Origin of the sequence: Cellulophaga geojensis KL-A, from assembly GCF_000568425.1 — a bacterium.
Taxonomy (GTDB): Bacteria; Bacteroidota; Bacteroidia; order Flavobacteriales; family Flavobacteriaceae; genus Cellulophaga; species Cellulophaga lytica.
Genome location: NZ_ARZX01000001.1, coordinates 115,343 through 230,685, shown reverse-complemented (window position 1 = coordinate 230,685; position 115,343 = coordinate 115,343). Strand labels below are relative to the sequence as shown.

The following is a 115,343-nucleotide window of genomic DNA, read 5'->3' as shown; positions in this document are numbered from 1 at the left end:
TTAAGTTAGTGTCTATGGTAGCGGCATTAGAAGATAAAATTATAGATACAAGTACTGTTGTTGATACAGAAAACGGACGTTGGAAAATTTATGATAGAACTGTACGTGATTCTAAATGGGGTGGTTACGGTAAAATTTCTTTTGGTAAGGCGTTTGAGTATTCTTCTAACACAGCTTTTGCTAAAGTAATACATAATGGCTATAAAAATAATCCAGAAAAATTTGTAGACCGTTTAATGGAAATGAACTTAAACCGAGATTTAGGTTTGCCTATTAAGGGAGAAGGGAAACCAGTTATTAGGTATCCTGGAGATAAAGGTTGGTCTGGTATTTCATTAGCTTGGATGTCTCACGGGTATGAGGTGTCTTTAACGCCATTACAAACATTAACTTTTTATAATGCTATTGCTAACGGCGGGGAAATGGTAAGGCCAAGGCTAATAAAAGAGGTGAAAGAGTGGAATAAAACTATTTATAAGTTTGATAAAGAGGTTATAAATCCGTCTATATGTTCTAAGGAAACAGTAAAAAAAGTACAAGCCTTATTAAAAAATGTGGTAGAAAGTAAAAAGGGTACAGGACATAAATTGTATTCTCCAAATTTTTCAATGGCTGGTAAAACAGGTACTGCGCAAAAAAACTATGTGGCTAAAGACCCAAATAAGTTGCAATACATATCATCTTTTGCAGGATATTTTCCGGCAGATGAACCAAAGTACTCTTGTATTGTAGTTGTGCATGACCCAGATAAAAAAGCAGGTTTTTATGGAGCAGATGTTGCTGGGCCTGTGTTTAAATCTGTAGCGCATAAAATATATGCTACGTCACCAAAAACAGATATTGTAAAAGGTTTAGCTGTTAGTAGTAAAAAGTTAAATGGAGATTATGAAGCTTACTATAAAAGTGTTCAAAAAAAATACAGAACCGTTCCTAATGTAAAAGGAATGAGTGGTATGGATGCTGTATCTCTTTTAGAGAATATGGGGATTAAGGTAGTAGTTAAAGGAAACGGAAAAGTAAAAGCACAATCTGTGGCTCAGGGAACAGCTGTAAACGGAGTGTCTAAAATAACGTTAGAATTATCGTGAAATTATTAAAAGACATATTATACGGTGTAGGTATTGTTGCTGTAAATGGCACTACAGATACTATGGTTAATGCCATATGTTTTGACTCTAGAAAAGTAGGGTTAGATGATGTATTTGTAGCTGTAAAAGGCACACTTGTAGATGGTCATAGTTATATAGATACCGCTTTAAATGCTGGTGCAAATGCTATAATATGTGAAACTATGCCAGTTAACCTGGTTAATGGTATTACATATGTACAAGTAAAAAATGGTAATGCTGCCTTGGCTATAATGGCTTCTAATTTTTACGGTACGCCATCTAAAAATTTAAAACTAGTTGGTGTAACAGGTACTAATGGTAAAACCACTATTAGCAGCTTGTTGTATCAATTATTTAAAAAAGCAGGTTATAAGGTGGGTTTACTATCAACTATTAAAATAATGATAGATGATAAAGAGATTAAGGCAACACATACAACACCAGATGCTATTACAATAAACAAATCTTTGGCAGAGATGAATAATGCAGGAGTAGAGTTTTGTTTTATGGAGGTGAGCTCTCACGGTATTCATCAAAAAAGAATAGAAGGTTTGGTTTTTGAAGGCGCCATTTTTACCAATTTATCTCATGATCATTTAGACTATCATAAAACTTTTGCAGAATATAGGGATACTAAAAAGTTGTTGTTTGATGGTCTGCCAAAAACTGCATGGGCACTTACCAATATAGATGATAAAAATGGTGCTGTTATGCTGCAAAATACCAAGGCAAAAAAGCAGACATACGCATTAAAAACATACGCAGACTTTAGAGCTCAAATATTAGAAAATCAGTTTAGCGGACAATTGCTAAAGATTGATGATAATGAGCTTTGGTCTAAATTAATAGGAGATTTTAATGCTTACAATATGCTTGCTATATATGCAACTGCGCAATTGTTAGGATTAGAAAAAATGGAAATTCTACGTCTTTTAAGTGAATTAGAAAACGTAGACGGAAGATTTCAATATTACATATCTGGTAAAAATATTACAGCTATAGTAGATTATGCTCATACTCCGGATGCTTTAAAAAATGTACTGAACACTATCAATGCATTGAGGACAGGAAATGAAGACGTCATCACCGTTGTGGGGTGTGGTGGCGACAGAGACAAGTCAAAACGTCCGGTTATGGGTCATATTGCTTCAGAAATGAGTACAAAAGTGGTTTTTACATCAGATAATCCAAGGACAGAATCTCCTTCAGAAATTTTAAAAGAGGTAGAGGCTGGTGTAGAAGCGCAAAATACGCGCAAGGTGTTAACAATAGAAAATAGAGAGCAAGCAATAAAAACTGCTTGTCAGTTAGCACAACCTAAAGATATTATTTTAATAGCAGGTAAAGGTCATGAAACATACCAAGAAACTAATGGTGTGCGCATAGATTTTGACGATTATAAAATTGTAAAACAATTACTAACAAGTTTAGAAAAGTAAGCACTAGTTATACAACACACAATATATGTTATACTATTTATTTGAGTTTTTAGAAAATGAGTATCAATTGCCTGGAGCAAGTCTGTTTCAGTTTATCACGTTTAGAGCTGCTATGGCAATAATTGTGTCTTTGTTGATAGCTACTGTTTATGGTAAAAAAATTATTCTTTTTCTTCAAAAAAAGCAGATAGGAGAAACTGTTAGAGATTTAGGATTAGATGGGCAAACGCAAAAGGCTGGTACACCTACAATGGGTGGTTTAATTATTATTATGGCCACTTTAATTCCTGTTTTATTATTTGCAAAATTAGACAATGTGTACATTTTACTTTTAATAGTAACAATGCTTTGGATGGGGGTTATTGGTTTTATTGATGACTATATAAAAATATTTAAAAAGGATAAAGAAGGATTAAAAGGAAAATTTAAAATTCTTGGTCAAGTTGTACTTGGTTTAATTGTGGGTTGTACACTTTATTTTCATCCAGGAGTAACAATTAAAGAAAATGCAATTGCCGGTATAGCAACAAAAGGTTCTGTTGTTACACCTATTTCTGTGCCAGAAATTAAATCTATGGCTACTACTGTGCCATTGGTAAAAAACAATGAGTTAGACTATACAAGTCTTATTTCTTGGATGGGTGATGGCGCAGAAGATTACGCTTGGTTAATATTTATTCCTATTGTAATATTTATAGTAACAGCAGTATCTAACGGAGCTAATTTAACAGACGGTATAGATGGTTTGGCTGCTGGTACATCTGCAATTATAGTTTTTACGCTTGGTATTTTTGCTTGGGTATCTGGTAATATTATTTTTTCGGATTATTTAGACATTATGTTTATTCCTAGATCAGGAGAATTGGTAGTTTTTATAGCGGCATTTGTAGGTGCGCTTATTGGTTTTTTATGGTACAATGCTTACCCAGCAAGTGTTTTTATGGGAGATACAGGTAGCTTAACTATTGGTGGTGTAATTGCTGTAATTGCTATAATTGTTCGTAAAGAATTAATAATACCTGTTTTATGCGGAATCTTTTTTGCAGAGTCTATTTCTGTAATGTTGCAAGTGGGCTATTTTAAATACACTAAAAAAATATCTGGTGTGGGTAAGCGTATATTTTTAATGGCGCCTTTACATCATCATTACCAGAAAAAAGGATATCATGAGAGTAAAATAGTAACCCGTTTTTGGGTAGTAAGCATCATTTTAGCAATTGTAACTTTTGTAACCTTAAAAGTAAGATAGGTGAAGAGGTTAGTGATTCTTGGTGGTGGAGAAAGTGGTGTTGGTACAGCACTTTTAGGAATAAAAAAAGGATACAATGTGTTTGTGTCTGATAAAGGAAAAATAAAAGAAGAATATAAAAAAGTTCTTAAACATTTTGAGATAGACTGGGAGGAGGAACAGCATACAGAATCTAAAATTTTAAATGCAGATTTGGTAATGAAAAGCCCTGGTATACCAGACAAAGTAGCCTTAGTGCAAAAATTGGCAGCTAAAAACATACCTGTAATTTCTGAAATAGAATTTGCAAGTAAGTATACAGACGCTACAATAATTGGTATTACTGGCAGTAACGGTAAAACAACCACAACAATGATGGTAAACCATATTTTAAAAGAAGAAGGTTTACACGTTGGTATGGCTGGTAATATTGGTGATAGCTACGCTAAAATGGTATCTGAAAATAACTTTGATTATTACGTATTGGAGATTAGTAGTTTTCAATTAGACGGTATTGTAGATTTTAAACCGCATATAGCCATTATAACCAACATTACGCCAGATCATTTGGATAGGTATAATTATGAGTTTGATAACTATATAACATCAAAATTTAGAATTGCAGAAAACCAAACAGAAGATGACTATTTAATTTATGATGCAGATGATGAAGTACTTGTAAGTTGGTTAGAGAAACACCCAGTAAAATCAAAATTAATACCCTTTTCACTAACAAAACAGTTTAAAGAAGGTGTTTGTTTAAAGAATAATAAAATACATATAACGACCCAAAATAATACAATAGAGATGGCAACAGATAACTTAGCTTTAGAAGGTAAACACAATTTAAAAAATACAATGGCAGCTTCAGCAGCTTCTAAATTAGTAAATATTAGAAAAGCTACTATTAGGGCTAGTATTGAAAATTTTCAGGGTGCAGCGCATCGTTTAGAGAGTGTTTTAAAAATTGCTCACGTACATTATGTAAATGACTCTAAAGCTACTAATGTTAATGCTACATATTACGCATTAGAAAGTATGAAATCTGCTACGGTTTGGATTGTTGGTGGAGTAGACAAAGGAAACGATTACAAGTCGTTAATGCCGTTGGTAAGAGAAAAAGTAAAAGCTATTATTTGTTTAGGAGTAGACAACTCTAAAATTATTGAAGAGTTTGGTAATGTTGTAGATCTGTTAGTTGAAACAAAAAGTATGAATGAAGCTGTAAAAATGGCTTATAAAATAGGTCAACGTGGTGATACTGTATTGTTATCTCCTGCTTGTGCTAGTTTTGATTTGTTTGAGAATTATGAAGATAGAGGTAATCAATTTAAAGCAGCTGTAAAAAGCTTATAATTAGTATAATAAAGTATAGTGTTAAGTTATTTTAAAAATATAAAAGGAGATAAGGCTATTTGGGGCATAGTTGCGCTATTGGCATTATTTTCGTTTTTGCCAGTCTACAGTGCTAGTAGTAATTTAGTGTATGTGGTTGGTAATGGTACTGCTGTAAGTCACCTAATAAAGCACGCTTTTTTGTTATTGCTTGGTTTTGGTATTATTTACGGTGTACATAAAATACCAATGCACTTTTTTAAAGGTTTGTCTATTATTGCTATGCCAATTGTACTGTTGCTTTTGGGGTATACGTTAGCACAAGGTAAAACTATTGGTGGCGCAAATGCAAGTAGGTGGATAAACATTCCGTTTGTTGGTTTTTCTTTCCAAACATCAACTTTAGCGGCTGTTGTTTTAATGATTTATGTTGCTAGATATTTAGCAAAAATTAAAAATAAAGTGGTTACTTTTAAAGAGAGTATTCTTCCATTATGGCTGCCTGTTTTTTTAGTAGTTGTATTAATTTTACCAGCCAATTTTTCAACTGCTGCAATTATATTTTTTATGGTACTTACGCTAACTTTTTTAGGTGGTTACCCTTTTAAATATTTGTTAGGTATTGTTGGTACAGGTATTGCTTGTTTGGCATTATTTATTCTTATAGCTAAAGCTGTACCAGATTTGTTTGATAATAGAATTGATACTTGGGAAAATAGAATAGCTAACTTTTTTAATGGTGAAGATACTAGTGAAGATTACCAAATAGAACGTGCTAAAATTGCAATTGCATCTGGCGGTGTTTTAGGTAAAGGTTCTGGTAAAAGTGTGCAAAAAAACTTTTTACCACAGAGTTCTTCAGATTTTATTTATGCTATTATAGTAGAGGAATACGGATTAGTTGGTGGTTTGGTAGTAATGTTTTTTTATTTATTACTGCTGTTTAGAATTGTGGTGGTGGCAAATGCAAACCCTAGTGTGTTTGGTAAATTGTTAGTAGTAGGCGTAGGCTTACCTATAGTTTTTCAGGCGTTTATAAATATGGCTGTAGCGGTAGAATTATTTCCTGTTACGGGACAAACATTACCATTAATAAGTAGTGGTGGTACGTCTATCTGGATGACGTGTTTGGCAATTGGTATTGTACTTAGTGCAAGTAATAAAGATCCAGTTAAAGAGAAAAAAGTAGTAGATGAGTCTAACCCTTTAGATGTGTTAAGTGAACAATTATAAATTTATATTATCTGGAGGAGGCACTGGCGGACATATATATCCGGCTATAGCAATAGCAAATGAGCTAAAGGAAATGTATCCTGATGCAGAATTTTTGTTTGTGGGTGCTAAAGACCGTATGGAGATGGAAAAAGTGCCACAGGCTGGTTATAAAATAGAAGGGCTTTGGATTTCTGGTTTACAGCGTAAGTTAACGTTTAAAAATATGTTATTTCCGTTAAAGGTTATTAGCAGTTTGTACAGATCTAAACAAATTATAAAAAAATTTAAACCTAATGCTGTAATAGGCACAGGAGGATTTGCAAGCGGGCCATTATTGCGTATGGCAGCGGGTAAAAATATTCCGTGTGTGTTACAAGAGCAAAATTCCTATGCAGGTATAACCAATAAATTATTAGCCGGTAAAGTGCAAAAAATTTGTGTTGCTTATGATGGTATGGATCGCTTTTTTGAGGCCAATAAAATTGTAAAAACAGGTAATCCTGTTCGTAAAGATTTGGTAGAGATGAAAGCTACTAAGCAACAGGCATTAGAGTTTTTTAGGTTAAAGAGTAATAATCCAGTATTGCTTGTTTTAGGTGGAAGTTTAGGAGCTAAAAGAGTAAATACACTTATAAAAGAGCAATTACCATTGTTTGCATCTTTAGGTGTGCAAGTAATTTGGCAATGTGGTAAGTTGTATTATCAAGACTATAAAAACTGCCAAAATGAAAATGTTTTGGTGTTCGATTTTTTAAATAAAATGGATTTTGCATACGCAGCGGCAGATCTAATTATTTCTAGAGCAGGTGCTGGTTCTGTATCAGAATTAAGTATTGTGGGGAAGCCGGTTATTTTTATACCGTCTCCTAATGTTGCAGAAGACCATCAAACAAAAAATGCTTTGGCTTATGCAGATAAAAATGCAGCTATTTTAATTAAAGAAAAAGAACTAGACGTTAAATTTAAAACTGTTTTTACAGATTTATTTCAGAATAAAGAAAGACAAGTAGAGTTGGGTGAAAATATAAAAAAGCAGGCACTCCCTAATGCCACAAGAAATATTGCTTTAGAAGTGCAAAAGTTATTAAATAAATGAATTTAAAAAATATACATAGCGTCTACTTTTTGGGTATAGGTGGCATTGGAATGTCTGCCTTGGCTCGCTATTTTAAATTTATTGGTAAAGAAGTTGCTGGTTATGATAAAACAGAAACTACTTTAACTAAAGAGCTTGCTGCATCTGGTATAGAAATTCATTATGAAGATAATGTAAGTCTTATACCAGAATATTATAAAAATATTAATAATACGCTGGTTGTGTATACGCCTGCTTTGCCTAAAAATAACCTAGAGTTAAATTATTATTTGACTAATGGTTTTGGAGTTAAAAAACGCTCTGAAGTTTTAGGAATTATAACCAATAATACATTCTGTTTTGGTGTTGCCGGTACACACGGTAAAACTACTACGTCTAGTATTTTGGCACATTTGCTGCACGAAACAGGTACTCCAATCACGGCGTTTTTAGGTGGTATATCTGAAGATTTTAATAGTAATTTTTTATTAGAAGGAACGGACTATTCTGTTGTAGAAGCAGATGAGTTTGATAGATCATTTTTACAGCTATCTCCAAATGTAGCTTGTATTACCTCTATGGATGCAGATCACCTAGATATTTACGGTACAGGAGACGATTTAAAGGATGCTTTTGTTGCTTATGTAAATAGGTTAGAGCCAAATGGTAAATTGTTTGTGCGTAACGGTTTGCCATTAAGTGGTATTACCTATGGTATAGAAGACGATTCTGATTTTTGTATTACAGATATAGAAATTAAAAACGGATCTTACTTTTTTAACATAAAAACACCAAATGCAGTTGTAAATGGGGTTAAGTTTAATAAGCCTGGTAGGCATAATTTACTTAACGGATTGGTTGCTTTTGCAATGGCATTAGAAGCTGGTAAGTCTCCAGAAATAGTTGCTGCTGCACTAGGTACTTTTAAAGGAGTGCAACGTAGATTTTCATACCGTATAAAAGAAGAAGATTTTGTTTTTATTGATGATTATGCGCATCATCCTACAGAGATAAATGCTGTGTATGAAGCAGTTTCAGAAATGCATCCAAATAAAAAAACTGTAGCAGTATTTCAGCCGCATTTATATTCTAGAACTAAAGATTTCATAGACGATTTTGCAGTTAGTTTATCGCAATTTCAAAGCGTTATATTGCTAGATATTTACCCAGCCAGAGAAGAGCCAGTAGAAGGTGTTACGTCGGAATGGCTGTTGGGAAAAATAAAAAATCCGAATAAAAAAATATGTTCTAAAAAAGAATTAATTAGTGAATTAAAAAAACAAAACCCAGAAGTGTTAGTAGCTATGGGAGCAGGAGATATAGGGCAGGAGATTGATAAAATAAAAAACGCTTTTACAAAATGAAAGTAAATTGGAACTATATAAAATTGATGTTTCTATTGCTCTTATTATTAGGAGTGTACGCTTTTTCGGGTGTTAGGCATCAATCTAAAAAAATAGTAAAAACTAAAGTTGAGTTTCTAGGCGAAGACAATTTGTTTATAACTCAGCAGATGGTTAATAAATTGTTAATACAAAATTTAGGAAGTCTTACAAACGTGCCAAAAGATGCGCTAGTTTTGAATAAAGTAGAAAAGGTTTTAGAAGCCAATAAAATGGTTAAAAGTGCTCAGGTTTATCTTACTGTAAATGGGGAACTTATATCTAAAATTGTACAACGTAAACCTTTAGGGCGTATTCAAGGAAATTCAAATTTTTATTTGGATGACGAGGGTAAGCGTATGCCTTTATCTAGTAACCACTCTGCAAGAGTGCCAATTATTACTGGAAAAATTACAGATAGTAGCCTTCAAAATTGCTTTGCTTTTTTGAATTTTATCAATTCTGATGATTTTTTAAAGAAAAATATTATTGGTATTCACATTGCAGATGAAAACGATTTTCAGCTTAAGCTTAGGTTAGAGGATTATGTGGTAAATATAGGTGGCGTAGAAAATTTAAAAGCTAAGTTTAATAATTACAAGGCTTTTTATAGTAAAGCAATAAAAGATAAAGCTTTAGGTAGTTATAAAGCTGTTAGTTTAGAGTACAATAATCAAGTAGTGTGTACCAAAATTTAAGTTATGGAGCCAGGTAAATATTCAGTAGGATTAGACATAGGAACAACAAAAATTGTTGCCATAATTGGTAAGGAAAACGAGTACGGTAAAATTGAAGTTTTAGGTATTGGTAAATCTAAAAGCCTTGGTGTACATAGAGGCGTGGTAAATAATATTACGCAAACTATAAAATCTATACAACAGGCTGTAGAAGAAGCAGAGGCTACCTCTGGCTTAAAAATTAGTTCTGTTGTAGTTGGTATTGCTGGGCAGCACATACGTAGCTTACAGCATAGTGACTATATTACAAGACCAGACTCTGAGCAGGTTATTAATGAAGATGATGTAGATATACTTGTAAATCAGGTTTATAAGCTAATTATGCTTCCTGGAGAAGAAATTATTCATGTGTTACCACAAGAATATAAGGTAGATGGGCAGGCAGAAATTAAAGAGCCAATTGGTATGTATGGTGGTAGGTTAGAAGCTAATTTCCATGTGGTAGTTGGGCAAGTATCATCTATTAAAAATGTTGGTAGATGTATTAAAAGTGCAGGTTTAGACTTAGGTAGCATAACGTTAGAGCCTTTGGCATCTGCAAATGCTGTACTAAGCCAGGAAGAAAAAGAAGCAGGTATTGCATTAATAGATATAGGAGGTGGTACAACAGATGTTGCTATTTTTAAAGATGGTATCATTAGGCACACTGCAGTAATTCCTTTTGGAGGTAATGTAATTACAGAAGATATAAAAGAAGGCTGTTCTATTATTGAAAAGCAAGCCGAACTATTAAAAATTAAATTTGGGTCTGCTTGGCCAGGAGAAAATAAGGATAATGAAATAGTTTCTATACCAGGATTACGAGGTAGAGAGCCTAAAGAAATTACACTTAAAAATCTTTCTAAAATTATACATGCTCGTGTTGTAGAAATAATTGAGCAGGTATATATGGAGATTAAAAATTACGGACACGAAGATCAAAAAAAGAAGCTAATTGGAGGTATTGTATTAACAGGTGGTGGTAGCCAGTTAAAACACTTAAAGCAATTAGTAGAGTATATAACCGGTATGGATACCAGAATAGGGTATCCTAATGAACATTTGGCAGGAGATTCTACTCAAGATATAGCAAGTCCGCTTTATGCAACAGGCGTAGGTTTGTTAATGAATGCAATAGAGACCAATGCTAAAAATAAAGAAATAGCATTAGAGGAAGCCCAAGCAGAAAAAGAAGCAATAGTAGAAAATAATCAAACAGAAGAAGGTTTCCAAACAGAAGAACCAAATACCACATCAACCAAAAAAGAAGTGAAACCAGAACGTAAATCCATTTTTGAAAAATGGTCTGATAAGTTGAAAGACTTTTTAGATAATGCAGAGTAACGCATAAATAGAAAAATTGAAAAAAATAACTCAGTAAAATAACAGTATGAGCAAGAACACTGAATTAGAAAGTAATATCTCTTTTGATTTGCCTAAAAATCAAAGTAACGTAATAAAAGTCATTGGTGTTGGTGGCGGTGGTAGTAACGCAATAAATCACATGTTCCAAGCCGGAATAAATGGTGTAGATTTTATTGTTTGTAATACAGACTCACAAGCATTAGAAAACAGTACAGTGCCTAATAAAATAAGATTAGGTGTTACCTTAACAGAAGGTTTAGGTGCGGGTGCCAACCCAGAAGTTGGTGAGCAAGCTGCCATTGAAAGTATGGAAGACATAAAAAGTATGTTAGATTCTAATACTAAAATGGTATTTATTACTGCTGGTATGGGTGGTGGTACAGGTACAGGTGCTGCCCCAATAATAGCTAAGCAAGCAAAAGGTATGGATATCCTTACAGTGGGTATTGTTACAATGCCTTTTCAGTTCGAAGGAAAAATGAGATGCCAGCAAGCTCAGACTGGTATAGAAAAACTTCGTGCTAATGTAGACTCATTAATTGTTATTAATAATAATAAACTTAGAGAAGTATACGGTAATTTAGGCTTTAAAGCCGGTTTCTCTAAAGCAGATGAAGTATTAGCAACTGCTGCTCGTGGTATAGCAGAGGTTATAACTCATCACTATACACAAAACATAGATTTACGTGACGCTAAAACAGTATTATCAAACAGTGGTACTGCAATAATGGGTTCAGCAAATGCATCTGGCTCTTCTAGAGCGCAAGAGGCTATTATGAAAGCTTTAGACTCGCCATTATTAAATGATAATAAAATAGCTGGTGCTAAAAACGTATTGTTGTTAATAGTTTCAGGTGCTCAGGAAATTACTATTGATGAAATAGGTGAAATTAACGATCATATACAAACTGAGGCAGGACACGGAGCTAACATTATTATGGGTGTTGGTGAAGATGAAAATTTAGGTGATGCAATAGCAGTTACTGTTATAGCTACGGGTTTTAATGTAGATCAGCAAGATGATATTGTAAATACAGAATCTAAAAAAATAATTCATACTCTAGAAGACGAGCAGAAGGCTACTCATAACTTAACACCAAATAATGCAAATGTTGTTTATGAAGTTGTAGAGCCAGAAACTACTCCTGTTAAAAAAGAGGTTGCTCCAGAAGAACCAGAAGTAATTAAACACACGCTTTTTGAGGATGAAAAACCAGAAATGGATTTAATACCTACAACAAATTTTATAAAGAATTTTAATGTTTTTTATGATGAAGTAGTTGCAGAAACTCCTAAAGAAGATGATTTTGTTATTGTAGACGTTAGAAATTTTGACGTTGTAGATGCAGAGGAAGTTAAAGTTGTTCAAGAAGAAGATCAGTTTGCATTTAGTTTTGATATTCCTCGTAAAGAACAGAAAGTAGAAGAGGAAGAGCAAGAACATACTATTACATTTAGTTTAGATGATGAAGATGTAAATAATATGGATGTAAAAGATCATGTAGAGGTTGTTCCTGTTTTAGAGTATAATAAAGAAGGAGAAAAAAGATATAGTTTAGATGACTATATGGAGTTAGAAAAAGAGCTTACAGGAGCTAAATCTAAAGCAGAAAAGGCAGAGCCTAAAATTATTGATGAAGAGTTAGCTTTTGAGAAAAAGACAGTTGCGCCAAAAGCAACTCAGGCACCAACACCGGCTCCAGCACCTGCTCCAGAAGAAAAAGAAATAGAGGTAGATCCAATGAATACCCCTATTGAAGATTTGTTAAGAAACAGAGCAGATGAGCGTAGAAGGAAATTAAAAGACTTTAACCATAAGTTTAAAAACAATATTAATACCGTAAATGATATGGAGAAAAAACCAGCTTATTTACGTCAGGGTGTAGATTTAAATCAGAACAACCCTGAAAACAGAATTTCTAGAACAACGTTAAGTGAAGACGGAGACGATATTCAATTACGTTCTAATAATTCTTTTTTACATGATAATGTAGATTAATGTAGTTTTTAAACTATATAATTTAGTGTATAAACCCGAAAGCAATAATTGTTTTCGGGTTTATTTTTTTATCTTCGTGTTCCTAAAAATTATAAATTATGAGCTTACAACAAGATGTAATGACGGCAATGAAAACAGCTATGAAAGCTAAAGATAGCGTTGCTTTAGAGTCATTAAGGGCTATAAAATCTGTTTTGTTAATGGCGCAAACAGAGTCAGGAGCAAAAACAGAATTAACTGAAGAAGAAGAAATAAAAATTGTACAAAAATTAGTTAAGCAACGTAAAGACAGTGCAGCTATTTATAAAGAACAAGGAAGAGAGGATTTGGCAGCTCCAGAGTTAGCACAGGCAGAAGTAATTGCACAATTTTTACCAGAGCAAATGTCAGAAGATGATATAGCTAAGGTTGTAGAAAGTGTAATAGCAAAAACAGGAGCAGAAGGTATGAAAGATATGGGCAAAGTTATGGGTATGGTATCTTCTCAGTTGGCAGGTAAAGCAGATGGTAAAACAATTTCTACTATAGTAAAAAGTAAATTAGCTTAATTTTTTTATAGGCTAATAAAAGGCCCCGTGGCGCAACTGAATAGCGCATCAGATTTCGGCTCTGAGGGTTGGGGGTTTGAGTCCCTCCGGGGTCACGAATAAACAAAGAATCCAAAATTGAAAATTAAGTTTACTTGTGTTTTCAATTTTGGATTCTTTGCTTTAAAAGCGGAGCTTTTAGATAAATTTTATAAAGCATATATAATGTAAAAACCACGCAACTTGCGTGGTTTTCTGGTTGGTGTCTAGTATGTTTTTTTATGATTTAGCCAAGTCTCTACTATGGTTAACTTCAAAATAGTTTTGTACATTTTCCATAATATGAGATTCTTTTAATGTAGAGTTGGCTGTTTTGTATTCTTGGTCTATTAATTTTTTCGCAGGAAACGTTTCGCAGTGTATTTCTTCACCTTTAATATTGGTAGTTTTTACAGTTGCAGTACCTTCTAATAAAGATTTTCCTGTTACTATTATAAAAGAACGTTCTTCGTCTACAGCAGAAATACCTGTTCTTATTTTTGTGTTTTCAATAATAATGTCCGACTTAATATCTGCATTTGTTTTTGCTTGGTTTGCAGATTTTTTATCGTTACTGCAAGATAAAAATAATGATGCTGTTGCTAATACTGATACAAATAATTTAGTTTTCATAATTGAGTGCTTTTTAAATACACTACAAAGATGAAGCTATTACAGGCCTAAGAATACGCCTAAATAAGTGAAAATACACACCCTGAAAACAGGGGTGTAGATTTGTTAATCGTCTAGAAGGCCTATTTTTATTGCGTGTTTGGTTAGTCCGGCTAAGTTTTTTACGTTTAGCTTAGAAATTAAATTTTTACGGTAGCTCTCTATAGTGTGTTTGCTTAAAAATAACTCGTCTGCAATTTCTTGTGTGGTATATTCTTCTGCAATTAGTTTCAAAACTTCTTTTTCCCTATTGGTTAAAGAAATTTCTTTTTCCTTTTTACTAGCAAACATAGCATCTGTGTATGCTTTTTTAATTTCTGAAGAGAAATATTTTTCACCCTTTACAATGCTTCTAATAGCTTCTAGTAATTCTTCTTTTTCAGCATTTTTAGGTACATATCCATCTACATTATTTCTTATCAACGTGTCAATCATAGTTCCATCAATATGCATACTTACAACTAAAGTTTTTAGGCTAGTAAAACGTTCCTTAACTATGTTGTTAAGTTCAATGCCATCAACTTCTGGCATAGTTAAGTCTGTAATTAGTAAATGTATGTCTGCTGCGCCATTAATGTCTAAGTACTTTACAACTTGTGCTCCGTTTTTGGCTGTTAAAATTACATTAAACTCAGGTGCATCATTTAAAATACTCATTAGACCATCAATAAACATTTTGTGGTCATCTGCAATAATAAGGTTATATGTTGTCATTGGTTGTGTTTTTAATTGGTATTTCTATAGATACTACAGTACCTCTGTTAATTGCTGAGTCTACGTGTAGCGTACCGTTTAGTTTTTCTATTCTGCTTTTAATGTTTTTAAATCCAATACCTTCTCCGTTTTTACTAGTGTCAAAACCTTTTCCGTTATCTTCAAAAAGTAAAGTAATGCTATCTTCAAAATAATTTAAATGAATATCAGTAGTAGATGCTTTTGCATGTTTTAAGGTGTTGGTCATTAACTCTTGGATAATTTTAAACAACTCCATTTTAACAATTTCATTAAGAGTGTTTATTTTATCCTCTGGGTGAGGGTGAAACTCTACATTTAGTTTGCCAGTGCTTGTGATAGATTTAGTATATTCTTTTATAAGCTGCGTAAAATCATCTTGTCTAAACTTTTTAGGAATTAGGGTGTGAGAAATGTCTCTAACTAATTGATAGGTTTCATCTAACTGACCTGAAATTGTGTTTAGTGTTTGGGTTTTTTCTTTTACACTTGCTAATTGCAATTTTATGCCGGCTAAGTTGCCACCAATACTGTCATGTAATTCTTGAGCAATACGTTTGCGCTCTTCATCCTGACCTTCAATAGCGGCCTTTATTAATTTTAATTCTTGTTCTTGTTTAAGTGCGGCTACTTTTTGACTATTAATTTCTTCATTTTTTTTAGCCAGCTCGCTCTGTGCTTGCATTTTTTGGTAGTAAGTATATAGCAAAGCAATGACAGGGATAAGAATCACTAAAAATCCAATTAAAAAAGCAGCTTTAATGGTTTTTTGCCTATCTAATTCGGCTTGCTGTTTAATTTGATCTTCTTTTAAATCAGATATAGCTTGTTCTTTTTTTATAGTTTCATACTGTATTTCAAGTTCTTTTATTATTTCTCTTTGTTGTTTTGCTTTAATTTGATTTAAAACACTAAAGAGTTGCGTCATTATAGCGTAAGCATTTTTATAGCTTTCCTGTTTGTAGTAGCTTTTTGCTTGTATGGTTAAAATTTGCTTTTGAAATTCTAAATTTTCATGATCTATAGCATTAATATAAGCTGTTGTAAGACCTATATTTGCAATGTCATAGTATTCTTGCTTGTAATATAATTTGGCAACGAGTAGCGCTCCTTTGTAATAAATAGCGTTGTATTCGTTTGCTTTTGCTTGATTGCTTATTTGTGCATATTGCTGTAGTGCTGTAGGGTAGTCATTGTTTATTTCTATTAGTTTAGCTAGCTCTAGTCTAACATCTAGCTCCATTTCCAGATCTTTAAGCTGTTTAGAAAGCTCTAAAGAAGAGTTGTAATATTCTTTAGCTTTATCATATTCTTTTTTTTGTGAATATGCATTACCTAATTGCATTAATGCTTTATTTGTGGTAGCTGGCTGTTGTTTTCCATATGCGGAAATACTTTCTTTAAGTAAGCTAATGGCTTTATCTATACTGTTTTGGGCTATGTAATTTTTTGCAAGACTCACATTGTGCAAGTACATATATTCAGAGTCGTTAATTGCTTCGGCTTCTTGTAGTCCCTTTATATTCCACTCAATAGATTTATCTACAAGTCCGTTTAAAGAACTGCCTAAAGACATAAAATAATATGCCTTTGCAAACAAATATTTCTTTTCTTTTTCGGGTTTATCCCAATTGCCTAATTCCTGGACATATAAATTGCCATAATGTAAAACAGAATCTGTATTTGCTTTATAGGCATGTTTTTCTATTAACTGGTCAAAAATTGAAAAGCGTTGTGCTCCAAATTCTGCTTTTTTAAGAGCTTTGTAATAGGGTTGTAGAGTTTCGTCTAATTCAATTTGTGACCAAGAGAATGAGAAAAAAGGAGTGTCATCCTCTTCTTTTTTGATGCTATCTGCTTCTTGAGCATTTGCAAACTGAAAAACTCCAATTAAAAGAAAAACTAAAATGTGTTTAAATTTAATGTGCTCTTGTAGGTGGTATGTAGATTTGGTGGTAGTCAAAAAAATAATAATTTATGTAATTGCATATTGTGTTTTAAACCATTTTAAGATTTAAAAAAATGCGTTAACTGTTTGTTTTGGTGTTGTTAGCAAAGTTTGTGATAATTGTTTGTTTAAAAAACCCGTAAGTTAGTGAAACGCATATCCCTGAAAACAGTGTAATATAATTATTATTTCTTTTTTAAGATAGTACTTATTATTTTTTTAGCGTGAATTCTAGAATTTTCTATAAACCATTTATGTGTTTCCATACCTCCGCAAATTACGCCTGCCAAAAAAACATTGTTTAAGTTGGTTTCCATTGTGTGTGTATTGTGAGTCGGAATTTTTTTATCATCATTAGATAAAGTAATTCCCATTTTGGTTAAAAATTCAAAATTAGGTCTGTAGCCTGTTAAAGCTAAAACATAATCGTTTTCTAATACTATAGTTTCGTTAGCTGTTTTTATAACAAGCTCTCTTTCTTTAATTTCTGTAATATTAGCACTGTATATAACTTTTATACTACCTTCCTCTATACGGTTAATAATGTCTGGACGTACCCAATATTTTACACGTTTACCAACTTCAGATCCTCTAATTATTAAAGTAACTTCTGCGCCTTTACGCCAACATTCTAATGCAGCATCTATAGATGAGTTACTTGCTCCTACAACCGCTAATTTTTGTTTAGAAAAAAAATGAGGATTATTGTAGTAATGACTTACTTTTGGTAAGTTCTCTCCGGGTATATTTAATTTGTTTGGTATATCATAAAAACCAGTAGCAATTATAACGTTTGTAGTGTTGTAAGTTTGCTTACTGGTTTCTAAGGTATATGTTGTGGTATTTTTAGTAACACTAATTACCTTTTCAAACAAATTAATGCTTAGGTTGTTACTACTCACAATTCTTCTGTAATATTCTAAAGCTTCCTCCTTTTTGGGTTTGGCTTCATTACTTATAAAAGGAATGTTGTCTATTTCTAGTTTTTCTGATGATGAAAAAAATTGCATTTTAGCAGGATAATTGTAAAGTGAATTTACAATACATCCCTTTTCTATAATAAGATAAGAAAGCCCATTTTTTTTAGCTTCTAACCCACAGGCAATACCAATTGGACCGCCACCAATAATTACAACATCTAATAAATTCACTAGCCTATAATTTCTTTTAAGTTTTTAATTGTATCAGTTGGGTTGTCACTTTTAAAAACAAAACTACCCGCAACAAGCACATCTGCACCTGCATCTACTAATGCTTTTGCATTTTTAGAGGTAACTCCGCCGTCGATCTCTATAAGTGTAGTTGCATTATTTTTAGTAATTAGTTCTTTTAAAGCTTTTACTTTATTGTATGTGTTTTCAATAAAAGATTGCCCGCCAAAACCAGGATTAACGCTCATTAGACATACAACATCAATATCGTTAATAATGTCTTCTAAAAGGTTTACGTTAGTATGTGGATTTAAAGCAACGCCAGCCATCATTCCTTCTGCTTTAATAGCTTGTAAAGTTCTGTGTAAATGTGTGCAAGCTTCATAGTGTACAGATAATACGTTTGCACCTAACTCAGCAAAGGTTTTTATATACCTGTCTGGGTCTACAATCATTAAATGCACATCTAATGTTTTTGTTGCGTGCTGTGCAATACTTTTTAACACAGGCATACCGTAAGATATGTTAGGAACAAAAACGCCGTCCATAATGTCTATATGGTGCCAATCTGCCTCGCTGTTGTTTACCATTTCTACATCTCTCTGTAGGTTTCCAAAGTCTGCTGCTAATAAAGAGGGTGCAATTTTATTGTTGCTCATTTTATTTTAGATTGATATTTGTACAAAAGTACGCATTTGATATAAATTGAAATAGTGGAAATTAACCTTTATAATTTGTTTAAGATTGATGCTTGTAAAAAACAAAAAAGCCTGTTGTTTTTAACAACAGGCTTTGCATGTAATAAGTTAAATTCTTTATATATTAAAGGACTTCAACGTTTACTGCATTAGGTCCTTTTTTTCCTTCTTCAACGTCATAACTAACTTTGTCTCCTTCAGCTATTTCGTGTGTTAATCCACTAATGTGAACAAAAACGTCTTTACCACCATCATCTGGAGTGATAAAACCGAAACCTTTAGAGTCGTTAAAAAATTTTACTGTACCGTTACTCATAATTTTATTTTTAATTTAAAGTGCAAAGATAGTATAATATCAATACAAAGCGTTTTTTATTTTTTTTTCTAAACTCTAGGTAAATCTCCTTCTCCTTTTAGTGGTAAAGTAGAGCTTCCTGTTAAGTAAACATCTACGTGATGCGCTGCCTGTCTGCCTTCAGAGATGGCCCATACAATTAATGACTGACCTCTTCTTTGGTCTCCTGCAACAAAAACACCGGGTACATTGGTCATATAGTTTTTTGCAGATGCTTTAATATTTGTTCTAGAGTCGGCTTCTAAGCCTAATTGCTGAGCTACAGTCATTTCTGACCCTGTAAAACCCATTGCAAGTAATACTAGCTCACATTTCCATTCTTTTTCTGTTCCAGGAACTTCTTTTAATGTAGGTCTTTGTCCAGGTGTTTTTATCCACTCTACTTCTGCGGTTATAAGCCCTTTTAAGTTTCCTTTTTCATCTCCAATAAATTCTTTGGTAGATATGCTAAAAAAGCGTTCTGCCCCTTCTTTATGAGAAGAACTTGTGCGCAAACGCATTGGCCAAAACGGCCAAGGTTGGTCTGCTGGTCTTTCTGGAGTTGCTTTACTCATAATTTCAAAATTAGATACAGAGTTTGCTCCGTGGCGTATAGATGTTCCTATACAGTCAGACCCGGTATCACCACCACCAATAACAATAACATCTTTGTTGGTAGCCTTTATTTCTTCTCCTAGATCTGTAATACCATCTACACGTTTGTTGTTTTGCTTTAAAAAGTCCATTGCTTGTACAACCCCTTTTAAATCTGCTCCTTTAATAGGTAAATTTCTGCGTACTGTTGCCCCACCAGAAAGTACTACGGCGTCAAAATCTTCTTTTAGTGTGTTAGCATCTATATCTACTCCTATATGTGTGTTAGTCTTAAAAATTATTCCTTCCTCTTTAAGAACTTCTAATCTTCGGTCTATTACGTTTTTTTCCATTTTAAAATCTGGAATACCATAACGTAATAATCCTCCAACTTTTGCATCACGCTCAAAAACAGTAACTAGATGTCCGGCTCTGTTTAATTGTTGTGCAGTAGCTAAACCAGCTGGCCCAGAACCTATAACAGCAACTGTTTTACCAGTTCTTGTTTTAGGAGGTTGTGCTGTTATCCATCCTTTAGAAAATGCAGTTTCTACAATGTTTTTCTCTATATTTTCTATAGATACAGGATCTTCATTAATGCCTAGTACACAGGCTTCTTCACAAGGAGCAGGGCATAATCTGCCTGTAAATTCAGGAAAATTGTTAGTAGAATGTAGTATGGTTGCTGCTTTTTCCCATTTGCCTTTGTATACAGCATCATTAAAATCTGGAATTAAATTTCCTAAAGGGCATCCGCTATGGCAAAACGGAACTCCGCAATCCATACAACGTGCACCTTGATTTTTTAATTCAGTTTCTTTTAGTGGTTGTGTAAACTCTTTATAATTTTTTATGCGCTCTTCTACAGGAGCATAGTCTTCTATTTTTCTTTCGAACTCTAAAAATCCAGTTATTTTTCCCATAGTGCTTTATATTATGCTAGCTTTTTGTTCTTCTTCTAATCTTTTTAGTGCTTGTCTGTATTCTTCAGGGAATACTTTTACAAACATTGGTAGGCTGTTTTCCCAGTTTTCTAATAGACGTTGTGCTAAAGGACTCATAGTGTAGTTGTAATGACTCTCTATAAGGTCTTTTAACTCTGCAATGTCATTAGCTTCTTCTACAGGTAGTAAATTAAGAGACTCTTTGTTGCAGTTTTTTTCAAATGTTTTATTCGGGTCTAAAACATAGGCAATACCACCACTCATACCTGCTCCAAAATTACGGCCTACTTCACCTAAAATTACAGCAACACCGCCAGTCATATATTCACAACCGTGATCTCCAATTCCTTCTACCACGGTTTTTGCTCCAGAGTTACGTACACAAAAACGCTCACCTGCCTTACCATTAATATATGCTCTACCAGCTGTAGCACCGTATAAGGTAACATTACCAGTTATAACATTTTCTTCTGGTATAATAGTGGCGCCTTCTGGAACTTTTATTACTAGTTTACCTCCAGAAAGACCTTTTCCTAAATAGTCATTTGTATTACCATTAACAGTCATAGTTAAACCTCTGGTTGCAAAGGCTCCAAAACTTTGTCCGGCAGAGCCAGTAAAGTTTAAACGTAGCGTGTTTATAGGTAAGCCTTTTGCACCATAGGTCTTAGAAATTTCATTACTTATTATAGCGCCAACTGCTCTGTCTGTATTTTTAATAGGGAAATCTAAGGTTAGTTTCTCTTTTCTAAATAAAGATGGATGCGCTTTTTCTATGATTTTAAACTCAATAGATTTGTAAATGTCGTGCTCTTGTTTTTGAGTATTGTATAGTTTGGTTTCTTTAGGAACACTTACTTGGTGTAATATTGGAGTAAGATCTATTCCTTCTGCTTTATAATGTTCTATAGCTTTCTTTCTATCTAATTTTTGAACTTGACCAACCATTTCGTTAACCGTTCTAAACCCTAATTGCGCCATTATTTCTCTTAATTCTTGAGCAATAAAGTACATGTAGTTAACTACGTGTTCTGGTTTTCCTTTAAACTTTTTACGCAACTCAGGGTTTTGAGTAGCAATACCAACAGGGCAAGTGTTTAGGTGACAAACACGCATCATAATACAACCAGAAGCTACTAATGGTGCGGTTGCAAAACCAAATTCTTCTGCTCCAAGTAAACAAGCTATGGCAACATCACGACCTGTTTTTAATTGTCCGTCACATTCTACAACAACCCTGTTTCTAAGATCATTCATAACTAAGGTTTGCTGTGCTTCTGCAATACCAAGTTCCCAAGGTAAACCAGCGTGTTTTAATGAGGTAAGCGGAGATGCTCCTGTACCACCGTCGTGGCCAGAAACTAATATAACATCTGCTTTAGCCTTAGCAACACCTGCGGCTACAGTGCCTACACCAACTTCTGATACTAATTTTACATTTATTCTTGCCTCTCTATTGGCAGATTTTAAATCGTATATTAATTGAGATAAATCTTCAATTGAGTAAATATCATGATGTGGAGGAGGGGAAATAAGTCCTACATATGGAGTAGAATTTCTTGTTTTTGCAATAGACGGATTTACTTTTGGTCCAGGCAATTGTCCGCCTTCTCCAGGTTTGGCTCCTTGAGCCATTTTTATTTGTATTTCTTTTGCGCTTGATAAGTAGTTAGATGTAACACCAAACCTACCTGAAGCTACTTGCTTAATGGCACTGTTTTTCCAATCTCCAGTTTCATTTTTGTAAAAACGTTCTGCATCTTCACCACCTTCTCCTGAGTTGCTTTTACCACCTATACGGTTCATGGCAATAGCTAAATTTTCATGAGCTTCTTTGCTTATAGATCCGTAAGACATTGCACCCGTTTTAAATCGTTTTACAATATCTGTCCATGGCTCTACTTCTTCAATAGGAATTGGATCGTAGTTAGAGAATTCAAATAAACCTCTAATGGTCATTAAATGTTTAGACTGCTCGTTAATAAGCTTAGAGTATTCTTTGTAAGTTTCTGGCTCGTTGTTACGAACAGATTTTTGAAGTTTAGCAATAGTAAGGGGGTTAAATAAGTGTTTTTCTCCGTCTCTACGCCACCTATATGCGCCACCCATTTCTAGCTCTAAACTAGCAGCAACTTCTTTAGTGTTAAACGCTTTTTGGTGTCTTTTAGATATTTCTTTTTCAATTTGATACAAGCCAATACCTTGAATTCTTGTAGGGGTATTTGGAAAATATTTATCTACAACCTTGGTGTTTATACCAATACACTCAAATAATTGCGAACCTCTGTAGGAGTTTAATGTAGAGATGCCTATTTTGTTCATCACTTTTAAAACTCCCTTGCCAATACCTTTGTTGTAATTTTTAATTGCCTCATCAAAAGTAATGTCTGTAATGTCATTTTCTTCTATTTGCTCAGCAATAATTTCGTTTACCAAATATGGGTTTACTGCACTTGCTCCGTAACCAAACAATAATGCAAAATGATGCACTTCTCTAGGTTCTGCAGACTCAATAATAATACTTAGCTTAGATCTTTTTCCTAGTTTTTGAAGTCCGCTATTTACAAAAGATAAAGCCAGCAAAGCAGGTATAGGTGCGTTGTCTTTATCTACATTTCTGTCTGATAAAATAATTATGTTAGTTCCGTTATCTATTGCTTTAGAGGCTTGGTCTAGTATGCTAGCTAATGCTTCTTCTAAAGCATTGTGCCCACGTGCTATTTTGTATAAAATAGGAATAGATGTTACTTTGTAATCTGGACTAGCATCATAGTTTTTAATCTTATCTAAATCTTCTTTAGATATTACAGGATTTTGAATTTTAAGTTTGCGGCAATGCAATTCTGAAAAATCAAAAATATTATGATCACTACCAAGAGTTAAGCTAATATCTGTAATTAGCTCTTCCCTAATACCATCTAATGGAGGGTTTGTTACTTGGGCAAATAATTGCTTAAAGTAGTTGTATATAAGTTGTGGTTTTTCTGATAAAACAGCAATTGGTGTATCAGACCCCATGGATCCAATAGGTTCTTTTGCTGTTTTGCCCATTGGTAGTATAATGGTATTTATGTCTTCTAAAGTATAGCCAAAAAGAGATTTTCTTTTTTCTAAACTTTCTTCTCCTAAAAATAAAGGACAGTCGTTATAAGGAATGTCTTTTAAATGCACCAAATTATTATCTAACCACTTTTGGTAAGGCTTTAATTGAGCAATTTTTTCTTTTATTTCTTCATCATTAACTATACGGCCTTCTTCCATATTAACTAAAAACATTTTTCCAGGCTCTAAACGGCCGTGAAACTCAATGTTTTCTGGTTCTATATCTACTACACCAGTTTCTGATGACATAATTACGTAACCATCTTTGGTTACAGAATATCTAGAAGGTCTTAATCCATTACGGTCTAAAACGGCACCAATGTAGTTGCCGTCTGTAAATGGTACAGATGCAGGTCCGTCCCAAGGTTCCATCATGCAAGAGTTGTACTCGTAAAATGCTCTTTTAGCAGGAGACATGTCTGGGTTTTTTTCCCATGCTTCTGGCACCATAATCATCATTACTTCTGGTAGAGATCTGCCTGTCATTAATAACAGTTCTACAACCATATCCATAGTTGCGGAGTCAGATTTGCCAGGTAATATTATAGGTAGTATATTTTTTATTTCATCTCCAAATAAATCACTTTTTAATAACTCTTCTCTAGAGCGCATTCTAGAAACATTACCACGCAAGGTATTTATTTCTCCGTTGTGGCACATGTACCTAAATGGTTGTGCAAGATCCCAAGTAGGGAAAGTGTTGGTAGAAAAACGTTGGTGTACTAATGCTAGTCTAGTAACAACTCTTGGATCCATTAAATCTTTAAAGTAAAATTTAATGTCTTGTGGCATTAATAGTCCTTTAAAAATAATAATTTTGGTAGATAAGCTTGGTACATAGAAAAAGCCACTTTCAGACAATTTAGAACTTAAAATTGTATGCTCTGTAACTTTACGAGCAATGTATAGTTTAAGATTAAAAGTAGCATAATCTTGTGAGCTGTCTTCTTTTGCTATAAATATTTGCTTAACAAAAGGCTCTGTTTCCATAGCAATACGGCCAGGAACATTTTTGTTTACAGGTGCATCTCTCCAGCCAAGTAATTTTAACCCTTGTTTTTTTATGTTTTCTTCAAAGACAGAAATACAAAAATCTCTTTGATTTTGTTTTTGCGGTAAAAAAATGTTTGCAACTGCATACTCACCAGGTTCTGGTAAGTTAAAATCACATACTTCTGTAAAATAATCATGTGGTATATCTATTAGTATACCAGCCCCATCTCCTGTTTTGCCATCAGAACTAACCGCTCCACGGTGTTCTAGTTTATCTAGTATTTCTAAGGCTTTATGTATTATGTCGTTAGACTTTTTTCCTTTTAAGCTACAGATAAAACCTGCTCCACAGTTGTCATGTTCAAAATCCGGTAGGTATAACCCTTGTTTTTTCAGCTTCATAAATTATCACATTTCTTCAAATATATTATAATTGTTAAATTATCTTTAAAGAATTATTGATAACCGAGAAATTAATTCAGCATTTTCAGTGTATTGATAAATTAAATGAAATTTTTAATTTTAAAGGGTGTGTAAATTATCAAATTCATAATGTTAATTTATGGATTTTGCATAAAAAAATGCTGCACAATAATTATTGTACAGCATTTGTATTAAAACAAAATATTATTTTAAGTTAATCTCTTAAAATACTTCTAGAAATTACAATTTTTTGTATTTCAGAAGTACCTTCGTAAATCTGTGTAATTTTAGCATCTCTCATTAAACGCTCTACGTGGTAATCTTTAACAAAACCGTTGCCACCGTGTATTTGTACAGCTTCTACAGCAACATCCATAGCAACTTTAGATGCATATAATTTGGCCATAGCACCGGATAAATCATAGTTCTCATGATTGTCTTTATCCATTGCAGCTTTGTAAACTAACATTCTTGCGGCCTCAATAGAAGTGTGCATATCTGCTAATTTAAAAGCAATAGCTTGGTGGTTAGCAATCTCGGTACCAAATGCTTTTCTTTGTTTAGAGTATTTTAATGCTAATTCATAAGCGCCTGCAGCAATACCTAATGCTTGTGCAGCAATACCAATTCTTCCGCCAGAAAGCGTTTTCATGGCAAATTTAAAACCAAAACCATCTTCTCCAATTCTATTTTCTTTAGGTACTTTTACATCGTTAAAAATTAAAGAATGTGTATCACTACCTCTAATACCTAGTTTATTTTCTTTTGGCCCAATTTCAAAACCTTCTGCACCTTTTTCAACAATAAGAGCATTAATTCCTTTGTGTCCTTTTTCTATATCTGTTTGTGCAATTACTAAATAAATATCCGCAGAGCTACCGTTAGTAATCCAGTTTTTAGTACCGTTTAAAACGTAGTGGTCTCCTTTATCTATAGCTGTTGTTTTTTGAGAAGTAGCATCACTACCAGCTTCAGGTTCAGATAAGCAAAAAGCACCAATACTTTCTCCTGTTGTTAAACGTGTTAAATATTTTTGCTTTTGTTCTTCTGTACCAAATGTTTCTAATCCCCAACAAACTAAAGAGTTGTTTACAGAAACAATTACAGAGCAAGAAGCATCTACTTTAGACAATTCTTCCATTACTAGTACATAAGAAAGTGTATCTAGGCCGCTTCCTCCATATTTGGAGTCAACCATCATTCCTAAAAAGCCTAGTTCGCCCATTTTTTTTACCTCTTCCTTAGGAAACCTTTGGGCGTCATCTCTTTCAATTACTTCTGGTAATAATTCATTTTGAGCAAAATCTCTTGCTGCTTGTTGAATCATTAATTGTTCTTCTGTTAACTTAAAGTCCATCTTATTGCGATAATGTTAATTTATGTGTACAAATATAGGTCTATATTGTGATATATTCAACAACATAGCATTCTCTTTCTCTATGTTTTAGTACTGTTCAACGTAAAATTAATGAAAAATTAATCATTCTATGGTTGTTAAAAGTTTAAAAATGCCGCAATATTTTTATATTTGTTGAATTGAACTTTTAGTAATTGATTTAATATTAAAATTATGAGACAGCAGTAACTCCCGTTTGGGAGGGATATTTTTAACAACAATAGCAATGCAATAAGAATGTTACATAATTTACAATCAATTTAAAATGAAAGATTTACTACAAAAATACGAGGATAAACAACCTGAAATTGTTTTTAATTGGAAAGATTCTGAGACTGAAGCCGAAGGGTGGACAGTTATAAATTCTTTGCGTGGTGGTGCTGCTGGTGGTGGTACAAGAATGCGTAAAGGATTAGATATGAACGAGGTTCTTTCTTTAGCTAAAACAATGGAAGTTAAATTTACGGTTTCTGGGCCAGCAATTGGTGGTGCTAAATCAGGAATTAATTTTGATCCAAGTGACCCAAGAAAAAAAGGAGTTTTAAAACGTTGGTACAATGCCGTTGCACCATTATTAAAAAGTTATTACGGTACTGGTGGCGATTTAAATGTTGATGAAATACACGAGGTTATTCCTATTACCGAAGATGCTGGAGTGTGGCACCCACAAGAAGGGGTTTTTAACGGACATTTTAAACCTACAGAAGCAGATAAAATTAACCGTATTGGACAATTGCGTTTAGGGGTTATAAAAGTAATAGAAAGTAATACCTATTCTCCTTCTGTAGAACGTAAGTATACAGTGGCAGATATGATTACAGGTTTTGGTGTAGCAGAAGCAGCCAAACACTATTATGATATTTACGGCGGTACTGTAGAAGGTAAAAGGGCAATAGTACAAGGTTTTGGTAATGTTGGTGCAGCAGCAGCATATTACCTAAGTCAAATGGGAGCTAAAATAGTAGGTATTATAGACCGTGATGGCGGAATAATTAATAAAGAAGGCTTTTCTTTTGAAGAAGTAAAAGAGCTTTACCTTAATAAAAACGGAAATACTCTTGTAGCGGATAATATGATTCCGTTTGAAGAAATTAATAAACAAATTTGGGGTTTAGAAGCGGAAATATTTGCACCTTGTGCCGCATCTAGACTAATAACCAAAGAACAAATAACACAGTTAATAGATACAGGCCTAGAAGTTATTACATGCGGGGCTAATGTACCATTTGCAGATAAAGAAATTTTCTTTGGTCCTATAATGGAATATACAGATGAACGCGTAAGTTTAATTCCAGATTTTATATCTAACTGTGGTATGGCAAGAGTATTTGCTTACTTTATGGAAAGAAGAGTAGAAATGAATGATGAGTTGGTTTTTAAAGATACTTCTGAAACCATTAAAAAGGCAATGCAAAATGTATATAAAAATAACGCTTCAAAAAAGCAGTTAAGTAAAACAGCTTTTGAGATAGCATTAAAACAATTAATATAAACTAAACTAAGAAGAAGAAGAATGGAGACCATTATAATAATTATTTTTTTTGTTGGTTATTTAGCAATAACCTTAGAGCACAATCTTAAAATAGATAAGTTAATACCTGCACTTGCAATGATGGCATTGTTATGGGCAGTAATAGCTTTAGCTCATATGCCAGTTTTTGAAGTAGATGCTGCTTTGCGAGAATTAGCGCCAAGCCACGTAGATGAAATTCTACTACATCACTTAGGGAAAACGGCAGAAATATTGGTCTTTTTACTAGGAGCAATGACTATAGTAGAAATTATAGATTACTTTAATGGTTTTGCTACTATTAAAGGATTTATAAAAACTAGAAGTAAACGTAAATTATTATGGTTGTTCTCCATTCTTGCTTTTATCTTATCAGCAATTATAGATAACCTAACAGCTACTATTGTATTAATAACAATTTTACAAAAAGTAATTAGAAACAGAGAAACTCGTTTGTGGTTTGCTGGGATGATTATTGTTGCTGCAAATGCAGGTGGAGCTTGGTCTCCTATTGGAGATGTAACAACAACAATGCTTTGGATTGCAGATAAAGTTTCTGCAGCACAATTAGTAGAGCACGTATTTGTACCATCTGTAGTATGTATGGTTGTACCAACACTTATAGCAAGTAGATTTAAGGCTTTTCAGGGTAATATAGAAGAGGTTGAAGAAACAGCTAGTGAAAAGAAATCTAAATTTGGATCTACAATGTTGTATTTAGGTTTAGGAGCTATTGTTTTTGTTCCTTTCTTTAAAACTATTACACACTTACCACCATACGTAGGTATGATGTTGTCTTTAGCGGTAGTTGCAACTTTTGCAGAAATATACAGTAATTCTAAATTTAGTATTTCTAATGTAGACGGAGAAAGTGAAGCAGCTTCTCACCATAGTCCAGTTCATCATTCTTTATCTAAGATAGAGTTACCAAGTATCTTATTTTTCTTAGGTATTTTATTAGCTGTTGCAGCATTAGAATCTTTAGGTATGTTATTCCACTTTGCAGAAAACTTAAATGCTGCAATTCCAAATTCAGATTTTGTAGTAATGTTATTAGGTGCAGGTTCTGCAGTTATAGATAACGTTCCTTTAGTAGCAGCAAGTATTGGTATGTTCCCACAAGGTATGGATGATCCATTATGGCACTTTATTGCATATTCTGCAGGTACAGGTGGTAGTATGTTAATTATTGGTTCTGCCGCTGGTGTAGTTGCAATGGGTATGGAAAAAATAGATTTCTTTTGGTATTTAAAGAAAATCACTTGGTTAGCTCTAGTAGGGTTTTTAGCAGGTGCAGGATCTTTTATTTTAATTAGAGATTTTATATTAAACGTATAATTTTATTTACAAAATAGCGTTATAAGAGCAACTTAAATACTGGAAAATATATGTTATTGTTTCAAGATGCTGCTAATGAGGTAGTAATGGGAGAAAGTGTATCCGAAGAAAAAACACTATCAGTAATAGATTTAATTGTAAATGGTGGTGCAGGAAGCATTATTATTATAGCAATTTTAGGAATTCTTTTATTTGTTGCTCTATATATTTATTTTGAAAGAATCTTTGCAATAAAGGCTGCTTCTAAAATTGATAAAAATTTTATGAATCAGATTAAAGATCACGTAACAAATGGCAAGCTAGAGGCTGCTCGTATGTTATGTGCGCAAACAGATTCTCCGGTAGCTAGACTAACAGAAAAAGGTGTTTCTAGAATAGGAAAGCCTTTAGATGATATTAATACAGCTATAGAAAATGCGGGCACCTTAGAAGTTTACAAATTAGAAAAAAATGTAAGCGTTTTGGCAACTGTTGCTGGTGCAGCTCCAATGATTGGTTTCTTAGGAACCGTAATTGGTATGATTTTGGCATTTCATGAAATGGCATCTGCAGGCGGACAAGCAGAAATGGGTTCTTTAGCTTCAGGTATTTATACAGCAATGACAACCACAGTGGCTGGTTTAGTTGTAGGTATTATTGCATATATTGGGTACAACCACCTTGTAAACAGAACAGGTAAAGTTGTGCACGCTATGGAGGCTAATGCAGTAGACTTTTTAGATTTATTAAACGAACCACTTTAAAATTCCTTTAGATGAAATTAAAAGGAAGAAATAAAGTAAGTCCAGACTTTAGTATGTCGTCTATGACGGACATCGTGTTTTTATTGTTGGTGTTTTTTATGCTAACTTCAAATGCACCAAATGCACTAGATCTGTTGCTCCCTAAGGCAAAAGGGAAGTCAACCAACACACAAAATGTATCTGTAAGTATTAATAAAAACTTAGAGTATTTTGTGAATAATGAAAAAATAAACGGGAAGTATATAGAAATTGAATTAAAGAAAGCACTAGAAGGTCAAGAAAAACCAACAATTATTTTAAGGGCAGAAGAAACAGTGCCTGTAAAAGAAGCAGTAAACGTTATGGATATTGCTAATAAAAATAATTATAAGGTAATCTTAGCTGTGCGAGCCAAATAATGTCGTTCTTAGATACCAAACACAAGAAAAAATCTTTTACGCTTACAACGTTGTTGCTAAGCGTACTCTTGTTGTTGCTTTTTTATGTTGGATTAACTTATATGGATCCTCCAGAAGAAAAGGGTATTGCCGTAAATTTTGGTCAGATGGACTTTGGAAAGGGGAATGTACAGCCAAAGGAGAAAATAAAATCTGAGCCAATTAAAACAACTAAAGAAGTTGTTGAAGAACAACAAGAAGAAGTTAAGCCAGTTGCAGAGCCTCAAGTACAACAGGAGTCTGCACAAGAAAAGGCTGCAGAAAAATTGGTTACTCAAGATAATGAAGAATCAATTTTAATAAAACAAAAGCAAGAAGCTAAACGCAAGGCAGATGCTGCAGCAAAAAAAGCAAAAGCAGATGCAGAGCGTAAAGAGCAAGAACGTATTGCTGCAGAAAAGGCAGAGGCAGAACGCAAACGTAAAGCAGAACAGGCTAAAAGAGATAAGGTAGATAACCTTTTTGGCGGCCTAGCAAAATCTGACGGTACTGCAAAAGGTGGTGAAGGAGATGATAATAAGGCAGGTGATAAAGGTAATCCGCAAGGAAACCCTTATGCAACTAGCTATTATGGTGCTCCAGGGTCAGGAAATGGTGGTTCTGGTTATGGTCTTTCTGGAAGAAAATTACTTGCTAAAGGTAAGGTAAAACAAGACTGTAATGAAGAAGGTAGGGTAGTTGTTAAAATAGTAGTAGACCGTAATGGTAAGGTGCTATCTGCAACACCAGGTGTAAAAGGTACTACAAACAATCATCCTTGTTTACTAAAGCCTGCAGAGGCAACTGCACGTTTACATAAGTGGAACTTAGATGCTAATGCACCAAGCAGACAAATAGGATTTGTTGTTGTAAACTTTAAATTAGGAGAGTAATTATCTAAAATTACTTTAATTTTACTCCTTATTTACTCAATTTAATAAACTTTAATGACATATAGCCAAACGTTAGATTGGATGTTTGCTCAACTTCCAATATACCAAAACAAAGGAAAATCTGCGTTTAATGGTAAGTTAGATAATATAAAGCTATTTTCTAAAGCTTTAGGATCTCCAGAACAACAGTTTAAAAGTATACACGTAGCTGGTACTAATGGTAAAGGCTCTAGTAGTCATATGTTAGCGTCTATTTTGCAAGAGGCTGGCTACAAAGTTGGTTTGTATACTTCTCCGCATTTAAAAGATTTTAGAGAGCGCATAAGAATTAATGGCAGTAAAATTCCAGAGAATACTGTTATTAGTTTTGTAAAAGATAATATGTCTTTTTTTAAAGATCATAAATTGTCTTTTTTTGAAATGACAGTAGCTATGGCATTTAAATATTTTGCCAATGAAGAGGTAGATATAGCAATAATAGAAGTTGGTTTGGGTGGGAGATTAGATTCTACTAACATCATAACACCAGAAATATCTTTAATTACAAATATTGGATTAGATCATACAGATTTGTTGGGTGATACTCTAGAGAAAATAGCAGCAGAAAAAGCGGGTATTATTAAGGAAGGTGTTTCTGTTGTTGTTAGTGAGTACCAAACAGAGACTGCTCCAATATTTAATACAATGGCTGCTTTAAAAAATGCGCCTATAATTTTTGCAGATTCTACTTCTGTAAAAACTTATAAAACATCTTTACTTGGTAATTATCAACAAAAAAATATAAAAGGAGTAGTTGCGGTTTTGCAACAATTAAAAGAATTTGTAATTAATGATAAAGCAATAGAAAAAGGCTTATTACGTGTTGTAGAAAATACCGGATTAATGGGTAGGTGGCAACAATTACAAGACCATCCTAAAGTAATTTGTGACACGGCACATAATAAAGAAGGTCTAAGTTTAACTATAGAACAACTAAATCAGCAAACTTATAAGTCGCTTTTTATTGTGTTAGGAGTTGTTAAGGATAAGAATTTAGATGCTATTTTGCCTCTTTTTCCTAAAAATGCAAAATATTTTTTCTGCTGTCCAAAAATAGAAAGAGGGTTAAATGCAGCTGAGTTAAAAGCTAAGGCAAGTAGCTTTTTATTACAGGGAGATGCTTATTCATCTGTAAAAGAAGCACTTAAAAAAGCAAAATCTTTAGCCAAAAAAGAAGATTTAATTTACGTTGGCGGCAGTACTTTTGTTGTTGCAGAAATAGTTTAATTTTTTTTCATTTTTTATTTGCGGGAAACGAAAAACAGTTATATATTTGCACTCGCAATACGGAAAACAAATTTCTAAATTGTGAATGAGGGCTCTTAGCTCAGTTGGTTCAGAGCACCTGCCTTACAAGCAGGGGGTCACTGGTTCGAATCCAGTAGGGCCCACAGTAACAAAAGCTTCCGATTTTTATCGGAAGCTTTTTTATTTTGTATCGTTTTGTAAGTAAACTTCTTGTTATACAATCTTATACTGAAACTACAATATATCTTAATAAATTTAGGTATAATTAAGCTTGTTAGTAGTTGTGTTTATTATTATTCTGTAATTTAAATAATAAATTATCATTTCTGCAATATTAGTGTTAAACGTCAGAAATTACAGCAATTCACGTGTTCTTAATTTTCCTTTTTTCTACCTTTACGTTATATTAACTTAAAACTAAATATTTTGAAACAAAGAGTAATATTATTAGTCGGTATTTTAATTAGTACTATGTCTTATGCTCAATTTGAAATTTCGGCAGGTACTGGATATGCAATTGGAAGCGCTGAGATGAAATTAGGAACAGAAACAACAACAACAAGTGTAGAGAATACTTATGGTAGTTATGGAGAGGGTGTAAACTTTCAACTAAGAGGAACTTATTTTTTTAATGAAAAAGTTGGTTTAGATGTTGGTGTTGGTTACTTAAATGGTGTAGACCATACAATAAATAAAACAACTGTACCTGGAGTAGATGTAGATGCAATTGCAAGAGGTAGAGCTTATGGTGCTACTGTTGCTGTAGCTTACAAATTTACAGATAACTTTTATGGTCGTGCAGGTGCATTATTAAAAATTGCAGGTAAAACAGAAGCTGTAGTTTTTAGTAGTACATTAATGTCTGAGGCAGAGAGAGAACCATATAATCTTCCAGAAGGTTCTTATTCAGAAACTAACTATACAGAAGATTTTCACGGTAAGTTTCCATTAGGCTTTGTTGGTGCTTTAGGATATAAATTCCCTATAGATAACAACTTTAGTATTTATGTAGAAGCCGAGTATTACGGTATTAGCTTAAAACGTAAAGATTCAGAATTACAAGAATTCAATACAAATCTTTTTACTCCAGACGGTAATATGGTTGCAGAAAGTGTTTATACTCTAGACAACTTACCTGCAGGTTACAATAAGAAAACTAACTATGTAGATGAGTTACCAAACGATAATACTGACCCATCTAAAAAATTATCTCAAAAAGTGCCTTATTCTTCTTTTGGAATTAATGTAGGTGTAACATACAAGTTTAAAAAGGCTGCTAAACAATAAGTAGTACTTTTTGCACATTACTAAAAGCTCCTAAAATGTATTTCGCATTTTAGGAGCTTTTTTTGTGTTTAATAAATATAAACTTACGTTTTATGTAAATGTATTACGTAGTGTCTTAATTTATTGTTAATTCTTTATTAGTATGTTAAATATACTTTGCTTCTAGCATAGTTAATTATACCTTAGTTGGCTTATTGTTTTCAGAACATTATTTAGGTTCTACTAAGTAATAGGCCTCAATTTGTTTTACTAGCAATAAAAATTATGGTCTTTTACTAGATGTTTTTTAACCTATACTGTACCAAACATGGTGTTAGTCTAAAAACTATCAAATTATACAAAAAGACTTTTAATCTTTGATTTAATTAACCCCAAAATAAATTGTGAGAACATGTTGAAAAGTAAGATTGATAAGGCCACAGGTTTTGAAAAAAGATTTGAAAACATAAATACCGTTGTTTTTAAAAACTCAACAACAGCATCTAAGGCAGTAGCCCAAGAAATAGCCCAGCTTATTAAGGAAAAGCAAAAAGATAACAAACCTTGTGTTTTAGGTTTAGCTACAGGGTCTACACCAAAGGGATTGTATGCAGAATTGGTTAGGCTACATAAAGAAGAAGGCTTAAGTTTTAAAAATGTAGTTACATTTAATTTAGATGAGTACTACCCAATGGAGCCCGACTCTATACACAGCTACGTTAGGTTTATGAAAGAGTTACTTTTAGACCAAGTAGATATTTTACCAGAAAACTATCATATTCCAGATGGTACATTAGCAAAAGCTAACATATCTAAATATTGTAATGATTATGAATCTAAAATTGAAGCAGCTGGCGGTTTAGATTTGCAAATTTTGGGTATTGGAGGTAACGGACACATTGGATTTAATGAATCTGGTTCATTACAAAACTCTAAAACAAGACTGGTAGCCTTAGATCATATAACCAGAGTAGCTGCTAGTAAAGATTTTGGAGGTTTAAGTAATACACCAAGAACAGCAATTACATTAGGAGTTAAAAAAATAATGGAAGCCAAAAGAGTAATTCTTATGGCTTGGGGAGAGGGTAAATCTAACATAATAGCACAATCTGTAGAAGGAGAGGTTACCAATAAAGTACCAGCATCATTTTTACAAGAACATAATAATGCAGTATTTGTATTAGATAAAGAATCAGCATCAAAATTAAAAAGAATTAATACTCCTTGGCTAGTAGAAAAAGTAGCGTGGACAGACAAGCTTATACGTAAAGCAGTATTGGGCTTAGCATTGCGCTTAAACAAGCCTGTTTTAATGCTTACCGATGCCGATTATATAGAAAACGGGATGAGTGATTTATTGGCAGATTCTGGTCCGGCTTACGACATTAATATAAAAATATTTAATAAGCTACAAAGTACAATTACAGGTTGGCCAGGAGGAAAGCCTAATGCAGATGATAGTAACAGGCCAGAGCGTGCTACCCCAGAAAAAAAACGAGTATTAATTTTTAGTCCGCACCCAGATGATGATATTATTAGTATGGGAGGTACTTTTAAACGATTGGTAGAACAAGGCCATGATGTGCATGTTGCTTACCAAACCTCTGGTAATATTGCTGTTGCAGATGATGAGGCTTTGCGTTTTGCTAGTTTTGTTTGTGATTATAATGAGAAGTTTGGTATTGATGACGATACAGCAAAGAGTATTTTTGCAAAAGCAGCCAAGTTTTTAGCCAATAAAAAAGCTAGTGAAGTAGATATTGAAGAAGTACGTTATATAAAAGGGTTGATAAGAAAAGGAGAAGCAAGGTCTACAAGTCATTTTGTAGGTTTAAATGATGATCAAATTCATTTTATGAATCTTCCATTTTATGAAACAGGAGCAATAGAGAAAAATCCTGTAGGAGAAGAAGATATAGAGTTAACGGTAGATTTAATAGCACAAATAAAACCACATCAAATTTACGCAGCAGGAGATTTGGCAGATCCTCACGGCACACACAAGGTGTGTTTAGATGCTATTTTTGAAGCAGTTAAAAGGTTAAAAGCAGAACCTTTTATGAGCACTTGTTGGGTTTGGTTGTACAGAGGAGCTTGGCAAGAGTGGGGGATAGATGAAATTGAAATGGCAGTACCAATGGGTCCAGACCAGGTATTAGAAAAGAGACGTGGTATTTTTAAGCACCAATCTCAAAAAGATGGAGTAGTTTTTCAGGGTTCAGATAGCCGTGAGTTTTGGCAAAGAGCAGAAGACCGTAATAAAGAAACGGCAGATATTTATGACCAACTAGGTATGGCACGTTATGCTGCTATGGAAGCATTTGTAAGGTGGCGTTTTTAAAATATAAAAACTATAAAAAAAAGCGAAAGATATTTCTTTCGCTTTTTTTATAGCTAATGGTTAGCTAGGTAAAACCAATAACGGAATTTTTGTGTGGTAATCTGCATTTTCTAGCACAGGCTCTTGTATTAATTCCTCCAAATAACTACGGTTATTATATACTAATGCCAATGTATCTATTGTGTGGTCTTTTATAAAACTACTTATAATTTCAGATTTGTTTGCGTAAAACGGTAGTAAATGCAGTTTTAAAGGGATACTAGCCAAGCAGTTTTGTATTATTTTTAAGTTAGATTTTTGAAAATCATCTAATACAGTATTAGTTTTTAAATGAAGAATATGTACTGTACAGTTGCACATTTTTGTTATAAATAATAAAGCTTGTAATGCTTCAAGGCTTAAACTTCTTTTAAGGTCAGTGGCTAAAACTAATTGTTTTGGTATGCCAAAGTTATAATGGTTTGGAATAGCTAAAACTGGGCAATCTTTAATTGCATTTATAATATGCATTGTATTTGCGCCAATAAAAACACGTTTAAAATTTGTAATTCCTTTAGTACCAGATATCACAAAGTTTATATGCTCGTTTTTAATGATATCTATAACCTCATGGGTTAGCAAATCAAAAGAGGATATAGTTTTGTAATTGTGTAATGGGTTACTGTGTTTTTGCTTTATGTATTCTATTGTTTTTTTTAAACCGTTTTTAGAAGCTGTTTCTGTATTCTTTTCTAAAACTAAAGTTTTAGAGTTTTCTGCCATAAACCTGCTATGTGGTATAGCCGGCACATAGGTGTTTAATAAGTAAAAAGTACAATTTTCTTTTTTAAAAAGCTCTAGAGCATAAGAAATTGCATTGTTTGCATTTTCAGAAAAATCTGTTGGTAAAAGTATATTTTTCATCAGACTGTATTAAATATCCAATGTAAAAATAAAAGTAGTAGCAACCGTAAACTATGATATTTGTCAGTTTTAAAACAGAAGCTTTTATAAACCTATAAGCCGCTTACTACATTTTGTAATTTAACTAAGTCTTTTATACGAACTTGTTTTCCTGAAGTCTCAATCATACCTTTCTTTTTAAACTCAGATATAATTCTAATGGTAGATTCTGTTGCTGTACCTACAACATTACTCATATCCTCTCTGCTTAAACTTAATTTTAAAAAACCATTTTCATCTTCACCAAACTCATTTTTTAAATAGATAAAGGCTTCAGCAATACGTTGTTTTACTGTTTTTTGAGACATATTTACAATAACATCATCTGCCTCTCTTAAATCATTGGCCATATGGCGCAATACCTCAACAGCAAAATTAGGATTGGTGTTTAAAGTATGTAAAATACTTTCTTTAGGAATAAAACAAAGATCTACATCTTTAATAGCTACAGCGCTTAAGTTAGCAGATTCTTCTGCAATTACAGAACGTTGCCCTAAAATCTCTCCTTTAGTTGCAAGTTTTATTATTTGGTCTTTTCCATTGGAGCTAAGTTTAGATAGTTTAGACACGCCATCTCTAACACAAAATACACCGTCTAGACGCTCTCCTTCTTCAAAAATTGCATCACCTTTTTTATAAGTTTTAGAAACTTTGGTGTCAGATACTTTTTTTAACTCGTCTTTGCTCATAGCTCGTAACGAATTAAACTGACGAATAATACAATTTTCACACCTACTCATAACATTGTTTTTGCTTACAATACAAATTTACGGTTAATGTTAAAATCAAAACCTGACATTTGTCATATTTTAAAATAGCACTTTAACAGACCTTTGTTTTGGTCTAAAATGTTAAAGATGATAAAAGAAAAATGTTTTCATTGTGGAGATGATTGTGACACAATACCTATTGTATTTAAAGGTAAGCATTTTTGTTGCAATGGATGTAAAACAGTCTTCGAAATTTTTGAGTCTAACGACTTAACTTATTACTATGACTTACAATCTGCTGCTGGTGCAACACCAAATGAAGTAGCGGATAAGTATAACTTTTTAGATGATCCTGTAATTTTAAATAAGCTTATAGAGTTTAATGAAAAAAAACATCAAATAGTAAATCTTTACATACCTCATATACATTGTAGTTCTTGTATTTGGGTTTTAGAAAACTTAAATAAATTGCAACAATCCATAAGTTCTTCTCAGGTAGATTTTCCAAAAAAAATGGTGCGTATTGCCTATAACCCAGAAGATTTAAGTTTAAAGCAGTTGGTTATTTTATTGGCTAAAATTGGGTATGAGCCATACATTTCTTTAGATGATTATGACAAAGGTAAAAAAAACGTAGACCGTAGTCTTATTTATAAATTAGGGGTTGCAGGTTTTGCTTTTGGTAACGTTATGTTTTTGTCTTTTCCGGAGTATTTTGAGGTGCAAGAGTTTTGGTTAGATCAATACAAAAATGTGTTTAGGTGGTTAATGTTTGCTTTTTCATTGCCTGTAGTTTTTTATTCTGCACAAGACTATTTAATATCTGCTTACAAAAGTATTTCTTCTAAAATTTTAAATATAGATGTGCCTATTGCATTAGGTGTTTTGGTGCTTTTTGTACGTAGTACATTAGAGATTATTTTTGATTGGGGAACTGGTTTTTTTGATAGTTTAACAGGGTTGATATTTTTTCTGCTGCTAGGTAAATTTTTTCAACAAAAAACATATTCCTTTTTATCTTTTGAGCGCGATTATAAGTCGTACTTTCCAATAGCAGTAACCAGAATTGTAACCGGAGGAAAAGAAGAAACTGTGCAGGTTTATGATATTAAGCAAGGAGACCGACTTTTAATTAGAAATGAAGAATTAATACCAGTAGATGGTATTGTGTTAAAAGGTAATGCACGTATAGATTATAGTTTTGTTACAGGAGAGTCTGAGGCTGTTGTAAAAGAAAGCGGAGATAAAATTTTGGCAGGTGGTAAGCAGTTGCAAGGAGCAATAGAAATGGAAGCTTTAAAAACGGTATCACAAAGTTACTTAACACAATTATGGGGCAATTCAGTTTTTTCTATAGATAAAACAAGTAAGTTCCAAACCATTACAGATAAAATTAGTCAGCGTTTTACAATTGCAGTTTTAAGTATTGCTTTTATGGCTACATTTATTTGGATGTTTATTGATAGTAGTAAGGCTATAAATGTTTTTACTGCGGTTTTAATAATTGCTTGCCCTTGTGCAATAGCATTAGCAGCACCATTTACATTGGGTAATATGTTACGCATTTTTGGGCGTAAAAAATTCTATTTAAAAAACACACAAACTATAGAGCAGTTAGCACAGTTAACTACAGCTATTTTTGATAAAACAGGAACCTTAACAACAGCTCAAAAAAGCACAGCTAGTTATGAGGGTATGGCGTTAAGCGCAGAAGAAGAATCGTTATTAAAAAATACATTAAGAGCCTCTAACCACCCTTTAAGTAGAACCCTTTATAATTTATTAGCAGCGCAAGATATTTTAACCTTAGATGATTATGAAGAACATTTAGGAAAAGGAATAATAGGAGTTTTAGAAGATAATAATATAAAAGTAGGGTCTGCAAATTTTGTTGGAAATAACAGTGTAACCGCACAAGAGAATACAGCTGTATACATTAGTAGTAATGATGCATACAAAGGCAAGTTTGTTTTTAGTAACCAATATAGAGAAGGTGTGTCTAAATTGTTTGAAGAAATGAAACAAACTTTAGATTTGGGTGTTTTATCTGGTGATAATGAAGGAGAAAAAGAACGTTTGCAAGCTTTGTTACCCAAATTAACTCCACTTTACTTTAACCAAAAACCAGAAGATAAATTAGACTTTGTAAAGAGTTTACAAGAGCAAGGAAAAAAAGTGCTTATGGTTGGTGATGGTTTAAATGATGCTGGTGCTTTGGCACAAAGTAATGTAGGTATTGCTATATCAGAAAATGTAAATGTATTTTCACCTGCCTGTGATGGTATTTTAGATGCATCAAAATTTAAGCAATTGTACCAGTATATAAACGCATCTAAAAGTGCAATGAAAATTATAAAATTAAGTTTTGGTTTTTCTTTATTGTATAATTTAATTGGATTGTATTTTGCTACTACAGGACAATTAATGCCTGTTATTGCAGCTATATTAATGCCTTTAAGCTCTATAAGTATTGTTTTGTTTACTACTATTGCAACCAATTTAGTGGGTAAAAAAATAGAATAAAAAAAGAGCAGTTTTACAAATTGTAAAACTGCTCTTTTTATGTGTAAAACATTAAAGTTTAATTGCCATTATAACTAAAAAAATGTGGTTTAAAAGTAATCATAGCCCAAGCCCAATTGTTGGTCATAGAGGCGTCTCCTCCTTTAATAATTTCCATAGAATCAGAAGCAAACATTTGTGAGTATCCGGCATTAAAAACTATACTTTTAGATGCTTTGTACCCAAGAGTAAGGTCTATTTCTGTACCTAAATAGCTATCTTGCTCTATACCATTACCATTTACTATAGTAGCAGCAGAACTAAAAAAGTGAGGTGCTAAGTTGGCAGAAAACTTATTTTTACTGTAATTAATTTTAGCGTTAATATCTACTAAGCCAACAGAGTTACTGTGATTACCAACATAAAAATAATCCATAATACCATTATACCTGTGGTTGGTTCCAAACCAAGGAGTAAAAGAATTTAAATCGCTAGTAGTTTCGTTCATATCTGTCCCAGACATATACTCGGCTCCAAGCCCTACTAAAAACTCAGAGTTTAAGCTGTAGTTTATGATTGCACTGGCATTTAAAGCAGATAAATCTGAATTTTCAATTTTACCAGTTTGCAAATAAATTGATGCATTTGCACTCCATCTATTATCATTTAAGGCACTTGTTAAACCAATGGTTTGGTTGTACGCTATTTTTTGTTCGTTATTGTCATCAAAAGCAAAACCAGTATTTAAAAATAAAAAGCTTAAACCTATTTTGTTAAACTTAGTGTTGTACCATAAATACTGAAAGTTTTTGTAGTTATTTAGGGTGTAATCTTCTTCAAAAATAGATTGTGATGTTTCGTTTAGTGCAAAACCAATATCTATTCTGTTAGTTGCATTTGGTTTAAATTTTATTCTAAGAGCATCGTGGCTTCTACCTTGTTGGTTCCAGTCTGCACGTCCAAAAATACGCTCTGTATCATAAGCAATATGTTGTCTTCCCAGTTTAAAACTCCATTTTCCTAAAAAAGCTTCTGCCCAAGCTTGTTGTAATGTTATGCCATTTGCATCTGTTGTAGATAATGTAGCAGCATCTCCCCAAACCCTTACATTTTGTGCAGCAACAAAGGCGTTAAATTCAGTTCCTTTGTAGTCAAAATTTAATCTAGTTCTTTGTGATACAAAAGAAGCAGGGTCAACGGCATCAGAATTTAAGGTGCTGTAACCGTTTCTAAACTCAAAACGTGGTTTTATTTCTGCATCTAAATTAAACTGTTGTGCATTTACTTGCTGTATTAAAAGTATTAAACCAGTAAAAAATGCATTCTTCAATAACTTCATATTAGTTCTCTTTTTGTAATGTTTTTTCAAATATACTAGCTTTTATTACATAGGCTAATTACAATCACAATCTTAACAGCTTATACCTCATAAATGTTTTTTAAAATTTCTTTAAAGTATGATATATATCATATTATAAGAAGTGCATAGCCGGTAATTTTGTCTTATAAATTCAGGTAGGTATGAGTGTAATTTATGTGTTGCTGTCTATAAGTATTATAGTGGCGTTGTTTTTCTTTTTAGCATTTATAATATCGGTAAAGAGTGGTCAGTATGATGATTCTTATACACCTTCTATACGTATGCTTTTTGAAGACGAATTGGTACAAAAGAGCTCTAAGACTCAAGAAAGTAAAAAAATCGAACAAACTAAGATGAATTAAATTATGGAAGTACAACAGTTTTATTACGACAATAAAATCGTAAAGAAATTTCTCTATGCTACAATATTTTGGGGTATTGTAGGAATGTCAGTGGGTCTGTTATTAGCCTTTATGTTTCTTTTTCCAAATTTAACCGATGGTATTTCATGGTTAAGTTTTGGTAGGTTAAGACCATTACATACAAACGCAGTAATTTTTGCCTTTGTAGGTAATGCTATTTTTGCGGGAGTATATTACTCTACGCAGCGTTTGTTAAAGGCACGTATGTTTAGTGATGGGTTAAGTAATTTTAACTTTTGGGGTTGGCAAGCTATAATTGTAGCCGCAGCTATTACATTGCCATTGGGTTACAGCACATCTAAAGAGTATGCAGAACTAGAGTGGCCAATAGATATAGCTATTGCAGTAGTTTGGGTAGCTTTTGGTTGGAACCTTATAGGAACAATGTTGCGTAGAAGACAAAGACATTTGTATGTAGCAATTTGGTTTTACTTAGCTACGTTTGTTACTGTAGCTGTACTGCATATATTTAATAGTTTAGAGTTGCCAGTAAGTGCACTAAAAAGTTACTCTGTTTATGCAGGTGTACAAGATGCATTGGTGCAGTGGTGGTATGGACATAATGCGGTAGCATTTTTCTTAACAACACCATTTTTAGGGTTAATGTATTATTTTGTACCTAAGGCAGCAAACAGACCTGTGTATTCTTACAGGTTATCTATAGTACACTTTTGGTCTTTAATATTTATTTATATCTGGGCAGGTCCTCACCACTTGTTGTATTCTGCTTTACCAGATTGGGCACAAAATTTAGGTGTAGCATTCTCTATTATGTTACTTGCTCCGTCTTGGGGAGGTATGATAAACGGACTTTTAACCTTGCGTGGTGCTTGGGATAAAGTACGTACAGATCCTACGCTTAAATTTATGGTAGTAGCCATTACAGGTTATGGTATGGCAACTTTTGAAGGTCCTATGTTATCATTAAAAAATGTAAATGCAATTGCGCATTTTAGTGACTGGATTATTGCTCACGTACACGTTGGAGCCTTAGCCTGGAACGGGTTTTTAACTTTTGGTATGATCTACTGGTTGGTGCCAAAAATGTTTAAAACAAGGTTACACTCTACTGGTTTAGCAAATGCCCACTTCTGGATTGGTACCTTGGGTATTATTCTTTACGCATTGCCAATGTATGTAGCAGGGTTTACACAAGCCTTAATGTGGGAAGATTTTAATCCAGATGGAACTTTAGTTTATGGTAACTTTTTAGAAACCGTAAAAGAAATTATACCAATGTATTGGATGCGTGCAATTGGTGGTAGTATGTACATATTAGGTGCCTTTATAATGTTATTTAACGTATTTAAAACAGTACGTTCTGGCCAAAAAGTAGAAGATGAATTGGCAGAAGCTGCACCCCTTACAAGAGTATCTAAAAAAAGAACAAAAGGAGAAACATACCACTCTTGGTTAGAGCGTAAGCCTGTGCAATTAACCATATTGGCAACAGTAGCTATTTTAATTGGTGGTATAGTGCAAATTATACCTACAATACTAGTAAAATCTAACATACCAACAATAACAAGTGTAAAACCGTATACACCTTTAGAGTTAGAGGGTAGAGATTTATATATAAGAGAAGGTTGTGTTGGTTGCCACTCGCAAATGGTACGTCCGTTTAGAGGAGAGGTAGAGCGTTACGGTGAGTATGCTAAAGCTGGAGAGTTTGTTTATGATCATCCATTTTTATGGGGAAGTAAGCGTACTGGTCCAGATTTATTAAGAGTTGGTGGTAAATATTCAGACAATTGGCACTTAAACCATATGTACGATCCGCAAAGTACCTCATCTGGTTCTATAATGCCAGCCTACCAATGGCTTATACGTAATGAACATGATAGGAGCAATGTAAAAAGCAAAATGGAGGCTATGGTTTCTTTAGGTGTGCCTTATACAAAAGAAGATATTGCTAACGCAGAAAAATCTATGGAGGAGCAAGCTACTAAAATAGAAAAGAACCTATATACAGATCCAGATTTTGCAAAGAGCTACGAGGCAGATAAAAAGTTTGCTAAAGATAACGGAAAGCCTTTTGTAGAAATGAAAGACAGGGAAATTGTATCTCTAATAGCTTATTTACAGCGTTTAGGTACAGATATTAAAATAAAGAATACAGAAGAAACAACTGCTAAAAAATAATATTATGCTAAAGTTTATAAAAGGACATATGGAGAGTATGGAGGGTATAGCGACCTATCCTATGATATCACTACTTATATTTTTTGTGTTCTTCACCATACTTTTTTGGTGGGTGTTTACAGCAACAAAAGAACATATTAAGGAGGTAAGTAACATACCTCTAGAAGATGATGATAAAACCAACCTAACAAAATAATAGTACTATGAAAAATATGACACCTTGGTGGATAAGGATACCTCTAGTTTTCTTTATCGTTTTTGGATTAATGGAATACTTTATAGACTCTGGTGACCAACCAGCGTTTATAGCCTATCCAATTGTTTTAGGTTTTTTAGTATTGGTATTACTAATATTAATAGCGTCTGAAGTAATTGTTAGGTCTATTGAAAATGTAATGTTCCAAACATTGCCAGAAGAAGCAAAACAGAAATATTTAGAAGAAGATACTAAGAAGGTTGAGTGGAAATGGGGTAAAAGAGTTTATGCTAAACTATTAGGATCTAAACCTATGGAAGAAGAGCATGAAATAATTTTAGATCATAATTATGATGGTATACAAGAGTTAGATAACAATTTACCGCCATGGTGGGTGTATCTTTTTTATGCAGGTATCATATTTGGAGCAGTGTACTTAGCTAGATTTCATGTTTTTAATGATTATGACCAAGCATTGGAGTATGAGCAAGATGTTGCTGCTGCAAAAATAGAAATAGAAGAGTATAAAAAAACCGCTAAAGGTTTAGTAGATGTAAACACAGTTGAAGTTTTAACAGATGCTGCAGATATAAAAGCTGGTGAAAAAATATACCAAACAAGTTGTGTTGCTTGTCATATTGCAGATGGTGGTGGTGGTATAGGACCTAACCTAACAGATGAATATTGGCTTTTAGGTGGTGGTATTAAAAACGTTTTTAACACCATATCTGAAGGTGGTAGAGATGGTAAAGGTATGGTTGCTTGGAAACAAATATTAAAGCCGTTGGAGCGTGCACAAGTAGCTAGTTATGTATTAACACTACAAGGTACAACACCAGCAAATCCTAAAGAACCGCAAGGAGAAATTTGGAAACCAGAATCAACAGAAGAATAACAAAGGAGTATTACTAGTAAAAACAACAAAATGGCTGCAGATGAAAAGTTTAGGGATTCTATTGGTACAATAGATACTGACGGTAAAAGAGCTTGGGTTTTTCCAAAAAAACCTAGTGGTAAATTTTACAATTATCGCAAAATAGTTAGTTACACATTACTGTTGTTTTTGCTAGTATCTCCTTTTATAAAAATAAAGAGCAACCAATTTATATTGTTTAATGTAATAGATCGTCGTTTTAACATATTTGGTTTTCCTTTTTGGCCACAAGATTTTCATTTGGTTGTAATATCAATGATTATAGGTGTGGTTTTTATCGCCTTATTTACTGTTGCTTTTGGGCGTATTTTTTGTGGTTGGATGTGTCCGCAAACCATTTTTTTAGAAATGGTTTTTCGTAGAATAGAATATTGGATTGAAGGTGACCGTGGAGCACAAATGCGTTTAGATAAGCAAAAGTGGGATGCTGTTAAAATTAGAAAAAGAGTAACCAAATGGATTATCTTTTTTGTCATCTCGTTTATAATTGCTAACGTTTTTTTAGCATATTTAATTGGTAGTGATACGCTAATTAAATACATCACAGACGGACCATTGTTGCATACCAGTACAATGATATCATTATTAATTTTTACAGCAGTTTTCTATTTTGTTTTTGCTTGGTTTAGAGAGCAAGTATGTATTATAGCTTGTCCTTATGGGCGTATGCAAGGTGTACTTTTAGATAACAAATCTATTGTAGTAGCGTATGACCATAAAAGAGGAGAAGGGGAAAATGGAAGAAAAAAGTTTAGAAAAAATGAAGATCGTACAGCACTTGGTCATGGAGATTGTATAGACTGTGCCCAATGTGTAAACGTTTGTCCTACTGGCATAGATATAAGAAATGGTACACAACTAGAGTGTGTAAACTGTACAGCTTGTATAGATGAGTGTAATACCATAATGGAAAAAGTAAACTTGCCAAAAGGTTTAATTAGGTATGCTAGTGAAGATAATATAGAGAAAAAGACCAAGTTTAAATTTACACCAAGACTAAAAGGTTACTCGGCAGTTTTAATAATTTTAATAGGATTGCTTATTGGTATGCTGTTTTTAAGAAACGATTTAGAAGCAAATATTTTAAGACTTCCAGGTCAGTTATATGAACATAAAGAAGGAAACATAATTAGTAATGTATATACTTTTAAACTGGTAAATAAAACTACAGAGGATGTTACAGATGTTAGTTTTAAACTGTTATCCCATAAAGGAACAATTAAACTGGTTACACATAAAAACTTTAACGTGCCAGCACAAGAGCTGGCAGAAGGCACATTATTTATAGAAATTAATAATGCAGCTTTAAATGGTGACAAAGACAAGCTTAAAATAGGAGTGTATAGTAATAATAAATTAGTAGAAACAACTACAGCACGTTTTTTAGCACCAAGAAGCTACAAATAAAAAAAATAAGTTATGAAAATAAATTGGGGAACAGGAATAGTACTGGCATTTGTAGGCTTCATTAGCTTTATATTATACTTTGTTGTTAGAATGAATTCTGAGAACAGGGCTAAACATGATTTGGTTACAGAGGAGTATTATAAGGCAGAGTTAGGGTATCAAAAAGAAATTAATGACGTTACCAATGCGTATAAATTAACCAATAAACTAACTGTAGAAAAAACTGAAGATGGCTTATTAATAGCTTTTCCAAAGGATCAAGATTTTAATAAAATAACAGGTAAGGTGTCCCTATATAGACCATCTAATAAACAATTGGATTTTAGCTTACCCATAAGTTTATCCAAAACACATTTGCTCATACCTGACAAACGTTTGTTAGATGGTCGGTGGGACATTAAAATTGCATGGGTATACAATAAAAAAGAATTTTTACACAAACAAAGTATAACGTATTAAGTATGTTACTATCTGCTTTTATATTAGGGTTAATGGGAAGTTTGCACTGCGTAGGTATGTGTGGGCCCATAGCCTTTATGTTACCAGTAGATAGGCATAGCAAACTAAAAAAAACTGTTCAGATCTTTATTTATCATTTTGGTAGGTTGCTTGCTTACGGAGTAATAGGTCTTGTTTTTGGGCTGCTAGGTAAAGGTTTGTATGTTTTTGGTTTGCAACAAAAACTATCAATTGTAATAGGAATTTTAATGATTGTTATAGTATTAATTCCATCTAAAAAAATACAAAAATACAATGTGTCTAAACCTATTTATAAGCTTATTTCTAAAGTAAAATCTAAATTAGGAAAGGAGCTTAAAAAAAGAACTCCAGATACGTTTTTAACTATTGGTTTTTTAAACGGATTTTTACCGTGTGGCTTGGTATATATGGCATTGTTTGGTGCTATTGCTATGGGTAATGCAGCACAAGGCTCTTTGTATATGATAATCTTTGGTGTAGGTACCATACCACTTATGACAATTGCTGTTTATTTTGGAGGAATGCTAAAAGGTGTTGCGCGTAAAAAAGTACAACAGTTAATTCCTGTTTTTGTAATTGTAATTGGAGTGTTGTTTATTCTTAGAGGCTTGGGCCTTGGTATTCCTTATGTGTCTCCTAAACCTGTTGTAGAAATGGTTTCTACCAATATGGAGTGTCACTAATTACTAAAAAATTTAATGTTATGAATATTGTTTCTGCAGCGCAAGCCGCAAAATCTATAAAATCTGGTAATAGAGTTTTTTTGCAAGGAGCTGCAATGACGCCAAATGTGCTAATAGATGCTTTGTGTAATAGGTATGAAGAATTAAAAAACGTAGAAATTGTATCTATACATACAGAGGGGCAAGCAAAATATGCACAAGAGCCTTATAGTAAAAGTTTTAAAATGAATAGTTGCTTTGTTGGTAGCAATGTTAGGCAATTAATAAATACAACTCAAGGAGATTATATTCCAATTTTTTTAAGCGAAATTAACCTGCTTTTTAGAAACGGAATTCTTCCGTTAGATGTTGCTGTTGTGCAAGTGTCTCCACCAGATAAACACGGGTATTGTTCTTTAGGTGTTTCTGTAGACATAACATTACCAGCCATACAAACAGCAAAAAAAGTTATAGCACAAATAAACCCTTGCGTGCCCAGAACTCACGGTGATGGTATTATACACATAAAAGATATAGACTGTGCTGTTGAGGTTAATACACCAATACATACGCACGGTGTTTCATCAATATCTAACATAGAACAACAAATTGGTAAACACGTAGCAGGTTTAATTGAAGATGGTGCTACCTTACAAATGGGTATAGGTAATATACCAAACGCAGTGTTAAGTAATTTAGGCAACCACAAACGTTTGGGTATACATACAGAAATGTTTTCTGATGGTGTTTTGCCTTTAATAGAAAGTGGTGTAATTACAGGCGAAGATAAAGTAGTAAAACACGGTAAAATTGTAACCTGCTTTGCTGTAGGATCACAAAAACTTTACGATTTTGTAGATGATAATCCATTGGTGCATTTTAAAGAAGCTGCTTATACTAATGATACTTCCATTATACGCAGAAACCCTAAGGTTACAGCTATTAATAGCGCTATAGAAATAGATCTTACAGGTCAAATTTGTGCAGATACAATTGGTAGCAGGCAATATTCTGGTGTAGGCGGACAAATGGATTTTATACGTGGTGCATCTTTGTCTAAAGGTGGTAAACCTATTTTTGCAATGCCATCTATTACCGCTAAAGGCATTTCTAAAATAACACCGTTTTTAAAACAAGGAGCGGGTGTTACTACAACACGTGCTCATGTACACTATGTAGCCACAGAATACGGAGTGGTTAATTTATATGGTAAAAATTTACAAGAAAGAGCAAAGGCATTAATATCTATTTCTCACCCTAATTTTAGAGAGGAGTTAAGTAAAGAAGCTTATAATCGTTTTAAAAGCTAGTTGCAAAACTTTAAAAGCATTGTTTTAAGAGGTTTATAACACTAGTAATTCTTTTTTTTAAGTAATTTTGAAGCATTGTTTACAATGTATTCATTATAAAAAAACACACCATTGTAGCAGTTTTAAAATTGCCCATTTGTGTATTTTTTTATGTCAATTTTTTTTAAAAAAAATAGCACCCTCAATTAATTATGCAAGAAACAATTTATATAAAAAATATGGTTTGCAACCGTTGTATAGCTTCGGTTTTAGATATTTTTAATGCTGAAGATTATGTGGTGGAATCTGTAGAATTAGGAAAAGTTATTGCTACAAAAGGTGCTAAAAGTAGTTTTAAAAACTTAAGTAAAATGCTTACCCAAATTGGTTTTGAAGTAATAGCTAACAAGACAGATACTTTAATTGAACAATTAAAAGTGGCTATAATTCATAAGATCGAAAATGGAGAAACAGCTCATATTTTTCAGGCTTTAGCAAAAGAATTTGGTAAAACAGAAACAGCTCTTAGTAAGCTTTTTAGTAAGTCTGAAGGTGTAACGTTAGAGAAATACACCATCAACTTAAAAATAGAAAAAGTAAAGGAATACATACAGTTAGGACAACTAAATTTTTCTGAAATAGCTTATAGTTTAAATTATAAAACAAGTAGCCATTTAGCCCGCCAGTTTAAAACTGTTACAGGAATGTCTATGAGCGATTATAAAAATTTGGAGAATTGGGATAGAAAAACACTAGACCAAATTGTATAAATAAGAATCGGAATTGTGAAAGTGCAACAAAGACTGTGTGCTTAATTTTGTAGTGTAAAAAGAAACAAAATGAAACATACCTATCATATACACGGAATGACTTGTAATGGTTGCCGTGGGCACGTAGAAAAAACACTGGCTAATGTAGATGGTGTTACTAATGCTAGCGTTAATTTAGGAAAAGCAGAAGCTACAATAGAATCCGAATCTCATATACCTATAAATACTTTTAAAGAAGCTTTAAAAAAAGATGGCGACAGGTATAGTATACATAATTTAGGTGAGCACGTGCATACTCCAAAAAAAGAAGCACAGCCAAAAGGGCAAGGCACAGGTGTTTTTTATTGTCCTATGCATTGTGAAGATGATAAAACTTACGATGAGGCTGGTGACTGTCCTGTCTGCGGAATGGATTTGGTAGAGGAACAAAATTTAAACCCTGTTACTCAACAACAATATACGTGTCCAATGCACCCAGAGGTTGTAAAAGATGAGCCCGGAGATTGCCCTATTTGTGGTATGGACTTAGTGCCAATGGAACCTAGTCTTTCTGCAGAAGAAAAAACATATAAAAAACTAATACATAAATTTTGGTTGTCTTTAGGTTTTACATTACCTATTTTTTTAATAGCAATGAGCGAGATGCTGGTTAACAACCCATTGTATACCATTTTAGATCAAAAATATTGGAATTGGGTACAATTAGTGTTGTCTATACCTGTAGTTTTTTATGGTACGTGGATGTTTTTTGAACGTGCTTACAGAAGTGTAAAAACGTGGAATTTAAATATGTTTACACTGGTTGGTATTGGCGCAGGTGTAGCTTGGTTATTTAGTGTTTTTGGCTTATTGGTACCAGATTTTTTTCCTGCTGAGTTTAAAACACAAAGTGGAGCAGTACACGTATATTTTGAAGCTGCAACGGTAATATTAACATTAGTTTTAATGGGGCAGGTGTTAGAGGCACGCGCGCACAGTAAAACTAATGCAGCCGTTAAAGAGTTACTTAAACTTGCACCTAACAAAGCAGTTAAGGTTGTTAACGGAGTAGAAGAAGAAGTTGCTATAAATAACGTTGTTAAAGGAGATGTTCTAAAAGTGAAACCAGGAGAAAAAATTCCTGTTGATGGTTATATTACAGAGGGTAGCACAACGGTAGACGAGTCTATGATTTCTGGAGAACCCATTGCTGTTAGTAAAACTGTAAAAGATGAGGTTAGTAGTGGTACTATTAACGGTAACCAGTCTTTTTTAATGCAAGCAGAAAAAGTGGGTGCAGATACATTGCTTTCTCAGATTGTGAAAATGGTGAATGATGCCAGTCGTAGTAGAGCGCCAATACAAAAATTAGCAGATAAAATATCTAGTTATTTTGTGCCAGTAGTGGTTATTGTTTCTATACTAACCTTTATTGCTTGGGTAATTTGGGGTCCAGAGCCTGCTTATGTTTTTGCCTTAGTAAATGCTATTGCGGTATTAATAATAGCGTGTCCTTGTGCATTAGGCTTGGCAACACCAATGTCTATTATGGTTGGTGTTGGTAAAGGAGCCCAAAACGGTGTTTTAATAAAAAATGCTGAGGCTTTGGAGTTAATGAATAAAGTAGACGTTTTAATTGTAGACAAAACAGGAACAATTACAGAAGGGAAACCCACAGTAGAAAATGTAGGTGTTTTTAATAAAGATTTTACGGTAGATAAAGTAACACAATTTATAGCTTCATTAAATAATTTTAGTGAGCACCCTTTAGCAGAAGCTACAGTAAATTATGCTAAAGAAAATAAAGTTGATTTTTTAAAAACAAAAAACTTTAATGCTGTTACAGGTAAAGGTGTAGAAGGTGTTATTTCTGATACTAAAATAAGTTTGGGTAATGCATTAATGATGAACTATGCTAATGCTACTATTTCTTCTGTAATGGAAGAGGAAGTACAAAAATATCAAAAACAAGGAAAAACAGTTTCTTATGTAGCAATAAATAAAGAGGTCATAGGTTATGTTGTTATTGCTGATAAAATTAAAGAAACAAGCGCTAAAGCAATAAAGGAACTACAAAATAGAGGAGTAGACGTAATTATGCTTACTGGTGATACTTATGAAACTGCTAAGGCTGTAGCAGACTCACTTAATTTAAATAGTTTTAAAGCCGGTATGTTGCCAAAAGATAAGTTAAAAGAAGTTGAAAAATTACAACAACAAGGTAAAATAGTTGCTATGGCTGGTGATGGAATTAATGATGCGCCTGCATTAGCAAAAAGTGATGTTGGCATTGCAATGGGTACTGGTACAGATGTGGCTATAGAGAGCGCAATGATTACACTTGTAAAAGGAGATTTACACGGTATAGTTAAAGCACATAACTTAAGTAGTGGAGTACTTAAAAACATTAAACAAAACTTATTTTTTGCGCTAATTTATAATACTATAGGTGTACCAATTGCAGCAGGTGTTTTGTATCCTGTCTTTGGTTTGTTGCTTTCCCCTATGATAGCAGCTTTAGCTATGAGTTTTAGTTCTGTGTCTGTAATTGCAAATGCATTACGATTAAAAAAAATAAAAATATAAATAAGTAGATGCATTTTTTAAATGTATAAAAAATAAAAATTACTATATTAACATCGATTAATAAATATCTACTATGAAAAAGATGATTTTGACTACAGCTGTACTTGGCTTATTAGCCTTTACCAGTTGTAAAAATGATGAAAAGCAGACTACAGATGGTGGTAACAGCACTAGTGTAAATGTAGAAGATGAGTTGGCTACGGCTAAAACTACTTTTGGTGTGCGTGGTAACTGTGGTATGTGTAAAAGTACTATAGAAAAAGCAGCAAAATCTGTAGACGGTGTAGCTAGTGCAAATTGGGATGTTAAAAAGAAACAAATTACAATTGCTTTTAATGGTGATAAAACTAATGAAGATGCATTTCATAAAGCTATAGCAGAATCTGGTTACGATACAGAAAAGTCTTCCGGAAGTGAAGAAGCTTATAAAGAATTACCTGCCTGTTGCAAGTATGATCATGAAATGGCAATGAGTGTAGAAGAATAATATGCAAATAACTTAAAAAAGCGGCAATCTGGTAGACCTAGTTTGTCGCTTTTTTTATGCTGTTTTAATAAATTCGGAGTAACTGTTTTAAAGTGGTAATTTTTTTCTCTTTTAATTTTACCAAAATCTTTAAAAAAGCAATAGCAGTAATATACGCATCACCAAGAGCGGTATGCCTATCTTTTACAGATATACTAAACTTTTCTGCCAATTCATCTAAAGAATAATGCTCTTTTTTCACCAATAAATTAGAGCGTATAAGTGTTTTTTTATACAAGGTAGATGTATCTAAAATTTTGTTTTTTAATTTGGGTAAGCCATGGCGCTCTAATGCCATATTTATAAAAGTAACATCAAAACCAGCGTGGTGGGCTACAATGACACTGTTTTTTAGGTACGCTAAAAACAGTTTTAAGGTTTCTAGCTCTTCAAGTCTAGTAGTTTTACCTTCTTTTAATATTCCGTGTATTTCTGCCGTTTCTTGGTTGTAATGATCTTGGTGTATAAAAACCTCAAAACTATCACCTATATTAATATCATTATTTTTAAGTTTTAAAGCACCAATACAAAGCATACGATCTTCTTGGTAACTAAAGCCAGTAGTTTCTGTATCTAAAACAACAAACGTAATATCTTGTATGTTTTCTGGTTGTTTGGTTTTAAAAAGATTTTCATATTCAAGCCAATAATCTGGTAAATCTAATTTACTTTTTTTAAAGAAATTTATCATCTTAATAGGTTTGATACTTTAAATCTAATATACACTAATTCTTGTATTTCCTTAATAGTTCTAAAGGTTCGTTTTAGTTTTATTTTTTCTGCTTTAGTTAGTTTGCTTAATGATATGTACCTGCCAGAATCGTTATGTAATAAACCTTGTTTGGTTCTAAATTTTAGTAATGCTTTGGTAGCATATGATGCAGCAATAAATAGTTCTGCGTTATTGGGTTCTAACTCGGCTAATTTTTCAAAACGCTCTGCAGTATAATTAATAGACTTTATAGAGTGAGATAATATTAAAACTCTAGCTGCATCTGTTAATGGCATAAGCGCACGTCTTTTAATATCAAAAAAGTCTTTATTTGCACCATCTTGCTCTACTAAAAATTGTCTAAAAAAACCGGTAGGAGATGGGTTTTGTAAAGATCCGCTAGCTAAATGTAAAAAGAAGTTTGGGTAATTTTTAGCTGTTTCAAATATATGGTTTGATAGTTCTGTAACCAACTCTTGGTTGCCATATACATTGTTATAATCAAAAAATATAGATGATAACAATACTTCATCTTTACCAGGATTTGTAATCCAAGATGTAACATTTGTTTTCCACTCACTAAGGCTTAAGCACCAATTTGGGTTAGAAGCCATCATTTCTGCAGGGCAATACTCGTAGCCAATAACGTTTAGTCTTTGTGTTACTTGTTTGGCAAAATTTATAAATATTGCTTTTGTTTCTTCTAGTTTTTCTGGTGGTACATCTTCAAAAACCAGAGCATTGTCTTGGTCTGTGTGCAATAATTGTTCGCTTCTGCCTTGGCTACCTAATGCAAGCCAACTAAAAGATACAGGTAACGGAGTACCTAACTTAGCAATAGAATTTTTTATAATTTGTTTAATACAGGCATCATTTAACTCAGAAATAATTTTAGAAATTAATGTCATTGGTATATTCTGGTTTAAATATCCCTTTAACAGCATCATAATACTTTTTCTTACCTGCTTAATTTCCTTAGTTCTAGTGGCTCTTTTTATTGCCTTAATTAGTACTGTTGGGTTATTGCCAACCGCAAGCATAACATCATGTTTAGATAAAATACCAACAGCCTTAGAATTAACAGTACCATCTTTTGTTAAGCATAAATGGCTAATATTACTTTTTATCATTGCCATTTGTGCCTGCGTAATGGTTAATTTTTTTGAGTAAGTAATTACTGGAGATGTCATTATCTCTCTTGCAGGAGCAGAAATAGGTAGTTTACCAGTAACAATTTTGTTACGCAAATCTTTGTCTGTAATAATACCAATGGGTAATTTGTCTTCTAAAACTAAAATAGCACCAACATTTTTGCTTGTCATTTTTGCAGCTAGCACTTTTGCTTGTGTTTTAGGAGAGCAACTTACTAGTTTTTTAGAATATTTTACAGGCTGCAAGTCAAACAACTCTGCACTAGGGTTATAAACTTCTCCGCTTTCAGGCTCTCCGTATAAGGTACCTCTGTAGCTTTTAGAATAAGGGTTTCTAGTGTTAGAGGCAAAACTATCTATTAAAAAATTACCAACATCTCTGTTGCTAGTAGCAAATGGTTTAAAAGTAACAATAGGTATGGCGTATAATATACTTTCTTCATGTGCCTTTGCTTGCATTTTATAATTTTCATTAGCAATTAAAGGGCGTAAACCAAAAATATCTCCTTCATCACAAATATCTACAATAGTATTGGTTTCTGTTTTATTTAAAGATACGGCACCTTTATGTATAATATAAAAATGAGTATGTGGCGCATCATTTTCATTAAAAATAATAGCATCTTTTTCTTTATAAACAATAGATATTTGTGTAGCTAATTCTTGTAATTCTTCTAATAATAATTGATTAAAAGGAGGGTAGTTTTTTAAAAAATCTGCTACTCTATGTGATATGGTATTTTTCATACGTTTTATTACTATTGTTTTGTAAATTTAAGAGAGAATAAGTTATAAACGGCATTAAAATAACTTAAAGTAACAAGTGTTTTTGACTTTAAAAAGAACTTTTTTTAAAAAATATAAGATTTTTAAGACTTATTTTTAAATTGATTATAACTCTTGTATTCCTTGTTTTAAAGGGGTTTTTAAGTGTTCTGTTAGCTTTGTGTTATCAGAAAATTATTTTTTTTATTTTTTTTGATGGAATATTAGTTTTTTCATTTTTTTTGTTTTCATTTGTCCCGTCAAAATAAAGGATTAAATTTTGGCAATTTAGCACATAGCTGAGCATAAATGTATAATGTTTCTATGTTCGGGTTTTTGGGAATTAGGAAGTCATACCCAAAAACAACCTATAAGATAGGAAACCGAATTTTAAAGCTAACTTCCGGTAACACCTCTATAGTCTGCAGCCAGCATGACTACTTTTTCGTGCCAACCACGGAACGTCAAATCATTGTTTAGTATTTTAAAATTTTAGTCGCAAAAAACGCCCAAAAGCACAAGGTTTTCCTGTGTTTTAAAATTTTAATTTATCAAATAATAATTTAATGAATACTAAATATATTGATTTAATTGACCAGACTTATCATTTTCCGCAAGAAGAGTTTAAGTTAGATGGTGAAAACTTAATGTTTCATGACATACCATTAAAACAACTAGTAGAACAATACGGTAGCCCGTTAAAGTTTACATACTTACCAAAAATCTCTGATAATATTTCTAGAGCTAAAAATTGGTTTGCTATAGCAATGGAAAAATACCAATATAAAGGTAAATACCATTACTGTTATTGTACTAAAAGTTCTCATTTTAAACCAGTATTGCATGAGGCCTTAAATAATAATATACATATAGAAACGTCTTCTGCGTTTGATATTAATATTGTTGAGCACTTAAAAAAAGAAGGTAAAATTAAAGATGATACTTATGTAATATGTAACGGCTTTAAAAGAGACCAATACATAACAAACATAGCAAGGTTAATTAATGAAGGACACCGTAATTGCATACCAATTATAGATAATTATGAGGAAATAGACTTGTTGTCTAATGAAATTAATGAAGACTTTAAAGTAGGAATTCGTATAGCGTCTGAAGAAGAACCAAAATTTGAGTTTTATACTTCTCGCTTAGGAATTGGCTACAAAAACATTGTTCCTTTTTATGAAAATCAAATTAGAGATAATGATAAGGTACAGTTAAAAATGTTGCACTTTTTTATAAATACAGGTATAAAAGACAATGCATATTACTGGAACGAGCTTTTAAAGTGTTTAAAGGTTTATGTAAAATTAAAAAAGATTTGTCCGTCTCTAAATAGTTTAAATATAGGTGGTGGTTTTCCAATCAAAAACTCTTTAGTTTTTGATTATGATTACCAATATATGATTGATGAAATCATTAATCAGATTAAATTAACATGTGATGAGGCAGGCGTAGATGTACCAAATATTTTTACTGAGTTTGGTAGTTTTACTGTAGGTGAAGCAGGTGGTGCTATTTATGAAATTTTATACCAAAAACAACAAAACGATAGAGAAAAGTGGAACATGATAGACTCTTCTTTTATTACAACATTGCCAGATACTTGGGCAATAAATAAAAGGTTTATTATGCTGCCAATTAATAGGTGGAATGATGAGTATGAGCGTGTATTGCTTGGTGGTTTAACTTGTGATAGTGATGATTATTACAACAGTGAGCAACACACAAATGCTATTTATTTACCAAAATATAAAAAAAATAAGCCTTTATACATTGGGTTTTTTAATACTGGAGCTTACCAAGAAAGTATTGGTGGTTATGGCGGTTTGCAACATTGCTTAATACCACAGCCAAAGCACATATTAATAAACAAAGATGCAGAAGGAAAAATAACAACCAAATTATTTAATGAACAACAAAAGGCAGAAGATCTGCTTAAAATTTTAGGATATGAGCACAACAAATAATTACGCAGGCATTCCAGATGAGTTTGCGCAATTGGAGACCGCAAAAGTAGTTTTAATCCCAGTTCCTTATGACGGAACAAGTACATGGGGAAAAGGAGCAGATAAAGGGCCAGAGGCTTTTTTAGCTGCATCAGAAAATATGGAATTGTACGATATTGAAACCGGTACAGAACCATACCAACAAGGAATATACCTTGCTGATGCAATTACAGAAAATAGCTCGCCAGAAGCTATGGTAGACGAGGTGCATAAAATCACTAAAAAGTACATTAAGCGTAACAAGTTTGTAACGTTATTTGGTGGTGAACATTCTATTTCTATAGGCACTATTAGGGCTTTTAATGAGTGTTTTAATAACCTAACTGTTTTGCATATTGATGCGCATGCAGATTTAAGAGCATCTTATGAGAGAACAGCTTGTAACCACGCTTGCGCAGTGCATGAGGCAAGTCAACAAACTAATTTGTTACAAGTAGGTATACGTAGTATGGATGCTATAGAAAAAACATATATGGATGAAGAAAAAACATTCTTTGCTCATGATATGGTTAATGATGAGTATTGGATGGATAAGGTTGTAGACCAAATGACAGAAAACGTTTTTATTACCTTAGATTTAGATGCTTTAGACCCATCTATATTACCATCTACAGGAACACCAGAACCAGGAGGTTTGTTTTGGTATGAAACACTAGAGTTTTTAAAACAAGTATTTACAGAAAAAAATGTTGTAGGTTTTGATATTGTTGAACTTTGTCCAAATAAGGCAGATAAATCGTCAGATTTTTTAGCAGCAAAATTATACTACAAAATGTTAAGTTATAAATTTATGGGTGAAGGTGTAGATGATGCTTATGATAATACATATGCTATAGATCTAAAAGCTGGTAACTCTACTATTTCAAAATTTGAAGAAGATGAAGACTAAAGGAGCTATCTCTAATTTTATAGAAAAATACTACTTGCACTTTAATTCTGCTGCTTTGGTAGATGCTGCAAAAGGGTATGAAGATCAGTTAAACAAAGGATCTAAAATGTTAGTTTCTTTGGCTGGTGCAATGAGTACTGCAGAGTTAGGAAAAATATTTGCAGAGATGATTCGTCAAGACAAAGTGCAAATTATATCCTGTACTGGTGCAAACCTAGAAGAAGATATTATGAACTTGGTAGCACACTCACATTACAAACGTGTGCCTAATTATAGAGATTTAACTCCGCAACAAGAGTGGGATTTGCTAGAAAAAGGCCTAAACCGTGTAACAGATACGTGTATACCAGAAGAAGAAGCTTTTAGACGTTTGCAAGAGCATATTGTAAAAATTTGGAAAGATGCAGAAGCTGCTGGTGAGCGTTACTTGCCTCATGAATATATGTACAAAATGCTACTTTCTGGTGTTTTAGAAGAGTATTATGAGATAGATTTAAAAGATTCTTGGATGTATGCAGCAGCAGAAAAAAACTTACCAATAGTTTGTCCTGGTTGGGAAGACAGTACAATGGGTAACATTTTTGCATCATATGTGTTAAAAGGTGAGCTTAAAGCTAGTACTATGAAATCTGGTATAGAATATATGACATTCTTGGCAGATTGGTATACAGAGAATTCTGAAAACGGAATTGGATTTTTTCAAATAGGTGGTGGTATTGCAGGTGATTTTCCTATTTGCGTAGTGCCAATGTTATACCAAGATATGGAGCGTACAGATACACCATTCTGGAGCTATTTTTGTCAAATTAGCGATTCTACAACAAGTTATGGTTCTTACTCTGGTGCAGTGCCAAATGAAAAAATTACTTGGGGTAAATTAGATATAGATACGCCTAAATTTATAATAGAGAGTGATGCTACAATTGTTGCGCCATTAATTTTTGCTTACTTATTAGATATGTAACTATGGATAATTTAAAAAGAGTTATTGTAGATTTTAAAAAGCTTACTCCAGAAGTTTTAAAACTTTTGGTAGAGAAGTATCCAGATGGTTATGATGACCTTAATGTTATAAGTTTTTACAACGCAAAAGGAGAGCGTATAGAAGCTGTAGAGGTACTAACAGAAGATACTAAGTATTTGGTTAAAATTAGTGAAAAGTTAGAGGTGACTATGGCTAATTATGATGAGGATGATTATGAAGATTTTGATGATGACGATCCTAACGCTATACCAGATATTCCTATAGACGATGTTGAAGATTAGCCATGTATAGCGTAGATGCATACCAAATTGCAGCCTCTATAAGTATTAGAGAATGCAAGCGTAGTTTAACTTGGGAGCTCCTTTTTTCAGACGGAGACGAGTTATTTTATAAAATGGGAAATGAAAAATTTGTTTACATTTTTCAATATGGTATGGTTGGCTTTTTTAATCATACTTTAGAAGAAAAAAGAACAATTTTAGATAGTATTAAACCCTTTTGTAAAGGCTTAAAAGATGAACGCTTTTCTGAAGAAGTAAATGTTGTTATAGAACCAGAAAAACAAGAGGTGTCATTTAACAAGGTAATAATACCTTTTTTTGATTATGAGGCTATACGTTTAATAGTTTTAAATGCATCGCAGTCTGTGGCTTTAGATAATTATTTTGATATTACAGAGCAACTATTGGGAGAAACAAATGAGCACACAAAGTATTTGGAGCAAAAAGGAAAACTAGATATTTCTGGTAATAAACTAAAAAGATTTATAGGTAGAGTTTTAAATATTAAAAATGAGATTTCTGAAAACCTATATATTTTTGATTCTCCAGATATAACTTGGGATAATGAAGCTTTAAGTCTTTTAAACCTTGAACTTAAAAAAACGTTTGACCTAAAAGATAGGTATAGGTATATTCATGAACGATTAGAGATTATTAAAGAAAATCTAGAATTGTTTAAAGATATTATGGACCACAAAGAAAGCAGTAGGCTAGAGTGGATTATTATAATACTTATTGTAATAGAAGTATTAGATATGCTTATTTTAAAAATTTTTTAAAAACTAAAAACCTCTCTGAAAAGAGAGGTTTTTTTATAATATATCTAAAATGCGTTCCAAAGCCATACCTCTAGATCCTTTTATTAAAAGGCTGCTATTGGGTTGTAAAGGATGCTTTTTTAAATACTCTTCTAAATCTTTAAATGTGGCTAGTTGTGTAGCTTCTGTTTTTGCTTTTGCAAAATTTTCGCCTACTAAAAAAGTAGTGGTAAAATTCATTTTACAAGCCTTATCTGCTATATGCTGGTGCTCTGTTTCTGCAGTAGTACCAAGCTCAAACATATCTCCCAAAAAAACAATTTTATGTGCGGCTTTTATACCATTAAAATTATCTAATGCTGCAGCCATACTTGTTGGGTTAGCATTGTAGGCATCTAGTATTATTTTGTAACCGTTTTGTTCTAGTATCTGAGATCTGTTATTTGCTGGTGTATAACCTTCTATAGCTTCTTTAATTAATGGTAGTGCTATGTTAAAATATTTACCCATAATTATAGCAGCACAACAATTGGTAAAATTATAAGCACCAACCAACTTAGTGGTTATTGTAATATCTTTTACTTTAATAGTAACAAACGGGTCTGCGCTAAGTAATTCTATTTTAAAATAATTGCTATTGTTACTGCTAAACCCTATTTTTTTTACATACGTACCAAGCTTACTTTCTTGTATAGGATCATCTGCATTTAAAAAAACGTGTTTTTGGTTTGTGGTTAGGTACTTGTACAATTCACTTTTACCTTGTATAACACCTTCAGTACTGCCAAAACCTTCTAAATGTGCTTTTCCAAAATTGGTAATATACCCATAATCTGGTTCTGCTAAGCTACTTAAAAATGCTATTTCTTTAAGGTGATTAGCGCCCATTTCTACAATTGCAATTTCTGTATCTTTTTGTATGGTTAAAAGCGTTAAAGGAACACCAATGTGGTTGTTTAAGTTACCTACAGTTGCAACGGTTTTATATTTTTTTTGAATAACAGCTTTAATAAGTTCTTTGGTTGTTGTTTTTCCGTTACTGCCCGTTAAGCCTATTACTTTTGCCTTACATTTTTTACGATGATACTTACCGAGTTGCTGTAATGCTTGTAATACGTCATCAACCAAAATAAACTTGTTGTTAATTGCGTATTCTTTTTCATCTACAACTGCATAAGCAGCACCTTTTTCTAAAGCTTCAGAAGCGTATGTATTACCGTTAAAATTATCGCCTTTAAGCGCAAAAAAAATACAGTCTTTAGTTATTTTTCTAGTGTCTGTACAAACGGTAGAATGTGTTAAAAATAGTTGATGGATTTGTGCTATTGTCATAAAGCGAATATAAAAAAAAAGACTGCTCAAAGGAGCAGTCTTTTTTAAAAAATATGTTGTAGTAAATTATTTTACTTTTTTACCTCTAGCAGTTTTGTTTTTTGTTTTAGACTTAGAACCAACTCTAGACATTGCACATCTAAATCCAATATCATCTGTAGCCATATACTGTGGTAAGTATCTACGTTGTGCAGGATCTAACCAAAATGCACGGTCTCTCCATGATCCACCTTTGTATACTCTAACTTCATCATTAATTAAAGACGTTCTGTAGTTAGACTTGTCATAGTTTCTAACAAAATTACCAGCGCTATCTCTTTCTATTTTATTAGTAGGAGAGTTGTACATAGATATCTTGTTTTCTTCATCACCATCAGCTTCATTAAATCTGTCATAAAATCTTGTAGATCCAGGCTCACCATCTCTATAACCTCTGTTATCACTAGAAGAGAAATTAGTTCTTAAATAAGTTTCTTCTTCATCTACGGCAACCATTTTAATTTCACCAGGTAAATTAACAGCTACTATTTTTCCGTTAGGTAAGGTGTCATAAACAACAGAGTCTCTAAGTACGTTTACTTTACCGTCTTCACCAATTGCTGTTTTCATGTAAATGTTACCTCTATAGTAGTTAAAGTCACTAATTTCATCATCTACTATTGGTCTGTATACATCAGCAACCCATTCAGACACGTTACCTGCCATATCATAAAGACCTAAATCATTTGGTTTGTATGACATTACTGCGTTTGTAATATCTGCACCATCGTCAGACCAACCAGCAATTCCACCATAATCACCTTTTCCTTGTTTAAAGTTAGCTAGTTGATCACCTCTACCAACACGTTGTCCGTTACGAGTGTAATCTCCTTCCCAAGGATATTTTTTTCTACCTCTGTAGTTATTGTATTCTCTAGAACCTTGGTTAGCTTGTGCAGCATATTCCCATTCTGTTTCTGTAGGTAATCTATATTCTGGTAAAATTACACCACTACTTCTTTTAGCAAAAGAAGGTACAGAGTCGTTCTTTTTAGCTTTACCTTGTAAAGAATCTATTTGTCCGCCATAAACAGACTCTGGTCTGTTTAGGTAAGCTTCAGTACTAAAAGTACCAGCAGCTTCACCATTTAATGCTTTGTATTTAGCTTCTTTATTAAGGTAGCCTTCTTTTTCCAACATTAATTCGTTAACACGGTCTGTACGCCATTCTGCAAATTGCGTAGCTTGTACCCAGTTAACACCAACGACAGGATACTCTGCATAGCCAGGGTGTCTTAAATAGTTGTTAGTCATAGTTTCGTTAAAACCAAGTCTGTTTCTCCATACCAAAGTATCAGGCAAAGCCCCTTTGTAAATATTTGCATATTTAGGGTCTTCTGGTGGGTAAACAGATTTTAAGTAATCTAAAAATTGTAGGTACATTTTATTAGTTACTTCAGTTTCATCCATATAAAAGGATTGTACATGTTGTTGCGTTGGAGTATTATTCCAATCATGCATAACATCATCCTGTACCTTACCTTTGGTAAATGTACCACCTTCTATAAATACAAGTCCCGGTGCGGTAACTTGTTCTTTGAAATCAGAGTTGTGCTGAAAACCACCCTCTTTGGCATTTATCTTCCAACCTGTGGCACGAGATACATCTTTAGATGAAGATGATTTTTTACAACTAGTTATGCTACCTGCTACAACAGCACACGAGAGTACAACTTTAATGAATTGTTTTTTCATAATTAAGACTTGAGTTCTATACTTTACTGCTAATTGCAGTTATACTATACTTATTTTCTATTTAAACTTTGCTTACTATCGGCTTATTAAACGCAAATTTTCTTAGAATATTTTACAATTCCCAAAAAAATATAAAACAAGCTATAAAACAATGTTCAACAAATCTATAACGGCGTAAATATTATATTAGTATTATTTTATGAATTCTTTTTAATAGAAATTTATAGTTGCTTAATAATAAGTAAATAAGGAGTTTTATTTTTTATAGTATATTGGGCATTGTTATGTATTATTAAAAATAAAGTTCTTAATTTATAAGATATTTTGAAAAAGAGCGTTTATTAAAATATTGCACTATTTATTGTAGTGACATTTGGATAAAGAACAGATATTATAAAATTGATGATGAAAAAAATACTAGCCTTAGCACTTTTGGTGTCCGTATATTTTGGTAATGCTCAAGAGCAGAACAGAGCAATTACAACAGCAGTACCTTTTTTAAATATAGCCGCAGACGCCAGAGCTGCAGGTATGGGAGATATGGGGGTTGCCACTTCGGCAGATGCTTATTCCTTACAATGGAACGCTTCAAAATTTGCTTTTGCAGAGCAAAAAATGGGATTTGGTATAAGTTATACTCCTTACCTAGAAAACATAGTTACAGATGTAGCTTTACTTAATGCAACTTTTCATAATAAAATTAATGATAGAAGTGCTTTTGCATTTGGACTGCGTTATTTTGGTTTAGGAGAAGTAGAACTTAGGCAAACTATAGATGAACCAGCTAGAATAGCAAAACCAAATGAGTTTGTTTTAGAAGGTGCTTATGCATTAAAATTATCTAATACCTTTTCTATGGGTGTTGGTGGTAGATTTATTACGTCTAATTTAAAATTTCCTTCAGATGATTCTAGTGAAGATACTAGTGCAGCTACAGCTTTTGCCGTAGATATATCTGGTTTTTATAGATCTCCAGAAATTGCTTACGAAAAGTTTGATGGAAGATGGAGAGCAGGGTTTAACATATCTAACCTTGGAAGTAAAATATCATATGACAACAACGGACAAGAAAACTTTTTGCCAGGAAACTTAAAATTTGGAGCAGGGTTTGATTTTATTTTAGATCAAGACAATGTATTATCTATAAATACAGAATTTAATAAGTTATTAGTGCCAACACCACAAGATTTTAATGAAGATGGCCAAATTGATAGTGAAGACAATGAGCGTTACCAACAAATTAGCTTTTTAGAAGGTGCTTTTGATTCTTTTACAGATGCACCAGATGGTTTTAGTGAAGAAATAAAAGAAGTAACATGGGCGCTAGGAGCAGAATACACCTACCAAGATGCATTTATGCTTAGAACAGGTTATTTTAATGAAAATGAACTAAAAGGAGCTCGTAAATTCTTTTCACTAGGTGCCGGATTTAAATTTAAAGCTGCACAGGTAGATTTATCTTATTTATTTTCTACATCAAAAATAAAAAATCCGTTAGAAAATACTTTACGTTTTTCTCTTACCTTTAACTTAGGTGAAGAATTATTAAACGACTAAATGAAAAAACATACCTTATCTTTTGATATGTTTGTTTACGACTCTATAAATGAGTTGCCTGAAACAGACAAAAAATTAATGCTCAAAGCCGTAGAAGCACGTAATAATGCATACGCACCTTACTCTAGTTTTTTTGTAGGTGCTGCAGTTTTATTAGAAAACGGAAAAATTGTTTTAGGTAATAATCAAGAAAATGCCGCTTACCCTTCTGGTTTGTGTGCAGAACGTGTAGCTATTTATCAAGCAGCAGCAATATACCCCAATGTTAAAATATGCTCAGTAGCAATTTCAGCTACATCTGAAAATTATAAAGTTTTGGAACCTGCCGCACCTTGTGGTAATTGCAGACAATCTATGATTGAGTATGAGCAAAAACAAAAAGAACCTATGACTTTGTTGTTAATGGGAGAAGAAGGTACTGTGGTAAAATGCAATTCTATTTCTGATATTTTACCGTTAGCATTTAGTAATTCTTTCTTATAAGCTGTTTTTTTTGATGAATTATTTTTTTATTCCTAATTTTTTGATAAAAATTTAATTAAAAAAAACATTCATCAACTAGTCTGTGCTTTTTCTTTAATTTTTTTTTGATAGTGGATTTAATGTGTATTTTTGCTATTCTGTAAAACAGACTTTTTAAAATAGTTTTCAATGAAAAAAATAACCAAAGAAGTTTACCTTAATTGGTACAAGGATATGTTATTCTGGAGAAAGTTCGAGGATAAACTTGCTGCAGTATATATTCAACAAAAAGTTAGAGGTTTTCTACACTTGTATAACGGACAAGAAGCTGTTTTAGCTGGCTCGTTACATGCAATGGATCTTACTAAAGATAAAATGATTACGGCTTACCGTAACCACGTACAACCTATTGGTATGGGTGTAGACCCTAAAAAAGTAATGGCAGAACTTTATGGTAAAGTAACTGGTACATCTAAAGGGATGGGTGGTTCTATGCACATATTTTCTAAAGAACACCGTTTTTACGGTGGTCACGGTATTGTTGGTGGTCAAATTCCTCTAGGAGCTGGTCTTGCATTTGGAGATAAATACGCTGGTAATGATGCTGTTACATTATGTTATATGGGAGATGGTGCTGTAAGGCAAGGATCTTTACATGAAACATTTAACTTAGCTATGCTTTGGCAATTGCCTGTTGTTTTTATTTGTGAAAACAATGGTTACGCAATGGGTACATCTGTAGAAAGAACATCACATTCTACAGAAATTTGGAAACTTGGTTTAGGATATGAAATGCCTTGTAAAGCAGTAGAAGGTATGAACCCTGTAACTGTTGCAGAAGAAGTTAGTAAGGCTGTAGAAAGAGCAAGATCTGGAGGCGGACCAACGTTTTTAGAAATTAAAACATACCGTTACAGAGGACACTCTATGTCTGATGCACAACACTACAGAACTAAAGCAGAAGTAGAGGAATACAAAAAAATAGATCCTATTACTCAAGTTTTAGATGTAATAAAAGAAAATAAATACGCTACAGATGATGAGATTTCAGCTATAGATAAAGAAGTTAAGCGTATGGTAAAGGAGTGTGAAGAATTTGCTGAAAGTTCTGATTACCCACCAGTAAACCAATTATATGATATGGTTTACGAACAAGAAGATTTTCCATTTGTACAACATAAATTATAAAAGATGGCAGTTATAGTAAATATGCCAAGACTTAGCGATACCATGGAAGAAGGTACCGTTGCTGCTTGGCTTAAAAATGTTGGTGATAAAGTAGAAGAAGGAGATATTCTTGCAGAAATAGAAACTGATAAGGCTACAATGGAGTTTGAGTCTTTTAATGAAGGTGTTCTTTTGCATATAGGAATTCAAGAAGGAGATACAGCTCCTGTTGATTCTCTTTTAGCTATTATAGGAGAAGAAGGTGAAGATATTTCTGGATTATTATCTGGTGATGCTTCAGCCAATACTGCTACAGAGGAAAAAGAAGAAGGACCTAAAGATGCTGCTTCGCCTGCAACAGAAAGTTCTACAGCTGCTATTCCTGAAGGAGTAGAGGTTGTAAAAATGCCACGCCTTAGTGATACTATGGAAGAGGGTACTGTTGCTGCTTGGTTAAAACAAGTTGGTGATAAAGTAGAAGAAGGAGATATTCTTGCAGAAATAGAAACAGATAAAGCTACAATGGAGTTTGAGTCTTTTTACTCAGGTACTCTATTATATGTAGGTATAAAAGAAGGAGAATCTTCTCCCGTTGATGAAGTTTTGGCAATTATTGGCCCAGAAGGGACAGATGTAGATGCTGTACTTAAGGCAGGTAATGGTTCTGCTACTGCTAGTGCACCAGCTGAGGCTCCAAAAGAAGAAACTAAAAAAGAAGAAAAGTCGGCTCCAGTAGAAAATGTAGCTACAGATGGTAAACGTATTTTTGCATCTCCATTAGCTAAGAAAATTGCAGCAGACAAAGGAATAAATTTATCAGACGTAACTGGTTCTGGTGATAACGGAAGAATTATTAAAAAAGATGTAGAAAACTATAAGCCGTCTGCGGCTGCTAATTCTACAACTGCTTCTTCTAGTTCAGTAACGTCAGCTACGCCTCAACCAGCGATTTATGCACCTGTAGGAGAAGAAGGTTTTGAAGATGTTAAAAACTCTTCAATGCGTAAGGTTATTGCAAAAGTTCTTGGTCAGTCTAAATTTACAGCGCCACATTTTTACCTAACTATAGAGGTAGATATGGATAACGCTAAAGCATCTAGAGCACAAATTAATAGTTTGCCAGATACTAAAGTATCATTTAATGATATGGTTTTAAAAGCCTGTGCAATGGCATTAAGAAAACATCCGCAAGTAAATACAACTTGGAAAGATGATGTAACACGTTACAACAAACATATTCATATGGGTGTTGCTGTTGCTGTAGATGAAGGTTTAGTTGTTCCTGTACTTAAGTTTGCAGATCAAATGAGTTTAACAACTATTGGTGCTTCTGTAAAAGACTTAGCAGGTAAGGCAAGATCTAAAAAAATTGCTCCTTCAGAAATGGAAGGCAGTACATTTACAGTATCTAACTTAGGTATGTTTGGAATACAAGAGTTTACGTCAATAATTAATCAACCTAACTCAGCAATACTATCTGTTGGTGCAATTGTAGAAAAACCAGTTGTTAAAAACGGAGAAATTGTAGTAGGTAATACAATGAAGTTAACATTAGCTTGTGATCACAGAACTGTAGATGGTGCTGTTGGTGCTCAGTTTTTACAAACATTAAGAAGTTATATTGAAAATCCTGTTACTATGCTTGCATAATTATAACAGTATTAAATTATATTAAAAAGCATCTCATTAATTAATGAGATGCTTTTTTTATCTTTAGTGCTTAAATAAATTAAATATGAAAAAGACGTTTTATTTTTTAGGGTTATTAGCTGTAGTTTCTTGTTCTAGTGTTGCTCAGAATACAGCAGTAAAAGAGTCTGTAACAGAGGCAACAGAAGTAGATATAAAAAAAATAGTTAGCTTTTTAGCTTCTGATGATTTACAAGGCCGTATGTCTGGATCAGATGGTATAGCAGAAGCAGCTACTTTTATAGAAAATAACTTTAAGGCTAACGGAGTAAAGCCTTTTTTTAAAACGTACAAAGATACATTATCAAATTTTGACTCTAGCAAAGGTGTTGCCTATAATGTAGTGGGTTTTGTAGAAGGTAATGATCCTAAATTAAAAAAAGAATTTATAATTATAGGAGCTCATTATGACCATATTGGTACTGCAAAGGCAGATGGCGATGATGTAATAGCAAATGGAGCTAATGATAATGCTTCTGGTACTGCTGCAGTTATGGAGTTTGCTCGTTATTTTGGAAAAACAAAATCTAACAAAAGGAGCATAATTTTTGCACTATTTTCTGCTGAGGAAATGGGCTTATTAGGCTCTAAACATTTGGCAAAAAAATTAAAGGGAGATAACCTTAACTTGTACACTATGCTTAATTTTGAGATGATAGGTATTCCTATGCAAAATAAAGATTATTTAGCATATTTAACAGGGTTTAATAAGTCTAACTTGGCATCTGTAACAAATACTTACGCTGGTGAAAAAATTGCAGGTTTTTTACCAAAAGCAGGTGACTTTAGATTGTTTATGAGATCTGATAATTATCCATTTCATAACGAATTTAATGTACCATCACAAACCTATTCTACTTTTGATTTTACAAATTTTGACCATTACCACAAAGTAGGTGATGAGCCAAGTGTAATGGACTTTAATCATATGGCTAGTTTAATAAATAAATTTGCTCCTATAATAAAAAGCATTGCAAATTCAGACACAAAAGAAATACAATACAATTAATGGCAAATATTATAATAACAGGTAGTAGTAGAGGTATAGGTTACCAAATGGCACAGCTATTTGCAAACAACGGACACCAAGTTTTGGCCTTGTCCAGGAATAGTGACCCTATAGCTTCCCTTAAAAATCCTAATATTTTTTCTTTTCCTTTTGATATTTCTGCAGAGGAAGATTTACAAAAAGTTGAAGATTTTATTTCTGCAAACTGGAAACAGGTAAATGTATTAATTAATAATGCAGGAAAATTAGCGAATAAACCCTTTTTAGAAACTACAACAGCAGATTTTGAAGCTGTTTATAAAGTAAATGTTTTTGGTGTAGCAAGTATAACCAAGTTGGTAATACCTAAAATGCCAAAAAACGGACACGTAGTAACTATCAGTTCTATGGGTGGTGTGCAAGGTAGTTTAAAATTTGCTGGCTTATCTGCATACAGTTCTAGTAAAGGAGCCGTAGTTACGTTAACAGAGCTTTGGGCAGAAGAGTTTAAAGAAACGGGTCCGTCTTTTAATGTGCTTGCATTAGGAGCCGTGCAAACAGAAATGCTAGAAGAAGCTTTTCCTGGCTATAAAGCACCAATTACTGCTTTAGAAATGGCAGAATATATTCAAAATTTTGCCCTTACTGGACATAAAATGTACAATGGTAAATTGTTGCAAGTAAGCAATAGTACACCATAACTTTATAAATAATTTAATTGTAAAAAACTGCCTGTTAGTGCTAATAGGCGGTTTTTATTTTGTTGTACATTGTTTAAAAAATTAGAATATCAAATAAATAATAAGAAGAAAAGTTGTATTTTACTACAAAATATACTGTAGTGTACGCCTGTAAAAGGTAGAATCTGTTATTTTTGTATATATGGAGAAAATCCTTCTTAAATACTTACCTGAAAGGGCTGTAACACCTTGCGCTTCATTAATAAAAGTTAATGCAGTGCATCTTAAAATTGTTGGAGATAGAATTACCCGACACGGAGATTATAGAAGATTACCAAACGGAAAGCATCAAATAACAGTAAATGCATCATTAAATAAATATAGATTTTTAATCACTTTAGTACATGAAATAGCACATTTAGTCGCTTTTGAAAAGTATGGAAGAAGAATAAAACCACACGGCCTAGAGTGGAAAAAAACATTTCAGGCATTGATGTTACCTTTTATTAGACCAGAAATTTTTCCAACAAAAGTACTACCAGTTGTAGCAAATCATTTTAAAAACCCAAAGGCAAGTAGTGATACTGATGCTAAATTATCGTTAGCATTAAAGCAATTTGATCCAGTATCAAATAAAACGTATATTTTTGAGTTACCTATTGGTAGTGTATTTAGAATTTACAATGGTAAGCTATTTAAAAAAGGACCAAAAAAAATAAAGAGATACGAATGTGTTGAGCTTTCTAGTGGGAGAACTTATGTTTTTCAGCCAAATGCAGAAGTAGAACTTATTAAAGACTAATCATATGAACAGTAATTATTACGCAGTTATAATGGCAGGCGGTATAGGGTCAAGGTTTTGGCCTGTAAGTACGGCAGAATACCCTAAACAGTTTCATGATATGCTGGGTTCAGGTAGTACACTAATTCAAAAAACTTTTAATAGACTACATAAGTTTATTCCAAAAGAAAACATATTAGTGTTAACTAATGAGAGTTATAACGATTTAGTTTTGGAGCAATTACCTATGTTAACACAAGAGCAGGTAGTTTTAGAGCCAGCAATGCGTAATACAGCTCCTTGTATTTTATATGCTGCACTAAAAATTAAAAAAAGTAATCCTAATGCAGTAATGATTGTTGCGCCTAGTGACCATTGGATAGAAGATGAAAACGCTTTTGAAAATGACGTAAAACAATGTTTTGCTAAGTGTGAAAATGAAGATGTGCTTTGCACATTAGGTGTAAAACCAACATTTCCTAATACAGGTTTTGGATATATAGAGTTTGATAAAAATCCTGCTGCAGAAATCAAGAAGGTAAATCAGTTTAGAGAAAAACCAGATTATATCACAGCAAAAGAATTTATTAGCCAAGGTAACTTTTTATGGAACGCAGGTATATTTATGTGGAGCGTTAAAACAATAGTTGATGCATTTAAAGCGTTTCAGCCAGAGCAATACCAGTTGTTTAATTCGGGAATAGAAGCTTATAATACTCCAGAAGAGAAAAAATTTATAGCTAAAAATTATGCTTTAGCAGAAAATATTTCCATAGATTATGCCATATTAGAACACTCTAAAAGTATTTATGTGTTGCCCGCAACTTTTGACTGGAATGATTTAGGTACTTGGGGATCTTTGTATGATAAGTTAGATAAAAACGAAAGTAGTAATGCTGTAGTTGGTGCGCAATTGTTAGACCGTAATGCTAGTGGAAATATTGTGCGTACAAAAAATGATAAAGTAGTAGTTTTAGATAGTTTAGATGATTTTATTGTAGTAGATAAAGATGATGTTTTATTAATTTGCCCAAAAGAAAAAGAGCAAGACATAAAAGTTATCTTAAACGAGGTAAAGGACAAGTTTGGTAAATAATACCATTGTGTATGAATAATAATACAGAGCAGAATAATAACGTAGCTGGTAATGAAACATCAGATAACGTAAAAAAAGATTTTCAGGGTTTATTAGGATCTACTAAAAAGTTTTTAAAAGAGCTTCTAGATATTCGTAATAACACCGACCAAGAAGCTACTAGAGAATCTATAGTGGCAGATATTCCCTTTAAAGGGCATACTTCTTGGATTTTAATTTGCTCAATTTTTATAGCATCTATAGGGTTAAATGCCAATTCTACAGCGGTAGTAATTGGTGCCATGTTAATTTCTCCGTTAATGGGGCCTATTTTAGGTATGGGGTTGTCATTAGCAATTAATGATATTGATACGCTACGCCGTTCATTAAAAAACTTTGGGGTAATGGTAGTATTAAGTATACTTACCGCCTTTTTATTTTTTAAATTTTTTCCATTAAGAGATGAGTCGTCAGAGCTCCTAGCCCGTACAGCACCAGACATTAGAGATGTTCTTATTGCATTTTTTGGTGGTTTGGCTTTAGTTATTGCTCGTGCTAAAAAAGGAACAATAGCTAGTGTTATTTTTGGTGTGGCAATTGCAACTGCATTAATGCCTCCTTTATGTACTGTAGGTTTTGGTTTGGCAATTGGTAATTGGGACTATGCTAGTGGTGCAATGTATTTGTTTATTATTAATACTATTTTTATAGCGCTAGCAACATTTTTAGTTATAAAAATATTACGTTTTCCTATGGTGCGTTATGCCAATTCTGAGCGCCGTAGATTAATTAGTAGATTAGCATCTATAGTAGCAATATTAGTTATGGTACCTGCAAGTTGGACGTTTTTTAAGGCTTGGGAAGAGTCTAAGTTTAAAAGTCAAGCTCAACAGTTTATATCAGAAAATATAGCTAAATATAAATTCTCTGGTAATGGTTTGTATTTAAATAATTTAACTAATATAGAGTACCACGGAGGTGATACATCCTTGTTTGATAAAATATTTAGTAAAAATAAAAACGAACAAAAATCTGTAATAGAAGTAATGTTTATGGGTGAAGAACTAGTGCCAGATAATATTATTGCAAGTTGGAATGAAATAAAAAATGAAGATTTTCAAGAGCTACAAAATACAGAGTTAAAAATTATACAAGGTTCTAAAAACAATGAAGTAGACCAAATTAAGTATGTAGATGAGCTTTACCAGGCTAAAAAAGCAGAATTAATGGGTAAAGAAGAAAAAATTGCTTTGTTAGAGAAAGAGTTAATTCAATTACAAAAAATTGTATCTAAGCAAATACCATTTAATGATGTAAGCGCAGAAGCCAAAGCTAATTACGAAAATTTAGCATCTATAGGTTACTCTTACACAATACGTACAGACTTTAAAAAGGTAGATACTATTCCTGTTTTTGAGATTAATTGGAAGCCTAAAACAAAATCTAAAGACAAACAAACCGATATTAAAAAAATAGCAGAGTGGTTAAAATTAAGGTTAAAAGATAAAAATATTCAAGTAAGGGAACTTGCTAATTAGTTACGTTCCTCAATATACATTTGTCTTACTTTTTTAAACAACTCAGAAGAATACACAAAATCTGTTACAGCTACGTTGTCCGTCTTAAAAATTTCTTTATTGGTGCCTTCCCATTCTTTATGACCGTTTTTTAGAAAAAGTATTTTTTCACCAATTTCCATAACAGAGTTCATATCATGAGTATTAATTATTGTAGTAATATCGTATTCCTGAGTAATTTCTTGAATAAGATTATCTATTAATATTGCAGTTTTGGGGTCTAATCCAGAGTTGGGCTCATCACAAAATAAGTACTTAGGGTTCATTACTATTGCCCTTGCAATTGCAACCCTTTTTTGCATACCTCCAGATATTTCTGAAGGATATTTATGGTGAGCGTCTATTAAGTTAACACGTTTTAAAACAGTATTAACACGGTCTTGCATTTCAGATTTAGATTGTTTGGTAAACATTTCTAAAGGAAACATTACGTTGCCTTCTACCGTAAGAGAGTCAAACAAGGCACTTCCTTGAAAAACCATACCCATTTCTTGTCTTAGGTTTCTTTTTTGGTCGGCAGATAAATCGTTGTAAATATCTCCGTTGTAACAAATATAGCCTTCATCTGGAGTAAATAAGCCTAGTAAGCACTTTAAAAATACAGTTTTACCAGAACCACTTTGCCCAATAATTAAGTTTGTTTTTCCTTTTTCAAAATCTGTAGTTACACCTTTTAAAATGTGTGCTTCTCCAAAAGATTTGTGTAGGTTGTTTACTTCTATCATTATCCTAATAATAATTGGGTTAATATGTAATTTAAAATAATAATAGCAACACTTGTCCAAACAAAGGCAGTGGTACTTGCTTTACCAACTTCTAATGCGCCACCTTTCATGTAATACCCATGAAAAGATGGTATGGTAGCTATAACAAAAGCAAATATTATAGACTTTATAAAGGCATATGTAACGTGGTAAGGAATAAAGTCTAGCTGTATTCCTTCAATAAAACTTGCGCTTGTAGTAAAACCTCCAAAAACACCAGCTATCCAACCTCCAAAAATGCCAACATACATTGCAATGGCTATGGCAAATGGGTACAATAGCAATGCTATAATTTTAGGGAAAACCAAATAATTTAAAGAGTTTACACCCATAACCTCTAAGGCGTCAATTTGTTCTGTTACACGCATTGTGCCTATGCTAGATGTAATGTAAGACCCAACTTTACCTGCCATTATTATAGAGGTAAACGTGGGAGCAAACTCTAAAATAACAGATTGTCTAGCGGCAAAACCAATTAAACTTTCTGGTATTAACGGGTTGGTAAGGTTTAAAGCAGTTTGTATGGTTACTACACCACCAATAAAAAACGAAATAAATATAATGATACCTAAGGAACCAAAAACCAATTCGTCTATTTCTTTTAAAATAAGTTTTTTCATAATAGACCACTTTGTAGGTTTTTTAAAAACCTCCTTAATCATTATAAAATAACTACCAATAGATGCTATGTAATTCATATAAAATAGACTTCTGTCTGTAAAAATAATAATATTAACTTTCATTTGACATCCAAATAAAAAAATTAAAAGTTTATTTATTTACATTTACGCTATCAATAAAATTATTTGCAATGAAAAGAAGTCTATTTGTAGCATTATTAGCTGTTTGTTTTTTTACAAATACAGACAATGTTAATGCACAAAAAAAATCTAAAAGAAAAAATAAAAATACTGTTGAGGAATTAGCTTCTGTATCTGTAAAATCTAACCCTAAGTTAGTTGTAGGTATTGTGGTAGACCAAATGAGGTATGATTATCTTACACGCTTTTACAACCAGTATGGAGAAGGTGGTTTTAAACGTATGGTTAATGAAGGTTTTAATGCCAAAAATCATCATTTTAACTATGCACCTACAAGTACTGGTCCAGGACATACATCTGTTTACACAGGGACCACACCGTCTATGCATGGCGTAATTGGTAACAATTGGTACGACAAAAATTTGGGCGTAAATGTTTATTGTGCAGGAGATAGTAATTACAACTCTGTTGGTACTGACGGTAGTGAAGGAAAAATGAGTCCGCACAGAATGTTAACTACAACTGTTACAGATCAGTTGCGTTTACACACTCAAAAAAAAGGTAAGGTAATAGCAGTTGCTATAAAAGATAGAGGAGCTGTTTTACCTGGTGGCCACGCGGCTAATGCAGCGTATTGGTTTGTTGGTAAAGATGAAGCTAATTTTATTACAAGCTCTTACTATATGAACAGTTTACCTGCTTGGGTAAACAATTTTAATGCTTCAGACGCAGCAGAAAAATATAAAAAACCTTGGACTACTTTAAAAGATATTAGTACGTACCAAGAAAGCGGTAGTGATGAAAATAACTACGAGGGAAAATTTAAAGGAGAGACAACAACTTCTTTTCCTCATAATTTGCCTGCTTTATGGGATAAAAATAGAGGTTTTGATATTATTAAGGCAACACCTTACGGAAACAGTTTAACTGCAGATTTTGCTATAGCTGCTTTAAAAGGAGAGCATTTAGGAAAAGATAATATAACCGATTTTTTAGCAATTAGCTTTTCTTCTACAGATTATGTTGGTCATCAATTTGGAGTAAACTCTAAAGAGATTGAAGATACTTACATTCGTCTAGATCAGGACTTAGAAAGATTATTTAACGAATTAGATGCAGAAGTTGGTAAGGGAGAGTATACTGTATTTTTAAGTGCAGATCATGCAGCTATACAAGTTCCTACGTATTTAAAAGATAGTAAAATACCTGGTGGTTATGTAAATTATAAGGACATGTCTACTAAGTTAAATGAATGGGCTAAATTTAAATTTGGTTCTGAGGATTTAATTAAAAATATATCTAATAATCAAATATTTTTAGACCATAAAGTTATTGCTAATCTTGATTTAGATTTGCAAACAGTACAAGAAGCTTTTGCTCAAGAATTACTTACTTTTAGTGATGTAGATATGGCTTATACAGCTTACCAAATGTGGCAGAATGAGTACACAAGAGGTATACCATACATATTGCAAAATGGATACAATCAAAAACGTTCTGGTGATGTAATAGTGGTTTTAAAACCTGGTTATATTAGTTACTCTAGAACAGGGTCTACACACGGTTCTCCTAGGGTTTATGATACTCACGCGCCTCTATTGTTTTTTGGAAAAGGAATTAAACAAGGAAGCACTGTTGCGCCAACTGAAATACCAGATATTGCACCAACAATTTCTGCATTGTTAGGCATAGCATCACCAAATGGTACAACAGGAAAACCTATTGAGGCTGTATTAGAGAATTAAACTAATTTACGTTTAATATTTTTCCAACGAAGATTACGAATAAAATTGCCTTCTTCTGGTGTTACCAGAAAGGGCAATTTTTCTTTTTTAGCATTTTTATAGCCTGTTAAGTTGTCTAAAAATACTGCTGCTTTTTTCTGCTTTAAAGCCATTTTTAAAGAAGCAATACAACTTATTGTAAAACCATAGCGCATACGGTACATTGCCTGTCCTTGTAATAGTTTTGCTTGTTTATTATAGGCATTACCCGTTGGTCTAAGGTGTTTTACTTTTAAATTGTTGTTTGTAACTATTGTAAAATTGTGGTATTGTGCTAGTAGCTCATCTACGGTATCCCAACCCATAGCGCTGCGTAAGCCATTAATTTTATTAAAACAAGATTTGCTATATGCCTTAAATGCACCGCGAACGTGGTCCTTGTTCATTGGGTGGTTTAGTATCCAGTTGCCATCCTTGTCTTCTTCGTAAGCAAAACCACCAGCTATGCCAATTTTTTGATTAGACATAAATATAGAAGCAATTTCTTCAAAGTAATTATTAGGTAAAATTATGTCTGCATCTAACTTTACAATAAAGTCATACTTAGAATCTATAACAGCTAACCCTTTGTTAAACGCATTTACAACTTTACTGCCAGGCATATGTTTAGTAGATGAAGTAGTGTTTACTATTTTAAAAATTGGGTATTTTTTTTCGTAAGAATTAATAATAGACGCGGTAGTATCTGTAGAGTTATCATTTACAATAACTACTTGTTTTGGTTTTTTTGTTTGATGAAGAATAGAATCTAGTGTTTTTGCAATAAAGGCTTCTTCATTGTGAGCAGGAATTATAATGTAGTACATCATACTTAAAAAGATAAAAAGATATTATTTTTTTCTTTCTGCATATACAATATAATATCTAGGTGTAAAACTACGTAGAATTGGTCTAATGCCAATTTTTTTTATAGGATTAGTCCATTTGGCAGAATCTTTTATCTCCCAGCCAGCTTTTTCTAAAAGCCAGTCAAACTGCCAATCTTCAAACTCGTGGTAGTGTCTATCCCATTTATCAGTTTTACTTCTATAGGCAGGAGCAAACCATAAGTTAAGCGGAATGCTAGCAACAAGCTTATCACTCTTTATTTCTTTTAAAATATTAAGTGGAGCTAATAAATGCTCAAAAATTTCAAAAGCAGTTACAACTTCTGTTTTAGAAGTAGTTACAGAAGAAAAATCTACGTCTAAATCTTCTCCGCTAGTATTTGTTACATTAAAACCTTGTGAGGTCATTAATTTAGATAAAGGGTTTTTAACTCCTAAATCTAAAATACTCTCTGTAGTATTAATGTGTTTATTAAGAAACTCTAGCGTATGTTTAAAACGTTTGCTAGGATATGTTTTTTCGTACATTTTAATATCTGTAAACTATGGCATTGATGTTCATACCAGCGCCAACACTCGCAAATATAACAACATCTCCTTTTTTTACAGCGTGATTTTCTAATTTTCCTCTTTTAACCAAATCAAACAGGGTAGGCACGGTAGCAACAGAGCTGTTACCAAGCTTGTAGATATTCATAGGCATAATATCTTCAGGCATTGGTTTGTTGTAAAGTTTGTAAAACCGTTGCACAATTGCTTCATCCATTTTTTCATTGGCTTGGTGTATAAATATTTTTTTTACATCGTTTATATCTACACCACTTTTATCTAAGCAATCTTTCATAGCCTGCGGTACATGAGTAACTGCAAACTCATATATTTTACGGCCGTGCATTTTTATGTACCTAGTATTGTTTTCTTCCTTGTTGTAAGATTCTCCAAAGAACAAGTAATTAGCCTCGTTATGAGCAAAAGTTGCAGCATTGTGTGCTAAAATATCACCTGTATTTTCTGTGTTTTCTACTATTGTTGCCCCAGCACCATCAGAATATATCATAGAGTCTCTATCATAAGGGTCTATAACCCTAGATAAAGTTTCTGCACCAATAACTAAACATTTATTGGCTAGGCCAGCTTTTATAAATGCGTAAGCTTGTATCATACCTTGTATCCAACCAGGACATCCAAATAAAATATCATACGCAATACATTTTGGATTTTTTATTTGCAATAAATGTTTTACTCTGGTAGCTAAACTCGGCAGTGTATCTGCTTGTGTTTGTCCGTATGTTACATCGCCAAAGTTATGGGCAACTATAATATAATCTATAGTCTCTTTGTCTATTTTAGCATCCTCAATAGCTCTTTCTGCTGCTAAATAGGCAATATCTGATGTGTTAAGTTCTTTTTTTGCGTATCTCCTTTCTGCTATTCCGGTTATTTTTTTAAATTTTTCAATAATAACTTCATTAGAATTAGGAATAGGAGACCCATCTGTGTTTAAAAAAGTATGATTGATAAAGTCTGTGTTTAAGGTAGTTATGGTAGGTATATAGCTACCTGTTCCTGTAATTCCGATATGCATAATTAGATTTTAATTTAACACGATGAAGTTACAAAAAACACTTTTAAAAAACTATGCATGCATAATAAATTGTATGATGTTCAAGCTTAAAAAAAGAAATAAAAAAAGCCGTTTAGTTAATGCTAAACGGCTGTAAGGTATTGTATTTATTGATGTTTTAAGCTTCCATATAAGCTTCAATAGGAGCGCAAGTACAAATTAAATTACGGTCTCCATACGCTTCGTCTACACGTCTAACTACAGGCCAAAATTTATTATCTGCAATGTGCTCTAACGGAAATGCTGCTTTTTGTCTGCTATAAGGAAAATCCCAAACATCATTAGTAACCATATCTAATGTGTGTGGAGAATTTTTTAAAACATTGTTAGGGTTGTCTAAAGTAGCTTCATCAATTTCTGCTCTAATAGACAACATTGTGTCACAAAAGCGATCTAACTCTGCTAAACTTTCACTTTCTGTAGGTTCTATCATTAGGGTTCCTGCTACAGGGAAAGACACTGTTGGTGCATGAAAACCATAGTCCATTAAACGTTTGGCAATATCTGTAACTTCTATACCATTTTGTTTAAATGGTCTACAATCAATAATCATTTCATGTGCAGCTCTTCCTTTTTCTCCAGTATATAAAACATCAAACTTACCACTTAACCTTTCTTTAATATAGTTGGCGTTTAAAATTGCTATTGATGTAGATTGTCTTAAGCCTTCTTCGCCTAGCATAACAATATAACCGTAAGAAATTAAACAAACCAATGAGCTACCCCAAGGAGCAGAAGATATTGCCGTTATAGCTTTTTCTCCTCCGGTTTTAATTACTGGGTTGCCAGGTAAAAACGGAACCAATTGTGGTGCAACACAGATAGGGCCAACACCAGGACCTCCACCGCCATGAGGAATAGCAAAAGTTTTATGTAAGTTAAGGTGGCAAACATCTGCGCCAATATTACCAGGGTTTGTTAAGCCAACTTGTGCATTCATATTAGCGCCATCCATATAAACTTGGCCACCATTGTCATGTATAAGTTGTGTAACTTCTTTAATAGAAGACTCAAAAACACCGTGTGTAGATGGGTATGTTACCATTAAGGCCGCTAAATTATCTTTATGTAATTCTGCTTTTTCTCTTAAGTCATTAACATCTATATTTCCGTAATCATCTGTTTTGGTAACTACAACCTTCATACCTGCCATTACAGCAGAGGCAGGGTTTGTACCGTGTGCAGAAGCAGGAATAAGACATATGTTTCTGTGAGCTTCGTTTCTAGACTCATGGTATGCTCTAATTACCATTAAACCTGCATATTCTCCTTGTGCGCCAGAGTTTGGTTGTAAAGATGTTGCGGCAAAACCAGTAATTTCACTTAAATGATCTTCTAATCTTTTTAATAAAATTTGATATCCTTCTGCTTGGTCTACAGGAGCAAACGGATGAATGTTACCCCATTGCGCTGAGCTTAACGGAAGCATTTCTGATGCAGCATTTAGTTTCATAGTACAAGATCCTAAAGAAATCATAGAATGATTTAATGCTAAATCTTTACGTTCTAATTTTTTTATGTAACGCATTAATTCTGTTTCTGAGTGATAAGAATTAAAAACTTCATTTTCTAAAAATGGAGTATTACGTTGTAAAGAAGAAGGAATAACAGTTTGTACATCTTCAGTAAATGAAGCAGTATTTTCAGCTTTATTAAGTTCTGCAAAACAAGCTACTATAGCTTCAAAATCTTTTTTAGATGTAGCTTCATTAATAGATATAGATACGGTAGTATCATTAATATAGTTAAAGTTTATTTTTTTGCTTTCTGCAATTGTTTTTAATGCACTGACATCCTTAACTTCTATCTTAATTGTATCAAAATAAACAGTATTAAGTTGTTTAAAACCTAATTTTTCAATTGCTGTTGCAGTATTTATTGCAGTGTTGTGTACTTTGTTAGCAATATACTCTAACCCTTTTGGACCGTGATATACAGCATACATACCAGCCATAACAGCTAGTAAAACTTGTGCTGTGCAAATATTAGATGTAGCCTTGTCTCTTTTAATATGTTGCTCTCTGGTTTGTAAGGCCATACGCAATGCTGGTTTACCATCTGTATCTTTGGTAACACCAATAATTCTGCCAGGAATGTTTCTTTTATAGGCTTCTTTTGTTGCAAAAAAAGCAGCATGTGGGCCACCGTATCCTAACGGAATACCAAAACGTTGTGTAGTACCAACAACAACATCTACTCCAAATTCTGCAGGAGCTTTAAGCTTTACTAAGCTTAATATATCTGCGGCAACGGCAACTTTTATGTTATTTTGGTTGCAATTATCTACAAAACTAGCATAGTCATTTACTTGTCCGTATTTACCTGGATATTGAAGTAAGGCACCAAAGAAATCTGCACCAAAAGTAAACTCTTCATGATTACCAATTACAAGTTCTATACCTATTGGTGTAGCACGTGTTTGTAATAATGATAATGTTTGTGGTAGTATTTCTTCAGAAACAAAAAACTTAACTACATTTTCCTTTTTTTGAGGTCTGCTACGTACATCAAAAAGCATAGCCATTGCTTCTGCAGCAGCTGTACTTTCATCTAATAATGATGCGTTAGCTAATTCCATACCTGTTAAATCACAAACCATAGTTTGAAAATTTAATAAGGCTTCTAAACGGCCCTGAGCAATTTCTGCTTGGTAAGGCGTATAGGCAGTATACCAACCTGGGTTTTCTAGAATATTTCTTTTAATAGGAGAGGGTAGTAGCCCTTCATTATATCCTAAACCAATGTAAGATTTAAAAACTTTATTCTTGTCTGCAAGTTCTTGTAAGTGCTCTAAATACTCATTTTCACTTAAAGCTTCAGGTAAATTTAAGTTGTTTTTAAGCTTAATATCATCTGGGATGGTTTCATATATAAGCTGGTCTAAATTTTTAACTCCAACAGTTTTAAACATCTGCTGGTAATTATTTTCATTTATACCAATGTGTCTTAAGGCAAACAAATCTGTTCTCATATTCTAGAGTGTTTTTTATAAAAAGATGCGCAAAATTAATGATAATTTTTTTCAAAATTGCTAAATTCTAGAGTACTTCATCTAAAGTTTTTAACGAATAATTAATGTTATGAACAGTTTAGTTACATTTGTGTAATGAAGCTAGTAAAGCAAATTTTTAATTTTTACTTAGATGCAAGCATACATGTGGCTGCATCTGTGTTTTGCTTGCTAGAAATTACGGCACTTATTTTAGATATAACCATAAACCAAAACTTAGCTTATTTTTGTTTTTTTAGTACAATTGTGTGCTATAATTTTATAAAATATGGAGTAGAGGCAAAAAAATATGTTTTGGTTGCTAATAAGTATCATAAAAATATACAGGTGTTTAGTTTTATTGCATTAGCCTTTGCAGTTTACTTTTCATTTATTCTACATAAAGATGTGTGGTATTGTATGGGAGCTTTGGGCTTATTTACGGGCTTGTATGCGGTGCCGGTTTTGCCAAATGCTAAAAACTTAAGAAGTTTTGGTGCATTAAAGGTATTTATGGTAGCTATTGTATGGGCAGGTGTAACGGTATTACTGCCGGTTTTGTCTGCTAATATGAGTTTAACTACAGACGTATGGATTGAAACTTTTCAGCGTTTTTTAATTGTGCTGGTTTTGTTAATGCCTTTTGAAATTAGAGATTTACAGTATGATTCTCCTGCGCTTAAAACCATACCACAAAGATTTGGAGTTATACATACTAAAATAGCAACAGGTATAGTGGTACTTATTTTCTTTTTTGTGACTTATTTAAAAGATACTATTACACCTTTAGATTTAATAGCAAAAGGTATATTGTTTATTAGCTTTGGCTTTTTAGTGCAATACACACAGGGTAAACAAGGGAAATATTTTGCTTCTTTTTGGGTAGAAGCTTTTCCTATATTTTGGTTTGTAATTGTATATGTTGCTAATTACTTTATTTAGTAACCTCTTCTTGTAGTTTTTGTTTCATTTTAATCTTTTCTTGTTCGGATAAAGATTGCAAATGTGCTTTTTCACAAAGCGATGTAAATTCTGTGTTTTTTCTAGAAAATTGAGGGCAAGTTTTACATATTGCAAGATGAATATATAAACTTATTTTTTCAAAAAAAGTAGCCTCTTTGTATTGTTTTTTGTTGCAGATTTTAGCTGCTTTTTCGCAAGAAATCATAATTAAAACCAATTAGTATTTAAGCATCCCATTAAAGTAGTTCTAGCTCTATGGATTATTACCCATAGGTTAGACGCGTTAATGCCAAGTTCATTACAAATATCTTCTGTACTTACTCCTTGTATTGTTTTCATTTTAAAAACCAATGCTTGTTTCTTAGGCAATTTAGCAATACAATCTTGAATTGCAAGGCCTAATTCTGTATTTTCTAAATCACTGTTGTCTAACTTGCTATATGGGTCAGCTACTTGTTCTTCTAGCCAATCTCCATCAGAGTCTATGTTAGAGTTGTACGTCATTCTAACCTCTGCTTTACCTTTGTTAGAATTTATTTTACGGTAATGGTCTATCACTTTTCTTTTTAAAATAGCAATAAGCCACGTACGTTCAGCGGCATCTCCTTTGTAATTTTTAGCAGATTTTAATCCTGCAAAAAAAGTTTCTTGTACTAGATCTTTAGCAATTTCAGAATCGCTTACTCTAGCTACGGCATAATTAAATAGATAATCTGCGTAATTATCTACCCAAGTATCTGGATTAAGGTGGTGCATTAGTTCTTGTTGATTTTTCAAATGTAGGGGATTTTTAATTAATTTGTTTAGTTTTGAAGAAAACAAAATTTTATGAGACCATTTTTAAATTCACTGTTTATACTACTGTTTTTAACTGCTTGTTCACAAAGTAAGTCAAAACATATCACAGAATTTTCACAAAATGATATAAAAAATGCTTTGTTAATAGATGTACGTACTTCTGATGAGTACGGTTTGGGTCATTTAAAAAATGCAAAAAATGTAGATGTTTTGCAAAATACATTTGTAGCTTATTTTGATAGTATACCAAAAACCAAAACAATATACGTGTATTGTAAAAGTGGTGGCAGAAGTGCTAAAGCAGCTGAAAAATTAGCAGCATTAGGTTATAATGCTATAAATTTAGAAGGTGGTTACGATGCTATAAAAAACAAAAAATAGCTTATTTAATTAAGTTTTTTAAGGCAGCTTCTAAAGTAGCGTATTTAAATTTAAATCCGTTTTTAAGTAGTTTTTCAGGATAAACATTCATACTATTTAAAATTAAACTTGGCTCTGTGCCTATAATAAAACCACCTATTTTTAGCATCCAAGCAAATGCAGGTAAACCAAAAGGCACCTTAAGCGTTTTTCTTATGGAGGCCATTAACTTTTTGTTAGATTTTGCATCTGGTGCAGCAACAACAATAGGCCCTATAATTTTAGAGTTTTCTATTGCAAAATTTGTAATGGATACAAAGTCTTTAATATGTACCCAGCTCACCATTTGGTTTCCGTTACCTTGTTTACCTCCAAGTCCAAATTGAGCTATTTTTTTTAAAGGAACCAATGCGCCACCATTTTTTCCAAAAACTAATGATATGCGCAAAGCTACTTTTCTTGTGTTGTAATTTTTTATACTACCAAAAGCTTTCTCCCAAGCTAAGCCTACATCTAACATAAAGTCTTCTCCGTTTTCTTCTTTGTTTGGGTGAGATATAGCTGCAGAAGAAGCATTTAACCATACTTTTGGAGGGGTGTCTATCAAATTTATAGCTTTGCCAAGCGCAAGAGTAGAATCTATTCTAGAGTTTAAAATAAGTTCTTTGTTTTTTTTAGTAAACCTACAGTCTACAGATTTGCCTGTTAAATTTATAAGTACATCTGCATTATTTAAACAAGTATGCCAAGGACCAATAGTTTTTGCATCCCATTGCACATAATTAATATTTTTGGTTTGGTAAGGTTTACTACGCGTTAGTACAACAATGGCTGTAAACTTACTAGCGTAAAAATCTAGTAACTCATTTCCTAAAAAACCTGTTCCGCCTGCAATTACTAGTTTACTCATATATTAATTATTAAAATAAATGGTGAAAAATACTGTAGATAAATATACCCAAAATACACTGAATATTATGTGTATTATTGTTTCAAATTTTTTGCCTTTCCAAAGTTTTTTTGAGTACACAAAAAATTGAAAAAATAACCTAAATGTCCAAAATATAGCTAAGCCTAAAACAACTTTATTTCCTAAAGTTGTTTCTATAAGTTCTGTTGCAGATGTTACACATAATAACCCCATTAAAAAAACGGTTAACGCAATAAAAAATGTATGCGTAGTCATCATTTGCCTGTTTATTAACGCTAAGGTTTGCAATTCTATTTTCCAATTAAAATACTTTGGAAAAATAATGTGTACTAATGCTAAAACCATTAATAGCGTACCAATAATGTATATATGAATTTGCATATTTTTTTGTTTAATTGCTACAGTTAAAAACCGACATAAAGGGTGTAAATTTTACTTCTTCAATTTTAGAAAAGCCAGCATTTTTAAACGCATTCTTCCAAGTTTTTCGGCTAAAAAAATGAGTAAAACCAATAGAGAAGGCTAAGAAATTTGGTACATCTCTTAAATGTTCTACCATTATTATTTTTCCTTCTGGTTTACATATTCTTTTACATTCTTTTAAAAACGTTTCTTTTTCTTTATTGTTTCTTATTTCATGTGCTGCAGATAATAAAAATACAAGGTCTGTACTTTTGTCTTTAAGCGGAATTTTATTTGTTGTTATTTGCTGTGTGTTTGGGTATGTTAAGCTAACATTGCGCGCCCTTACAATGGCAGGCTCTGTATGCTGTTTTTTATTGTAAAAATCGAAAACTTTTATTTCTGATGTTGGAAATTTAGTCTGAAGAATAAAACTTGTTTCATCAAAACCAGCATTAATATTTACAATTTTTATTACACTAGTATTGTCATTTATATGTGGTTGCAACCATTTAAAACTGTAGTAGCCGGAAAAATCGTAAACATATGCAGAAACTAGAAGAGGAGTTACTAAGCCATAAACAAATGCACTAATTGTAATCCATACTATTATAGTAGGTAGTTTTAGTAATAGCAAAACTGTTAATGCAATGGCTAATACAAGTAAGCCAATAACATAAAAATGCCTGTTAAAACTTAAAATATTTAATACCCCTTGAAATTTTTTTCGGTTTGTTACCATAATTCTAGTTTTCCTTTTTTCCAATAATATGGTATGTTTTTTATGCAAAAAGCATTAGCTAGAACAGCGTTTTTAAACCCGACTTCTTTTAAAAAATTAAAGTGATATTCATTAACATGTATAGGAGATGGTTTCCAGTTTTGTCGTACGCCTTCAATAATTAAAATGCTATTATTCTCTTTATTGTATGTAAAAGTGAATGGTAATGGTCCTGCAAATCTGCGTGCCTCTTTATAGGTGCCAAAGGGTGAGTTTTTTGGCAGGTTAACATCGTCTAAATTATCATTATAATCAATTTTAAAGTTTGAATTTAAAGAGATTATTTGGGTGTTTTTATGTTCTTTTTTAATTGTAATGTCTGTTGTGGTGTAGTTGTAATGTGTAAAAATATTACCCATAAACTGCATTTTCTTTTTATTGGTTTCTGACTTTAAAATATACAATCCTCGTAAGCGCTTACCTGCCTTGTTAGTGTATGTAACAAAAACTCTATAGCCTATTAAAAAAAAGTTATTGCCCATAAATTTAGGCAACCCTTTAGGTCGTAAATCTTTTGTTTGTACCATTGCAACAGCTACAAAAGCCCATTTGTCTTTAAACGTGTCTAGTTGTAAGTGTTTTGGTATCCTGTGTGCTAATTCTTCTTTGGGAATGGCAAAAGTAAGTACAGTAGAGTTTGTAAAAAAAGCTTTAACCGCAAACGGATGATTTTTTAATGATGCTACCATACTAGTTTGTTTTTTTTAAATGAAATTCATTATAAAAGATCACACAAATTAGAAGTAAAGCAAAAACGATGTTGTATTTACCCCAAAGCAATAACTCTGGCACTAGAGCAAATTCTAAAATATTCATTACACCTATTATTAGCATTTGTAGCATTGCGTTTACTCTAAATTTATACCCACTAAAAATCCAAACTGCCATAAAAATTTCTAATACTCCAATGCTAATTGTTAGGGGCTTAGCAAAACCATCACCTAAAATATTAGCTACAATTTTTTGGTGTCTTGGAACTAAGTTTAGCACTTTGCACAATAACCCGTTTGCAAGCCAAATAAGCCCAATACTAATAGTTAATATTTTATTTAAGATGTTTTTTTGCATTGTTGGATTAGCTAAATATTTTTAAAATGGATTTTGTAATCCAGTTTTGCTGTTGATTAGCCATTTTATTTAAAAGACTATCTGCAGTCTCTGTTAACTCGCACATAGCTTTAGTTTGTTTAATAAACTCATCAGTTTCTTTTGTGCCATCGGGAGTTATATTGCTAACTTCTTTTAATACTTTTATGGTTGGTTGTAGCTCCCTTCGGCTACGTTCTTTAGCAATTATACGTGCTAATTCTTGCACATCTTTTTCGGTTGTAAAGTACTCTTTTCGTTCGCCGGCTTTAAACTCTTTACTAACAATTCCCCAATCTATAAGTTGTCTTAAGTTCATACTTGTGTTACCTCTAGAGATTTTTAATTCCTCCATAATTTCTTCCATAGAAAGTGGTTCTGAAGAAATAAATAAGAGCGACTGTATTTGTGCCATTGCTTTATTAATGCCCCAAAGAGTACCTAAACTACCCCAAGTGTTTATAAATTTAGATTTTGCTTCTGTGTAGTTCATCTTTTAAAAAAACTTAAATTCACCACAAATATATATTAAATATTTTAAAGTTTCAGTAATTATTGAAAGTTTAATTATCTAACAATGTAAAATAACTAACCTAGTACTGTTATTATTAAATAATACAATACTACGTTATTGTGGGTTTAGGGATAATTATAGTATTACTATAGCTCTAATAAATTGGAGTTTCACTATCTTCCTTATCAAAATCTCTTCTTAATCTATATTCATTCTTAGCTAGTGCTTTGAATTTAGACCATTTCATATTGTCTCCCCTAAATTTTGAAAACCTATAAATTAATTGCTCTAAATTCAGATTCTTAAATTTATCAGACACTTGCTCTGTAAAATCACACCCATTAACACTCATAATTTTTAATTGGGTTAATTCGGCTAATTCTACAGGTAATGGGGAATACCAAAACTTTTCTATTCCTAATACTCGTAAGGATTTCATTCCTCCTATCCATTTCGGAATTTGTCTTTTAGTATATGGTGCATTTATGTATAGGGTGTCTAAATTTAAGTCTGCAATGGTCTCTGGGTAAGTTTCAAATTCTTTACTAATGCTTTGTAACCATAAAAATTTAAGCGTTTTCCAACGTGATGCGGTAACTATAGCATTATAACCAAAATTTTCACACCATAAAACTTTAAAAGTTTCAATGTTAGGTACCTCTAAATTTTCTATAGATTGTATATCATTGTTATAAAATAATTTTAGCGTTTTTAGTTTATTTAAAGTAACCTTAGGAAATTCTGCAATACTTTCACAATCTTTAATTTCTAAAAACCTTATGTTAGGTGTATGTTCTAATAATAATTTAATAACACTAGTATTACCGTTAAAATTTGTAATTGTTAAGTTTTTTAAGTTAGGGTGTAAATAAGTGGTTAAATCATTATTTTGTTGGGTATTACTTTTATTAAAATCAATGCTTAATGTTTCTAAATTACAAAGTGTTTTTAGTGCTGATCCTAAATCTTTTACGTTGCCGTTAAAATTAAATTCTTTAATATTTTCAGGGTTTCTAAAATTATTAAAATCTAAAATCTCATTTTTGCCATCATTAACATCGCCTAATTTCATTTTTTTAGCACTTATTAGAGAATGAAATTTTTGTAATTCAGTTATAGGTGTTCTTACTAGCTCTATATTTTTTACTAAAAAATCTTCAGTTCCTGGCTTAACTTGTTTTATAAATTTAATGGTAAGATTATCTGTTTTTCTAGGTAAGTTATCTGTATTTAAAACTAGTGCTTCTGCACGGTGTACTGTTAAGGTTTTTAAATGCTTTATTTTAGAAAATGCTTGAGGAAAATTAGCAACATCAGCATTTGTTATTTTACCCTTAACAGGATTATATATTCCGTATACAAGAACGTCTTTTAGATTTTTACACTCGTGGATATCCTCTAAAACCCATTCTAAATTATGTGCTAATCTATATGCAAGCGTATCCAATTTTTTAAAAGCAGACAGTGTATATGCACTTTTTTGTTTTGGAGCATCGCACATAATTTCTATATCTTTTAAATTAGGAAAAAATAAGGCGTTATCTAATACAAAACTTAGAAGTTTTTGATTTCGGATAACAATACTTTTTAACTTAGTTGCAGACATTTCTCCATAAGGTATAAACGCTACATGCAAACTTTTAAAACGCTTAATATTTGGTCCAAAAATAAATGCAGCAGGAACTTTCTTTAATTTTGGTAAAGAAACTGCCTCAAAAAACTCTAACCTTTTAAATTCACTAACAGATGCAGGAAATTGTTCTAACTCCCTCATACCACTTAGCCTTAATGTTTTTAGTTTTGGCAAGTAACCAAGTGTTTCTGGTAAAGCAGTTAGATTTTTAAGCCTAAAAAGCTCTAATTTTGTTAAACTTGCTGGGAGCTCTACATTAGAGAGGTCTTTTACTTCAAAAGAGCCCATTCTTAAATGCTTTAAACTAGTAAGTTCTGTAAGCCAAGTAAAGTTAACTATGTTAGGGTTAGGATCGTCATCACCAAAAGGAAAACTCCCTCTAAACTCCAACTTTTTAAGTGTTTTTAACTTGGTCATTCCTATAGGAATCCAGACAAGGTTTGGTGCTGCTAGTATAAACTCTTTTAAGTTAACTAATCGTTCTAGTTCTTCTGGTATGTATTTATAATCAATGTCAAGTTCAAGTTTCTCTAATGAAGTAAGTTGCGTTATGTTGTTTACAACGTTACTAAAACCTTCTTTCTGTCTAGAGGTGCTAATTGTTAATTCTTTAATACCATTAAACTGACCTAAAAGACGTGGTGTTTCTATGAAAAGTTCAATAACCTCTTTACTTCTATATTCAAGCGAAAGCGTTAAACGCTCACAAACAAGTTTATATAATTTAAAAAGGTCTAAATCTTTTGAAAGTAGGCCGTACTCCAATATAGATTCCAGTTTCTTGTCAAAAGCTTTAGAATCTTTTGTTGTAGTTATTTTTTTTCGACTCTTAAAGGCTATTTGCAAAGCCTCTGGAGCCTGTTTTTTTATAATGTTAGCACACTCCGTTCTAATTTGCTTGTTTTTAGTAGATTTCGCAAGTACAAAAATCTCGTAATAAAAATCTTCTGGGTAATTTTTGCAAGCTTTAATATTTTTAAAAGATGATTCCTCTTCAAAAAAGTTGAAACCGAATTCGTGATTAGCAATTATCATAAGGCAGTTTAATTTTAATGTTACAAACCTAAAATATTTACAGGTAGGTTTTATAACGGTATTCAGTTAGGCTAAAATATCCCATAATTCAGGGATAAAAAATGTTTGTAGTCTTAATAATTTGCGAAAGTTTTAAGATTAAATAAAATAAGAACATAAAGACTTAGTTTATATTTAAAACATAGTAAACAAAGCCTAAATTTATAAAAGAATATTACCTATATGATTCCATTTGAAAAAGCACAAGCGTATATTAAAAAGTATAAAAAAGAAGAATTAACAGACGCAGATTTTGAACAGTTTTCATATCCATATCAAGTGTTGGGTATGATTGTGGCAGATGTGCTTAACCCACGACAAAGACACGAGACTGTAACTATTTTCTCTAATGTGTTTGATGATGAAACTACCGTAAACCCATGGGCAACTGAAGAAGGTATACGCTTAGGTTCTTTTTTGTTTGGAGATATACAATCTCCTTTTTTACCAGTGTTATGGAGTATGTTTAATGCCTTGCCTTACCAAAACGGGTATAGTAGAAGAGCTTTTAGAACAAAACCAAACACAGATCATTTATATAATAAGTTAGAGTATTTTAAACGTCTTTTATATGCTAACCGTAGTGGTTTTGGCTATTTGTCATTAAAAGAACAATTTCAGTATTCTACGTATTTTGATAATAGACACAGTTATTTTTTTGCTGTTGTATTGGAGTTTAAGGGTGAGTTGGTAGATGAGGTTGTAAAAGATATTATACAGGCCGAAGATGAAATTGGTGGTATAAGTAGGGATATAATTAAAGGTTTATTACTTACAAAAAAAGAGGCGTATTGGGAGTTGGTAGCTAAACTTTTGCTTGCAGCACAACGCCAAGAAGGGTTAAGGCAAACTATTTTAGAATCTATTGATACTACCAGTTTGGGAGCTCTAAAATATATGATGAATGTAATTTTAGAGCATGATTTAACTCGTTTTAGTAGTGTAGTTAGAGCAGTAGACACGTGGTTTGGATTTGGTTGGGAAGCTCCTAAAAAATCTACAATAAAAAGAGTTTTAGAATTAAGTAGAGATCATATTTTAGATTTAAAAAATATTGAAGACTGTTTAACTAGTAATGATAATTTAGAAATTTATATAGGTCTTTGGGCTATTGGTTTAATAAATGTAGATGCTGCTAACCAAAAAGCATTAGAGTTGGTTTATAAAACAGATAGTTTAGAGAAAAAAATACTGTGTCTGTATTTTGTAAGTCAAACGCAGCGTACCCAGAATTCTATTGTTGATTATTATAAAAAAGAACTAGGCAATAACCCTGCATTAGATTATTGGTTAACTGTTAATTTACCTGTTTTAGAAATAGATAATGATCTTTTTAGTCGAATTGAAAAAATAGCAACGAGTCTACCAAAAGATGGTAAGGTGTATGAAGGAATGGTTTTTTCTTGGCTAAATTTTACAGTTACACCAAACTATTTTTATAATTTTTTAATCAAGCATGCTTCAGAAGAGCAATTAATTTTGTTATCTAATGATTTAGCAAAGTTGCCATCAGAAATTAGAGAAAGTTATATTAGAAAAATTTTCCCAAACCATTATACATATTCTTTTGGATATAGTTACGGAAGAACAAAACCAAAAATGCTTGTACTATCTAAAGATGCATGGCGAAGAGAATTAGCGCACCAAGCAGTTAAAGATAGAAATGAGTCCGTAATGTCTACGGGTCTAACGGTTTTTCATCATATGCCTTTATACCAAAAAGAATTAGATATTGTAGAGGATTTATTTGGACGTAAAAACAAAACGTTACGCTCTGGGTTAATAAAACTTGTAATTAAGCAGCCAGAAAAAGTATTTAAGCAAACTACGCAAAATTTAATCACATCTAAAAGTGTAGATAGGCGCTTAGCTGCATTAGAAATACTGACAATTGTAGATGAAGAGGAGAAATACCCAGACTTTATAGAAGAACAAATAACACTGTTTAAAGAACGCCCTAAATTTACAAAGAACGAAAGTGTATTTTTAGATAAGTTTTCTAAAACAAAAGTAGGGTATACGTTTAGTAATGGTTTTGGAGCTGTAGACTATAACAACTTAACACCTTTATATACACCACAGGTAAATTTTGAAGAGCCTAAAAGTTTATTTGATAAACTTGGTTTTACACCATCAAAATTTAAGTTCAAAAAATTTATAGATGATGAAAAAATTGTAACTCAAATAAATAAGTTAATAAATCTTATACATGAAAATAGAAATTATGAGTACCAGTTTGAGGCTTATGATGGAGAAACAGGTACAACATTAATTGCAAATGGTATTCATGACATAAAAAGAATTCAAGAAATTGTTACGCCAGAAGTACATTTAAAAAATGTTCCTTTAGCAGATCTTTGGATAAAGTGGTATGAAGAAAGTGGCCTTAATGATTTTGAAATGTATATGGCCATACGCTACATTAATAGAGTTAATGCTCCTTATGGTAATTATGATAAATTAGAAGATTATGTACAAAAATATGTACCTAATTTAGAAGCTATAAATGTAGACGCATCAGACCGTAGTTATTACAGTGTAAACTCTAAATACACAAAAGTATTAAACCTGTTACTTAATGCTTATGCAGATATGCCAGCATTATTTAGCTTTAAGTTAAGCTTATGGGAAGATGTTATTGCTAATTTTCCAGAGAAATTAAAAACAACTAAATTTTCATACAAAGGGTATATGTATGACAATTACAACTGGGTAAGTGTTGTAGATGGTTTGGTTTGTGTTATCAATCAAGATGAATTAACTGAGTATGGTACATTAGAACAACTAAAAAAATACTGGGATATAAAAATGTATTTGGCTGCACAATACATAGGGTATCCAAAGGTAATAACAAACATTAAAGACATTACAGATAAAAAAATACAAGACAGAGGTTTGGTATTGCCGTATTTAGATATTTCTTTAGTGTTGTATCAAAAAAATATAATTAATAAAGACGATCTTCTTTTTCAGGCACTATACTTATCAGAACTAATGTCTATTTTAGATGGGGTACAAAATTACAGACTACGTAACGGTAGTTTAGATGTAGCATTGGTTCCAAAAGGTGTTCTTGAAGAGCTTAAAGCAAATATACTTTCTGTAGAGTTAGAGCGTGGAGATTTAGCAACAGATGCATCAGAATATATTTCTTCTCTTTATAAAGTAGAAGGTGTAGACTATGTTTTTAAAGTACTACAACGCATGGGTAAAGATACTTTTGAGCGTGGTTATAGCTATTATGGAGACAGTAAAAGATCTAAGTTTAGCTCTATCTTAAAAAAGAGTGTGTTAAAAGAAACCGAAACTTATGCAGACTTTGCAGCACTAGCAAATGAAACTAAAATTCCTAAAAAACGTTTAGTAGAGCTTGCTTGTTACGCAACGCAATGGGCAGGTTTTGTAGGTGAGTATCTTGGGTTAGAAAAATTAGAAGATGCAGTTTGGTGGTTTCAAGCACATGCATCAGAATATATGAGTAGCGAAAAAGAAACCATTATTTCTAGGTATTCTAATATTCCAAAGTCCGACTTTGCAATTGGAGCTATAGACATAGACTGGTTTAATAAAGTGTATAAAAGTATAGGTAAAGCCAACTGGAAAATTTTACACGAAGCAGCCAAATATATTACAGATGGTAATGGGCACAGACAAGTAAAACTATACTCTAGTGTAATGCTTGGCGAAGTAAAAATTACAGAGACCTTAAAAAAAATAAAGGAAAAAAGAGATAAAGACTATGTACGTGCTTTAGGCTTAATTCCGCTTAGTAAAACTATTCCAGAAAAAGATTTATTAAAACGCTACAACTTGTTGCAACAGTTTTTAAAAGAAAGCAAGCAGTTTGGTGCACAACGTCAAGAGAGCGAGAAAAATGCAGTAGAAATTGCGTTAGACAACCTGTCTAGAAACGCAGGTTTTCAAGACCGCGTACGCTTTAGTTGGGCTATGGAGAGTAAAGCAACTTTAGCAATAATGGAAAACGCCGTTTTAAAGTTTGATGATGCAGTTATAGAACTGGTAATTACAGAAGATGGCAAAACAGATATTTTAGTAACTAAAGGCAATAAAAAACAAAAATCTATACCTGCTAAGTATAAAAAAGACAAGCAAGTATTGGCCTTAAAAGAAGGCAAGTCTTACTTATCTAAACAATACAGTAGAACCCGTTTGTCTTTAGAAAATGCAATGGTAAATGAAGATGAGTTTACTGCAGCAGAGATTCAAAAAATAATGCAACACCCAATAGTTAAAGTTATGCTTAGCAAATTGGTGTTGTTTGCTCCAGAAAAAGAATTTTCTGGTTTTTATACAGACGGAGTATTAACAGATACAGAAGGTAAAAAGCATCAATTGCAAGATGATGATGTTTTGGTAATTGCACACCCATCTCACCTATACAAAGCCGTACAGTGGGATTTGTACCAAAAACACCTATTTGCAGAGCGTTTGGTACAGCCGTTTAAGCAGGTATTTAGAGAGTTATACTTGGTTACTAAAGATGAGCTAGAGCTTGGTGCAAAGTCAGAGCGTTACCAAGGACACCAAATTCAGCCTAAAAAAACAGTAGCATTATTGCGTAGCAGAGGTTGGACGGTAAGTCATGAAGACGGGTTACAAAAAGTATATCATAAAAAAGGCTTTATGGCAACAATGTATGCTATGGCAGACTGGTTTTCTCCAGCAGATATAGAGGCACCAACCTTAGAGCACATTGTATTTTATTCCTTAGAAAATTACAAGCCAATTCCGTTAAAAGACGTGCCATCTGTAGTTTTTAGTGAAATTATGAGAGACATAGACCTTGTGGTTAGTGTTGCTCACGTAGGTGGTGTAGACCCAGAAGCTAGCCATAGCACTATGCAAATGCGAGCAGCATTGGCAACCGAGTCTGCACAGCTTTTTAAACTTAAAAACATTACAGTTAAAGAGCGCCACATATTGGTAGCAGGTACTTTGGGCGAGTATAGCATACACTTAGGAAGCGGACAAGTAAGTAAAAACGGATTACAATTATCTATAATTCCGGTTCACAGTCAGCACAGAGGACGTATGTTTTTACCCTTTGTAGACGACGATCCAAAATCGGCAGAAATTATTTCTAAAATGAAGCTTTTATCAGAAGACAACAAAATACAAGATCCAACCATTTTAGCACAAATTAATAGCTAATTTAAAAATAATAAGGGCGTTCCCCACTTAAGGTGGGGCGGGCTTTTGTTGCAAGTCCTCGTGCTATCGCACTGTGGGCTTTACACGCCAATCCCTAACGCGCCAAAAAACTATAAATACGTATGCCACAACTAACACTACAACTTAAAAGACTAGGTAAAAAAAAGGTAAAACAAATACCATTAACCTTAGACGCAACTCCTAATAACTTGCAACAGTTACTGGTAGGTTGTGTAAAAAACCAAGTAGAAGCTTTTAATAAAAAAAGAGTAGAGGTTAATGTAGTTGGTTTTTTAAGTCCGGCAGAAATACAAGAACAAGCCCAGAGTGGTAAAGTAGATTTTGGCGATTTAGCAAATAAAGATTTAGCTGTAGAACAAGAAGCTATAGATAATGTACTACTTGCTTTTAAAGACGGTCTTTTTGTTGTTTTTGTAGATGGTGATGAAGTTACCAGTTTAGATACTCCTTTACAATTAACAAAAGACAGTGTTGTAGCCTTTATACGTATGACGTTTTTGGTTGGCACTTACTGGTAGTTTTTCGTATAAAGTAAACGTTTTAATTATAAAAAAAGGTAATGAAAAAAATAGTTCTTCTTCTACTTGTATTAAACTTTGGTTGTATGAAAAACATAGCTAAACTGCCTAAGTCTGCTGAAATCACTGTGAAATATAGGGTTTTAGATGAAGAAATAAGCCCTAATAATACAAATTGCGCTAACAAAGTAGCTCCGTATTTACAAATGAAGGACCACGATTGTTCATTTAAAATAGAAGAATTTGAGTTTGATATTGAACGTAAATATGTACTTAACAAGAATGGAAGTTTAAAAGAGTACTGGCGATACTTGGCAGAAGGACCATTAACCTATTCTATGCAGCAACTAAATGGAGATCTAAAGTTTAAGTCACACGAAAAACTAAATAATTTTAATATAAAAGTAAAAGAAGATAGAACAGCAATTATAGACAACAATACTATCTTTAAAATTGAAAGAATTTTTGAAAAAGAAAAGCTAATTTTAATTGAAAAAGGGAACAAAAATATTTTGGGAGGTAGAAGAATTTTGTATGCCTATAAGTAAGACCAACTTAAAAAGAAACAAATATTATGATTTTAGCCTTTGATACTTATTACTACAATAACAAAGCAAAAACAGTAGGTATTAGCTTTCATAATTGGTTCGATGATACTGTTTTTGAAATAAAGGAAGAAATTATAGAAGATGTGCCGGACTATGAACCGGGTGCATTTTATAAAAGAGAATTGCCTTGTATTTTAAGTTTGCTTAAACAGTATAACTTAGAAGATGTTGAGTTAGTAATAGTAGATAGTTATGTTTTATTAGATGATGACGGAAAATTAGGTTTAGGTGGACATTTATATAATAGTCTAGATAAAAAAATTCCTATTGTTGGTGTTGCAAAATCTAGTTTTCATTTAAATAAAACAAACAGTAAGCCTCTTTTAAGGGGAGACAGTATAAAGCCACTTTACATATCTGCTATAGGTATAAATTTAGATGAGGCTTATGAGTTAGTTAAATCTATGCACGGTAATTACAGAATGCCAACCTTATTGCAGATTTTAGATACCAAAACAAAAGAAAAATAATTACACTATTACTCTGTTTTTTAGACTTTTCTAAAAAGTAATATCCCTGAAAAAAGGGGTTTATATAACAATGTATTGCTGTAAATTGCGATCAATTAATTGGTGTATAATTGTTATGGTAAAGAATAAAATTGTTTTAATGTTTTTATTTATTGTTAGCATAGCATGTGCACAGCAAAAAACAGAAGACGTTTCTTTAAAAGAAATGAAACAAGTATGGGCTACTTTTTTATCAACCTTAAAAACAAAAGACACTGTAAAGTTTAAGCAATTATCTGCTTTAAAAATTAGATGTTATAACTGTTTAGAGAATACTCTAAAAGAGCAAAAGAAATTGGCTTACTCTAGAGATAATGATGAGGATTGGTATGCTAAAATTTATGAGCAAGATATTTACATTCCTATAACAAAATTTTTAGCAGAAGATTACAACCTAATTTTTACACATCACTTTATTGGACTTTTAGCAGAAAGCGAAACTATTTATGTAAACCACGCAATAGAAGCGGTTAATTACATAGAGGTTTTAGTAACTACCACTAAACCAACTAAGTTTCATGAAGGTGGCCAACATACATTTAGATTTGTAAAACAAAACAAAATTTGGGTTTTAGATGAACTAAGTACAATTCCTTAAAAAAATAAAATATGGTAGAAATAAAATCTTTAGTAATGGCTATAATTAGCTTTTTTATACAAGGAGAAGTTCCTCTTGTTAGTACAGATACAGTGTTTTTTGTAGATGTAGAATCTAAAACAATAACTATAGAGCAACATAATTTATCTACAATTAAAGAGCAAGAAGAAGCTGCTACTGTTGGTTTAAAATTAGCTATGGAACAAACATCTTTAGACGACTCTTTACAAGGTTTAACATTAATATCTAAAAAGATCTATGAAAAAGATAATACGCTTAATGCAACCATAAAATTAAGTTACAATTCTATAAAATACATTACATCTTTAGGGTTTCATTTAAATACAGATGGTACGTATGCTTATTATAAAAATAATACAATAGAGTTACTAACTGATAATGGAGTAGAAGAGGAGCATCAATATAATTTTAAAGCAGATCAAAATATAAAATTTAAAATAACACCAATTATTTATAAAGACGTTAAACTAATTTCTTTAGCTCCAGCTTGGAATAAAAAACAATATTAATACAGTAGTAATGAAATCAGAAGAAAATAAACTATTAGAATTGCAGAGAATACCAGAAACAAAGCTTAATGTGGTATTAGAAGAATACCTAAAATTTATGTCTAGTACAAAGTACATTCGCTATGTTCTGCTGCTTTTTGGTGCATTAGTGTTGTTATATAATGTATTTATAGCTGGCAAATCATATTCTTACTCAGATTATAACACTATAAAAACATCTGTTATTTTAATATGCTGCATATTTATAATAGTATTATTAGTTTTTGCAGGTGTTTATTTTACTAAACAATTAAAAGTAAAAGGTAAGTTAAAAGAAATAGCAGAGTATAATAATCTAGACTTTAAAAAGGTACGTAAAGAATTTAATATTTATGTAAAAGAGGCCTTAGGAGGATATCCAATATAGTTAAAAATAAAAAATAACCACAAAACACTAACCTTATGAAAAAAAATACAATAATATGCTTAGCTATTACAACAATATTATTAACGTTATCTGCATCATGTAGTTTTAACAAATCTGTAAAAAAAAACTTTAGTATAGGTTTAATCACTAAAGGAGATGGTATAAATGTAGATGAGGTAGAAGTTACTTTAGATGACCACATCCTAGACGATAATACATTGATTTATGGTAAAACATTAGTAACAACCTTTAAGTCTGTAGATGGTTTTACAGAAGAAAACGGAAAATACTACCCAAATTTAGCGGTATCTTTAGTTTCTAAAGCAGGAGACACAGTTTTAAAACAGGCTAATTTATTGCCAAATTCTAACAAAGGTTTAAATTTAGATATGAAAGATTTAAGAGGGCAAGTTAGTTTTGCAAACCCTATTTTTTCTGACAAAACCTACACATTGGTATATACATTAACAGATCTAAAAGGAGAAGGAGTATTAACATCTACTATGGATGTTGAGCTGGTTAAAGACCCAGATATTAAGATTGATGCAGAAAAACTAGAGTATAAAGAGTCTTATTTGTTTTCTCCAGAGCGTAAGTCTGTGATTACCAACAGAAAAGTTGGGTTTAATGATAAAATGTTGTTTATATTTGAAGGCCTTAAAGGATTTACTAATAAAAATGGTGCTGTAGAACTGGGTATGACAATGGTTGTTAAAGATGATGACGGCCGTGTTATATTAGACCAACCAGATCTATTTTTAAACCAAAAAGTTAACCCAGCACTGGTAGAACAATCAATACAGGCTTCTTTAATTTTAACTAAAGGAGCTATTAGTAACCCTGTAAAATGGCAAGTGAAAATTTGGGATAAAAATAGTGATGCAACAATTACAGCCAAAACCTTTTTAGAGGTAGAGTAATTTGTAGTATTACGCAAGAATAAATTAAACACAACTAACCATTGGAAGAATTAATTTTAGATGCATTATTTCAAGACTTTAAAGAAAGAGAAGTTTTGAAGGTTTCACCTTTTGGAGATATTTTTTTTAAGGAAGATGACTTAAAAGGAGGAAAAGTGTATTCCGTTTGTCAAATTTTACCTCCAACCAGACCAGTAGATAATCCAGCAAAAAAAGGAGAATTTATGTTTTTGTGTCAGGTTATTGCTTTTGATGAGGATACTTTTCAGCAGTTTTTAACTGTAAAAAGAAAGTCCTTTTTTTTTAAACGCAATGTGCCAGAACAAATACAAAATTTATACGATGCTTTAATTACTAGGTTTGGGTTACGGTTAGAGCTTAAAAAGAGATTAGGAAAAATTAGCAAAGACCAAGTTTACGGCTATTGTGCATCAGACCCATATAACAGTACAAACCCCAATGCAGAAAAGGTAGATTTGTCTGTATACCATAAGGAGGTTTTAAAATATATAGAGAAAAACCCAAGGCAATTTTATTCAGATATTTGGGAGTTAAATAGTGAAAACGATTTTGGACTAGCAACCCAAAAATTATACTATGGTTATGGTTTTGAGTTGCCACGTGGTATTTTTGAGTGTAACAACCTAAGATGTTTAGCAGTGTCTAATCAAACTGTAAAAGATTTATATCCAGGTATTTTAAAGTTAAAATCACTTAATGAGCTAACCTTGCGTAATGTTAGTTTAATGGCTCCAGACTTAATTAATAAACTTTATAAGTTTAAGTATTTAGTGTCATTAACAATTTCTAGAGATGGAGATTATTACAGTGTGCCATTAAATGGTTTGCCTCCAAAATTAGAACAAATAAATAGTCTAAAATATTTAGATTTCTCAGGTAATAAAAGTCCGCTTTGGTCTTCTGTTGTTAAAATTACGGGCTTAAAAACCCTTAATTTATCTAATACATCATTAACTAGAATAACATCAAGAATAAAAAACCTAAACCGTTTAGAAGAGTTAGATTTGTCTAACAACAAAATAACAGAACTGCCAGAGAGCTTGGTTACTTTAAAGCGTTTAAAAGTATTAAGGTTAAATAATAATCCGCTTTTAACGTTGCCAAATTGGATAGGGAAACTTAAGCAATTAGAGGTTTTAGATTTGCAAGAAACACAACTTACTACACTGCCAGATAGTATTTATAACCTTACCAATTTAAAAGAACTTAATTTAAGGAAAAACCCTTTTAAAGATTTGCCACAGTCATTAGTTAAAATACCTATGAATGTATTAAAACTAGAAATGCAAAATAAGGCATTGTTTAGTGAAGAGGTTAAGCTAAAGTTAGAACAATTACCAGATGGTGATTGCTATTTTGAGTCTGACTTTAACTTTAAATTAATGGTAATAAATAAGTTAATGTACATAGATGAGGTTTTGTATCCTAAATTTAATGTTCATTTTTTTGCCAAAAATTATAAAGATCGTACTATAAATATTGAGGAAGAAGGGTATAAAATAATACCAGAAGTTGCAGCTTATTTTAAAAAGTTACCAATTCCGTCATCATTATTGTTAGATATTGTAGAGTTACAACCAGATGGAGGAGATGAAATTTACGCCCAATTAATTCCGTTTTGGAGCGGAGAAGATGATTGTTTTGATGTAAAATCTATAGCGGACATTAAATATTTACCAAGTTTAAAAGTTACCAATTCTATGAATTTTTCAGATGAATTAGTTGCACAGTTAGAGTCAAAAAATATAACGGTAAAACGTTATTAAAAAAAGCAACTTTCTAAATTTGCGAGCAGTTTAGCTACTGTGTGCAAATTCAAAAAATTGCTTTATCAAAACAAAAAAAACTTACTTTTATTTCTTTTCTAAATTTATTTCATTCATTATTTCTGCAAATAATTTGTATGATTTTATACGGTCTGTATGATTGTAAATATTAGTTACAGCAATAACCTCATTAACCTGCGTTTGTTCTAAAAATTCTTTAACCTGTTTTTTTACAGTTGCTTTGCTTCCTATAAAAGAATACTTTAACATTTGGTCTACAGCAGGGTGTTTAAACATTTGTCGTAAATTATCAGTCATTTTTACAGGAGGTAACATAAAATCTCTTTGATTGGTAAGTAAACCAACAATAATTTTAAGTAAAGATGTAGATATGTTTTCTGCTTCTTCATCTGTATCTGCCACAATAACATTTACACCAGCCATTGTATAAGGTGCTTTTAATGTAGTAGAAGGTGTAAATTCTTCGTTGTAAATTTTTAAAGCATCGTGTAGCTTAGCAGTAGCAAAATGGCTAGCAAAAGCATAAGGCAAGCCTTTTCTAGATGATAAATGTGCACTGTCTGTACTAGAGCCTAAAATATATAAAGGTACATGAACACCTTCTGCAACAGTAGCTCTAACTTTAGAGTTCTTGTTATCTGCAGAAAAATATTGTTGTATTTGTGCTACTTCTTCAGGGAAAGAGTGTGCTGCCTGTGTATGGTTTGGTCTTATGGCGTGTGCCGTTTCAGGGTCTGTTCCAGGAGCTCTACCCAAACCTAAATCTATACGGTTTTGGTACAGTGTACCAAGTGTGCCAAACTGTTCTGCAACAATTAAAGGTGAGTGGTTTGGTAGCATAATACCACCAGAGCCTACACGTATTGTTTTTGTGTTTTCTGCAACATTACCAATTAAAACTGCAGTAGCAGAACTACCAATAGTTATAGAGTTATGATGCTCTGCAAGCCAAAAACGCTTGTAACCAAAGGTTTCGGCATTTTGCGCAAGATCTACGCTATTTTTAAATGTGGTTTGTAAAGAATTACCCTTAGATACTATGGCTAGTTCTAAAACCGAGTATGCTATTTTTTTTGATGACATTTTTTTCTGTTTGTTGCTGTTATTTTAAGAAAGTAACAGTTTTTTTGAACTTTATTTTGTCGTACTAAAGACCTATTAATTACACCTATATAGTTGAGTGTAAATTATGAACTACAAAAGTACAATTAAGCAATAAATAACACGGCTATTTTAAGATGTGTTATGACTTATTTAAGTCAAGTTTAGGAATAATGCAGAAACTATTCTAAAAGTTTAGCGCTCAACTGTCTTGTAATAAGAATACTACGTTTTTTATATTTAAATTGTGAATATCTATTTGCGTAATTACAATCTATTTTTTTTAGTAACGGTTATATTTGGCTTCCCAAAAAAAATAAAAATTATGAGCGCAACTTGGTACGAATGCAAAGTAAAATATAGAAAAATGAGCGACACTGGAGCTCAAAAAGTAACAACAGAACCTTATTTGGTAGATGCAATTTCTTATACAGAGGCAGAAACTAGAATTAATGAGGAAATGAAAGCATACATTAGTGATGAGTTTAAAATAACAAACATAAAAGTTGCAAATTTTGCAGAAATTCATCCGTTTGAAAATACAGACCGTTGGTTTAAAAGTAAAGTTTCTTTAATTGCTTTTGATGAGGAAAGTGGTAAAGAACGTAAAACAAATATGTATTTATTGGTACAAGCTAACGATGTTAAAGAAGCTTACGATAATACCGTTGCTGTAATGAAAGACACTATGGGTGAATATACTATACCTGCAATTACGGAGTCTCCTATTATGGATGTTTTTCCTTACTTTTCTGGTGAAGAAGGAGAACTAGATCGTATTCATAAATTTAACGAGATAAAAGATTCTGTTCCTGAGGTTGAAGAAACAGAAGAGGCTAAAGAAATTTTAGAAGATGAAGCGTTAGCACTTGTTAGTGCAGACGTAGATTTGGATGAAGAAGAGTAGTAATTAGTTACTCTTTTATAAATAAAAAAACCAGGATAATAAGTAAATTATTATCCTGGTTTTTATGTTTTAAGTTTATTGTAATTTACAATAAGCCTGCTCTTTCTAATAAAGCTTCAACTTTTGGTTCTGCACCTCTAAAACGTTTGTATAAAACCATTGGGTTTTCTGTGCCTCCTTTAGACAATACATTGTCTTTAAATTTAGTAGCTACGTCTTTGTTAAAAATCCCTTCTTCTTTAAAGTAAGCAAATGCATCGGCATCTAAAACTTCTGCCCATTTGTAACTGTAATACCCAGAAGAATATCCTCCTTGGAAAATATGAGAAAAAGCAGTGCTCATACAAGTTTCTGCTGTGCTAGGGTATAAATCTGTGCCTGTAAAAGCTTTCTCTTCTTGTGCTTTTACATTTGTAAAGTTTGTTGGGGCTACACCGTGCCAAGACATATCTAACAGGCCAAAACTTAATTGGCGTAAGGTTTGCATACCTTCTTGAAAAGTAGCAGATTCTTTTATTTTTTGTACCAACTCCATTGGTATAACTTCTCCTGTTTGGTAATGAGTAGCAAAAAGCTCTAAGGCTTCTTTTTCATAACACCAGTTTTCTAAAACCTGACTTGGTAACTCTACAAAATCCCAATACACAGATGTGCCAGATAAGCTAGGATAAGTGGTGTTTGCTAGCATACCGTGTAAACCGTGACCAAACTCATGAAACAATGTAGTAACCTCGTTAAAAGTTAATAACGATGGTTTAGTGTCTGTAGGTTTTGTAAAATTACATACGTTAGATATATGCGGACGTACGTTTACACCATCTTTTATATATTGTGGTTTGTAAGACGTCATCCAAGCACCACCACGCTTGCCAGATCTTGGGTGAAAATCTGCGTAAAATAAAGATACAAAAGTATTTTCTGCGTCAAACACCTCATATGTTTTTACGTCTTCATGGTATTTGTCTACATTGGTAACTTCTTTAAATTGTAAGCCAAATAATTTTTCGGCTACTTTAAAAACACCGGCAATTACATTTTCTAGTTTAAAGTAAGGTTTTAGTATTTCATCATCTAAATTAAAGAGTTTTTGCTTTAGTTTTTCTGAGTAATAAGCACCATCCCATTTTTGTAATTGGTCTATACCATCTAATTCCTTAGCAAAATCTTCAAGCTGTTTAAACTCGCGTTCAGCAGCTGGTTTTGCTTTTTCTAATAATTCGTTTAAAAAAGAATGTACTTTTTCTGGCGTTTCTGCCATACGTTCTTCTAGTACAAAATTTGCGTGTGTTTTATACCCAAGTAAATTGGCACGCTCGTGGCGTAATTTTGCTATTTTTAATACATTTTCTTGGTTGTCTAGCTCATCACCTTTAAACGCTTTACTGCCAAAGGCTAATGATAATTTTTTACGAAGTTCTCTGTTTTTAGCATACTTCATAAAAGGTATATAGCTAGGATAATCTAATGTTATTAACCAACCATCTAAATCTTTAGATTTGGCTAGTTGCGCAGCAGCTTCTTTTTCTCCTTCTGGCAAACCATCTAAATCTTCTTCATTAGTTAAATGCATTTTAAATTTATTGGTTTCTGCCAATACATTTTCTCCAAACTTTAGTTTAAGTTTAGATAATTCTGCATCTATTTCTCTAAGTCTAGTTTTTTTATCTTCAGCCAAGTTTGCTCCGTTTCTGCTAAACCCTTTGTACCTTTTGTCTAACAATGTTTGTTGCTCTACAGTTAGATCTAAATTGTCTTTTTGCTCATAAACAGCTTTAACTCTTTTAAATAAAGCTTCGTTTAAAGTAATATCATTACCAAACTCAGACAATAAAGGAGAAACTTCCTGTGCTATTTTCTGAATTTTTTCATTAGTTTCCGCAGAATTTAAATTAAAAAATACGCTTGAAATACGGTCTAATTGCTGACCAGCAAAATCTAGAGCTTCAATAGTATTTTTAAATGTAGGAGCGTTAGTGTTATTTGTTATAGCATCTATTTCTGCTCTTGCATCTGCCATAGCTTGTGTAAAAGCAGGCATAAAATGCTCGTTTTCTATTTTGGAAAATGGTGCAGTATCAAAAGGGGATAATAATGGATTCATTAATTGTATACTTTGTGTGTAAATTAGTGTTTTATGTTATAACAAAGTTATTAATTAAAAAACGAATATTTTACTTGCTCTATTTTTATTCTAGCATAGCTAATCACAACTATTAAAATACAATTTAAAAATAAGTTAACATTGTAAATATAAGTTGTCTTTTAAATAAAAAATATGTTTGCTTTTTTTAATAGTTAGATAATGATTTGTAAAAAACTAAAGGATGAGGATTTTAAAATTTTGTATGATTTTTTTAATAACTCATATAAAATAAATGAAGAAATATTTAATGTTGTTAAGAGTTTTTGTATAAAAAGGGTTTATCAAAAAGGGGAATGTATACTTAAAGGAGGAGAGATAGAGCAATATTCTAATGTTGTAATTAAAGGTGTAGTGCATCAATACATTGTTGATATTGATAAGGAAGTAACGACAAATTTAACCCCGGCAGGTTTAGGTTTTAATAGTTTAGTGAGCTACGTTAATCAAGTGCCTACAGAAGAAATACAAGAAGCATTAACTGATGTTGAATTAATAAGTTTAAAGAAAGAGCATATAGAAGAAATACTTAAAAATTATAATGAAATAGGAATTCTTCTATACAGACTGCATGAAGATATATTGTTAGACAGAGAAAATAGAATGCATTTGCTACAATATAGGAGTGCAGCAAAACGATTTAAATATTTTTATGAAAATGTAGAAAGGTCTAAATTAATTATACAGCATACACCAGATAAGCATATAGCTAGGTATTTAAAAATGAATCCGCAACAATACAGTAAGGAAAAAAATATTTTTTATAAAAGTTTATAAGCAATAGTTATCTGTACATAACTTATTGTTGATCTGAAATAGTTTGTTTTGTCCTATTAAAAAATCTAAACAAAACATTTATGAAATTCCCAAATTTTACCATACTACTTTTAACCATACTACTGTTTTTTGGTTGTTCTAAGGAAGAAGACAAACTACCACCAGATCCTGTAAAAGGAGATTTACAAATTTTAAGCTTTCAGTTTTTAGCAGATAACAACTCTTCAATATCAAATGACGTAATAGGTGAAATTAATGAAGATGAAAATAAAATTTATTTAAGTTTACCATTTAATACATCTGTAACTTCATTAACTCCAACAATAACAATTACTAATGGTGCTACAATCACCCCTGGTAATAATACAACACAAGATTTTTTAGAACCTATAGATTATGTGCTTTCTAAAGCTGGGCTTAACAACGTTACTTATTCAGTTATTGTAACTTTAGAAGAAGAGCAAGAAGAAAGTGATGCTTCAGTTTTAAACTTTTCTTTTTTAAAGGAAAATAATGCTAGTTTATCTGATAATTATGAAGCTGTAATTGAAAATAATGAGATTAAATTACAAATATCAGAAAAAGAAGATTTACAGAGCATTATTCCAATAATTGAAATTTCCGAAGGAGCTACAATATCACCAACAATTGATACTGGTATAGACTTTAGAAATGATGTTGTATTTGCTGTAACCTCTGAAAACGGTGAAGTACAAAAAGAGTATACAGTAAAAATAGTAAGGTTAAGGAGTGTTAAGGATGTTGTTAAATTTGAGGTTACTATTGATGATAAAGCATTTGAAGCAATTATTAATAATGATTTAAATGAGATTAGATTGAAAGTTCCTGAAGGTACAGATATTACCAGCTTAACTCCAGAAACTCAATTGTCAGATAAAGCTGAAGTCTCACCTTTAAGTGGAACATCTCAAAATTTTTCTAATCCTGTTATTTATACAGTAACAGCTGAAGATGGTTCAGAAAAAGAATATACTGTTTATGTGGGTTTTTTAAGTCCTTTAGAGTCAGATAGGCAGTTTTTAGAAGAATTGTATAACGTAAACGAAGCTTATAACTCACCATCATTTTATTTAGATTGGGATTTAGAGGCCTCTACAATGCAAAACTGGGAAGGCGTTACAATTGTTGATGGTAGAGTGTCAAAACTTGTGATTTCTGGAGTAAGCATCAATGAAATTCCTGTTAGCATAACCGCTTTAAATCAATTAAAAACCTTAACTATTTCTGGAAAAAGTTTAGCTATTTTACCACCAGAAATAGGGAGCTTAGAACATTTAGAAACATTGACTTTATACGATAATCAGTTAACAAGTTTACCCATAGAAATAGGAAACCTACAGTCTTTAAAAGGATTATTTTTAAGAAATAATTTATTAGAACAATTACCTGTAGAATTAGGAAACTTAAATAATTTATCAATTTTAGAAGTTCAAAATAATAATTTAAACAAATTACCAGTAGAAATTTCTAATATTCCTAATTTGCTGTTGTTAAATATTACCAATAACCCTTTAACAGAAATACCACAAGAAATATGTGAAATGACCACAGAAGGAGGAAGACAGATTACAATTTCAAAAGATACTGACGATGAATGCAAGTAACAAACTCACTAATGAAAAAGTTTATAATTGTTTTTAGTATAGTACTTATTTACGCATGCAGTAAAACAGATGCAGCGGACAATATACCAGACGTAGTACCTGATGATGAAATTATTACCATACCCGTGGTTGTTCATATTGTTAATTATGCTCCAAATCCTTTTGATATTAGTGATGAAAAGATTTTTTCACAAATAGCTGTACTCAATAAAGATTTTAGAAAGCGAAATGTAGATGTTACTAATGTACCTGATGAGTTTGTTCATTTAGCGGCAGATACTAAAATTCAGTTTAAATTAGCAGTTATTGATCCTTTAGGTAACGCAACAACAGGCATAATAAGATCATCTAGCGAGGTTACAGGTTGGGACGGAAAGACATCTGTGTTTGATGAAACAGCAATAGAAAATTTTAAACTTTATTATTCAGATAAAGGAGGCCAAGATGCTTGGCAAAAAAACTATTTAAATATATGGATTGCAGATTTAAGTGATCGTCATGGTAATTTGGGTCTAGGAGGTTATGCAACTTTTCCTGGAGCAGACCCAAGAATAGATGGTGTTGTAATAGATCCAAGAGTATTTGGAACCTTACCTCCTTTAATTAAAAATTTTGATTTAGGAAGAACGTTAACTCATGAAATAGGTCATTGGCTTAATTTACTACATATTTATGGTAAAGACGGAGATTGTGAAGAGGGTGATTTAATAGATGATACTCCCACTCAAAAATCACAATATTTAGGTGTGCCTAGTTATCCTCAAAATTCATGCGAAACAAATGATATGTATATGAATTTTATGGACAGGGTTAATGACAATGCAATGTATATGTTTACCCACGGTCAAAAAAAAAGAATGCGTTCTGTATTTAATAAAAATAAAGCAAGGAGGTCTTTGTATATAAGCTCAAAATAATTGTAAACAAAACATTTATATTAATTGAGAGGTGATCTTTTTACATAAAATTTTATTCTAATTCAAAAGATAAAGGTGAGAAGGTAATCCCAGGTTTTGGAAAAATAGAGAGTTATTACAAAAAAATACTTATCCTGAAATATTTAAATTTGATATAAGCATTAATTTTTACTTCTTGGAACGAAGGTGCACCATAAACACAAAATTTGTAAGGTTGATGATGTAGTTTTAACATAAGATGTTCTTCATAAAAAATCTAAAGGAAATAGTTATGTAAGAATACAATAAAATAAAAAAGCAAGTACAGTAATGTACTTGCTTTTAATTTATTTGTTTATGCTTTTAGCTCCTTCAATAACTTTTTGTTTTAATCCTTCTTTGTAAAAAATAACTTTATCTAACACACATTTATCTGACGCTCCAATTATTTGTGCAGCTAAAATACCTGCGTTTTTTGCACCATTTAAAGCAACAGTTGCAACTGGTACACCACCTGGCATTTGTAAAATAGACAAAACAGAATCCCAACCATCTATAGAGTTGCTACTTTTTACAGGAACACCAATAACTGGTAAAGGAGACATAGATGCTACCATACCTGGTAAATGTGCAGCACCACCAGCACCAGCAATAATAACACTATAACCATTTGTATGTGCATTTTTGCTAAAGTCGAATAATTTTTCTGGGGTACGGTGAGCAGAAACAATATCTACATCTACCTCAATATCAAAACCTTTTAAAATATCTATTGCGTCTTGCATTACAGGAAGGTCACTTGTGCTTCCCATTACTACGGCTACTTTGCTCATAATTTATTCGCTTATTACTTTAATTGTATTTTTTACTTGCTCTGCTATTTCACGAGCCTTATCTATATCTTTATTTACAATAGTTACGTGTCCCATTTTACGAAAAGGTCTTGTTTCCTTTTTGCCGTAAATATGTGGTGTAACTCCTTCTAATTTTAAAATGTCTTCCATATTTTGGTACACTACATTGCCAGTATACCCTTCTGCGCCAACAAGGTTTACCATAATACCAGCTACTTTACTTTTTGTATCGCCTAATGGCAAACCAAGTATAGCACGTATATGTTGTTCAAACTGGTTGGTGTAGCTAGCTTCAATACTATAATGTCCACTATTGTGTGGTCTAGGGGCAACCTCATTCACTAATATTTCATCCTCATTTGTTTGAAACATTTCTACAGCCAATAAACCAACGTGTTTAATTTTATCTGCTACTTGCAAAGCCACTTTTTGTGCTTTTTGGGCAACAGCGTCTGGTATTCTAGCCGGACAAATAACATATTCTACCTGGTTGGCTTCTGGGTGAAACTCCATTTCTACCACAGGGTATGTTTTAACTTCTCCGTTACTACTACGAGCAACAATTACAGCAAGTTCGTTTTTAAACGGTACCATATCTTCTGCAATACACTCTACATTTGGCAAACCTTCTAAGTCAGAAAAATTACGCACAACTTTAACACCTTGGCCATCATAACCAAACTGTGCACATTTCCAAACAAACGGAAAATTTAACCCTCCATTTTCTATACTGTCTTTAATTTCACTGGTGTAAGCAAACCTGTGAAAATCTGCAGTAGGTATATTATTGTCTACATAAAATAATTTTTGAGTAGCCTTATTATGTATAATTCGCAAAGCACTAGTTGGTGGGTATACTTTTTTACCTTCGTCTTCTAATTTTTCAAGCGCAGATAAATTTACGTTTTCAATTTCAATAGTAAGTATGTCTACCGTTTTACCAAAATTGTAAACGGTGTCAAAATCTAAAATATTACCCTTAACAAATTGATTGCAAGCTATGCTAGATGGTGCATCTTCTGAAGCCTCTAAAACCTTGGTAAATATGTCTAGTTTACGGGTTTCATAAAGCATCATTTTTCCTAATTGGCCACCACCTAAGATGCCCAGTTTAAAATCTGAAGAAAAAAAGTTCATTTTTGTAATTTTAGCAGTATTGTTAACTTGGTAACAAAAATACACTTAAATCTTAAAACTGCTCTTGTATATCCTAAAAAGAGAAATCAAAATGGTATATTTGCGCTTTTACTAAAAGAACATTCAATTGATTAAGCTACACGACAAATATTTTAGACCTTATTTAACAGAGCAAGAAATATTAGCTGCAGTTAAAAAAATTGCAGGTCAGATTGCCGAAGACTATAAAAACGAGACTCCGGTATTTATTGGTGTACTTAATGGTTCTTTTATGTTTGTAGCAGATTTATTAAAAGAGTACCAACACAATTGTGAGGTTTCTTTTGTTAGATTAAGCTCTTACAGTGGCTTGTCTTCTACAGGTATTGTAGAAACACTTATAGACGTGTCTGATACTATAGAAGGTAGAAGCGTAATAATACTAGAAGATGTTATAGATACTGGCCGTACTGTAAAACAACTAGTGCATATGTTTAGCAATAGTAATGTAAAGGAGTTTAAAATTGCAACATTATTTTACAAACCATCTGTATATTCTGGAGAGTATAATATAGACTATGTAGGTATAGAAATACCAAATAAATTTATTGTAGGTTACGGGCTAGATTATAATGAGCTTGGTAGAAACCTAAGAGAAGTGTATCAACTAAATCAAAATAATATGATAAATCTTGTACTATTCGGGAAACCGGGAGCTGGCAAGGGCACACAGGCAAATTTTTTAAAAGAACAGTACAATTTAAAACATATTTCTACAGGAGATGTGTTTCGTTACAATATAAAAAATGGTACAGAATTAGGTACGTTGGCAAAATCTTTTATAGATAAGGGTGAGTTGGTACCAGATGAGGTAACTATAAATATGTTAAAGGAAGAAGTAGAAAAAAATCCTGATGCTAGTGGATTTATTTTTGATGGTTTCCCAAGAACAACAGCACAAGCAGAAGCATTAGATAACTTTTTATCTACTAAAGATATGAAGATAGATGCAACTATTGCTTTAGATGCTAATGATGAAGTTTTAATACAGCGTTTATTAGAGCGTGGTAAAGTTAGCGGTAGATCTGATGACCAAGACGAAAGTAAAATTCGTAACAGGTTTGAAGAGTACAACCAAAAAACAGCTCCTTTACAAGCGTATTATAACAAGCAAGGTAAGTTTCATACCGTTAATGGTATAGGAGAAATAAAAGAAATTACAACTAGGCTAAGTAAAGTAATAGATACTTTATAACCTAAACACTTATTATATTAATTCCATAACCTAAAACAATGACCGAGGGTAATTTTGTAGACTATGTAAAGATGACGGTTTCTTCTGGTAACGGAGGTAAAGGCTCTGTGCACTTGCATAGAGAAAAGTATATTACCAAGGGTGGTCCAGATGGTGGTGATGGTGGCCGTGGTGGTCATATTATTTTACGTGGTAATAAAAACTTATGGACTTTATTAAATTATAAAGTACAAAGGCATTTTAAAGCCGGACACGGAGAACACGGTAGTAAAGGCCGTAGTACAGGAGCAGATGGCGAAGACGTTTTTATGGATGTACCATTAGGTACCGTAGTTAGAAATACAGAAACTAACGAAATTGTTTTAGAAGTTACAGAACACGGAGAAGAAGTTATACTACTTAAAGGTGGTTTAGGTGGCCGTGGTAACTGGCACTTTAAAAGTAGTACCAACCAAACACCAAGGTATGCACAACCTGGTTTACCTGGAGAAGAAATGCAAATTACCTTAGAGCTAAAAGTATTAGCAGATGTTGGTTTAGTTGGTTTTCCTAATGCAGGTAAATCTACGTTGCTATCTGTATTAACTTCTGCAAAACCTAAAATTGCAGATTATGAGTTTACTACATTAAAACCAAACTTAGGAATTGTAAAGTACAGAGACTTTCAAAGTTTTGTAATGGCAGATATTCCTGGTATTATAGAGGGTGCTGCAGAAGGTAAGGGCCTAGGTCATTACTTTTTAAGACATATAGAGCGTAATGCTACATTATTATTTTTAATACCTGCAGATAGTAAAGATATTGGTAAGGAGTACAGAATACTTTTAAATGAACTTAAAAGGTATAATCCAGAACTTATAGATAAAGAACGTTTTGTAGTAATTTCTAAAAGTGATATGCTAGATGATGAACTTATTGCAGAAATGAGTGCAGAGTTAGATAAAGATTTAGACGGTGCTACTTATATGTTTATTTCTTCTGTTGCACAACAAGGATTACAAGAGTTAAAAGATAAATTGTGGCAACAGCTAAACAATTAATGAGTTACATTGTAGGGTATTATTAAATCTTTTTAATAACTTTAAAAGACCATACCTCTTATTTATACCGTATAATAAGTAAGATTAATTAAATACATACCAATGAAAAACTACATATCTCTACTATTTATTATACTGTTGGTTTCATGCAATACTGTACGTGTAAATTATGATTATGATAAAGATTTAGACTTTACAGCGTATACTACTTATGGTTTTTATAGAGATATGAATACTGGTTTAAATGATTTAGATACCAAGCGCCTATTAAATGCTATAGAAGATGTTATGCGCACCAAAGGTTTTAAATTGGCAGAAGAACCAGAACTTTATATTAACATTACTGCACAAGTATATAAAGGAGCACCAAGCAACTCTGTTGGTGTTGGCTTAGGTGGTGGCGGTAACAATATTGGTGGCGGCCTATCTGTAGGAGTTCCAATTGGTGGTGCCCAGTTGCAACGCGAAATTACCTTTGACTTTATAGACGTACAACGAGATGCTTTGGTTTGGCAAGCTGTAAGTGTTAGTGGTTATAAAGAAAACCAAACCCCAGAAGCCAAAGAACTTAAACTACTGCAAATAGTAGAAAAAGCACTAAGTAAATACCCGCCTAAGGTAAAATAGTTGTTAGTTTGTTTGCTGCAAACTAAGTAGTTATGTACTGCAAATACAGCAATTTCAATTCAATTCTTCAAAATTACCGTTCGCAATTCTTAAATTACCGTTTGTCATAAAACGGATTTTTTTAGGGATAAGTTGCTATACCTTTACATCATAATTAAACTACTAATAATAACCTTAAATTTTAGTATTATGAAAAATAGAATAGCAATCATCAAAAAAGCAGAACAAATTAAAGCCTTATTAATATGTAGCATTATAGCAATAGTGCCAGTATACCACGTAGGCTACAAATTAGGCGGTGCTATTGTACAGTTATTTGTGTAATAAACCAAGGTGTTAACGTGTATTACCGTTTAGGTTTTAAATACTACCGTTCATCATAAATTACCTAAAAAGACATTTAAACTATTTTATTTTTGAATCATCAATCAAAAAACAAATCATCAATCAATCAACAACAGTTCATTAATAAATAGTTCATTAATAAATAGTTCATCAATCAAAATCATCATTTTTAAAAACTAACAGTTATGCAGAAACCAACAACCCAAACCCAAAAAGTAAATACAATTGCTTATGGTATTTTAATTAGCACTTTTGCACTTGCACTACTTTTTGGTTTAGGTTACAACTTTGGTAAACTTTTGTACTACTTAGGATTTTAAAAACAACTAATCAACTATTAACCATCAATCTAAAAAAAACATTATGATACTACTAGCAGAATTATTGATTGTCGTAATTTTAAACATTATCGCTTAAACAAAAATATATAGCCTTTACAGCGTATTAATGTATTAGAATAAAATTTAATGAAACTTATAAATAACTGGAAATACTGGGTTTTTGCCTTAATAGGGTGGTTGGTTTTAATACTATCTACACTAACTTTTGACAAAGTCTCATACGGATTAG

General features: G+C 32.4%; 101 protein-coding genes and 2 tRNA genes (2 of these 103 running past the window's edge). 69 read left to right on the top strand and 34 right to left on the bottom strand.

The annotated features are described in order from the left end of the window. The 12 genes from KLA_RS01085 to KLA_RS01030 all read left to right on the top strand — a co-directional run. Positions 1 to 1,088, top strand: partial view of a penicillin-binding protein gene (locus KLA_RS01085; RefSeq protein ID WP_013621584.1) — the 3' portion only. The gene continues 919 nt to the left of window position 1, outside the view; the window shows 1,088 of its 2,007 coding nt (coding positions 920–2,007); its start codon lies off the left edge, out of view; it ends in the stop codon at positions 1,086 to 1,088. Further along, a complete protein-coding gene (locus KLA_RS01080) occupies positions 1,085 to 2,548 on the top strand; it encodes a UDP-N-acetylmuramoyl-L-alanyl-D-glutamate--2,6-diaminopimelate ligase (protein WP_013621585.1) in 1,464 nt (487 codons plus the stop codon). The genes KLA_RS01085 and KLA_RS01080 overlap by 4 nt, the downstream gene beginning before the upstream one ends. Positions 2,549 to 2,573: 25 nt before the next feature. Beyond that, positions 2,574 to 3,797 carry a phospho-N-acetylmuramoyl-pentapeptide-transferase gene (mraY, locus tag KLA_RS01075; RefSeq protein ID WP_013621586.1) on the top strand — a complete coding sequence of 408 codons (1,224 nt, stop codon included), beginning with the start codon at positions 2,574 to 2,576 and terminating at the stop codon, positions 3,795 to 3,797. After that, positions 3,798 to 5,132 (top strand): UDP-N-acetylmuramoyl-L-alanine--D-glutamate ligase, encoded by a 1,335-nt coding sequence (gene murD / locus KLA_RS01070; RefSeq protein ID WP_013621587.1) that lies wholly within the window; start codon positions 3,798 to 3,800, stop codon positions 5,130 to 5,132. It begins immediately after the preceding gene. Positions 5,133 to 5,150: 18 nt separating this feature from the next. Beyond that, positions 5,151 to 6,344, top strand: a complete 1,194-nt coding sequence (locus KLA_RS01065; RefSeq protein ID WP_034642988.1) for an FtsW/RodA/SpoVE family cell cycle protein — start codon at positions 5,151 to 5,153, stop codon at positions 6,342 to 6,344. Further along, on the top strand, positions 6,331 to 7,422 hold the full coding sequence (gene murG, locus KLA_RS01060) for an undecaprenyldiphospho-muramoylpentapeptide beta-N-acetylglucosaminyltransferase (RefSeq protein ID WP_034642985.1): 1,092 nt from the start codon (positions 6,331 to 6,333) through the stop codon (positions 7,420 to 7,422). The genes KLA_RS01065 and murG overlap by 14 nt, the downstream gene beginning before the upstream one ends. Further along, complete coding sequence (gene murC / locus KLA_RS01055; RefSeq protein WP_034642983.1) at positions 7,419 to 8,765, top strand: UDP-N-acetylmuramate--L-alanine ligase; 1,347 nt, start codon at positions 7,419 to 7,421, stop codon at positions 8,763 to 8,765. Before murG ends, murC begins: the two co-directional genes overlap by 4 nt. Next, a complete protein-coding gene (locus KLA_RS01050) occupies positions 8,762 to 9,481 on the top strand; it encodes a cell division protein FtsQ/DivIB (RefSeq protein WP_013621591.1) in 720 nt (239 codons plus the stop codon). The genes murC and KLA_RS01050 overlap by 4 nt, the downstream gene beginning before the upstream one ends. A gap of 3 nt (positions 9,482 to 9,484) precedes the next feature. Then, on the top strand, positions 9,485 to 10,843 hold the full coding sequence (gene ftsA, locus KLA_RS01045; protein WP_013621592.1) for a cell division protein FtsA: 1,359 nt from the start codon (positions 9,485 to 9,487) through the stop codon (positions 10,841 to 10,843). Positions 10,844 to 10,889: 46 nt separating this feature from the next. After that, positions 10,890 to 12,863, top strand: coding sequence for a cell division protein FtsZ (ftsZ, locus tag KLA_RS01040; RefSeq protein ID WP_013621593.1), 1,974 nt, complete (start codon positions 10,890 to 10,892; stop codon positions 12,861 to 12,863). A gap of 98 nt (positions 12,864 to 12,961) precedes the next feature. Next, entirely contained in the window at positions 12,962 to 13,411 is a 450-nt protein-coding gene (locus KLA_RS01035; protein WP_034642981.1) for a GatB/YqeY domain-containing protein, read from the top strand. Between the two features lie 21 nt (positions 13,412 to 13,432). Continuing rightward, a tRNA-Arg gene (locus KLA_RS01030) sits at positions 13,433 to 13,506 on the top strand. A 163-nt stretch (positions 13,507 to 13,669) separates the two neighbouring features. On the opposite strand, the gene KLA_RS01025 is transcribed toward KLA_RS01030, so the two are convergent. From KLA_RS01025 to KLA_RS00985, 9 genes are all read right to left on the bottom strand, one after another. Next, on the bottom strand, positions 13,670 to 14,062 hold the full coding sequence (locus KLA_RS01025; RefSeq protein WP_013621595.1) for a hypothetical protein: 393 nt from the start codon (positions 14,060 to 14,062) through the stop codon (positions 13,670 to 13,672). Between the two features lie 105 nt (positions 14,063 to 14,167). Continuing rightward, positions 14,168 to 14,815: a LuxR C-terminal-related transcriptional regulator gene (locus KLA_RS01020; protein ID WP_013621596.1), complete on the bottom strand. Its 648-nt coding sequence runs from the start codon at positions 14,813 to 14,815 to the stop codon at positions 14,168 to 14,170. Next, positions 14,802 to 16,796 (bottom strand): ATP-binding protein, encoded by a 1,995-nt coding sequence (locus tag KLA_RS01015; protein ID WP_034642979.1) that lies wholly within the window; start codon positions 16,794 to 16,796, stop codon positions 14,802 to 14,804. The genes KLA_RS01020 and KLA_RS01015 overlap by 14 nt, the downstream gene beginning before the upstream one ends. Before the next feature lie 170 nt (positions 16,797 to 16,966). Further along, positions 16,967 to 17,932: a YpdA family putative bacillithiol disulfide reductase gene (locus KLA_RS01010; RefSeq protein WP_034642976.1), complete on the bottom strand. Its 966-nt coding sequence runs from the start codon at positions 17,930 to 17,932 to the stop codon at positions 16,967 to 16,969. Further along, on the bottom strand, positions 17,932 to 18,591 hold the full coding sequence (rpe, locus tag KLA_RS01005) for a ribulose-phosphate 3-epimerase (RefSeq protein ID WP_013621599.1): 660 nt from the start codon (positions 18,589 to 18,591) through the stop codon (positions 17,932 to 17,934). The genes KLA_RS01010 and rpe overlap by 1 nt, the downstream gene beginning before the upstream one ends. Positions 18,592 to 18,754: 163 nt before the next feature. Continuing rightward, positions 18,755 to 18,946 (bottom strand): cold-shock protein, encoded by a 192-nt coding sequence (locus KLA_RS01000; protein WP_013621600.1) that lies wholly within the window; start codon positions 18,944 to 18,946, stop codon positions 18,755 to 18,757. A gap of 68 nt (positions 18,947 to 19,014) precedes the next feature. Then, complete coding sequence (locus tag KLA_RS00995; protein WP_013621601.1) at positions 19,015 to 20,481, bottom strand: glutamate synthase subunit beta; 1,467 nt, start codon at positions 20,479 to 20,481, stop codon at positions 19,015 to 19,017. Positions 20,482 to 20,487: 6 nt separating this feature from the next. Then, on the bottom strand, positions 20,488 to 24,999 hold the full coding sequence (gene gltB, locus KLA_RS00990) for a glutamate synthase large subunit (RefSeq protein WP_013621602.1): 4,512 nt from the start codon (positions 24,997 to 24,999) through the stop codon (positions 20,488 to 20,490). A 235-nt stretch (positions 25,000 to 25,234) separates the two neighbouring features. Further along, the gene (locus KLA_RS00985; protein WP_013621603.1) at positions 25,235 to 26,377 is read right to left on the bottom strand and encodes an acyl-CoA dehydrogenase; all 1,143 of its coding nucleotides are present in this window, start codon (positions 26,375 to 26,377) and stop codon (positions 25,235 to 25,237) included. A 304-nt stretch (positions 26,378 to 26,681) separates the two neighbouring features. Between KLA_RS00985 and KLA_RS00980 the strand changes: the two genes are divergently transcribed. The 9 genes from KLA_RS00980 (at position 26,682) to nagB (ending at position 36,210) form a co-directional block, all read left to right on the top strand. Further along, the gene (locus tag KLA_RS00980; protein WP_034642972.1) at positions 26,682 to 27,908 is read left to right on the top strand and encodes a Glu/Leu/Phe/Val dehydrogenase dimerization domain-containing protein; all 1,227 of its coding nucleotides are present in this window, start codon (positions 26,682 to 26,684) and stop codon (positions 27,906 to 27,908) included. Between the two features lie 21 nt (positions 27,909 to 27,929). After that, positions 27,930 to 29,264 carry a sodium:proton antiporter NhaD gene (gene nhaD, locus KLA_RS00975; RefSeq protein WP_013621605.1) on the top strand — a complete coding sequence of 445 codons (1,335 nt, stop codon included), beginning with the start codon at positions 27,930 to 27,932 and terminating at the stop codon, positions 29,262 to 29,264. A gap of 50 nt (positions 29,265 to 29,314) precedes the next feature. Continuing rightward, entirely contained in the window at positions 29,315 to 30,007 is a 693-nt protein-coding gene (locus tag KLA_RS00970; RefSeq protein ID WP_013621606.1) for a MotA/TolQ/ExbB proton channel family protein, read from the top strand. Between the two features lie 11 nt (positions 30,008 to 30,018). Further along, entirely contained in the window at positions 30,019 to 30,405 is a 387-nt protein-coding gene (locus KLA_RS00965; RefSeq protein ID WP_034642970.1) for an ExbD/TolR family protein, read from the top strand. Further along, entirely contained in the window at positions 30,405 to 31,316 is a 912-nt protein-coding gene (locus tag KLA_RS00960; RefSeq protein WP_034642967.1) for an energy transducer TonB, read from the top strand. The genes KLA_RS00965 and KLA_RS00960 overlap by 1 nt, the downstream gene beginning before the upstream one ends. A gap of 54 nt (positions 31,317 to 31,370) precedes the next feature. After that, positions 31,371 to 32,582, top strand: a complete 1,212-nt coding sequence (locus tag KLA_RS00955) for a bifunctional folylpolyglutamate synthase/dihydrofolate synthase (protein ID WP_034642964.1) — start codon at positions 31,371 to 31,373, stop codon at positions 32,580 to 32,582. Between the two features lie 89 nt (positions 32,583 to 32,671). Next, a tRNA-Val gene (locus KLA_RS00950) sits at positions 32,672 to 32,746 on the top strand. Between the two features lie 283 nt (positions 32,747 to 33,029). After that, positions 33,030 to 33,890 carry an outer membrane beta-barrel protein gene (locus tag KLA_RS00945; RefSeq protein ID WP_034642961.1) on the top strand — a complete coding sequence of 287 codons (861 nt, stop codon included), beginning with the start codon at positions 33,030 to 33,032 and terminating at the stop codon, positions 33,888 to 33,890. Positions 33,891 to 34,281: 391 nt separating this feature from the next. Next, positions 34,282 to 36,210, top strand: a complete 1,929-nt coding sequence (gene nagB / locus KLA_RS00940; protein WP_034642958.1) for a glucosamine-6-phosphate deaminase — start codon at positions 34,282 to 34,284, stop codon at positions 36,208 to 36,210. Between the two features lie 60 nt (positions 36,211 to 36,270). Here nagB and KLA_RS00935 read toward each other — a convergent pair whose 3' ends face one another. Beyond that, positions 36,271 to 37,113 (bottom strand): universal stress protein, encoded by an 843-nt coding sequence (locus KLA_RS00935; protein WP_034642955.1) that lies wholly within the window; start codon positions 37,111 to 37,113, stop codon positions 36,271 to 36,273. Positions 37,114 to 37,205: 92 nt separating this feature from the next. Beyond that, positions 37,206 to 37,892 carry a Crp/Fnr family transcriptional regulator gene (locus KLA_RS00930; protein WP_013621613.1) on the bottom strand — a complete coding sequence of 229 codons (687 nt, stop codon included), beginning with the start codon at positions 37,890 to 37,892 and terminating at the stop codon, positions 37,206 to 37,208. 117 nt (positions 37,893 to 38,009) lie between these two features. Between KLA_RS00930 and KLA_RS00925 the strand changes: the two genes are divergently transcribed. Continuing rightward, the gene (locus KLA_RS00925; RefSeq protein WP_034642952.1) at positions 38,010 to 40,385 is read left to right on the top strand and encodes a heavy metal translocating P-type ATPase; all 2,376 of its coding nucleotides are present in this window, start codon (positions 38,010 to 38,012) and stop codon (positions 40,383 to 40,385) included. Between the two features lie 58 nt (positions 40,386 to 40,443). Here the strand turns inward: KLA_RS00925 and KLA_RS00920 are convergent, their stop codons facing one another. Continuing rightward, the gene (locus KLA_RS00920; RefSeq protein WP_013621615.1) at positions 40,444 to 41,703 is read right to left on the bottom strand and encodes an alginate export family protein; all 1,260 of its coding nucleotides are present in this window, start codon (positions 41,701 to 41,703) and stop codon (positions 40,444 to 40,446) included. Between the two features lie 182 nt (positions 41,704 to 41,885). Between KLA_RS00920 and ccoS the strand changes: the two genes are divergently transcribed. The 11 genes from ccoS (at position 41,886) to KLA_RS00865 (ending at position 53,078) form a co-directional block, all read left to right on the top strand. Next, positions 41,886 to 42,086, top strand: coding sequence for a cbb3-type cytochrome oxidase assembly protein CcoS (gene ccoS / locus KLA_RS00915; RefSeq protein ID WP_034642949.1), 201 nt, complete (start codon positions 41,886 to 41,888; stop codon positions 42,084 to 42,086). Positions 42,087 to 42,089: 3 nt separating this feature from the next. Beyond that, positions 42,090 to 44,288, top strand: coding sequence for a cytochrome-c oxidase, cbb3-type subunit I (gene ccoN / locus KLA_RS00910; RefSeq protein WP_034642947.1), 2,199 nt, complete (start codon positions 42,090 to 42,092; stop codon positions 44,286 to 44,288). Positions 44,289 to 44,292: 4 nt separating this feature from the next. Then, on the top strand, positions 44,293 to 44,484 hold the full coding sequence (locus KLA_RS00905) for a CcoQ/FixQ family Cbb3-type cytochrome c oxidase assembly chaperone (RefSeq protein ID WP_013621618.1): 192 nt from the start codon (positions 44,293 to 44,295) through the stop codon (positions 44,482 to 44,484). A 7-nt stretch (positions 44,485 to 44,491) separates the two neighbouring features. Next, the gene (locus tag KLA_RS00900; RefSeq protein ID WP_013621619.1) at positions 44,492 to 45,379 is read left to right on the top strand and encodes a cbb3-type cytochrome c oxidase N-terminal domain-containing protein; all 888 of its coding nucleotides are present in this window, start codon (positions 44,492 to 44,494) and stop codon (positions 45,377 to 45,379) included. 30 nt (positions 45,380 to 45,409) lie between these two features. Next, a complete protein-coding gene (gene ccoG, locus KLA_RS00895) occupies positions 45,410 to 46,825 on the top strand; it encodes a cytochrome c oxidase accessory protein CcoG (RefSeq protein ID WP_034642944.1) in 1,416 nt (471 codons plus the stop codon). Between the two features lie 12 nt (positions 46,826 to 46,837). Then, on the top strand, positions 46,838 to 47,284 hold the full coding sequence (locus tag KLA_RS00890; RefSeq protein WP_034642941.1) for a FixH family protein: 447 nt from the start codon (positions 46,838 to 46,840) through the stop codon (positions 47,282 to 47,284). 2 nt (positions 47,285 to 47,286) lie between these two features. Next, entirely contained in the window at positions 47,287 to 47,988 is a 702-nt protein-coding gene (locus KLA_RS00885; protein ID WP_034642938.1) for a sulfite exporter TauE/SafE family protein, read from the top strand. Positions 47,989 to 48,008: 20 nt separating this feature from the next. Continuing rightward, positions 48,009 to 49,277: an acetyl-CoA hydrolase/transferase family protein gene (locus tag KLA_RS00880; RefSeq protein WP_034642936.1), complete on the top strand. Its 1,269-nt coding sequence runs from the start codon at positions 48,009 to 48,011 to the stop codon at positions 49,275 to 49,277. 191 nt (positions 49,278 to 49,468) lie between these two features. Beyond that, on the top strand, positions 49,469 to 50,026 hold the full coding sequence (locus tag KLA_RS00875; RefSeq protein ID WP_034642934.1) for a helix-turn-helix domain-containing protein: 558 nt from the start codon (positions 49,469 to 49,471) through the stop codon (positions 50,024 to 50,026). A 69-nt stretch (positions 50,027 to 50,095) separates the two neighbouring features. Further along, the gene (locus KLA_RS00870; RefSeq protein WP_034642931.1) at positions 50,096 to 52,591 is read left to right on the top strand and encodes a heavy metal translocating P-type ATPase; all 2,496 of its coding nucleotides are present in this window, start codon (positions 50,096 to 50,098) and stop codon (positions 52,589 to 52,591) included. A 73-nt stretch (positions 52,592 to 52,664) separates the two neighbouring features. Further along, on the top strand, positions 52,665 to 53,078 hold the full coding sequence (locus KLA_RS00865) for a heavy-metal-associated domain-containing protein (protein WP_034642927.1): 414 nt from the start codon (positions 52,665 to 52,667) through the stop codon (positions 53,076 to 53,078). Positions 53,079 to 53,142: 64 nt separating this feature from the next. Here KLA_RS00865 and KLA_RS00860 read toward each other — a convergent pair whose 3' ends face one another. Both KLA_RS00860 and KLA_RS00855 read right to left on the bottom strand, forming a co-directional pair. Further along, the gene (locus KLA_RS00860) at positions 53,143 to 53,808 is read right to left on the bottom strand and encodes a PolC-type DNA polymerase III (RefSeq protein ID WP_034642924.1); all 666 of its coding nucleotides are present in this window, start codon (positions 53,806 to 53,808) and stop codon (positions 53,143 to 53,145) included. Then, positions 53,805 to 55,727: a DUF294 nucleotidyltransferase-like domain-containing protein gene (locus KLA_RS00855; protein ID WP_013621628.1), complete on the bottom strand. Its 1,923-nt coding sequence runs from the start codon at positions 55,725 to 55,727 to the stop codon at positions 53,805 to 53,807. The genes KLA_RS00860 and KLA_RS00855 overlap by 4 nt, the downstream gene beginning before the upstream one ends. A 584-nt stretch (positions 55,728 to 56,311) precedes the next feature. Here KLA_RS00855 and KLA_RS00850 point away from each other — a divergent pair. Genes KLA_RS00850 through KLA_RS00830 form a run of 5 tightly spaced genes read left to right on the top strand, consistent with a single transcriptional unit; the run spans position 56,312 to position 60,688 of the window. Beyond that, positions 56,312 to 57,715 (top strand): arginine decarboxylase, encoded by a 1,404-nt coding sequence (locus KLA_RS00850; protein WP_034642920.1) that lies wholly within the window; start codon positions 56,312 to 56,314, stop codon positions 57,713 to 57,715. After that, on the top strand, positions 57,699 to 58,643 hold the full coding sequence (gene speB / locus KLA_RS00845; protein ID WP_034642917.1) for an agmatinase: 945 nt from the start codon (positions 57,699 to 57,701) through the stop codon (positions 58,641 to 58,643). The genes KLA_RS00850 and speB overlap by 17 nt, the downstream gene beginning before the upstream one ends. Beyond that, on the top strand, positions 58,633 to 59,607 hold the full coding sequence (locus KLA_RS00840) for a deoxyhypusine synthase family protein (RefSeq protein WP_013621631.1): 975 nt from the start codon (positions 58,633 to 58,635) through the stop codon (positions 59,605 to 59,607). Before speB ends, KLA_RS00840 begins: the two co-directional genes overlap by 11 nt. Before the next feature lie 2 nt (positions 59,608 to 59,609). After that, entirely contained in the window at positions 59,610 to 59,909 is a 300-nt protein-coding gene (locus KLA_RS00835; RefSeq protein WP_013621632.1) for a hypothetical protein, read from the top strand. Between the two features lie 2 nt (positions 59,910 to 59,911). Next, the gene (locus tag KLA_RS00830) at positions 59,912 to 60,688 is read left to right on the top strand and encodes an RMD1 family protein (RefSeq protein ID WP_013621633.1); all 777 of its coding nucleotides are present in this window, start codon (positions 59,912 to 59,914) and stop codon (positions 60,686 to 60,688) included. A gap of 33 nt (positions 60,689 to 60,721) precedes the next feature. Here KLA_RS00830 and KLA_RS00825 read toward each other — a convergent pair whose 3' ends face one another. Then, positions 60,722 to 61,999, bottom strand: a complete 1,278-nt coding sequence (locus KLA_RS00825; RefSeq protein ID WP_034642914.1) for a UDP-N-acetylmuramoyl-tripeptide--D-alanyl-D-alanine ligase — start codon at positions 61,997 to 61,999, stop codon at positions 60,722 to 60,724. Between the two features lie 66 nt (positions 62,000 to 62,065). After that, the gene (gene gldJ / locus KLA_RS00820) at positions 62,066 to 63,733 is read right to left on the bottom strand and encodes a gliding motility lipoprotein GldJ (RefSeq protein ID WP_013621635.1); all 1,668 of its coding nucleotides are present in this window, start codon (positions 63,731 to 63,733) and stop codon (positions 62,066 to 62,068) included. A gap of 405 nt (positions 63,734 to 64,138) precedes the next feature. Here gldJ and porV point away from each other — a divergent pair, with 405 nt between their 5' ends. The 9 genes from porV to KLA_RS00775 all read left to right on the top strand — a co-directional run bounded on the left by porV (position 64,139) and on the right by KLA_RS00775 (position 73,670). Beyond that, the gene (porV, locus tag KLA_RS00815) at positions 64,139 to 65,290 is read left to right on the top strand and encodes a type IX secretion system outer membrane channel protein PorV (RefSeq protein ID WP_034642912.1); all 1,152 of its coding nucleotides are present in this window, start codon (positions 64,139 to 64,141) and stop codon (positions 65,288 to 65,290) included. Further along, complete coding sequence (locus KLA_RS00810; RefSeq protein WP_034642910.1) at positions 65,291 to 65,773, top strand: cytidine deaminase; 483 nt, start codon at positions 65,291 to 65,293, stop codon at positions 65,771 to 65,773. A 168-nt stretch (positions 65,774 to 65,941) separates the two neighbouring features. After that, the gene (pdhA, locus tag KLA_RS00805) at positions 65,942 to 66,940 is read left to right on the top strand and encodes a pyruvate dehydrogenase (acetyl-transferring) E1 component subunit alpha (RefSeq protein WP_013621637.1); all 999 of its coding nucleotides are present in this window, start codon (positions 65,942 to 65,944) and stop codon (positions 66,938 to 66,940) included. 3 nt (positions 66,941 to 66,943) lie between these two features. Continuing rightward, positions 66,944 to 68,569 (top strand): pyruvate dehydrogenase complex dihydrolipoamide acetyltransferase, encoded by a 1,626-nt coding sequence (locus KLA_RS00800; RefSeq protein WP_034642908.1) that lies wholly within the window; start codon positions 66,944 to 66,946, stop codon positions 68,567 to 68,569. A gap of 85 nt (positions 68,570 to 68,654) precedes the next feature. Next, the gene (locus tag KLA_RS00795) at positions 68,655 to 69,617 is read left to right on the top strand and encodes a M28 family metallopeptidase (RefSeq protein WP_013621639.1); all 963 of its coding nucleotides are present in this window, start codon (positions 68,655 to 68,657) and stop codon (positions 69,615 to 69,617) included. Further along, entirely contained in the window at positions 69,617 to 70,297 is a 681-nt protein-coding gene (locus KLA_RS00790) for an SDR family NAD(P)-dependent oxidoreductase (RefSeq protein WP_034642905.1), read from the top strand. Before KLA_RS00795 ends, KLA_RS00790 begins: the two co-directional genes overlap by 1 nt. Positions 70,298 to 70,478: 181 nt before the next feature. Beyond that, positions 70,479 to 71,078, top strand: a complete 600-nt coding sequence (locus tag KLA_RS00785) for a SprT-like domain-containing protein (protein WP_013621641.1) — start codon at positions 70,479 to 70,481, stop codon at positions 71,076 to 71,078. Between the two features lie 4 nt (positions 71,079 to 71,082). Continuing rightward, positions 71,083 to 72,153 carry a mannose-1-phosphate guanylyltransferase gene (locus tag KLA_RS00780; protein ID WP_034642902.1) on the top strand — a complete coding sequence of 357 codons (1,071 nt, stop codon included), beginning with the start codon at positions 71,083 to 71,085 and terminating at the stop codon, positions 72,151 to 72,153. Positions 72,154 to 72,164: 11 nt separating this feature from the next. Beyond that, on the top strand, positions 72,165 to 73,670 hold the full coding sequence (locus tag KLA_RS00775; protein WP_013621643.1) for a DUF389 domain-containing protein: 1,506 nt from the start codon (positions 72,165 to 72,167) through the stop codon (positions 73,668 to 73,670). On the opposite strand, the gene KLA_RS00770 is transcribed toward KLA_RS00775, so the two are convergent. Then, complete coding sequence (locus tag KLA_RS00770; RefSeq protein WP_013621644.1) at positions 73,667 to 74,434, bottom strand: ABC transporter ATP-binding protein; 768 nt, start codon at positions 74,432 to 74,434, stop codon at positions 73,667 to 73,669. The two genes, KLA_RS00775 and KLA_RS00770, sit on opposite strands and share 4 nt — an antisense overlap. After that, positions 74,434 to 75,171, bottom strand: a complete 738-nt coding sequence (locus KLA_RS00765) for an MlaE family ABC transporter permease (protein ID WP_034642898.1) — start codon at positions 75,169 to 75,171, stop codon at positions 74,434 to 74,436. The genes KLA_RS00770 and KLA_RS00765 overlap by 1 nt, the downstream gene beginning before the upstream one ends. 113 nt (positions 75,172 to 75,284) lie before the next feature. Here KLA_RS00765 and pafA point away from each other — a divergent pair, with 113 nt between their 5' ends. Continuing rightward, entirely contained in the window at positions 75,285 to 76,979 is a 1,695-nt protein-coding gene (gene pafA, locus KLA_RS00760; protein WP_034642895.1) for an alkaline phosphatase PafA, read from the top strand. Here pafA and KLA_RS00755 read toward each other — a convergent pair. From KLA_RS00755 to gcvP, 4 genes are all read right to left on the bottom strand, one after another. After that, positions 76,976 to 77,827 (bottom strand): glycosyltransferase family 2 protein, encoded by an 852-nt coding sequence (locus KLA_RS00755; RefSeq protein WP_034642892.1) that lies wholly within the window; start codon positions 77,825 to 77,827, stop codon positions 76,976 to 76,978. The genes pafA and KLA_RS00755 overlap by 4 nt on opposite strands. Before the next feature lie 21 nt (positions 77,828 to 77,848). After that, positions 77,849 to 78,373, bottom strand: a complete 525-nt coding sequence (locus KLA_RS00750; protein ID WP_034642889.1) for a methyltransferase — start codon at positions 78,371 to 78,373, stop codon at positions 77,849 to 77,851. Position 78,374: 1 nt separating this feature from the next. Further along, positions 78,375 to 79,430, bottom strand: coding sequence for a 3-oxoacyl-ACP synthase III family protein (locus tag KLA_RS00745; RefSeq protein WP_034642886.1), 1,056 nt, complete (start codon positions 79,428 to 79,430; stop codon positions 78,375 to 78,377). 157 nt (positions 79,431 to 79,587) lie between these two features. Beyond that, entirely contained in the window at positions 79,588 to 82,440 is a 2,853-nt protein-coding gene (gene gcvP / locus KLA_RS00740) for an aminomethyl-transferring glycine dehydrogenase (RefSeq protein WP_034642882.1), read from the bottom strand. Between the two features lie 135 nt (positions 82,441 to 82,575). Between gcvP and KLA_RS00735 the strand changes: the two genes are divergently transcribed. Beyond that, positions 82,576 to 83,400, top strand: coding sequence for a hypothetical protein (locus KLA_RS00735; protein ID WP_034642879.1), 825 nt, complete (start codon positions 82,576 to 82,578; stop codon positions 83,398 to 83,400). A 228-nt stretch (positions 83,401 to 83,628) separates the two neighbouring features. Here KLA_RS00735 and KLA_RS00725 read toward each other — a convergent pair whose 3' ends face one another. Then, a complete protein-coding gene (locus KLA_RS00725) occupies positions 83,629 to 84,177 on the bottom strand; it encodes a sigma-70 family RNA polymerase sigma factor (RefSeq protein ID WP_034643329.1) in 549 nt (182 codons plus the stop codon). Positions 84,178 to 84,249: 72 nt separating this feature from the next. Between KLA_RS00725 and KLA_RS00720 the strand changes: the two genes are divergently transcribed. Then, positions 84,250 to 84,600 (top strand): rhodanese-like domain-containing protein, encoded by a 351-nt coding sequence (locus KLA_RS00720; protein ID WP_013621654.1) that lies wholly within the window; start codon positions 84,250 to 84,252, stop codon positions 84,598 to 84,600. A gap of 1 nt (position 84,601) precedes the next feature. On the opposite strand, the gene KLA_RS00715 is transcribed toward KLA_RS00720, so the two are convergent. The 7 genes from KLA_RS00715 to KLA_RS00685 all read right to left on the bottom strand — a co-directional run bounded on the left by KLA_RS00715 (position 84,602) and on the right by KLA_RS00685 (position 90,961). Beyond that, positions 84,602 to 85,489, bottom strand: a complete 888-nt coding sequence (locus KLA_RS00715; RefSeq protein WP_034642876.1) for a TIGR01777 family oxidoreductase — start codon at positions 85,487 to 85,489, stop codon at positions 84,602 to 84,604. A gap of 3 nt (positions 85,490 to 85,492) precedes the next feature. Continuing rightward, positions 85,493 to 85,891 (bottom strand): hypothetical protein, encoded by a 399-nt coding sequence (locus tag KLA_RS00710; protein WP_013621656.1) that lies wholly within the window; start codon positions 85,889 to 85,891, stop codon positions 85,493 to 85,495. A gap of 10 nt (positions 85,892 to 85,901) precedes the next feature. Continuing rightward, the gene (locus tag KLA_RS00705) at positions 85,902 to 86,654 is read right to left on the bottom strand and encodes a methyltransferase domain-containing protein (RefSeq protein ID WP_034643327.1); all 753 of its coding nucleotides are present in this window, start codon (positions 86,652 to 86,654) and stop codon (positions 85,902 to 85,904) included. After that, the gene (locus KLA_RS00700) at positions 86,648 to 87,382 is read right to left on the bottom strand and encodes a DUF2071 domain-containing protein (RefSeq protein ID WP_034642874.1); all 735 of its coding nucleotides are present in this window, start codon (positions 87,380 to 87,382) and stop codon (positions 86,648 to 86,650) included. Before KLA_RS00700 ends, KLA_RS00705 begins: the two co-directional genes overlap by 7 nt. Before the next feature lies 1 nt (position 87,383). Then, the gene (locus KLA_RS00695; RefSeq protein ID WP_034642872.1) at positions 87,384 to 87,761 is read right to left on the bottom strand and encodes a DoxX-like family protein; all 378 of its coding nucleotides are present in this window, start codon (positions 87,759 to 87,761) and stop codon (positions 87,384 to 87,386) included. A 7-nt stretch (positions 87,762 to 87,768) separates the two neighbouring features. Continuing rightward, positions 87,769 to 88,272 (bottom strand): GbsR/MarR family transcriptional regulator, encoded by a 504-nt coding sequence (locus KLA_RS00690; protein WP_034642870.1) that lies wholly within the window; start codon positions 88,270 to 88,272, stop codon positions 87,769 to 87,771. Between the two features lie 175 nt (positions 88,273 to 88,447). Beyond that, positions 88,448 to 90,961, bottom strand: a complete 2,514-nt coding sequence (locus KLA_RS00685) for a hypothetical protein (protein WP_013621661.1) — start codon at positions 90,959 to 90,961, stop codon at positions 88,448 to 88,450. A gap of 222 nt (positions 90,962 to 91,183) precedes the next feature. Between KLA_RS00685 and KLA_RS00680 the strand changes: the two genes are divergently transcribed. From KLA_RS00680 to KLA_RS17455, 9 genes are all read left to right on the top strand, one after another. Then, positions 91,184 to 96,172 carry a DUF4132 domain-containing protein gene (locus tag KLA_RS00680; RefSeq protein WP_034642865.1) on the top strand — a complete coding sequence of 1,663 codons (4,989 nt, stop codon included), beginning with the start codon at positions 91,184 to 91,186 and terminating at the stop codon, positions 96,170 to 96,172. 122 nt (positions 96,173 to 96,294) lie between these two features. Next, on the top strand, positions 96,295 to 96,711 hold the full coding sequence (locus tag KLA_RS00675; RefSeq protein ID WP_013621663.1) for a hypothetical protein: 417 nt from the start codon (positions 96,295 to 96,297) through the stop codon (positions 96,709 to 96,711). 86 nt (positions 96,712 to 96,797) lie between these two features. Continuing rightward, positions 96,798 to 97,259 carry a hypothetical protein gene (locus KLA_RS00670; protein WP_034642862.1) on the top strand — a complete coding sequence of 154 codons (462 nt, stop codon included), beginning with the start codon at positions 96,798 to 96,800 and terminating at the stop codon, positions 97,257 to 97,259. Positions 97,260 to 97,285: 26 nt separating this feature from the next. Continuing rightward, the gene (locus tag KLA_RS00665) at positions 97,286 to 97,789 is read left to right on the top strand and encodes an endonuclease V (protein ID WP_034642858.1); all 504 of its coding nucleotides are present in this window, start codon (positions 97,286 to 97,288) and stop codon (positions 97,787 to 97,789) included. A gap of 139 nt (positions 97,790 to 97,928) precedes the next feature. Beyond that, entirely contained in the window at positions 97,929 to 98,426 is a 498-nt protein-coding gene (locus tag KLA_RS00660) for a hypothetical protein (protein ID WP_034642855.1), read from the top strand. An 11-nt stretch (positions 98,427 to 98,437) separates the two neighbouring features. Further along, complete coding sequence (locus tag KLA_RS00655) at positions 98,438 to 98,956, top strand: hypothetical protein (RefSeq protein ID WP_034642850.1); 519 nt, start codon at positions 98,438 to 98,440, stop codon at positions 98,954 to 98,956. 10 nt (positions 98,957 to 98,966) lie between these two features. Then, positions 98,967 to 99,362 carry a hypothetical protein gene (locus KLA_RS00650; protein WP_034642846.1) on the top strand — a complete coding sequence of 132 codons (396 nt, stop codon included), beginning with the start codon at positions 98,967 to 98,969 and terminating at the stop codon, positions 99,360 to 99,362. Positions 99,363 to 99,397: 35 nt separating this feature from the next. Continuing rightward, positions 99,398 to 100,282 (top strand): hypothetical protein, encoded by an 885-nt coding sequence (locus KLA_RS00645; RefSeq protein ID WP_034642844.1) that lies wholly within the window; start codon positions 99,398 to 99,400, stop codon positions 100,280 to 100,282. Positions 100,283 to 100,323: 41 nt separating this feature from the next. After that, positions 100,324 to 102,069: a leucine-rich repeat domain-containing protein gene (locus KLA_RS17455; RefSeq protein WP_051456017.1), complete on the top strand. Its 1,746-nt coding sequence runs from the start codon at positions 100,324 to 100,326 to the stop codon at positions 102,067 to 102,069. Between the two features lie 87 nt (positions 102,070 to 102,156). On the opposite strand, the gene KLA_RS00635 is transcribed toward KLA_RS17455, so the two are convergent. Beyond that, positions 102,157 to 103,173 (bottom strand): LLM class flavin-dependent oxidoreductase, encoded by a 1,017-nt coding sequence (locus tag KLA_RS00635; protein WP_034642840.1) that lies wholly within the window; start codon positions 103,171 to 103,173, stop codon positions 102,157 to 102,159. Between the two features lie 343 nt (positions 103,174 to 103,516). On the opposite strand from KLA_RS00635, the gene KLA_RS00630 reads away from it, so the two are divergent. Then, a complete protein-coding gene (locus KLA_RS00630) occupies positions 103,517 to 104,098 on the top strand; it encodes a DUF4494 domain-containing protein (RefSeq protein ID WP_034642838.1) in 582 nt (193 codons plus the stop codon). 85 nt (positions 104,099 to 104,183) lie between these two features. On the opposite strand, the gene KLA_RS00625 is transcribed toward KLA_RS00630, so the two are convergent. Continuing rightward, on the bottom strand, positions 104,184 to 106,199 hold the full coding sequence (locus KLA_RS00625) for a M3 family metallopeptidase (RefSeq protein ID WP_034642835.1): 2,016 nt from the start codon (positions 106,197 to 106,199) through the stop codon (positions 104,184 to 104,186). 201 nt (positions 106,200 to 106,400) lie between these two features. Here KLA_RS00625 and KLA_RS00620 point away from each other — a divergent pair, with 201 nt between their 5' ends. From KLA_RS00620 to KLA_RS00610, 3 genes are all read left to right on the top strand, one after another. Continuing rightward, the gene (locus tag KLA_RS00620) at positions 106,401 to 107,015 is read left to right on the top strand and encodes a Crp/Fnr family transcriptional regulator (protein WP_013621674.1); all 615 of its coding nucleotides are present in this window, start codon (positions 106,401 to 106,403) and stop codon (positions 107,013 to 107,015) included. Between the two features lie 80 nt (positions 107,016 to 107,095). Continuing rightward, positions 107,096 to 108,640 carry a DUF5018 domain-containing protein gene (locus KLA_RS17450; protein ID WP_051456016.1) on the top strand — a complete coding sequence of 515 codons (1,545 nt, stop codon included), beginning with the start codon at positions 107,096 to 107,098 and terminating at the stop codon, positions 108,638 to 108,640. A gap of 11 nt (positions 108,641 to 108,651) precedes the next feature. Then, positions 108,652 to 109,557, top strand: coding sequence for a zinc metalloprotease (locus KLA_RS00610; RefSeq protein ID WP_051456015.1), 906 nt, complete (start codon positions 108,652 to 108,654; stop codon positions 109,555 to 109,557). A gap of 326 nt (positions 109,558 to 109,883) precedes the next feature. Here KLA_RS00610 and purE read toward each other — a convergent pair whose 3' ends face one another. Together purE and KLA_RS00600 are read right to left on the bottom strand one after the other, a co-directional pair. Continuing rightward, positions 109,884 to 110,369, bottom strand: coding sequence for a 5-(carboxyamino)imidazole ribonucleotide mutase (purE, locus tag KLA_RS00605; protein WP_013621677.1), 486 nt, complete (start codon positions 110,367 to 110,369; stop codon positions 109,884 to 109,886). A gap of 3 nt (positions 110,370 to 110,372) precedes the next feature. After that, positions 110,373 to 111,527, bottom strand: coding sequence for a 5-(carboxyamino)imidazole ribonucleotide synthase (locus tag KLA_RS00600; RefSeq protein WP_034642833.1), 1,155 nt, complete (start codon positions 111,525 to 111,527; stop codon positions 110,373 to 110,375). 127 nt (positions 111,528 to 111,654) lie between these two features. Between KLA_RS00600 and KLA_RS17785 the strand changes: the two genes are divergently transcribed. The 6 genes from KLA_RS17785 to KLA_RS00580 all read left to right on the top strand — a co-directional run. Beyond that, the gene (locus tag KLA_RS17785) at positions 111,655 to 112,761 is read left to right on the top strand and encodes an adenylate kinase (protein WP_013621679.1); all 1,107 of its coding nucleotides are present in this window, start codon (positions 111,655 to 111,657) and stop codon (positions 112,759 to 112,761) included. 38 nt (positions 112,762 to 112,799) lie between these two features. Beyond that, a complete protein-coding gene (gene obgE / locus KLA_RS00590) occupies positions 112,800 to 113,801 on the top strand; it encodes a GTPase ObgE (protein ID WP_013621680.1) in 1,002 nt (333 codons plus the stop codon). A gap of 102 nt (positions 113,802 to 113,903) precedes the next feature. After that, positions 113,904 to 114,428 (top strand): DUF4136 domain-containing protein, encoded by a 525-nt coding sequence (locus tag KLA_RS00585; RefSeq protein WP_013621681.1) that lies wholly within the window; start codon positions 113,904 to 113,906, stop codon positions 114,426 to 114,428. A 189-nt stretch (positions 114,429 to 114,617) separates the two neighbouring features. Further along, positions 114,618 to 114,752 (top strand): hypothetical protein, encoded by a 135-nt coding sequence (locus KLA_RS18470; protein ID WP_013621682.1) that lies wholly within the window; start codon positions 114,618 to 114,620, stop codon positions 114,750 to 114,752. A gap of 206 nt (positions 114,753 to 114,958) precedes the next feature. Continuing rightward, a complete protein-coding gene (locus KLA_RS18465) occupies positions 114,959 to 115,093 on the top strand; it encodes a hypothetical protein (protein ID WP_013621683.1) in 135 nt (44 codons plus the stop codon). A 147-nt stretch (positions 115,094 to 115,240) separates the two neighbouring features. Continuing rightward, positions 115,241 to 115,343, top strand: the 5' portion of a protein-coding gene (locus tag KLA_RS00580) for a sensor histidine kinase (protein ID WP_034642829.1). 986 nt of this gene lie beyond the right edge of the window; only the first 103 of its 1,089 coding nucleotides appear in the window; the start codon lies at positions 115,241 to 115,243; its stop codon lies off the right edge, out of view.

What these genes read in the sequence shown, in the direction of transcription:
- ftsA (WP_013621592.1), top strand. Translation starts at nt 9,485, where the DNA reads ATGGAGCCAGGTAAATATTCAGTAGGATTAGACATAGGAACAACAAAA.
- KLA_RS00905 (WP_013621618.1), top strand. Translation starts at nt 44,293, where the DNA reads ATGCTAAAGTTTATAAAAGGACATATGGAGAGTATGGAGGGTATAGCG.
- KLA_RS00855 (WP_013621628.1), bottom strand. Translation starts at nt 55,727, where the DNA reads ATGAAAAATACCATATCACATAGAGTAGCAGATTTTTTAAAAAACTAC.
- KLA_RS00675 (WP_013621663.1), top strand. Translation starts at nt 96,295, where the DNA reads ATGCCACAACTAACACTACAACTTAAAAGACTAGGTAAAAAAAAGGTA.
- KLA_RS00725 (WP_034643329.1), bottom strand. Translation starts at nt 84,177, where the DNA reads ATGCACCACCTTAATCCAGATACTTGGGTAGATAATTACGCAGATTAT.
- KLA_RS00735 (WP_034642879.1), top strand. Translation starts at nt 82,576, where the DNA reads ATGAAGCTAGTAAAGCAAATTTTTAATTTTTACTTAGATGCAAGCATA.
- pafA (WP_034642895.1), top strand. Translation starts at nt 75,285, where the DNA reads ATGAAAAGAAGTCTATTTGTAGCATTATTAGCTGTTTGTTTTTTTACA.
- KLA_RS01000 (WP_013621600.1), bottom strand. Translation starts at nt 18,946, where the DNA reads ATGAGTAACGGTACAGTAAAATTTTTTAACGACTCTAAAGGTTTCGGT.
- KLA_RS00830 (WP_013621633.1), top strand. Translation starts at nt 59,912, where the DNA reads ATGTATAGCGTAGATGCATACCAAATTGCAGCCTCTATAAGTATTAGA.
- KLA_RS00780 (WP_034642902.1), top strand. Translation starts at nt 71,083, where the DNA reads ATGAACAGTAATTATTACGCAGTTATAATGGCAGGCGGTATAGGGTCA.
- pdhA (WP_013621637.1), top strand. Translation starts at nt 65,942, where the DNA reads ATGAAAAAAATAACCAAAGAAGTTTACCTTAATTGGTACAAGGATATG.
- purE (WP_013621677.1), bottom strand. Translation starts at nt 110,369, where the DNA reads ATGAGCAAAGTAGCCGTAGTAATGGGAAGCACAAGTGACCTTCCTGTA.
- KLA_RS00690 (WP_034642870.1), bottom strand. Translation starts at nt 88,272, where the DNA reads ATGAACTACACAGAAGCAAAATCTAAATTTATAAACACTTGGGGTAGT.
- KLA_RS00695 (WP_034642872.1), bottom strand. Translation starts at nt 87,761, where the DNA reads ATGCAAAAAAACATCTTAAATAAAATATTAACTATTAGTATTGGGCTT.
- KLA_RS00745 (WP_034642886.1), bottom strand. Translation starts at nt 79,430, where the DNA reads ATGCATATCGGAATTACAGGAACAGGTAGCTATATACCTACCATAACT.
- KLA_RS00715 (WP_034642876.1), bottom strand. Translation starts at nt 85,489, where the DNA reads ATGAGTAAACTAGTAATTGCAGGCGGAACAGGTTTTTTAGGAAATGAG.
- ftsZ (WP_013621593.1), top strand. Translation starts at nt 10,890, where the DNA reads ATGAGCAAGAACACTGAATTAGAAAGTAATATCTCTTTTGATTTGCCT.
- KLA_RS01025 (WP_013621595.1), bottom strand. Translation starts at nt 14,062, where the DNA reads ATGAAAACTAAATTATTTGTATCAGTATTAGCAACAGCATCATTATTT.
- KLA_RS00790 (WP_034642905.1), top strand. Translation starts at nt 69,617, where the DNA reads ATGGCAAATATTATAATAACAGGTAGTAGTAGAGGTATAGGTTACCAA.
- KLA_RS00885 (WP_034642938.1), top strand. Translation starts at nt 47,287, where the DNA reads ATGTTACTATCTGCTTTTATATTAGGGTTAATGGGAAGTTTGCACTGC.
- KLA_RS00810 (WP_034642910.1), top strand. Translation starts at nt 65,291, where the DNA reads ATGAAAAAACATACCTTATCTTTTGATATGTTTGTTTACGACTCTATA.
- ccoS (WP_034642949.1), top strand. Translation starts at nt 41,886, where the DNA reads ATGAGTGTAATTTATGTGTTGCTGTCTATAAGTATTATAGTGGCGTTG.
- KLA_RS00840 (WP_013621631.1), top strand. Translation starts at nt 58,633, where the DNA reads ATGAAGACTAAAGGAGCTATCTCTAATTTTATAGAAAAATACTACTTG.
- KLA_RS00680 (WP_034642865.1), top strand. Translation starts at nt 91,184, where the DNA reads ATGATTCCATTTGAAAAAGCACAAGCGTATATTAAAAAGTATAAAAAA.
- KLA_RS00965 (WP_034642970.1), top strand. Translation starts at nt 30,019, where the DNA reads ATGAAATTAAAAGGAAGAAATAAAGTAAGTCCAGACTTTAGTATGTCG.
- KLA_RS00980 (WP_034642972.1), top strand. Translation starts at nt 26,682, where the DNA reads ATGAAAGATTTACTACAAAAATACGAGGATAAACAACCTGAAATTGTT.
- KLA_RS00660 (WP_034642855.1), top strand. Translation starts at nt 97,929, where the DNA reads ATGTTTTTATTTATTGTTAGCATAGCATGTGCACAGCAAAAAACAGAA.
- KLA_RS00865 (WP_034642927.1), top strand. Translation starts at nt 52,665, where the DNA reads ATGAAAAAGATGATTTTGACTACAGCTGTACTTGGCTTATTAGCCTTT.
- mraY (WP_013621586.1), top strand. Translation starts at nt 2,574, where the DNA reads ATGTTATACTATTTATTTGAGTTTTTAGAAAATGAGTATCAATTGCCT.
- KLA_RS00985 (WP_013621603.1), bottom strand. Translation starts at nt 26,377, where the DNA reads ATGGACTTTAAGTTAACAGAAGAACAATTAATGATTCAACAAGCAGCA.
- KLA_RS18470 (WP_013621682.1), top strand. Translation starts at nt 114,618, where the DNA reads ATGAAAAATAGAATAGCAATCATCAAAAAAGCAGAACAAATTAAAGCC.
- KLA_RS00795 (WP_013621639.1), top strand. Translation starts at nt 68,655, where the DNA reads ATGAAAAAGACGTTTTATTTTTTAGGGTTATTAGCTGTAGTTTCTTGT.
- KLA_RS00720 (WP_013621654.1), top strand. Translation starts at nt 84,250, where the DNA reads ATGAGACCATTTTTAAATTCACTGTTTATACTACTGTTTTTAACTGCT.
- gcvP (WP_034642882.1), bottom strand. Translation starts at nt 82,440, where the DNA reads ATGAGAACAGATTTGTTTGCCTTAAGACACATTGGTATAAATGAAAAT.
- KLA_RS00655 (WP_034642850.1), top strand. Translation starts at nt 98,438, where the DNA reads ATGGTAGAAATAAAATCTTTAGTAATGGCTATAATTAGCTTTTTTATA.
- KLA_RS00890 (WP_034642941.1), top strand. Translation starts at nt 46,838, where the DNA reads ATGAAAATAAATTGGGGAACAGGAATAGTACTGGCATTTGTAGGCTTC.
- KLA_RS00925 (WP_034642952.1), top strand. Translation starts at nt 38,010, where the DNA reads ATGATAAAAGAAAAATGTTTTCATTGTGGAGATGATTGTGACACAATA.
- KLA_RS00770 (WP_013621644.1), bottom strand. Translation starts at nt 74,434, where the DNA reads ATGATAGAAGTAAACAACCTACACAAATCTTTTGGAGAAGCACACATT.
- KLA_RS00900 (WP_013621619.1), top strand. Translation starts at nt 44,492, where the DNA reads ATGAAAAATATGACACCTTGGTGGATAAGGATACCTCTAGTTTTCTTT.
- gltB (WP_013621602.1), bottom strand. Translation starts at nt 24,999, where the DNA reads ATGAAGCTGAAAAAACAAGGGTTATACCTACCGGATTTTGAACATGAC.
- KLA_RS00960 (WP_034642967.1), top strand. Translation starts at nt 30,405, where the DNA reads ATGTCGTTCTTAGATACCAAACACAAGAAAAAATCTTTTACGCTTACA.
- KLA_RS00785 (WP_013621641.1), top strand. Translation starts at nt 70,479, where the DNA reads ATGGAGAAAATCCTTCTTAAATACTTACCTGAAAGGGCTGTAACACCT.
- gldJ (WP_013621635.1), bottom strand. Translation starts at nt 63,733, where the DNA reads ATGAAAAAACAATTCATTAAAGTTGTACTCTCGTGTGCTGTTGTAGCA.
- KLA_RS00645 (WP_034642844.1), top strand. Translation starts at nt 99,398, where the DNA reads ATGAAAAAAAATACAATAATATGCTTAGCTATTACAACAATATTATTA.
- KLA_RS00635 (WP_034642840.1), bottom strand. Translation starts at nt 103,173, where the DNA reads ATGTCATCAAAAAAAATAGCATACTCGGTTTTAGAACTAGCCATAGTA.
- nagB (WP_034642958.1), top strand. Translation starts at nt 34,282, where the DNA reads ATGTTGAAAAGTAAGATTGATAAGGCCACAGGTTTTGAAAAAAGATTT.
- KLA_RS00650 (WP_034642846.1), top strand. Translation starts at nt 98,967, where the DNA reads ATGAAATCAGAAGAAAATAAACTATTAGAATTGCAGAGAATACCAGAA.
- KLA_RS17450 (WP_051456016.1), top strand. Translation starts at nt 107,096, where the DNA reads ATGAAATTCCCAAATTTTACCATACTACTTTTAACCATACTACTGTTT.
- KLA_RS00585 (WP_013621681.1), top strand. Translation starts at nt 113,904, where the DNA reads ATGAAAAACTACATATCTCTACTATTTATTATACTGTTGGTTTCATGC.
- KLA_RS00670 (WP_034642862.1), top strand. Translation starts at nt 96,798, where the DNA reads ATGAAAAACATAGCTAAACTGCCTAAGTCTGCTGAAATCACTGTGAAA.
- KLA_RS00755 (WP_034642892.1), bottom strand. Translation starts at nt 77,827, where the DNA reads ATGATGTACTACATTATAATTCCTGCTCACAATGAAGAAGCCTTTATT.
- KLA_RS00600 (WP_034642833.1), bottom strand. Translation starts at nt 111,527, where the DNA reads ATGAACTTTTTTTCTTCAGATTTTAAACTGGGCATCTTAGGTGGTGGC.
- KLA_RS01035 (WP_034642981.1), top strand. Translation starts at nt 12,962, where the DNA reads ATGAGCTTACAACAAGATGTAATGACGGCAATGAAAACAGCTATGAAA.
- KLA_RS00870 (WP_034642931.1), top strand. Translation starts at nt 50,096, where the DNA reads ATGAAACATACCTATCATATACACGGAATGACTTGTAATGGTTGCCGT.
- KLA_RS18465 (WP_013621683.1), top strand. Translation starts at nt 114,959, where the DNA reads ATGCAGAAACCAACAACCCAAACCCAAAAAGTAAATACAATTGCTTAT.
- KLA_RS00995 (WP_013621601.1), bottom strand. Translation starts at nt 20,481, where the DNA reads ATGGGAAAAATAACTGGATTTTTAGAGTTCGAAAGAAAAATAGAAGAC.
- KLA_RS00700 (WP_034642874.1), bottom strand. Translation starts at nt 87,382, where the DNA reads ATGGTAGCATCATTAAAAAATCATCCGTTTGCGGTTAAAGCTTTTTTT.
- KLA_RS00850 (WP_034642920.1), top strand. Translation starts at nt 56,312, where the DNA reads ATGAATACTAAATATATTGATTTAATTGACCAGACTTATCATTTTCCG.
- ccoG (WP_034642944.1), top strand. Translation starts at nt 45,410, where the DNA reads ATGGCTGCAGATGAAAAGTTTAGGGATTCTATTGGTACAATAGATACT.
- KLA_RS00800 (WP_034642908.1), top strand. Translation starts at nt 66,944, where the DNA reads ATGGCAGTTATAGTAAATATGCCAAGACTTAGCGATACCATGGAAGAA.
- KLA_RS00710 (WP_013621656.1), bottom strand. Translation starts at nt 85,891, where the DNA reads ATGCAAATTCATATATACATTATTGGTACGCTATTAATGGTTTTAGCA.
- speB (WP_034642917.1), top strand. Translation starts at nt 57,699, where the DNA reads ATGAGCACAACAAATAATTACGCAGGCATTCCAGATGAGTTTGCGCAA.
- KLA_RS00625 (WP_034642835.1), bottom strand. Translation starts at nt 106,199, where the DNA reads ATGAATCCATTATTATCCCCTTTTGATACTGCACCATTTTCCAAAATA.
- KLA_RS00620 (WP_013621674.1), top strand. Translation starts at nt 106,401, where the DNA reads ATGATTTGTAAAAAACTAAAGGATGAGGATTTTAAAATTTTGTATGAT.
- KLA_RS00665 (WP_034642858.1), top strand. Translation starts at nt 97,286, where the DNA reads ATGATTTTAGCCTTTGATACTTATTACTACAATAACAAAGCAAAAACA.
- KLA_RS00955 (WP_034642964.1), top strand. Translation starts at nt 31,371, where the DNA reads ATGACATATAGCCAAACGTTAGATTGGATGTTTGCTCAACTTCCAATA.
- KLA_RS00705 (WP_034643327.1), bottom strand. Translation starts at nt 86,654, where the DNA reads ATGGTAACAAACCGAAAAAAATTTCAAGGGGTATTAAATATTTTAAGT.
- KLA_RS00970 (WP_013621606.1), top strand. Translation starts at nt 29,315, where the DNA reads ATGTTATTGTTTCAAGATGCTGCTAATGAGGTAGTAATGGGAGAAAGT.
- KLA_RS00610 (WP_051456015.1), top strand. Translation starts at nt 108,652, where the DNA reads ATGAAAAAGTTTATAATTGTTTTTAGTATAGTACTTATTTACGCATGC.
- KLA_RS01020 (WP_013621596.1), bottom strand. Translation starts at nt 14,815, where the DNA reads ATGACAACATATAACCTTATTATTGCAGATGACCACAAAATGTTTATT.
- KLA_RS00860 (WP_034642924.1), bottom strand. Translation starts at nt 53,808, where the DNA reads ATGATAAATTTCTTTAAAAAAAGTAAATTAGATTTACCAGATTATTGG.
- rpe (WP_013621599.1), bottom strand. Translation starts at nt 18,591, where the DNA reads ATGAGCAACAATAAAATTGCACCCTCTTTATTAGCAGCAGACTTTGGA.
- KLA_RS00685 (WP_013621661.1), bottom strand. Translation starts at nt 90,961, where the DNA reads ATGATAATTGCTAATCACGAATTCGGTTTCAACTTTTTTGAAGAGGAA.
- murC (WP_034642983.1), top strand. Translation starts at nt 7,419, where the DNA reads ATGAATTTAAAAAATATACATAGCGTCTACTTTTTGGGTATAGGTGGC.
- KLA_RS00935 (WP_034642955.1), bottom strand. Translation starts at nt 37,113, where the DNA reads ATGAAAAATATACTTTTACCAACAGATTTTTCTGAAAATGCAAACAAT.
- KLA_RS01050 (WP_013621591.1), top strand. Translation starts at nt 8,762, where the DNA reads ATGAAAGTAAATTGGAACTATATAAAATTGATGTTTCTATTGCTCTTA.
- KLA_RS00835 (WP_013621632.1), top strand. Translation starts at nt 59,610, where the DNA reads ATGGATAATTTAAAAAGAGTTATTGTAGATTTTAAAAAGCTTACTCCA.
- KLA_RS00765 (WP_034642898.1), bottom strand. Translation starts at nt 75,171, where the DNA reads ATGAATTACATAGCATCTATTGGTAGTTATTTTATAATGATTAAGGAG.
- KLA_RS00630 (WP_034642838.1), top strand. Translation starts at nt 103,517, where the DNA reads ATGAGCGCAACTTGGTACGAATGCAAAGTAAAATATAGAAAAATGAGC.
- KLA_RS00880 (WP_034642936.1), top strand. Translation starts at nt 48,009, where the DNA reads ATGAATATTGTTTCTGCAGCGCAAGCCGCAAAATCTATAAAATCTGGT.
- KLA_RS00875 (WP_034642934.1), top strand. Translation starts at nt 49,469, where the DNA reads ATGCAAGAAACAATTTATATAAAAAATATGGTTTGCAACCGTTGTATA.
- obgE (WP_013621680.1), top strand. Translation starts at nt 112,800, where the DNA reads ATGACCGAGGGTAATTTTGTAGACTATGTAAAGATGACGGTTTCTTCT.
- KLA_RS00750 (WP_034642889.1), bottom strand. Translation starts at nt 78,373, where the DNA reads ATGTACGAAAAAACATATCCTAGCAAACGTTTTAAACATACGCTAGAG.
- KLA_RS00825 (WP_034642914.1), bottom strand. Translation starts at nt 61,999, where the DNA reads ATGACAATAGCACAAATCCATCAACTATTTTTAACACATTCTACCGTT.
- porV (WP_034642912.1), top strand. Translation starts at nt 64,139, where the DNA reads ATGAAAAAAATACTAGCCTTAGCACTTTTGGTGTCCGTATATTTTGGT.
- KLA_RS00930 (WP_013621613.1), bottom strand. Translation starts at nt 37,892, where the DNA reads ATGAGTAGGTGTGAAAATTGTATTATTCGTCAGTTTAATTCGTTACGA.
- nhaD (WP_013621605.1), top strand. Translation starts at nt 27,930, where the DNA reads ATGGAGACCATTATAATAATTATTTTTTTTGTTGGTTATTTAGCAATA.
- ccoN (WP_034642947.1), top strand. Translation starts at nt 42,090, where the DNA reads ATGGAAGTACAACAGTTTTATTACGACAATAAAATCGTAAAGAAATTT.
- KLA_RS00775 (WP_013621643.1), top strand. Translation starts at nt 72,165, where the DNA reads ATGAATAATAATACAGAGCAGAATAATAACGTAGCTGGTAATGAAACA.
- KLA_RS00920 (WP_013621615.1), bottom strand. Translation starts at nt 41,703, where the DNA reads ATGAAGTTATTGAAGAATGCATTTTTTACTGGTTTAATACTTTTAATA.